A 108,067-nucleotide genomic window follows, 5' to 3' on the forward strand; every position below is an offset into this window, starting at 1 on the left:
GTCATCGGCCATGCGGCAGGCTTCCAGCGGATCGTGCGTCACCAGCAGCACCGTTTTGCCGCGCAGCAGCGTCGCGGTCAGCGTTTGCAGCTGGTGTTTAGTCATCACATCCAGCGTGGCGAACGGCTCATCCATCAGCACCAGCTCGCGCTGCGCATACAGCGTGCGCGCCAGCGCGACCCGCTGCCGCATACCACCCGAGAGCTGTGAGGGCGCGGCTTGCGCCTCGTCTTCCAGTCCCACCTGCGCCAGCAAATGGTGCGCCCGCACGCGGTCCGGCTTCGCACCGCTTAGACGCGCCGTCAACATCACGTTCTCCAGCACCGTCAGCCACGGATAGAGCAGATCCTGCTGCCCCATCCATGCCACGTGCTGCGCAATACCGCTCAGGCTGCCCTGCTGCGGCTGCACTAAGCCGGCCACCAGACGCAGCAGCGTGCTTTTACCAATGCCGCTGCAGCCCAGCAGCACCGTGGTTTTGCCGCCGCGCAGTTGCAAATTGAGCCGATCGCATAGCTGTTTTTCGCCCCAGGCAAAGCTCACCTGGTCAAAGCGGATGTCCTGCGTCATGGCCGGCGCGCCGCCAGAATCGCCAGCTGATTAAAGCCGCGCTGCGCCAGCGCGCTGGCCGCCTGCGCCGCCCGGATGCCGCTGGCGCAGACCAGTACGATGCGGCGATCCGCCGGTGGCTGCCAGGCGTCCAGTTCGTGCGGCAATACGCGCTCAACCCGATCGGCCACGCTGGCAGGCGCCTCTTCGCAGCTGCGCAGCTCCACAATGCAGTCTCCGGGTTGTAACAGGTGAGCATCAATAAACGGCACGCCGGGCTGGGCCGGTTCCTGTGACGCATCAAAGCGGAACGAACGAAAGTGCCAGCTGACGAAGTCACAGTTGACCATGCAGCCGAGCGGTGAGGGTTGCAGCCCGAGCAGTACGCTGAGCGCCATCTGCGCCTGCATCGCCCCCAGCGCCGCCACGGCCGGGCCCATCACGCCAGCGGTGTTACAGTTAGCCGCGGAAGCAGGCAGCTGCGGAAACAGCGCACGATAGCTCGGCGCGCCGCCGCAAAAACCGCCAGCATAGCCCTGACGACCCAGCACCGAGGCGCTGATCAGCGGTATGCCTGCCTGGAAACAGGCATCAGACAGTTGGTAAGTCACCGCGAAGTTATCGGCGGCATCAATCACCAGATCGCACCCCGTCAGCGCCTGCGCGATATTGCTGGCGCTCAGCGCCTCGGGCACCGCTTCGATTTGCACCTCAGGATTGCGCTGCTGCAAAGCCTGCTGCGCCGCCACAGCTTTGCTGCGACCCACATCCTGCAGGGTGAACAGCGTCTGGCGATGCAGGTTATGCAGCGCGACCTGATCATCATCGTACAGGCACAGCTGACCGACGCCCGCGCCCGTCAGCTGAGGCAGCAGCGTGGCGGCCAGCCCACCGGCACCGGCTACCAGCACGCGGGCGCGAGCCAGTTTCTGCTGCCCGACGACGCCAATTTCCGGCAGCATCATCTGGCGTTGGTAGCGTTCCATTGCGCGCTCCTTAGTTCAGGTTAGCGAGGCCGAAGATCGGCGTTGAGGCCACGGCCATATCACGCTTCTCCATCAGCCCGGCATCGCGCGCGCCCTGCCCGGCGGCGATCGCCTGGCTGAACGCGCGCGCCATCGCCACCGGATCGCCCGCTTTCGCCACGGCGGTATTGAGCAGGATGGCATCGAAGCCCATCTCCATCGCCTGCGCTGCCTGTGACGGCGCGCCGATGCCGGCATCAATGATCAGTGGAATATCGCTGAACCAGGCTCGCATCGCCCGCAGCCCGTCAATATTTCGCAATCCCTGGCCGGAGCCGATGGGCGCGCCCCACGGCATCAGCAGTTCACAGCCGGCGGCCAGCAGTTTTTCACCGACTATCAGATCCTCCGTGGTGTAGGGAAACACCTGGAAGCCGTCGGCGCACAGAATGCGTGCCGCTTCGACCAGCGCGAACGGATCGGGCTGCAGCGTGTCGGCATGACCAATCACTTCCAGCTTGATCCACGGCGTGTTAAACAGCTCGCGCGCCATGTGCGCGGTGGTGACGGCCTCTTTGACCGTGTGGCAGCCAGCGGTATTGGGCAGCACGCGCACATTCAGGCCGGTCAGCAACTCGCGAAACGCCGCGCCCGCCGTGCCTTCGCGGCGCAGGCTGACAGTGATAATTTCGCTGCCGGAGGCAGCGATCGCCTGCTGCAAAATCGCCGGTGAAGGGTAGCCTGCGGTGCCGAGCAGCAAGCGTGACTGCGGCGTGAAATCGTAAAACATCGCTCAGCCTCCCTGCATCGGTGACAGGACTTCCAGCTGCCAGCCTTCCTGCAACTGCAGGCTGGCATACTGACTTTTCGGCACAAAATCGCCATTGCAGGCGGTGGCAACACAGGCCGCATCGATTTGCTGTTCGATCAGCAATTCGCTGAGGCTGGTGGCCTCAGTGCTGATGGTGCGGCCGTTAAGCTGAATATTCATGGCTAACCTCCCCGGACAGGCGCTGCATCAGCTGTTCTGCCATCATTGGTGCCAGCAGAAAACCGTGACGATACATGCCGTTAAGATAAAAAATACCGTTGTGATAGTGGATTTCCGGCAGATTAGCCGGCCATGCCGGACGCAGACCGCTGCCGCTTTCGATGACGCGCGCTTCCGCCAGCGCCGGATGCAGGGCGTAGGCCGCGCTGAGCAGTTCCATCATGGCGCGCGCGCTGATAGCGCTGGCATCGTCGCTTTCGATCATGGTGGCGCCGAGCATGAAGTGGCCGTCGCGACGCGGCACCAGATAACAGGGAAAACGCGGATGGAGCAGACGAATCGGACGGGAAAATGACACCTCATGACTCTGCAGGATCAGCATTTCCCCGCGCACCGCGCGCAGGCCGGAGAGTTGCGCTCTGGCGTGGATACCGCGACAGTCAATGATCCGGCCCGATGGCTGGCGCGCATCAAAGCGGACGCCGCGCTGCAGCAGTTTGTCACGCAGTTCAGCCAGCGCGCGGCGCGGATCGAGATGTGCTTCGCGCGGGAAAAACAGTCCGCGCGCAAACCGGTTTTCCAGCGCCGGTTCGAGCGACGCCGGATCAACCCATTGATGCGCCGTCGTCATGCGCGCGAAGCGGTTTAACTCCGGGTTATCACGCGGCGGTGCCAGCACTAACGTGCCCTGATGCACCACGCTGCTGACGCGCGTTTGCCACCATGCCGCAGCATGCTGGCCGAGGGTAATCACCTCCGCTGGCGCGCTTTCTGCTTCACACCACGGCGCCAGCATGCCACCGGCAAACCACGAGGCAGGCTGACGTGCTTCATCGTCAATGACCTCGACGGTTTCGCCGCGCTCAGCCAGCAGCGTGGCGACACAAAGCCCGGACACGCCGCTACCGAGCACGCTCCAGCGGCTCATGAACAACGTTCCGGTAAATAATCTGGGGAATTCACATCGGCCTCTCAGTGATAACTGAGACCCGCAGATACAGGTGAAGGGAATCGACGCCAGCGATCGGGCTCGCCTTTGCGCCAGACGGCTTTGCACATGAGCCGTCAGTCTTCCTACGCCAGTATCAACTGGGTCAGGTTCAAAGGGTCGCTAAGCCGCGCAGTGCGCTATTAGCCTCTCAGTCTCTCAGGCGAGACTCCCCCGACGCGTCTATTTGTATTGCAGGCGCTGGCTGGCGTCAAGCAGCACGTTAACTGCGCTGCCCGCGTTGTGGATCAAAATTGCAACATATGGTATACCAGACGGATAGCGGGCAGATGATAAAAAAGACTTTTTTATTATTCACTTATAAATTTTTCAGCTAATCATGGAAGCATTATGAATAAGTTTCGTGTGGCTTTTATTAAAGCAGGATGGCATCAGGCGATCGTGAACAACGCGCTGGTGGGATTTGAGCAGGAACTGACCGAACAAGGCGTCGAAAATACATTAAAAAGCTATGACGTACCCGGCGCGTTTGAAATGCCGCTGCTGGCTAAACGCCTGGCCGAAACCGGCAAATTTGATGCGATTGTCTGCGCCGCGCTGGTGGTCGACGGTGGCATCTATCGCCATGACTTTGTCGCGCAGGCCGTCGTCGATGGCCTGATGAATGTACAGCTCGCTACCAATGTTCCGGTGTTTTCGGTATCACTCACTCCGCACAATTTTCAGCCGGTCGATGCGATTGAAGCGTTTTATACCGAACATTTTATTAAAAAAGGCAAAGAAGCCGCACGCGCCGCTCTGATGATTCATCAGCTACAGATCGATTAATATTTTTTAAGCGGTAGCGGTAATAATTGATGGCCGGATTAAATAAAGAAATTTCTGGCCGATGAATATTTCAACGCGGGGCTATTGACGGCGGGTTATGAAGTGAAATGATTTCGCCAGCATTCCCGCTGGCGAAATCCTGAGTACCGGTAAAATTAACGGCTGACTTCGTGACCAATCAGGCCGCCGATAGCCGCGCCGCCGAGGGTACCGAAGGTGCTGCCACCGGTCAGAACAGCGCCGCCCACCGCACCCACACCGGCGCCAATGGCGGTGTTGCGGCCACGATGAGACATGCCACAAGCCGTTACAGAAAAGGCTAGAACCAATACCACTGCGATATTAAAGCTGCGTTTTAAAACCATCAAAATCCTCATTACCATTAATTCTAATGGAATGTAATAGTGTTAACTTTGTTTGTTGTTTAGCCGCCAAATACCTGGCGTAGCGTGCTTATCCTGGAGGCAAATTTAAGGGGCTTTGCATTTTTGTGGAAGGTAAAAATTCCTATTTTATGCCGGACCTGTCAGGTGCTGGTTATTATTCGTACCTTAAGCCAAATAAAAAGGCATGGCGTGAAGGTTCACGCCATGCCTCGCTGACTTACCGCGCAATGAATTAACGCTGCGGATGATTAACTTCTACTGGTCGTAAATCAAACACCAGCACTTCAGCATTGTTACCGTTAGCGAACTGCAGCGCCGTCTCATTGCGTACGCGCGCGCCGTCGCCGGCTTTAAAACTCACGCCATTCACTTCAATGCTGCCGCGCGCCACATGAATATAAGCATAGCGATCGTTAGCCAGTTCCAGCGTCTGCTGCTCAGCACCGTCAAACAGTCCCGCGTAAATACGCATATCCTGACGTACGCGCAGCGAGCCGTGGTCGCCTTGTGGCGAAACAATCAGGCGCAGCTGACCGCGTTTGTCGGCTTCTGCCACTGACACCTGCTGGTAACCTGGCTCGGTACCGCGTTCTGCCGGCACAATCCAGATCTGCAGGAAGTGCACATTATCCTGTTTCGAGTGGTTAAACTCGCTGTGCGTCACGCCGCTGCCGGCGCTCATCAGCTGCACGTCACCGGGCACGATAACCGAACCGGTACCCATGGAATCTTTATGCTCCAGCGCGCCTTCCAGCACGTAGGAAATAATCTCCATGTTGTTGTGCGGATGCGCACCGAAACCGCGACCCGGTGCTACCTGATCATCGTTAATCACCAGCAGATCGGAGAAACCGGTCTGTTGTGGGTCCCAGTAGCTGGCAAACGAAAAAGTATGGCGTGAATGCAGCCAGCCGTGATCGCCTAAGCCACGTTGTTCGGACAGTCGTTGTTCAATCATGGTCTGCTCCTTAAATTTTTAGCTGGAGGGCGAAAGCCCTTCCCGTTGCTGACCAGTATACGTAAACTGATTTGCCCAACAATGCGCCTGGATGACAATGACTGTCACAGATAAGTGGACAATATGCAGATTGAAGATCTCCGGATTTACGTCGCCGTAATCAAAGCGGGCAACTTTACCGCTGCGGCTGAACAGCTGATGCTCTCCAAGCAGTACGTCAGCCGGCGCATCGCCGCGCTGGAAGAGTCGCTCGGTACGCGTTTGCTGAATCGCAACACGCGCAAACTGTCCGTTACCGACAACGGCCAGCTGTTTGCCCAGCATGCGCAGCGCATTCTGGATGATGTGCAGGAAGCCGAACTGGCGGTGTCCGGTCGTCGTCAGGTGCTGCGCGGCAGTTTCCGTCTCAGCGTGCCGATGTCGTTCGGCATCAGCCATCTTTCCCCTTATATCGCCGAGTTCCTGAGTCAGCATCCCGGTATCCAGTTCCAGGTGGAACTGGCCGATCGGCATGTGGATATGGTGGGTGAAGGTTTTGATATGGCGATCCGCATTGGCACGCTGCCGGACTCCAGCCTGATCGCCAAACGGCTGGGGGAATTCCGCCGCGTGATCTGCGCCAGCCCGGCCTACCTGCAGGGCGCCGGCGCACCGCGTGAGCCGGAGGATCTGCTGCAGCATCTCTGTCTGCGCTATGGACGTGAAAGCCAGACCGGCTGGGAGCTGTTTCAGGGCGACACGCGTAAAGTGCTGGCGGTCCAGGGACCGATGGTCAGCAATAACGGAGAAATGCTGCGTGATGCGGCCGTCGCCGGGTTGGGGCTGATCCTGCTGCCGGAGTTTATCGTGGCTCCGGCGCTGGCGCGTGGTGAGCTGGTAACGGTGCTGGATGACTGGCATCCGGCCTCGCTGCACCTGAATGCGCTTTATCCGCAGCATCGCCAGCGCAGCGAGATCAATCGGGTATTTATGACGTTCCTGCAGGCCAAGCTGGCAGGCAAATGAATCAGCCCACTTCGCTGCCTATCGCAGCACGCAGCGCCGGTGCGGCTTCGCCGCTCATCGGGCTCACCAGCGCATAGTTATAGTGGCGATCGCTCCAGTATTGCGCCACCAGGTTGTCCGCCTGGCGCGACCCCTTTTCCAGCCGCACGGTCTGCGGGCGGATGTACCAGCCAACGCGCGTGCCGCTGGCGGTCTGATACAGCACCAGCGCCGAGGCGCCATGCTCATTCGCCATCAGGCGCGCGCCGATGAGCTGATAGCCAAAGCGCTCCAGATTGGGCGGCAGCGTACCGTTGATAAAATAGCGGCCCAGCCAGCTGGCCAGCTGTGTCGTCTGATGGGTGCTAATGTCCATCGTCGCCTGCTGCGCGCCATCGCCGAATAACCGGTAAGCCTGTACCGCATCCTCCATCGGTAACGGATGATTCTGTAAGCGTTCAGTCATCTGCCAGCCGGACAGACTGCCGATCCCCAACGCCAGCACCAGCGAGCAGGCCAGCGCCAGCCGCTGATAACGCTGTCGCGCACGCCGCTGGCGCAGCTGTGCTGGCTGCAGTGGCGTAAAGGCGTTTCGCGCCATGTTGCGTTGCAGGCTTTGTTGCAAGCGCAGCTTGTCCTGACGCCAGCCCTCAACCTGGGCGGCGACGTCAGGATGCTGCGCCAGCCAGTCGCTGACGGCCTGATGGCTGGCGCTATCCAGTTCACCATCCAGCCAGGCGTGCAGCTGGTTCTCATCGGGCGGGATATTCATTTTAATCTCCTCAACGTCACCGGGGCCGGCAGGCCTTCGGTCATGTGCTGCAACTGTTTTCGCGCCCGCGACAACCGTGACATCACGGTGCCCAGCGGAATGTCCAGCGTGTCAGCCGCTTCCTGATAACGCATGCCTTCCACGTTAACCAGGAGCAGCAATGCGCGACTGTCAGCCGGCAGACGGGCGAACAGCGCCAGCATCTCATCGGCGATGGCGTGATGCTCAGCCGACTCGGCAAAGGGTTCGGCGCGGCTGAACAGCGTCATAATCGCCTGCCAGCGCTTGCGGCGCCGTTCGCCATCAATGAACTGATGCCAGAGAATGGAAAACAGCCAGGCACGCAGACTGCGCGTGTCATCGCGCGCCGCGTCCAGTGCTTTGACCAGCGTGTTTTGTACCAGATCCTCAGCGGCCATGCGCTCACGCGTCAGCCCCAGCGCAAAACGCTGCAAATGCGGCAGTAATGCGCGGATTTCGTCATCGCTCAATGCAGACATTATTTTTGCTCTCGCACCCGGTGCAGGCCGGTCATGCTACTCAGCACGCCATCACGTAAAATCAGACCATGCAGCAGCGCGGCAGCCAGATGGGCCAGGATCAGCGCGAACAGACTAAACGCCAGCAGCGAGTGTAACGGGCGCAGCACGGCATAACTTTCCACGCTAACCGGCAGCAGCGGCGGCAGCACCAGCCCCTCGCCAATTGTCACCGGAAACCCGCCTGCCGACAGCATTGCCCAGCCTACCAGCGGTTGCGCCAGCATCAGAAAATAGAGCGCCAGATGGGTCAAATGTGCCACCGTTTGCTGCCAGCCCGGCACCGACGCAGGCATGGCGGGCACACCATAGTAACGCCGCAGCCCGATACGCACGACCACCAGCAACGCGATCACCACGCCGAGCGGTTTATGTATCGCCAGCAACAGTGAATGGGCAGCCGAGATATCTGCCACCATCGCCACGCCGATAAATAGCATGGTCAGCACGGCCAGCGCCATCAACCAGTGTACGATGCGCAGCAGCGGATGAAACAGGGTTGTCTGATGACTCATGATTTTTTCTCCTGCTGGCGCGCCTGTTCAGCCGTGCGCAGATTGAAAGATTTTGCGTAAGCGGCGGAGCGCGCGTTGAGCAGCGGATCGTCCGAACCGCTGATGCCCTGCGGCAGAATCAGCGGATCGTAATTGATGTCATTGCAGCTGCCGCCCTGTTGCGGGCTGCTGTCACGCAGCGTCAGCGTACCGGCGACAACCTGCTGCCGATCGGCTGGCCACACCTTGCTGGCATCGTTCACCGCATCGCCGGGCTGGGCCACGCTGATCACCAGATCCCACTTCAGCGGTGCGGTCGCCAGCCGGTCGTGCAGGTCGCTCTGCAGATAATCCGGCTGCTGCTGCTGAACGGCGCTGATCGGCTGCCATGGCGTACGCGGTACCAGACTCCAGCGCACAAAGCGCGTTTCCCCCTGCGCATTGGTAAAGCGGAAGGCATTCAGACTGTTGTACTGCTCCTGTGCCCAGCTGGCGGCCAGTACGTGGGTTTTTACCCAGGCAAAGAACGGTTTAACTTCGGGATGGGCAACGGTAAACGCCATCAGCTTTTGCGCATCAGGTTTGCCGGTCTGCGGCAGCGGTCGACTGGCCTGCTGCTGATCGTAAAAAGCCTGCGGCGTACTGACCGGGAAAAACGGCAGCGCGTTCATGCCGGTACGCCACTGCTCGCCGTGCGCCAGCTGAAATTCCAGCGCCAGGCTGCGCACCGGCACGCCATAATCCGGCGCGTGCGGATTACCACCGGCAATGGCAAAGCGGCCAATCACCGGCACCGTACCCGGCTGGAAAACGCTGGCGCGTGACAGAAACGCCGCGTCGCCGCTGGAGGTAAAATCGCCGGTAACGCACACGCCCTTGGCATGATTGCGCCGGTATCCCGGATGCACACCGCTGTTTTGCTGCAGCGACTGCACCAGACTTTGCGCACTGAGGCGCTGCGGCGTCAGCCAGCCGCCTGCTGCAAGAAACAGCACCAGCAGTAATCCGGGAATAATGACCACCAGCAGTAACAACGGCAGATGTCTGACCGTAGGTTTAAAGTTCATCTTAGCCAACTCAGTAAGGGAAAGTGGGCATAAGACGAACCAGCGCGGCGTTTATTCCCGCGCGGTAAAAATTATTTTATGGCGAGCGCCGGCGTCCGGCGCGCATCGCGCACCGCAATGGCATGAATCATCAGCCCCAGCACGGACAGAATGGCCCCAACCCAGCCGGTGGACTGCCAGCCCAGCCCGGCGGAAATGGTGATGCCGCCGAGCCACGCCCCCAGCGCATTGGCAATGTTAAACGCTGAATGATTAAGTGCGGCCGCCAGGGTTTGTGCATCACCGGCCACGTCCATCAGCCGGATCTGTAGCACGCTTCCCAGCGCCACCATGGTGCCGACCAGCATCACGTTAAGCGCGCCCGCCAGCGCATAATGCGCGGCAAAGACAAACGCGCTCAATACCAGCAGCGACCACACCAGCACAATGCGGATGGTTTTCTCCAGCCCGCGATCGGCCAGACGTCCCCCGACAAGGTTGCCGATAATCATGCCAAGACCAAACAGCGCCAGTATCGCCGGTACCAGATTCTCCGGCAGGTGGGCCAGTTCCATCATGGTGGGTTTAACGTAACTGAATACCGAGAACATGCCGCCGCTGCCAATCGCGCCAATCGCCAGCGTCAGCAAAACCTGCTTGCGCGTCAGCGCCGAGAGCTCGCGCAGTGGACTGGCCTGCTTGTCACCGGCCACATTGGGAACCCAAAGCCACACCAGTAACAGCGTCAGCAGCGCCAGTCCGCCGACGATGGCAAACGCATCACGCCAGCCAAACCACTGGCCGATGGCGGTAACGGCAGGTACGCCAATCAGATTGGCGATGGTTAATCCCAGCAACACCATCGACACCGCCTGCGCGCGCCGCGCACGCTCCACCAGTCCTGCCGCTACCAGCGCCGCAACGCCAAAGAAGGTGCCGTGCGGAAAGCCCGCCAGAAAACGGGCCACCAGCATCGCAGGGTAGCCCGGCACGACAGCGCTCAGCAGATTACCCAGCGCAAACAGGCCCATCAGCGTCATCAGGAAATTACGCCGTGAAGCCCGCGCGCCGAGAATAGCCAGCAGCGGCGCGCCAATCACTACGCCGAGGGCATAAATGCTGATGAGATGGCCGGCCTCAGGAATGGTGACGTTCAGGCCTTTCGCCGCATCGGGCAGCAGGCCCATGATGACAAATTCACCGGTGCCGATGGCAAATCCACCGGTGCCCAGCGCGAACAGCGCTTTTGGCACGCTGTGACGCGGCAGCGAGGCCTCGTCCGGGAGCTGAGAGAGTTGAGGTTGTACTGATGACATGTTTTTTTCCGTACCGCAGGTGAAAAAAACAGCAAAGAGGCTGGCGACAGTGTCTGTTCACCAGCCTCTTTGCTGCGGGTTTTAGCGCGTCAAGCTTAGCGCATTTAAGGTTGAATCGGGTTCAACGAAGTCTTGAGCGCAACACGGTAACCGAAAAGCACCAGCAATGGGCGAAAGGGCAAAAGCTCAGGACGCGCTGAGTGCCTGCCGCGCCAGCAGCGCCGCGCCCACCATGCCGCCCTGGTGGGCAAACTCACCCGGCACCACCAGCGCATGCGCTGTGCTGCGCAACACGCAGCGCTGCACCGCATCATTAAGCGCAGTAATCAGCGGGGTGACCGAAGCCAGTCCGCCGCCTACCGCCACCCGCGACGCGCCGGTAATGTTAATGGTGTAGGCGAGCGGCTCACTCACCAGTTGCAGCCAGGCTTCTATCGTCTGCTGCGCCCGCGCTTCTGCCTGCTGCCAGCGGGCAATGATTTCCACGCTGCTGGCGCTTTCAGCGTGCAGCACCTGATGCAGCGTTTCCAGTCCGCGCGCGCCGCCGTAGGTGTCCAGACACCCTGTCTGGCCGCACGGACACGCCTGGCGCCGCACGCGCACGCGACGATGCGCCAGCGTCACTTCCGTGAGGGTAATCGGCCCGTGGCCCCATTCGCCGGTCAGCCCGTTTTGTCCGGTGATAATACGCCCATCCGCCACCAGACCTCCGCCCACACCGGAACCGAGAATCGCGCCAAACACCACTTTGTGCCCTTTGCCGCTGCCGGCCAGCGCCTCGGCGAGGGCAAAGCAGTCGGCGTCATTATGCGCGATCACCGGCCGCTGCAGCACCTCACCCAGTTCCCGTGCCAGATTACGCCGGTGAAAAGCCGGGATGTTGCTGGCAAACATTTCGCCGGTTTGCGGTGCCACAATGCCCGCCGTGGAGATGGCGACAGCCGCCTGGCTGCTGAAATGGTTATGCTGCCCGGCGATCATCTCGCTGACTCTGGCGCAAAATGCCTGCCAGTCCGTCGCCGGGATTTTTTGCTGATCGAGCAGCGTTAGCCGATCCTGTGCATCCATCACGCCAAGCTTGATAAAGGAGCCGCCCAAATCGAGGCAGATCACGGTTGAGTGCGGGTGAGTCATAAACGTTTATCCATTACATCGCGCAGGCCGTCGCCCAGCACATTAAAACCGAGCACGGTAATCAAAATCGCCAGTCCGGGAAATAGGGAGACGTAAATATTTAGCCCGAGAAAGTTGCGGCCATCGCTCATCATGGTGCCCCACTCCGGCATCGGCGGCTGCACGCCGAGCCCGAGAAACGACAGACTGGCGGCAGAAAGCACCACCGCGCCAGCCGTTAGCGTCGACTGCACAATCAGCGGGCCAATGGCGTTGCGCAGAATATAGTGCGTGATAATGCGCGGGTAACGCACGCCAAGCATATGCGCCGCTTCGATATACTCCATATTTTTCAGTCCCAGCGTCAGGTTGCGACTCAGACGTGCATACACCGGGATCGAGAACAACGAAATGGCGATCAGCATGTTTGTCAGCCCCTCGCCGAGCACGCTGACAATCAGAATCGCCAGTACGATGCCGGGGAAGGCGAAAATAATATCCATCAGCCACATGATCAGCGCATCAATTTTGCGTCCGGCCAGCCCCGAGATGATGCCGAGAGGAATGCCGATCGCCATCGAGATGGCTACGCTGAGGCTGACTTCAAACAGCGTGATGCGCGCGCCATAGATGACGCGGGCAAAAATATCGCGGCCGTAATCATCGGTGCCGAACCAGTGGGCAGCGGAAGGCGCCTGCAACGTGTTCAACAGATCCTGCTCGATGGGGTCCCAGTGAGTAATCAGCGGTGCGAAAAGGGCAGCCAGCACCACCAGCAGTACCAGCCCGCCTCCGGTCGTGATGGAAGGGTTGCCAAGCAAAAACCTCACGATCTGGCGGCGGCGCGCGGGCGGCGGCTGGAGAGACGTGTCGAAACTGTTCATCAGTCGAACCTTATTTTCGGGTTGAGCAGGCCAATCACTATCTCACCGACCAGATTCATCAACACCACGCCGGTTACTGCCACTAACGTTACGCCCTGAATCACCGGATAATCGCGGTATTTCACCGAATCCACCAGCAGGCGGCCAATACCCGGCCAGTTAAACACCGACTCTGTCACCACTGCACCTCCGATCAGGCTGCCAAAATTCAGGGCGACGATGGTGACAATCGGTATCAGCGCATTGCGCAGCGCGTGTTTCCAGTTAACGCTGGCCGACGATAATCCTTTGGCTCTGGCGGTACGGATATAGTCCTGACTGAGCACATCCAGCATGCTGGAGCGCGTCATCCGCGCGATCATCGCCATCGGGAGAATCGCCAGCGTCACGGTCGGCATCACATAGTTGCGCCACGAATCAGCGCCGAGTAGCGGCAGCCAGCCGAGCTGAACCGCAAAGTAGTTCATCGCCAGCAACGCCAGCCAGAAGTTCGCAATCGAGGCACCGGCAATGGTCAGTACCATGACGATCTGATCGGGAATGCGCTGTCGGTAAATGGCCCCGGTCATGCCCGCCGGCACGCCGATGGCAATTGCCAGCAGGTACGCCAGCGCAGCCAGCGACAGCGTGTACGGCAAGCGTTCGCTGATTTCGGTCATCACCGGACGCTGCGACTGCAGCGACAGCCCGAGATTGCCATGCAGCGCTTCACCGGCAAACCTGACGTATTGCAGCGGCAAAGGCTGATCCAGACCGAGCCGCACGCGCATACTGTCCACCGCTTCCTGCGGCGCTTCCGGGCCGGCCATCAGGCGTGCCGGATCGCCCGGCAGCGCGCGGATGGCGATAAACACGATGATCGACACACCGAAAATAATTAACGGCAGCGAGAGCACCTTTTTTGCGACATACGCTTTCATATCAATCAGCCATCAGCACTATTTCTTCACGGCATCACGGACCACAATCTGGCCGCCCGGTTGCATTGTCACGCCACTGATATTTTTGCGCGTCGCATACAGGTCGTCCTGATAGTAGAGCAGCACCTGCGGGGCGAGTCCGCTGATCCGCTGCTGTGCCTGGAAATAGAGCGCTTTGCGCTGGGCATCGTCGAGCGTGGAGGCGGCGCTATCGATTAGCTCATCGGTACGTTTGTCGCTGAAGAAGCCGAGGTTAGCCCCGCCGGGCGCAAAGCTGCTGCTGTGATACAGCGGACGCAACTGCAGATCCGAGCCGTACAGCCCCGAGGACCAGGACGCCAGCACCGCGTCCGTCCCCTGCGCGGCTTTCTCTTTGGCATCGGCAAACGCCGCTTTGGCCCATACGCCGCTCTCCATCTGGCGCACGCTGAGTTTGACGCCAATTTTGCTCCACATACCCTGCAGAACCTGCGCAGTGCGTGCGTCGGGTGCCTGCACGGCAATCGACATGGCGAAGCCGTCGGCATAGCCCGCTGCCTTAAGCAGGTCTTTGGCTTTCTGCACATCGTACGGATAGTCATGCAACGCTTTGTCGTAGTTGGCATCGACCGGCGCCAGCGGGGAATTGGCCGGCTGCGCATAACCAAACATCACCGCTTTTACCAGCGCCTGCTGGTCGGTCGCGAAGTTCAGCGCCTGGCGGACTCTGACATCGCTGAGGGCTTTACTCTGTGTATTGAGATCGATCCAGAATACCGCCGCGCCCGGCGACTGTTTTAACTGCACGCCGGGATTATTTTTTAACATGCCGGCAAATTGCGGCGGCACCGGGTTAATAATATCGACCTGACCGGATTGCAGCGCCATATTCATGACTGACGGCTCACTGCTCCAGGTCCATTTTATTTCGTCCGGCCCGGCAGACTTGCCCCAATAGTCCGGATTCTTCTGCTCCAGGACAAATTCACCGGATTTATACTGCGCCAGTTTATAGGGTCCGGTACCGTCGGCTTTATTATTGATAGTGCCGGCTTTGTCAGCTTGTGGACTCACTATTAATCCCGGACCGGAGGCCAGCACAGTTAAAAACGCCGGATTAATTTTCTTCAGTGTAAAGGTGACGGTTAAGTCATCTTTTTTCTGCACGTCCTGAATAAAGGTGCGAATTTTCCCACTTCCGGCAAGACCGCGCTTCGTATCCAGATGACGCTGAAAGTTTTCAACGACCGCATCGGCATTAAATGGCGTGCCATCGTGGAATTTAACGTTGGGACGCAGCGTAAATTCCCAGTGCAGTCCGCTGTCGTCGGCATGCCAGGAGAGCGCCAGGGCCGGCATGATTTTGCCATCGTCACCGAGCCGCGTCAGGCCTTCATACATCGGGTCCAGCACCGTGCCGGTAAAGGTCGCGGTCTGATTGCCCGGGTCCATGCTGCGCGGCGGTTCGTTTTGCATAATGACCAGCTGAGCAGCCAAAACCGATGCGCTGGAAAACGACGCCAGAATACCCGCGGCAAGTGTCAGTATCCTGAAATGCTTGAGTGTGCTTTGCATGAAGGCCTCAGTGAATCAGTGACAAAGAGTGAAGAGTCATTGCCCGGCAGGCAGCTGACTGTCATTGCACGCCATCGCCTGCCATACGCTTTGATCATGTTAACGGCAGCAGAAGAACGGGCTCGACGCTATATAAGGCACACTCTGCAAACAAAAGCCAAGATGTCAGTTCATATATTTTACTTATAATTCGATCTGCATTCAGAAAATAAACTAAATACGCTTGAATTTGTTTTCATGGCTGATTATTGTCGGCCAAATACAGCCTGTGCCGTGAGAATCCGGATGCTTAATGCTCATCAGCAACAAATTCTGCGTTTATTAATTTCTTCGCATGGCATGAGCCGCACGGCAATTGCGGAAAAAATGAAGCTGAGTAAAGCCGCAATCAGCACATTAATCAAAGAGATGCTTAGCGCAGGACTGCTTGAGGAGAGCATTCCGGAAAGTAACGGTCAGGGTCGGCCTTCGGTGTTATTAAAAATGCGTGCCGACAGCGCCTATTTTCTCGGTGCGTCGTTGCTCGGTGACGATGTGTATCTGGTGCTGACGGATATGCACGGTCGCATCCTGGCCAGTACCCACATGCCGCTGAATCCCGATCCTGCGCTGCTGGCTGGCGCGCTGGCCGCCGCCATTCCCGGCCTGCTTGCACAAAAAGGCATCTCCGCCGATCAGCTCATCGGGCTGGGCGTCACGCTTTCCGGCTTTGTGGATGAAAACCAGGCGGTGTGCGTTCAGTCTGCCCTGCTGGGCTGGAAAAACGTCCCGCTGGCGGCACTGCTTAACGCGCAAACCGGTCTGGAGGTGTCACTGGAAAACGATGCCAAAGCTCTGGCGGTCAGCGAAAAGATTTTCGGCGTGGCGAAAAAGGCACGGAATTTCACCCTGATTTCCCACGGCGACGGCATTGGCTCCGCGCACTTCTTTCAGGGGCAGCTGCACCGCGGCGCGCACGGTGGGGCCGGTGAAATTGCTCACTGTACCGTAGAGCCCGGCGGGCGTCCGTGCCGCTGCGGCAAACGCGGCTGCCTTGATACGCTGGCGTCGCTCACTGCGATGCGTGAAAGCATGCGTGACAAACAGCTGCCCTGCACCAGCGTTGCCGAACTGGAAGCGCTGGCGGTAAAAGGCAATAGCGCCGCGATCGCAATTCTGCACCAGGCAGGTGACGCACTTGGCCTCGCCATTGCCAATATCATTCAGATGAACGATCCGGAGATGATTGTCATCGCTCATCAGCCGGATGCGTTCGACGGCCTGCTCAGAACCGTGGTGATGCAGGCGGTAGATAGTCACGTGTTGCCTTCAATCATGGGCAAGACGCCCATCGCCAGCATGGCGATTGATCAGTTGAGCTGGGCCCGCGCCGCAGCCAGTGTGGCGGCTTACCGTTTTATCGTTCACTTACCCGACTAGCGGAGTCTGTTATGCGCATTGCCTATGGTGGAATTCATACTGAATGCAGTACCTGGAATCCGGTGCTCAATTACGCCGACGATTTCCGCATCGTGCGGGGTGAAGCGATGACGACCAATCCTTATTTCGCCTTTCTGCAGGATTACGCGGCCGAATTTCTGCCGACCTTTCACGCCCGCGCCATTGCCGGTGGGCCGGTGGCACGTGTGACCTATGATGCCTTCAAACAGGAGTTTCTCCGTCGGCTCGAGGCGTATTTGCCCGTGGATGGCGTTTACCTGGCGATGCACGGCGCGGTTTATGTCGAAGGGATGGAAGACGCGGAAGGCGACTGGATTAGCGCGACGCGCGAGCTGGTCGGGCCCGATTGTCCGATTAGCGTCAGCTACGATCTGCACGGCAATGTCTCGCAGCGCATCATCGACGCGATCGATATGTTTTCAACCTACCGCACGGCACCGCATATCGATGTGGAAGAGACCATGCGCCGATCCGTCTCAATGCTGGTCAATAGCCTGCAAAGCGGCATCCGACCGGGTGTGGTGTGGGCGCCGATCCCCGTGGTGCTGCCAGGCGAGCGCACCAGCACGGAAGATGAACCCGCCAAAAGTCTGTATGCCAGCCTGCCCGGCATTAACGCGCTGGAACACATCTGGGATGCGTCGCTGATGGTGGGCTATGTCTGGGCGGATGAGCCACGCGCCACGGCGGCCGCGATCATGACCGGTACCGATGCTGATGTGCTGTCGGAACAGGCAGCGAAACTGGCGCTGGCTTACTGGCAGGCGCGCGATCAATTTGTGTTTGGCTGCGTGACCGGCAGTACGGAAGAGTGCGTGCGCATGGCAATTTCCAGTCATACCGCGCCGGTGATTCTCGCTGACTCCGGCGATAACCCAACCGGCGGCGGCGTGGGCGATCGGGCCGATGTACTGGCCGAACTGCTGCGGCAAAATGCGCAGGATGTCATCGTTGCCGGCATTACCGATAAACCGGCCACGGAGGCGGCCTTCGCCGCGGGCGTCGGTGCCCGGCTCTCCCTGACTATCGGTGCCACGCTGGATCCTGCTGGCGGCAAAGTCAGCGGCGAGTTTGACGTGCTGCTGCTGAGTGATGATGCCCGTTCGGTTGCCCGTCAGGCGCTGCTGAAGATCGCAGGCATTACCGTGGTGGTTGCCGATCGGCGTCGTCCTTATCACAACCTGGCGGATTTCGCCCTGCTCGGACTCGATCCGCGCCAGGCAAAAATTGTGGTGGTAAAATCCGGTTACCTGTCGCCCGAGCTGGCGCCGATTGCCAATCCCAACCTGATGGCGCTGTCGGAAGGTGTGGTCGATCAGTATGTTGAACGGCTGGTGCGCAAGCGCAAGCTGCAGCCGGCTTATCCGTTCGATACTGATTTTACCTTTGTGCCGGTCAGCACCCGCTCGGCGCGCTTTGTGGCGGCACAATGAATCGCGCTGACCCGCCGGTGCTGAGCATCGAAAATCTCACCGTCGCGTTTCGCAGTGATGACCGCTGGCGTGAGGTGGTGAAAAACGTCTCTTTTACCCTCGGTGCCGGCGAAACGCTGGCGATTGTGGGTGAGTCGGGCTCAGGCAAAAGTGTTACCTCGATGGCGATCATGCGCCTGCTGAATAGTCGTCACGCACGTATCAGCGGCAAAGTGCTGCTGAACGGCGTGGACTTGCTCACGCTGAGCGAACGTGCAATGCGCGATATCCGTGGCAATGCCATCGCGATGATATTCCAGGAGCCGATGACCAGCCTTAACCCGTCGTTCACTATCGGTCACCAGATTGCTGAGGCGCTGGTCGCACACCGCAAAATCAGCGCACGCGCCGCCCGCGAAGAGACCATCCGGCTGCTGGAAAAAGTGCGTATTCCCAACGCGGCCAAACGCTTCAGTGATTACCCGCACCACTTTTCCGGCGGCATGCGTCAGCGCGTGATGATCGCCATGGCGCTGGCGCTGCGTCCAAAACTGCTGATTGCTGACGAGCCGACCACCGCGCTCGACGTCACGATTCAGGGTCAAATCCTTGACCTTATCAAGACCCTGCAGGAGGAGGAAGGCACCGCCGTGCTGTTCATCACCCACGATATGGGCGTGGTGGCAGAAGTCGCCGACCGAACGCTGGTGATGTATCAGGGCGCGATGGTGGAAACCGGCAGCACCGCCGCGATTTTTTCAGCCCCGGCGGCAGAGTATACCCGCACGCTGATTGCGACCGTGCCGCAGCTGGGTGCCATGCGCGGCATTGATGGACCGCGTAAGTTTGCGCTCAACGGCGAAGCGCCGGTGGCGCAGGCGCGGCAGACGCCGCAAGGGCAAACGCCGCTGCTGTCAGTGAAGAACCTCAGCACGCGCTTCAGCATTCACGAAGGGCTGTTCAGCCGTAAAACCGGTGCGGTGCACGCCGTGGAGAATATCTCGTTTGATCTGCTGCCGGGTGAAACCTTGTCGCTGGTCGGCGAATCCGGCTGTGGCAAATCCACCACCGGCCGCTCGCTGACGCGGTTGGTGCAGCCGAACTCCGGGCAGATTGCTTTTGACGGCAGCGACGTGCTCACCCTCTCCCGGCAAGAACTACGCAAGCTGCGCTGCGCCATGCAGATGATTTTTCAGGATCCGTTTGCCAGCCTTAACCCGCGTATGTCGGTCCTGGAAGCCCTCACCGAACCTTTTTTACAGCATCGGCTGGGCAGTAAGGCCGCTGCACAGAGCAAAGCGGCCGAACTGATGACGCGCGTTGGCCTGCCCGCAACCATGCTGAAACGCTATCCGCACGAATTTTCCGGCGGCCAGCGTCAGCGCATCTGCATTGCCCGTGCGCTGATGCTCGATCCGAAAATGATCATTGCCGACGAGTCGGTTTCCGCCCTTGATGTCACCGTGAAAGCGCAGATCATCAATCTGCTGCTCGATCTGCAACACAGCCTGAATCTGTCGTATCTGTTTATCTCACACGATATGGCGGTAGTGGAGCGTATCAGCCATCGTGTGGCGGTGATGCTGCTGGGAGAGATTGTTGAGATTGGTCCGCGCGCGGCTATTTTTGAGAATCCGCAGCACCCTTACACACAAAAACTGCTCGCGTCGGTGCCGGTGCCCGATCCGGCGCGCCGCCATTTAAAACGGCACGTGGACGTCAGCGAGCTGAAGAGCCCGGTGCGTGCCAATGGATTTGTGCCGGAAACACGGCATTATCAGGAAGTGAGCGCCGGACACTGGGTGATGCGGTAAAACGCTGATATAAGTGCCGATGATATTCTGGTTTCATTTACCGGACATCATGCGCGACACCACGGCGAAGGAAATCAACGTGACACGTCATAACCATTATTGTCAGCCCATCGGTTTTGCCTTACCGGACTGGCAACCCGCCAGCTATCCGCCAGCAGAAAATCTGTCAGGGCGCTTTTGTCAGCTTGCGCCATTGCAGTTGAGCCACAGCCAGGCGCTGTTTACGGCATTTTCACTCGCCCCAGACGATCGCGACTGGACCTGGCTGGGCGCCAGCCGGCCACAGTCATTGATTGAGATGGAGAGCTGGATTGAGCATAAAATCAGCGATCGCCAGCTGGTGTGTTATGCCGTCATGGACAGACATCAGCGTGCCGTGGGTGTGGTTTGTTTTGCCAGTATTGATATGCAGAACGGCGCGATAGAAATCGGTCACGTCACCTGGTCACCGCTGATGCAGCGTAACGTCATGGGTACGGAAGCCTTGTTCCTGTTGCTGCGCCAGGCATTTGCGCTGGGCTATCGTCGCGTTGCATGGCGCTGTGATTCGTTAAACCTGGCTTCACGCCGGGCTGCCGAGCGCATTGGTTTTACCTTTGAGGGACGCTTTCGCCAGGCCATGACGCGTAAACAGCGCAATCGCGATACCGACTGGCTCTCAATGATTGATGGTGAATGGCCTGTTGTTCAGCAGGCACTTACAGCCTGGCTGGCACCAGACAATATGGATGATAACGGGTGCCAGCGGCGGACGCTGGCCGCGTTTTTCACTTCATCAGCACCTGGAACTGCGGATTAAACTCATCAAAAATTGGCAGAGCCGCTGCGCCGAGGGCGGCGGTGTCGCTGCCGGTCATGCCGGTCTTGAGTCGCGTGCCGGTCAGATAGCGGCCGCGCACCGATTGGTAGAGCGGCGGCAGGCGCTGAATGATTTTATCCAGCAACACCGCTGGCATCATGCCGCCGATAATCACGCTCTCGGCATCAAAGATACACTCCAGCATGTTTATACCCTGTCGCAGCGGCGTAAGCACGGTATCAATCCAGCGATCAAACAGCGCCGGATCAACCTGCAGTAAATCTTCCGGCAGCGCGCTCATCGGGTCCAGCCCGCAGAATTCGTAAGCGGCCTGCAGCGAAACATAACGCTCCAGGCAGCCGTGATTGCCGCAGTAACACTCACGTCCACCGGGTTCCACCACCACATGCCCCACTTCACCGGCGTTGTGCGCATGGCCGCTGTACACATGGCCATCCATGATGATGCCCGCGCCCAGGCCCGTGCCAATATACAGATAAATAAAGGAATTAAGATGACGCGCCACGCCGTGAAAGCGTTCGCCAATCGCCGCGACGGTGGCATCATTCTCCAGCGTCACCGGCAGTCCGCTCATCTCAGCGAGACGCGCAGCGATATCGACGTCCTCCCAGCCGTGCAGCGTGGTCGGCCCCATTGACGAGATACCCTCCACACCAAACGGCCCCGGCATCACCACGCCAATACCCAGCACTTTTTGCCAGCGCGGCCCGGTCTGCTGTTTGATCTCCGCCAGCACCCCGGCAATGCGCGCTAATGTGGCATCCGGCTGCGGTTTTTGCACCATAATAAGGCGGCGAAAATGGATTTCACCGGTCAGGTCCACCAGCACAATCAGTAGCGTCTGATGGTCGAGATGGATGCCGATGGAAAACGCACTGGCCGGATTCAGGGTGACCGGAATCGCCGGCTGACCGCGGCCCTGCTTGCGCGGCTGACGGCTGGTGAGCAACTCCGCCTGCTCCAGTTCAGCGACGATATTCGAGACGGTTTGCGGTGTCAGCGCCGTCAGCCGCGCCAGCTCGGCACGGGTCAGCTCGCCGTGCAGGCGAATCGCTTCGATAATCACCCGGCGATTGTGCGCGCGCGCATGTTCCAGATTGGTTCCCGACGTTTTCATCCTGCTCGCTTCCCTCTTTTTTACATCCGCTGCGGACCGCCGCCTCAATATCTATGATCGGCCACACATTTTACAACCTGTTTACCTGACAGCGGCAAAAATCTGTGCAAAGTAGTGTCGGATGGCAGCGTTGTTTTCTGCCCTGGCACGTCCCTTGCTTTAGCTCACTGCTGTCAGCCACTGCGCGCTGGCAATCTGTGCGCGATATTAAATCAATCAAATTGATTTAATTAAACACCCTCTACTGCATGAAGGCGAGAACGCAATGAAAAATCAGATGAAAGGTTGTTTTGCCGCCGTACTGTTCGCCTGCGCGGGCAGCGCGGCAGCGGCTACCACTACGCTCAACGCCCTGTTTATGACGCAGGCGGCCTACAGTGAAAACGACATCCGCGCCATGACTCAGGCGTTTCAGACAGCGCACCCGGACGTGCAGGTCAATCTGGAGTTTGTTCCTTACGAAGCGCTGCACGATAAGATTGTCGCGGCACGCGGCGCGGGCGGCAACGGTTACGATGTGGTGCTGTTTGATGCCATCTGGCCGGCGGAATTCAGCAAGTTCGACCTGTTGCAGGATGTCAGCAGCCGCATCAGCGCAGATGAAAAAGAGAAAATCTTCCCCGGCGCATTGAACACCGTGGTGTTCAAAGGCAAAACATTGGGCATGCCGTGGATCCTCGACACCAAATATCTCTACTACAACAAAGCGATGCTGGAAAAAGCCGGCATCAAAGATCTGCCGCAAACCTGGCAGCAGGTGATGGATGATGCGCGCATCATTAAGCAGAAAAATATCGTTAAATATCCGCTGGTATGGAGCTGGTCACAGGCGGAAGCGCTGGTGTGTGACTACACCACGCTGGTCTCCGGTTTCGGCGGCAAATTCTATAACAACGGTAAGCTCGATTTCTCAACGCCAGCCTCGCTGCAGGCGGTGAAGCTGATGAAAAGCTCGCTTGATGAGGGCCTGACCAACCCGGCTTCGCGCGAATATCTGGAAGAGGACGTGCGCAAAGCCTTCTCCAACGGCGATGCGGCTTTCGCTCTCAACTGGACCTACATGTACAACATGGCCAACGATGCCAAACAGAGTAAAGTCGCCGGCCAGGTTGGTATCATGCCGGCACCTGGCGATGCGCCCAATCGTTTCGGCGCGGTCAACGGTTCGATGGGTCTGGGCATTGCCAAAGGCAGCAGCCATCCGGATCAGGCGTGGCAGTACATCAGTTACATGACTTCGCAGCCGGTACAGAATAAATACGCCACGCTCAGTCTGCCGATCTGGAAAAGCTCCTACCAGGATCCCGCGGTCAGTAAGAATCAGGAGAGCCTGATCGCTGCTGCCGACAAATCGCTGAATGTCATGCTGTCGCGTCCGGAAACCGCTGATTATTCACGTCTCTCCAACACCCTGCAGCAGCAGCTGCAACAGGTTCTGGTCGGCAGCGCGACACCGGAAGCAGCCATGCAGGCGGTAGACAAAAGTGCGGCGCGTCTGCGTTAAGGGGTCAGTATGCTGAGTTTGCGTCAACGCGAACAACGGCAGGCGTGGGTGCTGCTGGCACCCATGCTACTGGTGATGCTGTTGCTCACCGCCTGGCCGCTGCTGCGCACTATCTGGCTGAGTTTTACCGACGCCGCGCTGATTGGCAGCGGCGGGGAAGCGCCGCAATGGATTGGCCTGGAGAACTATCTCTACGCCATTACCGATGCGGATTTTCAAACCTCGCTGTGGCGCACGCTCTACTTCACCGTGGTGTCGGTAGCGATTGAAGGCGTCATCGGCGTGCTGGTTGCGCTGCTGCTCAACCAGAAATTCGCCGGACGTAACGTGCTGCGCGTGCTGGTGATTCTGCCGTGGGCGCTGCCAACCATTGTGAACGCCATGATGTGGCGCCTCAATTTCAATCCAGACTACGGCAGTATCAACGCCCTGCTGACGCAGCTCGGTATCATTGATGGCTACCGCAGCTGGCTGGGGTCGCCGGCTTCCGCGCTCAACGCAGTAATGTTTGCCGACATCTGGAAAAACTATCCGCTGGTGACGCTGCTGGTGCTGGCGGCGCTGCAGTCGGTGCCGGAGGATCTTTACGAAGCGGCACGGCTGGATGGCGCATCGGCATGGCGGCGTTTTCGTGCCATCACCTTTCCGGCGATTGTCGGATCGCTCAGCGTGGCGCTGGTGTTACGCACCATCGACGCCTTTAAGATCTTCGACATCATCTATGTGATGACGCGCGGCGGTCCGGTCGACAGCACCAAAACACTGAGCTTTTACGTCTATCAGGAATCCTTCAGCTACCTGCGCGCCGGCAGTGGTGCGGCTTATGCCATGTTAATGACGCTGCTGTGCGCGGTGCTGATCACCCTTTACATGCTATTACTGTGGCGGCAGCGCCGTCGGGGAAGTGCCTATGAAGGTTAAACTGCGTACCGGCGCTAAATACGCGGCGGCGCTGCTGGTGGCGCTCTCCGTCGTGGCACCGATGGGCTGGCTGTTTCTGATGAGCGTCAGCGCCACCAGCGATCTGACACGCGTGCCGCTGGAGTGGCTGCCGCGCCAGTGGGATTTCAGCCGCTACGGCAGGCTGATCTCGCTGGAACCCGGCCAGCCCGGCGCGCTGTTTCTGCATGCGCTGGGTAATAGCCTGCTGGTGGCAACCGGCGCAACACTGGTGTGCCTGCTGCTGGCGATCCCGGCGGCGTTCAGCTTCTCGCGCTATCGCGGCCGTGACGGCTGGCTGTTCGCGTCTCTGGCTATCTATATGGTGCCGCCGGTGGCGTTTGTGCTGCCGCTCTACTTTCTGCTGCAGCAGTTCGATCTGCTCAACACCCGACCCGGTTTGATCATCGTGTACTGCTCGCTGATTCTGCCGTTTCTTACCTGGATGCTGAAAAACCAGTTTGATGCCCTGCCGCAGGATATCGAACAGGCCGCGCGTCTTGATGGTCTGCGCGTCTGGCAGGTGCTGCTGCGCATTACGCTGCCGCTGGCGAAACCGGTGCTGGGCGCGGCGGCGCTGTTTGGCTGGCTGCTGGCGTGGGATGAATTTTTCTACGCCCTGCTGTTCACCAGTAACATCGCCGCACAAACCCTGCCGGTCACCATTGCCGGCTTTACCGCAGGCCGCGCCACTGACGATGGGCTGATTGCCGCCGTCGGTATTCTGGCGTCGGTTCCTCCTCTCTTTATCGCTATCTGGCTGCAAAAAACGCTGGTCAGCGGCCTTGCCAGTGGCGGGAGCAAAGGATGATGAGCAATAAAGAAGCCCGCGCCACGCTCTACGTGGTGGGCAATATCAATGTCGATGTCATCATGGGTACGCTGGACAGCTGGCCGCAGCGCGGCACCGAAGTGATGCTGCAGCACAGTGAGCTGCGTCCGGGCGGTTCGGCAGGCAACTGCGCGCTGGCGCTGGAAGCGATGCAGGTGCGCCATCGCGCCGTCGCTAATCAGGGCGATGACGGCCTCAGCGCATGGCTGGCGAGCCATTTTCCGCACAGCGCGGCGCACTGGACGCGCTACCCCTGCGAAACCTCGCTCACCGTTGGCGTCACGCACTCCGATCACGAGCGATCGTTCCTCAGTAATCTCGGTCACATTGTGCGGCTCAGCGCGCAGGACGTGCTGAGCCAGCTCCCGGCGCAAGCCAGCAGCGGCGATATCGTGCTGTTGTGCGGCACGTTTCTCTGCCTGCAACTGTATGACGACTATCCGCAGTTGCTGGCCGAACTGCAGCAGCGCGGGTTTATCACCGCCGTCGATACCGGCTGGCCGCCGCAGGGCTGGAGCGATGAGGTACGCGCGCAGATCGCCCGCTGGCTGCCGCAGTGCGACTGGCTGCTGCTCAATGAAGTCGAAACGCTCGGACTGAGTGGCACAGATGATCTGCACACCGGCGCGCACCTGCTGGCGCAACGGCTCAGCGGGCGCGGCGGCTGCGTGGTGAAATGCGGTGCGCAGGGCGCAGGCTGCTGGCAACGTCAGCACAGCCTGCAACAGCCCGGTCGCGCGGTCGCGGTGGTCGACACCATCGGTGCCGGCGACAGCTTTAACGCCGGCTTTCTCACCGCGCTGCTGCATCAGCAGGATCTTGCCACCGCGCTGCAATGGGGCATTGCGGTGGCCTCACTGGCAATCAGCACGCAGCCACGTCGCTATCCCGACTGGCAACAACTGCAACTATGCGCACAGGAGTTTTAAATTATGGCCGGTGTTGAACTCGTTAAAGTGGCCAAGCGCTACGGTAAACAGTCGGTGCTGCATCCGCTCGACCTGACCATTCCCGACGGCAGCTTTACCGTGCTGGTCGGCCCGTCCGGCTGCGGCAAGTCGACGCTGCTGCGCCTGCTCGCCGGACTGGAGAGCCTGTCCGACGGCGCGATTCTGATGGATAAAGTGCAGATTAACGATCGCGATCCCGCCGATCGCGACATTGCGATGGTGTTTCAGAGTTATGCGCTCTATCCGCATCTGACGGTGGCCGAAAACCTGGCGTTTCACATGCAGGTGAAGAAGGTACGCCGCGATGAGCAGCAGCAGAAAATCGCGCGCATCGCCGCGATTCTTGGCATTGATAAGCTGCTGCAACGCTACCCGCGCGCGCTATCGGGTGGGCAGCGTCAGCGCGTGGCGATGGGCCGCGCCATGGTGCGTAATCCGCAGGTGTTTCTGTTTGACGAACCGCTCTCTAACCTTGATGCCCAGCTGCGCATGGAGCTGCGCGCCGAGATCAAATCGCTGCATCAGCGTTTCAAAACCACCATGGTGTATGTCACGCACGATCAGGTAGAAGCGATGACGCTGGCCGACCAGATTGTGGTGATGAAAGAGGGACGCATCGTGCAACAGGGCGCACCGCTGGCGATCTACGATCGTCCGGCAGATACCTTTGTGGCGCGTTTTATTGGTTCGCCGCCCATGAACCTGTTACCGGCACAATTGCTGACGCACGATGGCGTGACGGGCGTGCAGTGTCAGGACTGGTGGCAACCGCTGCCCGCGCAGTGGCAGGCGGTGGCGCGGGAACGTGAAGGCGCTGCCGTGACGCTGGGGGTGCGCCCGCACGATCTGTGCGAAGTGCAGGACGGCGCGCCTGCGGGGGTGAATGTGGTGGAGATTACCGGGGAATCAACTCTGCTGCACCTTGACTGGCACGGTCATGCGCTGCATATGCAGATGGCCGGACGGCATGCGGCCAGCAGTGGCGCGACGCTGCGCATCGGTTTCAATCCGCAAAAAATTCATCTGTTCGATGCCGAAAGTGGTTTACGCCTGGCGGAAAAGTAAGCGCGGCGCGGTTTTCAGGTGCCGGGGCGCATCAATGCGCACCCGGCCCAAAAACCTGTTATTACCTTGCAGGGTCACGGTCTACGGTGACCAGACGGGCTGACTTTTTCCCTCCGGCGTCAGCCTTCAGCCGTCGCCGGCTGGAACGTCCGGCGGTTGACGCTGGTCAGCACCACCAGCAGTGCCATCATCAGCAACTCCACCGCCAGCGTACCGCTGATGGCTGCCAGATGATTACCATGCTGATTGATCTGGGTGAACACGCCGCCGAGCAGCATCGGTCCCAGTCCCAGCGCCGATTGCTGCACGGTAGACAGCACCGCACTGCCTGCGCCGGCCTGATGATGCGGCACCCCGCTCATGCCAATGCGGTAGAAGGTGCTGACAATAAACGACTGGCCAAAGCCAATCAGCGCGGTAGCCGGAATCAACGTAGCAATGCCCACCTGCGGCCACTTCAGCTGCAGCGTCGCGATCAGCGCCACCAGCCCGACCATCTGAATCGCACAGCCAGACAGTAACGTGGCACGTTTACCATAGCGCTCAACCATGCGGGTAGTACGCATTGAGCCGATAAAATAGGCCGCACCAAGGGCAATAAACGCGTTGCCGGACTGGAAAGCGGTCATGCCGATGCCGGATTGCAGCGTCAGCGCCACCGCGAACATAAAGCCGCTCCAGCAGGAGAAGAACAGCACCGCCAGCGTCAGACCAAAACGCACGCTGGAAAGACGCAGCAGCGAGGGCGGCAGCAGCGGCGATCCGCCAGCGGCTTCCAGTCGCAGCGCGCTATGACGCAGCCGATGCAGAAACAACGGAAACAGCGCCAGTAGTAACAGGCACGGCCACGACCAGTGCAGCAGCGGCCCCAGCGCGAGTGCCAGCATCAGACAGCCGATCGCGCCAGCCAGCAGCAGCGTACCGCTCACATCCACCGGCACGCGCTTGAGGTTATGCGTTTCCGGCACGAAGCGGCGCGCGGTCAGCAGGACGAACAGGCAGATCGGCAGGTTGATGAGAAACACGCTGCGCCAGCCGTAGCCGCCAATATCGGCTTTGATCAAAAAACCGCCCAGCACCTGGCCAATAATAAAAGCCAGCCCGCCGATACCGCCGTACAGGCCAATGGCCCGCGCATGCGCCCTGCCCTGCAGCGTAACGTGCAGCGTGGCAAGAATCTGCGGCACCATAAAAGCGGCACCGACGCCCTGCAGCGCGCGCGCAAACATCAGCATGCCGACGCTGTTAGCGATGCCGCACAATAATGACGCAATGCCAAAGATCCAGACGCCAGCCAGAAACACGCGACGGCGGCCAAAGTTATCACCCAAGCGTCCGCCCATCGCCAGACAAATAGCAAAAGCGATACCGTACACCGCCACGATCAGCGCCAGCGCGATCGGCGAGGCACGCAGCGATTGCGCCATCGCATCCAGCGCGACGTTGACTATGGAAAAGTCGATCATCGGCAATAGCTGCCCGGCCAGCAGGACCACCAGTCCTGCACGTTGAAGTTGCGATGTCTGCATAGCGTTAACCTTGTTTTTAGTTTCACTACGGCATAGCATCACCTAACCATTAAACGGGTACCAGTTCTTGATTATCATGGTATAAATTCTACCCGTCTCGTCTGGAGAGCTGCTGATGAGCACCGCGCAAACCCTTACCCCCGCTGAGCTGAACAACCGTAAATTACTCGGTACCTTTTTACGTACGCGCCGTGAGAGCCTGGATCCTAACCGCCTCGGTTTACCGCGCATGCGTCAGCGCCGCACGCCGGGTTTACGCCGTGAAGAGGTAGCGCAGCTGGCGGATGTCGGCGTCACCTGGTACACCTGGCTGGAACAGGGGCGCGATATCAAAGCCTCCACCAAAACGCTGACGGCCATCGCCAGCGCCCTGCAATGCAATGATGTTGAGACGCAGCATCTTTTCTCGCTGGCCGGACACACCCTGCCATCGACGCGCGTCGCCGCTGCCTGCTGCAAACTCGCCGGACATAATCAGCAAATGCTGGATGCCATTCAGCTACCGGCGATCATCGAAACGCCGCGCTTCGATATCCTCGGCTATAACCAGGCGTGGTGTGCACTGATGGGCGTCGATTTAGCCCAGATCGCGCCGGAAGATCGCAACTGTATCTGGCTGGCGTTCAACCATGCCGGCTGGCGCAACGTGATGACCGACTGGGACGAAGTAATGCCACAGATGGTGGCGATGTTTCGCGGTCAGATGGGCGAGCATCTGGGCGATCCGCACTGGGAGAGCTTCCTGGCGCGATTGCTGAACAGTTCCGATGAGTTCGCGCACACCTGGCAGCGCTACGAACTGGGCAAGGTAGAAAACCGCGTGAAACGCTTTTACCGTGCCGAAGTGGGCGAAATGACGCTACGCCAGAACAACTGGTGGTCGGCGTCACGCAACGGCGACCGCCTGCTGGTGTATGTGCCGGATGATGCCGCCAGCGCAGCGGCGCTGCAGCAGTTAACGGCGCGCTGAATCCTGCCGCTTTCTTAGCATGTCAGGCTGAAGGTGTTTATACGTTGTATCGACATCATCACGGCTATACAATGTATACACATCCTTCGGAGGCCTGTTATGACGACCGTCACCTTAAAGAAATGGGGCAACAGTCCCTCGATTCGCATCCCATCCAGCGTGATGCAATCCGCGTCGCTCAGCGTGGACGATAAACTGGAACTCAGCGTTGAAGATGGCAAGCTGATCCTTGTGCCGCTCAGGGAAAAGGTGTATTCACTGGACGCTCTGCTGGACGAGATCACCGACGATAACGTCCATGATAAAATTGATTTTGGACCTTCAGTGGGCAAGGAAAGAATCTGATGGTGTCACGTTTTGTTCCCGATGCAGGCGATCTCATCTGGCTGGATTTTGATCCCACCCTTGGCCATGAACAGGGCGGCCATCGTCCTGCGGTTGTGCTGAGTCCCTTTGCCTATAACAACAAGGTCGGCATGTTGTTGTGCGTCCCGTGTACCACCCAGGTCAAAGGCTATCCTTTCGAAGTTTCCCTTACCGGTAGCCGTGATAGTGTGGCGCTGGCCGATCAGGTCACCTCCATCGACTGGCGCGCCAGAAAAGTGGTGAAAAAAAGCCATGTGACCGCCGAGGAACTGAGTGAGATTCGCGCTAAAGCTAAAGCGCTGATTGGCTGACGTCCGTTATCTTTGCCATCGCCACCGATAAGAATGTCCTGCGCTATCCCCAACCTTATTTATCCTGACTATGCTTATCAGACGATAATAAATTCAGGAGAGCGCATGAAACTACTTTATTTCGTTTCGCTTATTGCTGCAGCCGGTTATTTACTGGCTTTCTTACCTAAACTGCGCACCCGTCGCGAGCCTGTGGCTTATTGGGGGTGCTGGGCTTATTTAGGTCTGAACGCGGTATATTGGGCAGTATTTGCGTTTCGCTATTATTTTCTGCGCTAACCGTGGTAACGTCATGAAGGAGTTATGTTATGTCAGAAAACAATCGCGATCGGATGCCCTATTTACTCTATTTTTCCCGTCAGCGTTTACTGGTGGAAAATATCGACGGCCATATCGTTGATATTGGCGGTGCGGAAAGAGTGGGCGATCGTTATCGCTGGCAGCTGGATGGTAAAGATGCCGGGGGAGAAACGGAGCAGGAAGTGGACGAATTACTGGCCGAGGTGGAAAAACACCTGAGCTTTTTGTTCGTCGATGGCCAGTTTACCAGCCTGCCCGATGTCAGTGCTGATTATGGCGATCGGCTCGACAACGCGCCCTCACGGCAAATTGCACTACCCGAGCTCAACGACCGCGATGAAGATATCGTGCGTTAAGCCACAGAAGCAGGCTGCCGTCAGGCAGCCTGTCAGCACTCAGGCCGCCGGTGTGGTACTGGCCATACCGGGCACCAGAATCACTTTGCGGCAATCCTCTTTGCGTTTTTCAAAGATTTCATAGCCGCGCGCGGCCTCTTCCAGCGGCATATGGTGCGTCACAATCTCTTCCGGCGTCAGCAGCCCTTGCTCAATCAGCGACAGCAGGCGCGGTAAATAAGCCTGCACATGCGTCTGGCCCATTTTAAACGTCAGTCCTTTATCGAATGCATCGCCAAACAGGAAGCCGTGGATAAAGCCGGCATACACGCCCGGCACGCTGACCACACCTCCACGGCGCACCGCCGCAATGCACTGCCGCAGCGCCTTCCCGCTGCTGCCCTCCAGCTTCAGATTACTCATCACCGTTTCCGTCAGGCTGCCCTTGGCTTCAAAACCTACCGCATCGATTACCGCATCAACGCCCCGGTGGCCCTGGGTATGATCAATGATCCAGCCAGCAGGATCGTCGATTTCGTCAAAATTGATCGGCGTAACCCCATAACGCTGGCGGGCAAACTCCAGTCGATAAGCGTTGTGGTCAATCATAAAGATCTCTTCCGCCCCAACCAGGCGCGCGCAGGCGGCGCTCAGTAACCCGACCGGGCCGGCGCCAAAAATGGCGACGCTGGAGCCTTTATCCAGTCCGGCATTTTGCACTGCCTGCCAGGCGGTGGGCAGGATATCGGAGAGAAACAGTACTTTTTCATCCGGTAGCGCCAGCGGCACTTTAAACGGCCCGACATTGGCTTTTGGTACCCGCACATATTCCGCCTGGCCGCCCGGCACGCCGCCGTACAGTTTGCTGTAGCCAAATAACGCTGCAGGCGGGGTAATATTTTTCTTGTTTAAAATAGCACCGCGCCCGCTATTGGTATTTTCACAGGCCGCATACTGATGCAGATGACAAAAGAAACAGTCGCCACAGGCAATAACAAAGGGCACCACAACGCGATCGCCAATTTTCACATTGGTAACCTCACTCCCCGCTTCCACCACTTCACCCATAAATTCGTGACCAAATATATCACCGTGATCGGTACCGGGAATTTTCCCGCGATAAAGATGTAAGTCGGAGCCGCAAATTGCCGTCGCGGTGACGCGTAAAATAATGTCGTCCGGCTGCTCTAAAATCGGGTCAGGAACAGTTTCAACGCGCACCCGATGTGGGCCATGATAAGTTAACGCTTTCATAATCAGCTCCTCATAAATAAGCGTAACGAAAGGCTGTCTTTATTTAACCTGAATCGCTTAAGCCTGGTAGTAATAGTCGAATAGGCAAGCGTATCGGTATCAGGTGCAGAGCGGGGTCCGGCGCAGTTGCGCTTTGTGCGATATCTCGCAGAGAGGCATTTCTTACAGTAACGGCTAAAAATAATACTGGATATGCAAACAGTATATTGTATACTTATCCAGCAGTCTGATGGACTGTTCCACGTTTGTAAGAGGTGATACTGATGATGATCTCAACGGAAAGTCTTGCTGCTCTCAACGCAACTCTGCTGATGAGCAGCCGTGAAATTGCCAGAATAACCGGCATCACGCATGGCGAAGTGAAGCGCCTGATTAAAAGCCTGGAAACCGCGCAGCGCCTTTCCCAGCCTGTCACGGTGAATCATTACGAGCATGAAGGTGAGACACGTCAGGAGTTCCAGCTGAATAAACGTGACTCGCTGCTGGCGGTTGCTCGTCTTTCCCCCGGCTTTACCGCCGAACTGCTGGACCGCTGGCAGGAGCGGGAAGAATTCACCCATCTGCCCGACTTCACCAATCCGGCGGAAGCGGCCCGTGCCTGGGCAGAACAGTTTGAGCAACGCCGTGCGGCGGAACAGCAACTGGCGCTGACGGCCCCAAAGGCAGAATTCTTTGATCGCTTTGTTGATGTGCATGAGTCGCTGGGCTTTCGCCAGCTGTGCAAAATGCTCAAGGTGAAAGAGCCGGAGTTTCGGCAGTTTCTGCTTGAACGCAACATTATGTACCGTGACAAAGGTGCGCTGACGCCACAGCAGCACCATCTGCAGGCTGGCTATTTTGCACTGCGCAGCGGAATGGGTGAAAACCAGCATGCTTTTTCACAGGCACGATTCACCGCGAAAGGCGTGAAGTGGATTGCCAGTCTGTGGGCCGGTCATGTCGCTGCACGGCCAAATGGTGTCGCTGCCTGATATTCAGCCGGTCATGACGACCGGCTGGATTCGCTTAGCGCTGATGGCAGCGGCGCTGGAGCCGATGGCGAAACTGCCTGACCTCTTCGCGTGACCAGCAGCGAGAGGAGAGCGGCAGGCTGTCATCAACCGCCGCCGGCAGCGGCAATTTTTCCAGCGTGCCACGATTACACATAGCACGCGCCAGCGTGGTACAGGGGATATCAAGGTAATGCGCCATCTGCAGCAGCGTCATCAGGGTGGTACGCATACTCACCTCCATTTGGCTTATGTTTCGCCTTCCATGGTTGAGCATCCCGGCAGATGTTTTTTTGATCGCGATCAGCCTACGCCTTAATTCAGGTTAAAAATTAATCAACCCGCTACCCTGTGGTCTGCGCCATCGCTTCGCTCACTGTGCCGCCGGAAAGTTTCGCTGAATCGGTGCAAACGCGCTGGCGGTTTTGCCGATCAGCCGTTGTGGCCGGAACTCTTTCAGCAGGTCGCTGGGACCGTCGCCGATCAGTTCTTCTGCCACCAGCCGGCCAATCAGCGGTGACAGCGTGACGCCGCTGTGCGTCACCGCGACATACACGCGCTGATGCGGGGTGACAAAGCCCAGCGCCGGCAAGCCATCAGCCGGACGCGCCCGCTGCCCGACGACAATCTGCTCGATCTGCAACGCACCAGCCGTGGCAAACAGCGCCCGGTAGCGCTCACGAAACTGATCGGCGATGGCGCCATGAGTCGACGGCGGCGCGTCCGGATCGGCCAGGTGATCGAGATCCAGCGCCTGTAACAGTAACCGCCCGCCGCCGTCCGGGCGCACGTTCAGCTGCGGAGAAATCAGGTTGGTGCCAAGCGATAACGGCTGTGGTGCGGTGCGCGCCAGAAAGCTGCAGGCCACCGCATCAGGCTTGCTGGTGTCAATCAGCGCCAGTTCCAGACCAAGCGTATGCAGCAGCTGATTGGCCCAGCGTCCGGTCGCCAGCACCAGCCGGTCGCCCTGCCACTGCTCACCCTGCTCCAGCTGCACCGTCACGCCTTCCGCATTTTCACTAATGTGCTGAATCGCCTGATGCTGATGCAGTACCGCGCCGTGCGCCTGCGCCTCTGACCACAGCCGTGCCAGATACAGCGCCGGATAGAGCACTGATTCCGTTGGAAAATGCCAGATGCTGCCGTGTACCGCAGACGCGCGCAGTTCAGGAATTTCCTGCTGCAGCTCGGCCAGCGTCCTTTGCCGTGCCGCATAGCCAGCGGCCTGTAATGAGGTGGCACGCTGCTGCAGTTGCTGTTCGGCTTCACCCGCGCCGGCCCACTCCCAGGTGCCACAAGGTTCCAGCCAGCGCACGCCATTGGTCTGCGTCAGCTGCAGCCGGATATGCTCCTCCATCGCCAGCGCATTGAGGCGGTGATAGCTGGCAGGCTGTTTGCCGTTGGAGTTCACCCAGGCAAATGTGGTGCTGCTGGTGCCCGCGCCCATGTGTTGCCGGTCAAAGAGGGTCACCTGCGCGCCCTGCCTTGCCAGCGCCCACGCCACGGCGAGGCCGATCACACCCGCACCGATTATCGCCACTTTTTGCGTCGTCATAGCTGTCTCCTCTGATTGCCCGTCATCATAGCAGTCACCGCAGCGAAAACTGGCCTGAGGGTCATAGGAATTACTTCTCAGATTATTCAATAAATAAAAAAAGCGTGACGGTGCGTTAAAGTCGCTTCGCTCGCTGGCGCACTCCCCTTACCGGGTCTACGGTTAATTGAAAAAGCACAAGAATTTAACTAACCATGGAAAGCCGCTATGACCGCCCATGTCGATACCACAGCAAGCCAGGAAAGCGATCTCCTTCAGTTGCATCACGCATTGCAGGCTCATCTTGAACATTTATTGCCTGCCGGGCAGCAGGCCGATCGCGTTCGGGCCGCGATGCGTGCCGGCACGCTGGCACCGGGCAAACGTATTCGTCCGCTCTTGCTGCTGCTGGCAGCACGCGATATGGGCTGTGACGTGGCGCAGCAGGGTATCCTTGATCTTGCCTGTGCGGTCGAAATGGTGCACGCCGCATCACTGATCCTTGACGACATTCCATCAATGGATAACGCCCGGATGCGACGTGGGCGCCCGGCAATCCACTGTGAATTTGGGGAAAACGTGGCGATCCTGGCAGCGGTCGCGCTACTCAGCCGCGCCTTTGAGGTGATTGCACTCGCGCCGGGTCTGCCGGCAACGCACAAAGCCGAAGCCATTGCCGAGCTCTCCTCTGCCGTGGGCCTGCAGGGCTTGGTTCAGGGTCAGTTCCAGGATCTGCATGACGGCGCACACAGCCGCAGTCCGGAAGCCATCACCCTGACCAACGAACTGAAAACCAGCGTCCTGTTTCGCGCCACGCTGCAAATGGCGGCGATTGCGGCCGATGCGTCAGTGCAGGTGCGTCAGCGTTTAAGCTATTTTGCGCAGGATTTAGGTCAGGCATTCCAGTTACTGGACGACCTGGCAGATGGCTCTAAACACACCGGCAAGGACTGTCATCAGGATCAGGGCAAATCCACGCTGGTGCAGATGCTGGGCCCGGAAGGGGCTGAACGTCGTCTGCGCGACCATCTAAGCAGCGCCGATGCACACCTTGCCTGCGCCTGCCATCGCGGTGTCGCCACCCGTCAATATATGCACGCCCTGTTTAATCAACAGCTGGCGATGTTTAACTGAAGCCGGTCATACCTATGGGGCATTTTGCCGTTATTGCGCCACCGCTCTACAGCCACTTTCACGCATTGCAGGCGCTGGCGCAAACGCTGCTGGCGCGCGGACACCGCATCACCTTTATCCAGCAAAGCGACGCACGCACCTTGCTGAGCGACGAGCGTATTGCCTTTGTGGCCGTCGGCGAGCGCACGCATCCTGCCGGATCGCTCTCCAGCGAACTCAGGCGGCTGGCCGCACCGGGTGGGCTGTCGCTGTTTCGCGTGATTCACGATCTGGCCAGCACCACCGATATGCTGTGCCGCGAACTGCCCGCGGTGCTGAAACGCCTGCAGGTCGATGGCGTGATTGCCGACCAAATGGAAGCGGCTGGCGGTCTGGTGGCAGAGGCGTTACAGCTGCCGTTCGTGTCGGTGGCCTGCGCGCTGCCGGTCAATCGTGAAGCGGCCATTCCGCTGGCGGTAATGCCCTTTCGCTTTGCTCAGGATGAGAAAGCGCTGCAGCGCTATCAGGCCAGCAGTGATATCTACGACCGCATCATGCGTCGTCATGGCGCTGTCATCGCTCGTCATGCGCGCGCCTTCGGCCTGCCCGAACGCCATGGCTTACATCAGTGTCTGTCGCCGCTGGCGCAAATCAGTCAGCTGGTGCCCGCTTTTGATTTTCCACGCCAGCAACTGCCAGCCTGCTATCACAGCGTGGGTCCGCTGCGGACTCCAGTTGCTAGCGGCGCGCTCGCCGCACCCTGGCCAGCGCTGCGCCAGCCGGTGGTGTATGCCTCGCTAGGCACGCTACAGGGGCATCGTTTTCGCCTGTTTCTGCATCTGGCTCAGGCCTGCCGCAATCAGCAGCTGTCGCTGGTGGTGGCACACTGTGGCGGGTTGACCGCCAGCCAGGCACATCAGCTCAGACTGGCCGGTGCTGCGTGGGTGACCGATTTTGTGGATCAGCGGGCGGCGCTGCAGCATGCGCAACTGTTTATCACTCACGCCGGTCTGAACAGTGCGCTGGAAGCGCTGGAGTGTGGCACGCCGATGCTGGCGCTGCCGATCGCCTTCGATCAGCCCGGCGTGGCGGCACGTATTGAGTGGCACGGCGTCGGCCGGCGCGCCTCACGCTTCAGCCGCGTCGCGCAACTGGAGCAACACCTGCAACAGTTGCTGAGTGACGATCGCTATCGTCTGCGCATGTCAGCCATTCAGGCGCAGCTGCAGCGGGCCGGTGGCTGTACGCGCGCGGCGGATATTGTCGAGCAGGCGCTGTGTCAGCAGCAAATCGTGCTGGCTGAGGCCACCTGATGCGTGCACCTTATGATGTCATTCTGGTCGGTGCCGGCCTGGCCAACGGGCTGATTGCGCTGCGTTTACGCCAGCTGCAGCCCGCACTTAAGGTTTTGCTGCTGGAGAGTCAGGCGCAGCCGGCCGGCAATCATACCTGGTCGTTCCATCGCGAAGATGTCAGCGAAGCGCAGTTTCGCTGGCTCGAACCGCTGCTTTCGGCGCGCTGGCCCGGTTATCAGGTACGCTTCCCCACCCTGCGTCGCCAGCTGGATGGTGAATATTGCTCCATTGCCTCGGAGGATTTTGCCCGGCACTTACAGCAGGTGCTCGGTACCGCGCTACGCACCGCAGCGCCGGTCAGCGAGGTCTCACCCACCGGAGTCAGACTGGCGGATGGCGGGATGTTACAGGCGCAGGTGGTGATTGACGGACGCGGGCTGCAGCCGACACCGCATCTGCAGCTCGGCTATCAGGCATTTGTCGGTCAGGAGTGGCAGCTGGCCGCGCCGCATGGCCTGCAGCAGCCAATATTGATGGACGCCAGTGTCGATCAGCAGCAGGGTTATCGCTTTGTTTACACCCTGCCGCTCAGTGCCAGCCGTTTACTGATTGAAGATACCCACTACATCAACCATGCCACGCTGGATGCTGCACAGGCGCGCCGGCACATTACGGATTATGCCCACCAGCGCGGCTGGAATCTGCGCCAGCTGCTGCGCGAGGAGCACGGCTCGCTGCCGATCACGCTCAGCGGCGATATCGATCAGTTCTGGCAACAACAGCACGGACAACCGTGCAGCGGGCTGCGCGCCGGACTGTTTCACGCCACTACCGGTTACTCGCTACCCGCCGCGGTGGCGCTGGCGGAGAAGATTGCCAGCACGCTGCCCGCCGATGCCCACACGCTGAGCCACTGCATCGAATCCTTTGCCCGTCAGCACTGGCGCGAGCAGCGCTTTTTCCGTCTGTTGAATCGCATGCTGTTTCTTGCCGGACGGCCTGAACAGCGCTGGCGCGTGATGCAGCGTTTTTACCGGCTTGACGCCGGATTGATTAGCCGCTTTTACGCCGGGCAACTGCGCCTCAGCGATAAAGCACGCATTCTGTGCGGCAAACCGCCGGTCCCTCTCGGCGAAGCGCTGCGCGCATTGATGATGACCTCTCCGTTACCAGGGAAGAAATAATGAAACGCACCTATGTGATTGGCGCAGGCTTCGGTGGCCTGGCGCTGGCGATTCGTCTGCAAGCGGCCGGCGTGCCGGTCACGCTGCTGGAACAGCGCGATAAGCCCGGCGGGCGCGCCTATGTTTATCAGGATCAGGGGTTTACCTTTGATGCCGGTCCGACGGTGATTACCGATCCCAGCGCTATCGAGGCGCTGTTTACGCTGGCAGGCAAGCAACTCAGTGATTATGTCGACCTGATGCCGGTGACGCCATTTTATCGCCTATGCTGGGAGGACGGCAGGCAGCTGGACTACGACAACAATCAGGCGCAGCTGGAGCAGCAGATTGCTACTTTTAACCCACAGGATGTCGCCGGTTACCGCCAGTTTCTGGCCTATTCACAGGATGTGTTTCGTGAGGGCTATCTGAAACTTGGCACTGTGCCTTTTCTGCATTTCCGCGACATGCTGCGTGCCGGGCCACAGCTGGGTCGGCTGCAGGCCTGGCGCAGTGTCTACAGCATGGTGGCGAAATTTATTCAGGACGATCATCTGCGCCAGGCTTTTTCCTTTCACTCTTTGCTGGTCGGCGGTAATCCTTTTGCAACGTCTTCGATCTATACCTTAATTCACGCACTGGAGCGCGAATGGGGCGTGTGGTTTCCGCGCGGCGGTACCGGTGCGCTGGTTGATGGCATGGCGCGGCTGTTTCGCGATTTGGGCGGTGAACTGCTGCTCAACGCCGAAGTCAGCCAGCTGGAGACCGAGGGTAACCGCATCAGCGGTGTCCAGCTGAAAGATGGGCGCCGTTTTGCCGCCGCCGCCGTTGCGTCAAATGCTGACGTGGTGCATACCTACGATCGCCTGTTGAGCCAGCACCCTGCGGCGCGTAAACGCGCGGCGACGCTGAAGCGCAAGCGGATGAGCAACTCGCTGTTTGTTCTCTATTTTGGTCTTAATCATGCCCACCCGCAGCTGGCGCACCACACCGTGTGCTTTGGTCCGCGCTATCGTGAATTGATCGATGAGATCTTCAATAGCAGCCAGCTGGCGGAAGATTTCTCGCTGTATCTGCACGCGCCCTGCTCCAGCGATCCGTCGCTGGCACCGGCAGGCTGCGGCAGTTTTTACGTGCTGGCGCCGGTGCCGCATCTCGGTACCGCCGCAATTGACTGGCAACAGGAAGGACCGCGCTTGCGCGATCGCATTTTTGCTTATCTGGAGGAGCACTATATGCCGGGTCTGCGACAGCAGTTAGTGACACACCGTATGTTTACGCCGTTTGATTTTCGCGACACGCTGCACGCGCATCAGGGCTCAGCGTTTTCGCTCGAACCCATTTTGACGCAAAGCGCCTGGTTCCGGCCGCATAACCGAGATGCCGACATCACTAACCTTTATCTGGTGGGGGCTGGCACGCATCCCGGTGCCGGTGTGCCAGGCGTGATCGGCTCCGCGAAAGCGACCGCCCAGCTGATGGTGGAGGATCTGACCGGATGAACCAACCGCCGCTGATTGAGCAGGTCACGCAAACCATGGCGCAGGGCTCCAAAAGTTTCGCCAGCGCCACCCGGCTGTTTGATCCTCCAACGCGCCGCAGTACGCTGATGCTGTACGCATGGTGTCGTCACTGTGACGATGTGATAGATGGTCAGACGCTGGGCGAAGGAGGCACGCAGCACGCGGTAGCGGATGCACAGGCGCGGATGCGCCACCTGCAAATCGAAACCCGCCGCGCCTACAGCGGTGCCCACATGGATGAACCGGCGTTTCGTGCCTTTCAGGAAGTGGCGCTGACGCATCAGCTTCCCCAGCAGCTGGCGTTTGATCATCTGGAAGGGTTTGCGATGGATGCGCGTGAAGAACGTTACGCGTGTTTCGGGGACACGCTGCGTTACTGCTATCACGTGGCCGGCGTGGTGGGGTTAATGATGGCGCGCGTGATGGGCGTACGTGATGAGCGCGTACTCGATCACGCCTGTGATTTGGGTCTGGCGTTTCAGCTGACCAATATCGCACGGGATATCGTTGAGGACGCGGAGAATGGCCGTTGCTATCTGCCACAAAGCTGGCTGGATGAGGCCGGACTAAGCGCCGCCCAGCTCGCCGATCCGCAACATCGCGCAGCGCTGGCCCCGCTGGCAGCGCGTCTGGTGCACGAGGCCGAGCCGTACTATCAGTCAGCGCGCAGCGGGCTGCCCGGATTGCCGCTCCGTTCGGCGTGGGCGATCGCCACCGCGCGCGGCGTTTACCGGGAAATTGGCGTAAAAGTGCAGCATGCCGGTGCCCGGGCATGGGATGCGCGCCAGCGCACCAGTAAAGGCGAAAAGCTGGCGCTGCTGGTGAAAGGTGCCGGCGTCGCGCTTACTTCGCGCCTTGCTCATCCCCAGGCGCGTCCTGCCGGTCTGTGGCAGCGTCCGCGTTGACACGACGCCCATGGCGCTGGCGCAGCGTCGCCTGCAGCTTGTGCAGCGGCGGGGCGTAAAGAAAGCCAAAGGAAACGCAGCCTTCCCGTCCCCGCACCGCATGATGCATGCGGTGCGCCATATACAATCGTTTCAGATAGCCTTTGCGTGGAATATAGCGGAACGGCCAGCGCTGATGGACCAGACCGTCATGCACCATAAAATAGAGCGCGCCATAAGTCGTCATGCCAGCGCCAATCCACTGCAGCGGCCAGACACCGTTGACACCCAGCCAAATCAGGCCAATCGACAACAGCGCAAACACCACGGCATACAGGTCGTTGAGCTCAAATTTGCTCTCATGCGGTTCATGATGCGACAAATGCCAGCCCCATCCCCAGCCATGCATAATGTATTTATGCGACAGCGCCGCGACGATCTCCATCAGTATCACGGTAGCCAGCAGGATAAGCGCATTCCATAACCAGAGCATCATTGGTCCATTTGCGAAGAGTGAGAGTATAAAGGTGGACGTGGATAGCGAAAGGCGCAAGTCTCCGGCAAAAAAACGCACCGGCAGCGTAAATACCAGCCAGGTCACAGACGCGTGCTGTCACCGTCAGACAAGCAAAGCGGCAAGAAGATTATCCTGCATGGCGGCCGGGTGGGTCTGCTTTACATCGATTTAACAGCTGGTTAGTATAGCCAGCGGTTCAGCGGTAAAGGCTGCTGCGTACGCGTTAACGTCAATCAACGCACCATATGCAGAGACTTTCTGCCTCATTTCTATGGTGCGCAAACATGTCCCATACCGCTTTATCTGCTGATTCTGCCCTGCGTCGTTCCGGCTTTTTCCTGCTGCTGCTGTTACTCACCGCCGCCAACTTACGCACGCCCATCACCGCCACCGGGCCGGTACTGGAAAATATTCGCCTGACATTTGGCCTGAGCGCCAGCGCTGCCGGCGTGATTAACTTTTTACCGCTGCTGATGTTCGCCACGCTGGCACCGCCAGCCGCCTGGTTTGGCAATCGCTTTGGCCTGGAGCGCAGTCTGTGGGGGGCGTTACTCCTGATCGTCCTGGGTTCACTGCTGCGAATCAGCGGCAGCGAAACGGCACTGTGGCTGGGGACGCTGATTCTCAGCAGCGGGATCGCGGCGGCCAACGTCCTGCTGCCGCCGCTGATTAAGCGGGATTACACCGCGCACACCGCGCGTTATATCGGGCTGTATGCCATGACCATGGGCATCACCGCCAGCATCGCTTCCGGCGTGGCCGTGCCGCTGGCCGAATTGAGCAGCGCCGGCTGGCGTCTGTCGCTGGCGGTCTGGCTGATTCCGGCGCTGGTCGCGCTGCTGGCGTGGCTGCCGCAGCTGAAAAATCCCGCGACGCGTGAGCAGCGCGCGACAGAGGTCACCGTAACGCGTTCGCCGTGGCGTTCCGCGATCGGCTGGCAGGTGTCGCTGTTCATGGCCAGCCAGTCGCTGCTGTTTTATACCCTGATTGGCTGGTTTACCCCGTTCGCACAGGATAATGGCATCAGTCAGCTGCAGGCGGGCGGCATGTTGTTCGTCTATCAAATTGTGGCGATCGCCTCCAATCTGGCCTGTATGCGGGCGCTGAAGCAGCTGCGCGATCAGCGTCTGATCGGGCTGCTGGCTTCGCTGTCGATCTTCATCGCGCTGACCGGCCTGCTGCTGGCACCCGCATGGTCGCTATTGTGGCTGATTCTGGCAGGCCTCGGTGCGGGCGCCTCGCTGCTGATCAGCCTGTCACTGTTTAATTTACGCACCCGGGACCATCGCCAGGCCTCGAAACTCTCCGGCATGGCGCAGTGCGTGGGGTACGGGCTGGCGGCGCTGGGGCCGCTGTGCTTCGGCATGCTGCATGATGTCAGCGGCAGCTGGCAGCTCCCGCTGCTGATGCTGTTGGCGGTAAGCGCGCTGCAAATGGCGATGGCGCTGCTGGCCGGACGCGACCGCGCTATCTGACCTCAGACCGTGACGGCGTTAAGCGCCTCCTGTCGTTCCAGTTCGCGCACGCGTGGGATAACTTCCCGCCCAAAGAACTCCACCTCTTCATGGAAATGCAGAAACGCCAGCAGCAGTAAATCCACGCCAGCGCGTTTCTGCTCCATGATGCGCTCAGCAATTTGCTGCGGGGTGCCAATCAGATTGGTTTTGAAACCGTCGTTGTATTGCACCAGATCCTCGAAGGAGGATTTGGCCCAGTTGCCCTCGCCTTCCGGCGACGCGCTGCCGGCATTTTTCACCTCATGCTGGAAGCCTTTCACCGCATCCGGATTGGCTTTGGCGATGATCTCCTGCAGCACCGCCTGGGCTTCCTGTTCGCTCTCGCGGGCGATGACAAAACCATTCAGGCCGATTTTAACGGCGTGCTGATTGACGGCGGCTTTGGCACGGATATCGTCCACCTGCTGGCGTACGCCCTGCGGCGTGTTGCCGTTGGTGAAGTACCAGTCAGACACTCGTGACGCCATGTCCCGCGCGGCGCGCGAGCTGCCGCCCTGAAAAATTTCCGGCAGCGGATCGAGTGGTTTAGGCTTGAGCGCGTAGTCGCGGAAGCGATAAAAATCTCCGGCGAAGCTGAAGCTGCTTTCACGCCAGATGCCGCGCAGGCAGCGAATAAACTCTTCCGAACGCAGATAGCGCTCTTCGTGATCGAGCCAGGGTTCACCAATCGCTTTGAACTCGCCGCGAAACCAGCCGCTGACAATGTTCACCGCGATGCGCGGACCGTACAGATGGCTGATGGTAGCGATCTGCTTCGCCGCCAGCGTCGGGTTCCACGGCCCCGGCAGCAGCGCGGCAATCACTTTAAGTTTTGTGGTGTGGCTCAGCAGATCCTGAGAGAAGGTGACTGATTCGTGCTGATTATCCGCGCCATAGCCGGCGGTGAAACGAATCTGCGTCAGGGCATAATCGAAGCCGGCGCGTTCAGCGATTTTCGCCAGTTCACGGTTGTACTCCGCGTCCCAGCGCGTGCGCTGCTCGATCTGACTGATGACTAAACCACCTGAAACATTAGGCACCCAGTAAGCAAACTGCAGCGGTTTTACCTGTGACATAGGTTTCTCCTGAGACTTCTTATAGCTGGATTAACGGAAAATTATCTTCATTAATGTTTTTGGCTATAAGAGGCTATGCAGTGAGCGTGCCAGTTCCTGGCAGAGATTAAACGCCTGATTTACGGGCTAACTGAATGAGAGGATGAGGAATGTCTGTTGCGGATGCAGCAGCCGCTGTCGCCAGGCTGTTGCAATTGCAGCCGCTCCGGCGAAAAGGGCGCTACTCCGCGTGCTGAAAAGCCTGCAGCGCGCTTCGGGTGGCGGCATCGTCAACGGCGGCGCTGAGCAGCGCATCAAGCAGACCGGGAAAGCGCGCGTCCAGATCGTCGCGCCGCAGTGACAGCAGATTCTCGCGGCCAGAGGGTTTTTGCCAGATTACGCCGCTGTCACGCAGTACCCGCCAGTGATGGGTTAAGGTTGATTTGGATACGCCTTGCAGCAGCGAACCGCAGCTGCGCTCCTCCCCCTGTGCCAGCAGCGCGACGACCGCCATGCGCATCGGATTGCCCAGCGCGGCCAGCACATTCTCCAGCCTGATGGCGTCACGCGACGGATGATTTTCCAGCATTGCTTATCTCTGTAAGGGCGTAAGACAGCAAATTATCCTTGAGTCGGCGGGCGATGTATAGCGCAGTACGAGCGGTGCGCCAATCGCGCTGCGCTAATTTACGATGTCACATTGCTGCTCTATGCTTGTCACCATCCTCCACTCTTTCTTCATCACAACATGAATGCAAATCCGATAGCGCATCCCGCTGCTTTGCGGTCTCTCCAGGCGTTGTGTCTGGTCAATTTTTTCATGGCCGATGTGCGGGATGGACTCGGCCCTTTCCTGGGGATCTTTCTTACCGAGCATGGCTGGAGAGCGGATGATATTGGCTGGGCGATGACTGCCGGCGGTTTAGCCGGTCTGCTGGCTACGCTGCCGGCGGGTCTGGCAACCGATGCCACACACCATAAAAAAGGGCTGCTGATTCTGGCCTCACTGCTCATTACGCTGGCCACCCTGATGCTGTGGTGGTTTCCATACGGTGGAGTGGTGGTTGGCTCGCAGGTGGTTACCGGTCTCGCGGCCGCGCTTATTGCCCCGTTACTGACCGGCGTCACCCTCGGCCTGACCGGCTCTCAGGGGTTCAGCCAGCAGATGGGTAGAAACGAGGCGTTCAATCATGGCGGCAATATGACTGCCGCGCTGTTTGCCGGGTTTGCCGTCTGGCTGTGGGGCACCGATGCGGTTTTTATCCTGATGACCGCGATGGCACTGTGCGCATGTTTTGCCGTGGCCGCCATTCAGCATAACGCGATCGATGACCGCGCGGCGCGCGGCGGTGCCGGACAGCAGGCCGCAGAGCTTCCGGGTTTCTCTGCCCTGCTGCGCAATCCGGTGCTGCTGATTACCGGCCTGACGCTGCTGCTGTTTCACCTCGGCAACGCCGCGCTGTTGCCGATGCTGGGCATTCGCGCGGCGGCAACGCACAGCGGACAGCTCAGCCCCGGTGTTTATACCGCTGCAACCGTGGTGATTTCGCAATGCGTGATGATTCCCGTGGCGTTATTCGCCGCCCGAAACGCCAGCCGCCTCGGTTTCCCGTTGCTGATTACCCTCGCGCTGGTGGTGCTGCCGGTGCGTGCCGGCATCGCCTCCCTGTTCGATGGCACCTATGCGATGGTACCGGTACAGATTCTTGATGGTCTGGCCGCCGGGCTGCTGGGCGTGGCAGTACCAGGCTATATCGTCAGCGTGCTTGACGGCAGCGGACACACCAATGCCGGCCAGAGTTTCGTCATGCTGATGCAGGGCGTGGGCGCGGCATGCAGCCCGGCACTGACCGGCAGCATCGCCGCCGCCTGGTCTTATCAGGTCGCTTTCGCCGTGCTCGGCAGCATCGCCCTCGCCGCACTGATGCTCTGGAGCCTCAGCCAGCGCATCAGATGGGTTAAAAGCCGGGCGTGAGGTGATATCTTTCCACCCGGCTTGAGTCGCGCTTCGATAAGCCGGGATAATCCCTAATCCGTCCGGGCGCTGGCGCGGTTAGTGAGCTGTGCTTTGGCCAGGGTGCGCGCCAGGATTGAGGAATAGAGCGGTTTGCCACCAAAGAACTGCGCCACCAGCGTTGCGCCCAGGCAGGTGATGATCATCGGCAGAATCAGTTGATAGTTATTGGTCATCTCCAGCACCAGCACGATGCCAGTAAGCGGCGCGCGCACCGAGGCGGCGAACAGCGCGCCCATCCCGGCGACAGCAAAGGTGGCGGCTTCCAGCTGATAATGCGGGAACCAGTCGGCGCTCAACTGACCAAAGCAGGTGCCCAGCAGCGTGCCCAGCGTCAGCATGGGCGCAAAAATGCCGCCCGGCGCGCCTGAAGAGAAGCAGCAAATGGTGACCAGCGTGCGCAGCGCGAAGAGAGCAAACAGCGCCAGCGCGCCATAGTGCCCGGTAGCGAACTCCGGAATCAGCGTCGTTCCGCCGCTCACCGCCTGCGGCAGCAGTAAACCCAGCACGCCGCACAGTCCGGCCAGCAGGCTACCGAACAGCACCCAGCGCCCGGTACGTCCGAGATGCAGGCGCTGAAACTGGTCCTGTGCGAGAAATATCAGCCGGTTGAACGCCACGCCGCAGCCGCCAAACAGCACACCCAGCACCAGATAGAGCCACAGTGTCTCAGTGGGCGCGTCACGCAGCTGACCGATATTAATGATGGCTTCGTTACCGTTGAGCACGCGAAAGACAATGCTCGACATGATCACGCCAACAAACACCGCTTTTATCGATATCAGGCTATAGCGAAACTGCGGGCGCATCTCTTCGATAATGAACAAAATGCCGGCCAGCGGCGCGTTGAACGCCGCCGAAAGCCCCGCCGCCGCACCGGTCGCCAGCAGCGTATGACGCGATTCGGAATCGCGCACGCGAAACAGATCGAGGCACATACCGCCGATGTTGCCGCCAATCTGTACCGTGGGTCCTTCGCGTCCCAGCACCATGCCAGAGCCCAGCGCGCCCATGCCGCCGATAAATTTAACCGGCAGCACGCGCCACCAGCGCACCGGGCGCAGCTCTTCCAGCGCGCCCTCGATTTCCGGAATGCCCGAGCCTCCCGCCTCCGGCGCGAAGCGGCGCACCAGAAAATAGCCGATGCCGCCCAGCAGCGCCGAAATAAAAAACGCGCTCAGCAACGCCATAGCCAGGTTATCCGCACGCTCTGTCAGCCAGCCGATCCGCAGGTGGAGAATAAAATTGACCGCGCGATCGAAAGCCACACCCACCAGCCCGGTAAGGATACCGACCAGCGCGGCCAGCAGCAGCAGTGCCAGCGGGGTTTTATCGCGTCGCAGCAGTTTTTGCAGCAGCATAAAGCGCCCGGCGCGCATCGCGTTGGCAGGCTCGGTGGCATCAGGTAAGGCAGACATCGTCATCCTCAATTACAACAGTTGAGCGCATTGGCAGCGCCGGAAAGAGTTGGGGCTTAGCATAACCAAAATTGCCTGATCGGTAACTCAATCATTCGCAACATAATTTTACCTCAGGCCGCGCAATGTGGCGTAGGCGCCAGGCTGGGTTGCGATCGGGCGCAACAAACCGGGCAGAAAATCCGCAATGCGGTGGCAGGCTTGCTGCAGCATGCTCACAGAATTTTGCGCGGTGGATTGACGCGCCGACGGCAAATCACCATGATCGCGCCAGGATTAGTCACCCCGGAGCCACAAGGTGTCGGAACTCAGTAATGCATTGCTTGAAGAGATTATCACGGACGTACGCCCCCTCACCCGTCAGGGCAAAGTGGCAGATTACATCCCGGCGCTGGCCGGCGTGGATGCCGATCAACTGGGCATCGCCATTGCCACCGCCGATGGACGCAGCTATCAGGCCGGCGATGCAGGCACGCGCTTCTCGATCCAGTCCATCTCCAAAGTCCTGTCGCTTACCGTCGCGCTGACGCTGTACGAGGACGCCGAGATCTGGCAGCGCGTGGGCAAAGAGCCATCCGGCCAGGCATTCAATTCTCTGGTGCAGCTTGAACTGGAACAGGGAAAGCCGCGCAATCCATTCATTAACGCCGGCGCGCTGGTAATGTGCGATTTGCTGGAAAGCCGACTCACCGCGCCACGCCAGCGCATGCTGGAGTTTGTGCGTCGTCTGACACAGCAGCCGGACATTCAGTATGACCGTGCGGTCGCGCGCTCTGAATATGAGCACTCGGCACGTAACGCCGCCATTGCCTGGCTGATGAAGTCGTTTGGCAACTTTCATAATGACGTCAGTAAAGTCATGGAAACCTACTTTCACTACTGCTCGCTGGCGATGAGCTGCAGCGAACTGGCGCGCACGTTTCTCTATCTCGCTAATCACGGCCGCACGCTGGATGATGAGTGGGCGGTGATCTCTGCACGCCAGGCGCGGCAGGTGAACGCACTGATGATGACCAGCGGCATGTACGACGGCGCCGGTGAGTTTGCCTGGCGCGTGGGCATGCCAGCTAAATCCGGCGTCGGCGGCGGGATTGTCGCAGTGATTCCCGGTGAGATGAGTATTGCCGTCTGGTCGCCGGCGCTGGATCATTCCGGTAACTCGCTGGCCGGCACCGCCATGCTGGAGAAACTCACGGAGCGGCTGGGGCGATCGATATTTTAAGGCCCGGCTCATACTGAGAGGCTTCCCTGTAAATGAAAAGAGTTAAACAACGAGCCGCCCGTTTATATCGGTGCGCATAAATGCGCACCCTACGAAAATCGCGTAATTCCTTGCTGATTGCGATCGATGCCGTTATGCCTTGCAATTAAGTTGAAAGTGACCTGATTACAACGGTCCGTATCAATGCGCCGTCATGTGTAAATCGTGCAACTGCCTACAGGCCGCAATAAATGACGTGACGCCTTGTAATAAAGCTGCAAGTGGCCTGTTTATATCGGTGCGGATCAATGCGCACCCTGTGCAAATAGTGCCAATACCTTGTAGGGTCGCCATTAATGGCGACCACAAATTCTGAGCAATGACAGGTTATGCCATCAGACACCGCTCATCCTTCAGCAATGAGAAATAGTGTTTCTCTAATGTACTCATCAGGTTGCAATTAAGTTAACAAACGCACCACGTTAAGTGACCCTTTTCAAAAGGTGCGAATTTTGTCGCTCCCAGCCTCACTTTTATTAACCCTTGTGCGGCAATCGCGTTACACTTCGGCCTCATTTGTTGAAGCACTCAGTATTTGCCATGACGTTTTCCTATCACTTTCGCCAGCGCCTGACCGCCTGCGTCGCCATTGTGGCGGTGCTGCTGCTGTTCGTCGCGCCGATTGTGTCGAAAACGCTGCTGGAGCGGCAAACGCGCATTGACCCCGTGGCGTCGCACAGCCCTTCATCTGCCATGCCAATGCACCATCACGATATGCCGATGGAGATGGCGATGCCGGGCATGATGCATCACAACATGGACGACGGCGAATTTGCCTGTGGCTATTGTGATTTGCTGGTGCATGTTCCGATGATGATGTGGGTGTTTATCCCGTTCATCTGGCTGATGCTGGTGATCTCGCGCGCCCCACCGCTGCCGCCGCTGGTGGCACCCCGGCCGCGCCGCTTCAGCGGTACCCATCGTCCGCGCGCGCCACCGGTTTTTCTTTCCTGCTGAATCTCATTAATCGGTACAACGCCTGCGCTGTGCCCTGACATTCTCTTATAGGAAGGAAGACGGCTTTGTCTGCTGTTCACTCTGCAGCACCGCGCGGCGCGGTGCTTAATCTGCTACGCCGCTTACATTTTTACATTGGCCTGTTTGTCGCGCCGTTCATCTTCGTGGCGGCGCTCAGCGGCACGCTCTATGTGCTGACGCCGCAGCTGGAAAATCTGATCTACGCTGATGCGCTCACCGCGCAGCCGCAGGGCAATGCACAACCGCTCTCGGCGCAGATCGCCGCGGCACGCGCCTATGCGGGCGAAAATCAGCACATTTATGCGGTTCGACCTGCGCCCGCCGCGCGCGATACCACGCGCGTACAGTTCAGCGATGCCACACTTGGTCCGTCGCAGTCGCGCGCGGTGTTTATCGATCCCTACAGCCTCAAAGTAACCGGCGACATGACGGTGTATGGCACCAGCGGCGTGTTGCCGCTGCGCACCACGCTCGATCTGCTGCACAGCAGCCTGTTACTCGGTGACTTTGGTCGCAACTACAGCGAACTGGCGGCGAGCTGGCTGTGGGTGGCCGCGCTCGGCGGCGTGCTGCTGTGGCTGGGCACGCGACCAAAACGCCGGCTGAAAACCGTGCGAAAGGGGTTTGCCTTCACCCGGCACTGGCACATCACGCTGGGGCTGACGCTGATGCTCGGGCTGCTGTTCTTCTCCGTTACCGGCCTCACCTGGTCACAATGGGCAGGTGGCAATATCGATAAGATGCGCACCGAGCTTAACTGGCTGACGCCACAGGTGAATACGGCGCTCAGCGGTGATGCGCCCGCCGCGCCGGCCGATCCTCACGCCGATCACCGCAGTATGCCGGACATGGACATGACCAGCATGCCGATGTCGTCGATGGCGAAACCGGCGGCGCAGCCGGCGAAGTCACTGCCGGCAAATGCCGCCGACGCTGACTGGGATCGCGTGCTGGCGGCGGCACGTCAGGATGGCATCCGCGCGGCTAAAGTGGAGCTGCGCCAGCCGAAAAGCGAGGGCAAAGCCTGGACTGTCAGCGAGATTGATCGCAGCTGGCCCACCCAGGTGGATGCGGTGTCCGTGAATCCGCACAGCTTCGCGATTGTCGATCACGTCTGGTTTGATCGCTTCCCGCTGGTGGCAAAACTGACGCGCTGGGGTGTCGATGCGCACATGGGCGTGCTGTTTGGCTGGCCTAATCAGCTGTTGCTGGCACTGTTTGGCCTGGGTTTGTGCAGCATGATTGTGCTGGGTTATCGCATGTGGTGGCTGCGCCGCCCGGCGCTGGATCAGGCCAGCCCGGCGCAAACCCTGAGCGCAAGCTGGCTGGCGCTGCCGCACTATGCCAAAGGGGTCTGCCTGATGCTGGCGCTGGCGCTCGGTTATGCCCTGCCGGTGATGGGCGTCAGCCTGCTGGCCTTCGTGCTGGTGGATGTACTGCGCTGGCGCAGACAACAGCGGGCGCCGATGAGCGAAGCGGAAATTCTCGCCGCGCAGCAGTCGCCGCTCGGTATCGTGCGGGCGCGCTTCACGGTGAAACGCAAGGAGATGCGTTACTACCTGCGTGGGCTGTTTATTCTGGCGCTGATTGTCGGTACGGTGATGAGCAATGCGATTATCGGCGGCGTGATCGATCAATACGGCATCCCGTTCAGCCACTGGACGCTGACCATGTATCTGACGCAGGGCTTTATGATCGCGCTTTACACCACGGTGTTCACCGCGCTGATGTCAATTCCGCTGTGGTATTTCTTCCTCGGCGAAAAGGATGATTCGCAGGGATAAGGCGTTAATAACGGCGGATGATCCCCCATCCGCCGTTTTGCCTGACAAATGTCAGCGTGTTATCCGACTCAGAAATCGGCCTTCAGCACCACGCGGTAATTAGCTTTACCGGCGCGTACGTGATCCAGCGCTTCATTGATTTTTGACATCGGGAACTCTTCCACCTGCGGTGCCACATCGGCGCGTGACGCCAGACGCATCAGCTTACGCAGCTGGCCCGGTGAACCGGTAGAAGAACCTGTTACCGCGCGATCGCCCAGAATCAGACTGAACGCTGGCACCTCAAATGGCTTCATCACCGCGCCCACGGTGTGGAACTTACCGTGCGGAGCCAGCGCCTGGAAGTACGGCTGCCAGTCCAGATCGACGGCTACGGTGCTGATAATCAAATCAAATTGCCCGGCCAGCGCGTTCAGTGCCTGCGGATCGCGGCTGTTGACCACACGATCGGCGCCCATGGCTTTGATGGATTCGGTTTTGCTGGCATTCGAACTGAACGCCGTAACTTCAGCACCCATGGCGCGCAGCAGTTTGATCGCCATATGGCCGAGGCCGCCAATACCGATTACGCCGACGCGGCTGGTAGCCGTTACATGGTGCATCAGCAGCGGTTTAAACACGGTAATCCCGCCGCACAGCAGCGGACCGGCAGAGGTAATGTCCATGGATTCCGGCAGCGGAATCACCCACTGCCAGTCGGAGCGCAGATGGCTGGCGAAACCGCCTTTGTTCATGATGGTGGGCACTGAACCGTTCTCACAGTTGACCTGCTCGCCGTTGATGCAGGCATCACAGTGCTGGCAGCTTTTCGCGGTCCAGCCGATACCCACGCGCTGACCGACCTTCAATCCTTTGTCCTGCGCCGCATCGCCGAGTGCGCTGATGCGACCAATCACTTCGTGACCGGCAATGACCGGATAAGAGGAAATGCCCCACTCGTTATCAATCATCGACAAATCAGAATGGCACACACCGCAGTAATCGACCTCAACCAGCACCTCTTCCGCCGCCAGCGGACCGGTTTCGTACTCGTACGGTACCAGCGCATCACCGGCGTTGTGTGCGGCATAACTTTTGATTTTCATTACTGTCCTCTGTTTTCAGCGTTGTTAACCCAGGAAGTCTAGCAGAGCGTATTGCATGATTATGATTAAATTTCAGCCAATTAGCGTCTATTAAGCGCAACGGGGAAAGAAAAGCATTTCGCGTTAAAGCGAATCGTGACTGGGCGGACTGCGGAACGCATGGCGCGCCTCTTCTATCAGCTGGCTGGCGGTGACGGTGGGCGGCAAACGCGTCAGCACTTTGCTGGCCTGCCAGTAACACAGCACCATCTCCTCGTTAGTTTCGTTCTCCGCCATTTCCCTTAAGCGCCTGCGCAGGCTCAGCACGTCCAGCGTTTGCTGTTCATCCACCATCTCAGCGATGGTTTGGTTGATGACCTGATGAATAATTTTCCAGGAAAGATCGGCAAACACGTTAAACCTCGTGACGTAGTAACGGGCTCCAGGCAAATGAGGAAAAGGTGCACGCCCAGCGGCATGCAAAATAATCCAACTGGGATAACTATAGCCGCTTATTTAACCAGCAGACGGCTGGCCGCCTGTGTTTGCGGTAGCTCACGGATCGGTAAATGAATTTTTTCTCTCAGCGCGATAAACTGGCACTAAAACCCGGCACTGGCGCGCGACCACAGGATTTCGCAACAGATTTTACCTTGCGCTAAAACGGAGAATTCCGATAATCGCTATTTACTCATTTATATAGCGATAAGGAATCTCCGCGTGAAGACGCTTACCCTACTGTTAATGACTGCCGCCGGCGGATTGAGTTTACCGGCGCAGGCCGCTATGGATATCCGCGTGACGTATGCCGGCTCGATGGGAAAAGTGATGGATCAGGCACTGGGCCCGGCATTTGCACAACAGCATGACGTTAAGTATGAAGGTCAGGGCCAGGGGGCTTACGGCATGGCGCGCCTGCTGGCGAGCAAAAAAATCACTGCTGACGTGTTCGTGTCTATTACTCCCGGTCCGATGCAGATTCTGAAAGACGCCGGACTGATCGACAACGCAGTACCGGTAGCCAGCACCAGCATGGTGATCGCCTATAACCCGAAGGGGCCGTTTGCGCCGCAGTTTGCCGCAGCCAAAGGCAATGATGGCCGCTGGCTTCAGCTGCTGGCAGCGCCGGGACTGAAATTTGGTCGGACCGATCCGGTAAACGATCCTAAAGGCCAGAACATCATTTTCACCCTGCTACTGGCGCAGAAGTATTACCGGCAGCCCGGCATCGCTGACCACATTCTCGGCGGTTACCAGAATCCCGCACAAACCCATCTGGAAGGTGGCTTGCTGACGCGGCTCGAGAGCGGTCAGGTGGATGCAGCTGCGGGCTATGAAAGCGAAGTGATCTCTGCCCATCTGCCTTACATCGCGCTGCCCGATGAAATCAACCTCAGCAATCCGGCGATGGCGACTAAGTGGTACAACACGGTCAGCTTTAGCGTCAAAGACAGCCAGGGTAAAGATAAAGTGCTGCACACCCAGCCACTGGTCTACTACGCGGCGGTGCTCAGGAATGCGCCGCACGGTACGGCCGCTGGCAAAGCCTTTGTAGATTTCATGCTGAGTCCGTCAGGACAGGCGCTGTTTAAACAGCAAGGCTATGCCGCACCGAAGGGTGATGGGCTTTATACCCCATGAAAATCCGCCATGCTGGCGCGCTGTGGCTGTCGCTGCCCGCCCTGGTGCTGCTGGCCGTACCGTTTATCACCCTGACGGGCGTTACACACTGGCAACACCTGCGGCTGGCGTGGGGTGACGGCGCGGCGATTACCACTTCGCTCAGTCTGGGAGCGATCGCGCTGGTGCTGATTTTTCTGACCGGCTTACCGCTGGCCTGGTGGCTGTCGCAGGCGCGGGGAAAAATACGCTGGCTGGTGGAAACGCTGGTGATGATCCCGCTGCTGACGCCGCCGCTGGCGATGGGAATCCTGCTGGTCAGCGCGTACGGTCCGTACAGTTTGCCCGGCCAGCTGCTGAGCAAGCTGGGCTGGACGCTGGTGAACAATCCCGCCGCCTTTATTCTGGCGCAGTGGTATGGCGCGCTGCCCTACTTTGTCACCAGCGCACGCTCGGCGTTTATCGCGGTGCCGCAGGAGATCCGTGAAGCGGGCCGGACGCTGGGCGCCGCGCCATGGCCGCGCTTCTGGCGGCTGGCGCTGCCCCTGGCCGCACCGGGCCTGGCGTCGGCTACGGCACTGGCGTGGGTGCGGGCGATGGGCGAATTCGGCATTGTGATGATTTTCGCCTGGTTTCCCCACGGAATGCCGGCGCAGCTGTACAACAATCTGCAAAACGACGGAGTGGATGCGGTGTATGTGCTGTTGTGGCTGTTACTGCTGTTTACCCTGCCGGTGCCGCTGCTGTGCGCGCTGGCTTCCCGGCGCGCGCTCTGCGGCAACACGGCGCGGTATCATTAGAGGCTGGCGCGCTGCTCACTCTCACGCATCGCCAGCCGGACCGTCTCCAGCAGCGGTTCAATCTCCAGCGGCCGGGTGAAAAAGGCAAAGGCGCCCTGAGCAAACAAGCGCCGGCAGGCCTCCAGCGTGTCGTGCCCGGTCATGATGATCACCGGCAGCAGCGGATGGCGTGCACCCTGCCGGGCCAGCCAGCTCAGGCCGCTACTCTCTGGCTGTCGCACGTCAAGCAGCAGACAGCCGCATACGGCTTGCTGACCGGCGGCGGCGGTTTCGAACGATGCCAGGTCAGCAAAGTCGGCGACCTCGTAGTCCACGGTTCGCAGCAGAAATCCCAGCGACTCACGCACGGATACATCATCATCCACTAACCACACCTTCGCGCCCATTACGTACTCCGCCTGTAGAAAAATGAGGAAAATTTCGGCCCTCTCTGTCGCGCGGTAACGCAACAGCAGCCAGACCTGACGGTAGCTGGTTATCGATGGACGTGAAGTGCGCGACGACGTGCACCTTCCCTGCGCCGATAAAAAAGCCCTCCGTTGAGGGAGGGCGATTTTTCCATAATTTGGCTTAGAACACCATTGGCACAAATCTGGTTAGCTGTTGCGCTGCAGGTGGCTGCTGACAAAAGCGCGACAGCGCGCCGAGATCGGTTCGCTGAACACCTGCTGCGGCGATCCGGACTCTTCGATTTTGCCCTGATGCAGAAACACCGCTTTGTTTGATACATCGCGCGCAAACCCCATTTCGTGGGTGACGATAATCATGGTGCGCCCCTCTTCCGCCAGGCTGCGGATGACGCGCAGCACTTCGCCCACCAGCTCCGGGTCGAGTGCGGAAGTGGGTTCATCAAACAGTATCGCTTTCGGCTGCTGCGCCAGCGCCCGGGCAATCGCCACGCGCTGCTGCTGACCACCGGAGAGCTGCGACGGCCACGCGTTGCGCTTTTCGTATAACCCGACTTTTTGCAGCAGCGCTTCGGCCTCGGCAACGGCCTCCTGATGGCTGCGCTTCTGCACATGGATCGGCGCCTCAATGATGTTCTGCAGCACGGTTTTGTGCGGCCACAGATTGAAGCCCTGAAACACAAAGCCGAGTTGCATGCGCATCAGCTTGATGCGGCGGCGCTGTTCACGGCTCAGCTTTTCGTCCGCGTTATCGAGGGTGACCACTTCATCGCCTACAGCAATCTCACCGGCCTGTGGCACTTCAAGAAACGGGATGCAGCGCAGCAGCGTACTTTTACCGGAGCCGCTGGCGCCGATCAGCGAAATGACGTCGCCATCCTGCGCCGTCAGGCTGATGTCATGCAGCACTTCATGCCCGCTATAACTTTTTCTGAGATGGCTCAGGGCAATAGTGGGTTTGTTCATTAACGTGCTCCAGCGTGATAAGGGGACAAACGGCGCTCCAGCAGCGCCACCGCTTTGCTCACCAGCACGGTCAGCAGCAGATAGATAATCGCCGCGCTGATAAACACCTCCAGCGCGCGGAAGGTTTCTGACACGATGGAGTCGGCGATGCCGGTCATCTCCATCAGGCTGATGGTGCTAACCAGCGACGTGGATTTGATCATCGAGATGATCTCATTGCTGTAGGCCGGCAGCGCCTGACGCACCGCCAGCGGCAGCGTGATGCGCCGCAGCGTGGTGAAGCGCGACATGCCGCACACTTTCGCCGCTTCCAGTGACTGCACGCTAACCGCATTCAGTCCGCCGCGCAGGATCTCGGCGGTGTAAGCGGCATCGTTGAGAATCAGCGCAATTAACCCGCACCAGTAGGACTCACGCAGCAGCGGCCACAGCACGCTTTCGCGCACCGCCGGCAGGCTGCCGAGGCCATAGTAGATCATGAAGATTTGAATCAGCAGCGGCGTACCGCGGAACAGCCAGACATAAAAACGCGTAACGTAGCTGCCGAGGCGATGCTGACGCAGCAAATTCAGCAGCAGCGCCAGTATTCCGCCGCCCAGCAGGGACAATACCGCCAGGTTGAGCGTCAGCGGCAGTCCGCGCAGCAGCGCCGCCAGCGTGTGCTGTAAAAAGGTGAAATCCATCGTGGCTCCTTACAACCGCGCGCGTTGTTGCCCGCGCATGGCCACTTTTTCCACATAGCGGAAGAAGAAATCTGAACAGGTGGTGATAATCAGGTAAATCACCGCGCCTACGCTGTAGAAGAAAAACGGCATCTGGGTGGAATTCGACGCGGTGGAAATCTGGTTCATGGTTTCCACCAGCCCGGTTACCGATACCAGCGCCGACTCCTTAATCACCGATTGCCACTGATTACCCATGCCCGGCAGCGCGGTGCGCAGCGCCTGCGGCACAATCATGCGGCGGAACAGCATAAAACGGCCCATACCGGTGACCGTAGCGGCTTCCAGCGTGCCGGCGGGGATCGCGTAAAACGCGCCGCGAAATACGCTGCTCTGATAAGCGCCGGAAATCAGCCCGATAGCGATCGCGCCGGCAACGAAGCCGTTAACGTCGAACGGTCCCTGCAGGCCGATAGCTTCACCGATAAACCCGACCACCTGTCGGCCACCAAAGTAGAACAGGTAGATCACCAGCAGCTCCGGCACGCCGCGAAACAGCGTGATGTAGCCGCTGGCAACACGCTGCTGCCAGCGGCCGCCACCAATCTGCATCCAGCACAGCAGGCTGCCGAGCATCGCGCCCAGCAGCCACGCACACAGCGAGACCGTTACCGTGACGGTGGCGGCGTCCAGCAGCACGCCGCCCCAGCCTTCGTCACCAAAACCTAACAGTTGCCAGTCAATAGTCATAAGCGCTCAGCATTATTCCGCAGGCGCGACGTTCTCGCCGAACCATTTCACAGACAGTTGCTTCAGCGTGCCGTCTTTGATCATCGACACCAGCGCCTGATCCAGCGCGGCTTTCAGCTCTGGATTGTTTTTACGAATGGCAATCGCCGAGCCCTGGCCCAGTACACCACCCACAAAGCCGTAACCGGTGCTGTTTACCGTATCCGCGTGTTTTTTCACATAAGCATTGAGGTTGGTGCGCGATGCCATGACCGCATCAACCCGGCCGTTAAGCAGATCGGCGAAGGTTTCCGGGCCGGCCTGATAGGTACGGATAGTCGCGACATCACCGAGGTATTTGTTGAGAAAATCGGCCTGAATGGTAGCGACCTGCACCGCAATGGTTTTGCCTTTGAACTTAGCCTTCAGCGCGTCGATGGCTTTGTTCATACCGGCTTCATCGGTCGCCTGTACCACTTCACCGTTGCCCGGCAGGGTATCCACTGCGCTGCCCTTCAGCGTGACGAAGCCCGAAACGCTCACGGTATACTGATGGGTAAAATCCACCACTTCTTGACGTTTTGGCGTCACGGTGACGGCATCGACCACTGCATCATATTTGCCATCAGCGAGGCCGGGGATCAGTCCGGACCACTTCTGCGCGACGATTTCATATTTGAATCCCGCGCGTTTCGCCAGTTCGGCCACCATATCGGGCTCGTAGCCGACAATTTTGCCGCTCGGCGTGGACTGGTTAAACGGCGGATAGGCCGCTTCGGTAGCGAATTTTAACGTGCCGAAATCTTTGGCCTGAACCACAGCGACAGCAGCCAGCAGCAACATGCCCGCGGAGGCGGAGAACAGCCCTTTACGCATCATCATAAAACCTCATTATTATCAGGAGAGTAAGTCGATCGCTATACGGGCCAGAGCCTGTGTGCCAGCGTGAATGCTGCGTTCGTCCGGCTGATAGTCGGAGTTGTGCAGATGGTCGTCGCGCCCCGGCGCGCCAGAGCCGATATGGATCTGACAGCCCGGCACACGCTCAGTAAACAGCGAGAAATCTTCCGCGCCAAAACTGCTGCTGGGTTTTGCCACCACCGGCTTGCCGAACTGGTGCGAGAGGATCGGCTCCAGTGCATCAATCAGCGCATCATCATTCATCAGCGGCGGTACGCCTCGCTGATAATTGACCTCAATCCGCGTATTGAGCGACAGCGCCACTCCGGCACAGATGCGGCGGAAAGCGTCTTCCATGTGAGCGCGCGCCTGCGGTGATTTAGCGCGGATGGTGCCCTGAATCAGGCAGCTGTCGGAGATGATGTTATGAGTGGTGCCGCCGTGGATATGGCCAATCGTCAGCACAGCAGAGTTCGCCGGATCGAGCTCGCGCGACACAATGGTCTGCAACTGCGTTACCAGGCTGGCGGCGGCAATGATCGGATCGGTACCCATGTGCGGCCGGGCGGCGTGGGTGGATTTGCCGTGAATCACTACGTCGAATTCATCGCTGGAAGCGGTGCTGGCACCGCGCGTCAGGGCAATTTCTCCTGCGGCCAGCTCTGGCTTATTGTGCAGCGTGATCGCCACATCAATGCCGTCCGCTGCGCCGGCAGCGATCATGGCTTGCGCGCCGCTCTCTGGCGTCTCTTCCGCCGGCTGAAAAATCAGCCGCACCGTGCCGTGCAGCTGGCTGCGCAGGTCCGCAAGGATCGCCGCGACGCCGAGCAGCGTAGCCGTGTGGATATCGTGGCCGCAGGCGTGCATTTTACCCGGCCAGATGCTGCTAAACGGCAGGCCGGTTTGCTCATGAATCGGCAGCGCATCCATATCAGCACGCAGCAGCACGGTCTTGCCCGGCTGCGCGCCGGTAATGTCTACCATCACGCCAGTGCGGCCCACGCCGGTTTGCGGCGTCAGCCCGAGGCGCAGCAACTCCTGTTCCACGATGGCTGCGGTGCGGACGGTGTCGAAACCAAGTTCCGGATGTGCGTGAATATCGCGCCGGATGGCGATGAGGTGCGCCTGCATGCTTTCACTTCTGGCGCTGATATCCCTGGCTAAAAGAATTTTATGATCGGTCATGGTGGTAATACGGTTATGCAGGCTGTTGCCTGGCCGTTATGGCATTTTTATGAAATTCAGCGTTTTATTTATTCACAGCCCTCAGCAGATTGCAACGCACAATTCCTCCCCTTAATTGCTGAATTTGCGTGATATTTTTCTAAAACCCTGCCTGTGCAGGATAAACCTTATAAAATGCATGCTCAGTCAGTTATAACATTCATAATTCGCAGACGATCATCAGTTTTACTGATTTTGTTATTGAACATAAAAGCATCGCGTTGCTCAGCCATCAATCTTGCTCTGCTCCGCCTGACTGAGTAGCCACGCACGAACCGCACTCACCGTTGCCTGCTCACGCGGACGACGCGGAGCCACCAGATACCAGCCGGCATCAACGGGCATCTCACGCTGCCAGGCGGGAACCAGCCGACCGCTGGCCAGATCGTTCTGCACAAAATGCGGGCTGGTCAGTGCGATACCCTGACCACTCAGCGCCGCTTCCAGTGCCAGCGCGGTCTGGTTGAAGCGCAGATGATGCTGATGCTGCAGCGACTGCCCGGGGAACATAAACGCCAGGAACGCCGGCCACAGGTGATGGCCATCGTGCAGCAGCGGATAGCGCAGGCAATTTTCTGGCTGCGCTGCATCACCGTGTTGTGCCAGCAGCGCCGGGCTGACCACCGCCAGCACCGTCTGGCTAAACAGCAGCGTGGCCTCCAGCCCGCTACCAAACGGCGGCCGGCCATAGCGCACCGCCAGATCGACGCCTTCATGGTGAAACTGCACCAGCCGTTCAGAGGCCAGCACGCGCAGGTCGATATCCGGCCAGGCCGCGGTAAATGCCGGTAAACGCGGCAGCATCCAGCGGCTGGCAAAGGTCGGTGTTACGCTCAGCGTCAGGCGATCCGGCTCCGGGCGCAGCGTGCGCGTCGCCTCATCAATCAGCTCAAATGCCTGGCGAATGTGCACCGCATAGCCTGCACCGGCAGCGGTCAGCGCCAGCGAACGCGGCAACCGATCGAACAGTTTCAGGCCCAGGCTGGCCTCGAGACCGCGAATATGCTGCGCAACCGCACCCTGCGTCACACCAAGCTCTTCAGCGGTGAGGCGAAAATTAAGGTGCCGCGTCACGGCTTCAAATACCCGTAGCGCATTCAGCGACGGTAATGCCTGAAAGCCCTGATTCATCCTGTAGTTTTCCTATCGTCAATTGCCAGCTGAGCTGACTCTCTGCGGCATCTCCAGGCCATTATACTGGCATGACAGGATTTTTAATTTATGAGGTGACTCACATGACAGTAGAAAAAGTTTCGGTAATTGTCGCAGGTGGCAGCGGTATGGGCGCAGCGGCAGCGGAGAAGCTGGCCAGCGAGGGTTTCAGGGTTGCGATTCTTTCCTCCTCCGGCAAAGGCGAGGCACTGGCAAATCGTCTGGGCGGGCTCGGCATTACCGGTTCGAATCAGTCAGTAGACGATTTGCAGCAATTGATTGATGCCACACTGGCGCGCTGGGGACGTATCGACGTGCTGGTTAACAGTGCCGGTCACGGTCCGCGCGCGCCGATCCTTGAATTAAGCGATGATGCGTGGCAGCAGGGAATGGAAACCTACTTCCTCAACGTGGTGCGCGCTGTACGCCTGGTCACGCCTATCATGCAGCAGCAGGGTGGCGGCAGTATCATTAATATCTCATCGGCATGGACGTTTGAACCCACCGACATGTTCCCGACCTCGGCCGTGTTCCGTGCCGGTCTGGCTTCTTTCAGTAAAATCTTTGCCGACACCTACGCAGCTGAGAATATTCGTATCAATAACGTCCTGCCAGGCTGGATTGATAGCCTGCCGAAAACGGATGAACGGCGCGACAGCGTGCCCATGCAGCGCTATGGCACGGCTGCAGAAGTGGCGGCTACCATTGCGTTTCTTGCTTCGCCCGGCGCGGCTTATATCACCGGGCAAAATATTCGCGTGGACGGCGGCGTCACGCGCAGCGTGTAACCGGCTTTGCTGTGCCTGATGGTCACAGCGGCATCTGATATCCGCTGTGGCTATTGCCTGCCTGCTAAGGAATTTCTCAGCCTGTTTTCAAGACTGGTCTTGTCGTTTCGCGGCCTTATAACACGTCAGAATGTTCTTATTCGCTGACAGAATTTTCTGTTCTCAGCTGCCGGATATTCCCTATAAAACTTTCTGATTTGAGGTCGCTATGCCACTGCTTCTTCGTATGCGTCTGCACACGCTGCTGACTCCCGAACGCCATCTTGTCTGGCGTTTTCTGCTGACAGGTTGTGCATTTTTCTGGATTCTGCTGGTGGTTGCCGTGATGGGGCTGCGCTGATCAGTTGCTGGCTGTTGTGAGGGATGATTATGGTATTAATGTTATCGCCGCGCCTCAGTGCGCTGCTGAGTTTTTCCCGCCGGTTACTGTGCCAGCTGGCACTGGCTGCCAGCCTGCTGTTCTGGATTGGCGTGGTGGCGGCAATCGTCATCGCGTACTGATCTAATGAGCCTGTAGCCGCGCAGATAATTGTTCCGGCGGCAGCAGCGCAAAGGCGCGTTTCATCACCCGCGCCTCGTCAGCCGGGGTGCGACCAAACATCCGCTTAAACTCCCGGTTAAACTGTGAATCACTTTCGTAACCGACGCGTGCGGCAGCACCGGCGGCGGTGAGATTATCGCGAATCATCATCAAACGCGCCTGATGCAGCCGCAGCGACTTGAGATACTGAATCGGCGAGGTCTGCGTGACGCTTTTGAAATGCAGATGGAAGCGCGGAACGCTCATGCCCGCTTCGCTGGCCAGATGCGGCACATCCAGCGGCTGCTGCCAGTCAGCATGAATGCGCTGCAACGCCCGCGCGATGCGGCCAAAATGCCCCTGATAGGTCAGCGCTGCGCGCACCGCACCGCCCTGCTCACCCAGCAGCACACGAAAGCAAATCTCTTCTACCCGGGCCGGGCCTAAAACCTGCGCTTCCAGCGGATCGCTCAGCGCCTGCAACAGGCGCAGCGTGCTGTCCGCCAGCGTCTCATTTACCGGCGTCGAAATAATGCTGGCTGGTGTCTCCGCCAGCGGAATGTCTGCCGCTGCGACCTGCGTCACCAGGCGCGCCAGCGTGGCCGCATCCAGACGGATAGCCAGTCCCAGTAACGGTTCAGCCGAGGTCGCTTCAGTCTCAGCGGAGAACGGCAGCGGCACCGACAACACCAGATAGTGCTGCGCGTCGTAGCGATACATTTTGTCGGCAAGAAACGCCCGCTTCGAGCCCTGACAGATAATGATGATGCTCGGCTCATAAAGAACCGGCGTGCGCGCCCACTGCCGGTCGGCACGCATAAAGCGCACGCTGTCGAGCAGTGAGGCCGTGTAACCTTCCTGCGGTGCCAGCTGGCGCAGCAGCGCGCAGGTCTGCTGTTGTACGGTTTGCGACATAACGGGTTTCCGGTGAGAGGTTCAGGCAAAGCATAGCCAGGTTTCTTCCCTGCTCACAACCGTGACGAGATAATCAGGCAATGATACGCCACAATCCGGTCTGTTCGCTTTAGCCGGCGTTTTCCACAATAGCCTCGTCAACCAACACGAGGAAACCATCATGGCTCATTCCAATGCGAAAGTGATTATTCTGACCGGCGCCAGCAGCGGCATCGGCGAAGCGATAGCGCGTCTGCTGGCCAGTCAGGGGCATAAACTGGTGCTCGGCGCGCGCCGTACCGATCGGCTGGCAATACTGTGTGATGAACTGCGTGCCAGCGGCGCGCAACTGGATTATCTGGCCACCGACGTGACGCAGCGTGCCGATACGCAGCAGCTGGCCGATTTTGCCCGCGATAAATATGGTCGGGTTGATGTGATGATCAACAATGCCGGCGTTATGCCGCTGTCGCCGCTCAGTTCGCTGAAGGTGGATGAATGGGATCGTATGCTCGACGTCAACGTGCGTGGCGTACTGTACGGCATCGCTGCCGTGCTGCCAGTCATGGAATCGCAGCAAAGCGGCCATATCATCAATATCGCCTCGATTGGTGCGCTGGCGGTATCGCCGACGGCAGCGGTGTACTGCGCCACAAAATTCGCGGTTCGCGCCATCTCGGATGGCCTGCGTCAGGAATCGCGCCAGCTGCGTGTGACGGTCATTAATCCCGGCGTGGTGGAATCGGAACTGGCGGACACCATCACTGACGAGACCGCACGCGTGGCCATGCAGAGCTATCGTCAGATTGCGTTAAAACCCGAAGCCATTGCGCAGGCGGTAAGCTGGGCCATTACTCAGCCTGGCGAAGTTGATGTTAATGAGATCACGGTGCGCCCTACTGCCAGCGCGCATTGAGGCTAATGGAGCGTGGCGATTTCAGGCTGAAATCGCCCTGGCCTTCGCGTCTGGTGACAGCGCGCGCAGGCCATCACGCTTACAGCCAGCCCGCTTTTTTCAGCCGCCACCACATAACGAAACAGATCACCAGCGTGACCGCCAGCGCCGCCGGATAGCCAAAGTGGCTGTGCAGCTCTGGCATGTCTGAGAAGTTCATACCGTACATACTGAAGATGATGGTCGGCACAATCAGTATTGCCCCCCAACCGGCCAGCTTTTTATTCACCTCACTCTGCTGTACCGAGACCAGCGCCAGATTCACCTGCATGGCGCTGGCCAGCGTTTCGCGCATGTCTTCGGCATCAATCATGACGTGGTGCGCGTGATCCTGCACGTCGCGCAGATAGGCGCGCAGATTTTTCGGGATGATATCTTCATGGAAGCGCACCAGCTGCGGGCAGATCTCTGTCACCGGCATCGCCGCATTGCGCAACGACAGCAGCTGACGCCGCAAGTGGTAGACATTCTCCAGCGTGACGCTGTCAAAGCGGGTGGTGAACATGCCGTCTTCCAGGTCAGCAATACGTTCACTCAGCGATTCGGTGATTTTGCTGTAGTTGTCGACGATAAAATCGAGGATGCAGTAGAGCGCATAGCCGGGTCCCTGGCACAGCATGGCATGATTTTTCTCGGCTTTAGCGCGGATCGCTTTATAGCCCTCAACCGAACCGTGGCGCACGGTAATCAGAAAATTTTTTCCGAGGAAAAAGTGGGTTTCGCCAAAGCTGATGCGCTGGCGATCTTCCATGTGTGCGGTTTTCACCACGATAAATACCGATTCGCCGTACTGCTCAATCTTGGGCCGCTGATGCGCCACCAGCGCATCCTCAATCGCCAGCTCATGCAGGCTAAACTCCTCCTGCAGCGTTTGCATGAACGCCGGATCGGGTTGATACAGGCCAAGCCAGACGAACGATTTTTCCTCTTTCAGCACTTCGCTGATTTGATCGACTTCGACATGCTCTTCGCGTTTGCCGTGGCGATACACCACGCAATTAATCACCATTTTCGCGTTGTCCTTGTTGTACTCACTATCCCTAATCATAGCTGCAAAGCAGGTGCCAGTACGCCGTCATCTTTGCACCGGTCGTCTCGCCGCCGCTTACGGCACGCCAAAATAGCGCAGCAGCGCCGTCATCACAGCCGCACCGATGATTACCAGTATCAATGGCGCGCGACGCCAGGCGAGAAATACCGCGAACAACACGCCGGTCAGTCGCGCGACGCCGGCGAAATCGGTGCCCTCAAACAGCGCGGTGGTGACAGCGACAGCCAGCAGCAGCACCGTTGCCGCGTCGGACAGCATGTTGCGCATACGTTCCGACATGTGCATCCGGCTGCCCAGCCGGTAACCGGCAAAGCGAATCGCATACGTCCCTGCAGCCAGTAGCGCGATGCCGGCAATCACTAAACTATTTTGCATCTTTGCGCTCCCGCCAGCTCAGCAAACCGAGTAAAGAAAACAGCACCGGCATACCGGCAGGCACAAAAGGCGTCGCCAGCACGGACAGCAGTGCCCCGAGGGTGGCCGGAATGCGCGTGCGACGCTGGCGCAGCGCCGGGAAAATCAGCGCGATCAGGATGGCCGGAAACACCGCATCCAGGCCAATCGCCGACACATCGGGAATAAAGCGTCCAATCACCGCACCGGCAATCACCGTGAGCGGCCAGATGGCAAAAATACCCAGTCCGCAAACCCAGTAAGCCGCCCGACGCTGCGCCAGCTTCGGCTGTGAAATGCCGAACACCACGCTTTCGTCATTCATGATATGGCAGCCCAGCAGACTGCGTCCGCCCTGCCCGACAAGATCTTTTACCGCAATACCAAACGGCAAATGACGCGCGTTGACCAGTAAACCTGCAGCGGCAGCGGTTAACGGACTGCCGCCGCCTGCCACGATGCCGATAAATAAAAACTCGGACGCCCCCGCCAGCACCAGCGTCGAGAGCGCAATCGGCACCCAGAGCGGAAAACCGTCGGCAGCGGCAAGAGAACCATAAGAGAGGCCAACGATGCCGTCGGCCAGACAAACAAGGAAGATCGCTTTCAATACGCCGCGATCAAGCGGTACGGCACCCAGACGCATCACAATTTGATCTCATAACGAACAAGAAAGCCGTTATAATGAACGCGCCGTACGTGTTTTACAAGATGAACAAATCGTTCGATATAAAGAACAGGAGTAATTGTGACCCCGCCCATTGCTATCATTGCCGCCGGACTGGTGCGCGAACGCCAGCGCGCCGGACTTTCGCTGACAGAAGTGGCTCGCCGCGCTGGCATCGCCAAGTCAACGCTGTCGCAGCTGGAGGCAGGCAACGGTAACCCCAGCATTGAGACGTTATGGTCACTGTGTGTGGCGCTGAATATTCCGTTTGCACGGCTGATGGAGCCGGAAGTGAAAAAGATGCAGGTGATTCGGCGTGGCGAAGGCATGGTGGTGTCAGCAGAGTTAGCGGACTTTCAGGCCGCGCTACTGGCCAGCTGTCCGCCGGGCGGCCGCCGCGATCTGTATCTGATCACCAGCCAGCCCGGCGCACCGCGCGCCTCAAAACCGCATCCACCGGGTTCAGTCGAACACATCATCCTGGCACGCGGCCGCGCGCGGGTTGGCCTGATGGAAGCGCCGGTCGAACTGTTCCCGGGCGATTATATTTGTTATCCCGCCGATGAACCGCACATCTTTGAGGCGCTCGAAGCCGACACCATGGCAGTACAGTTGTCAGAGCAGAATTAAAGAAATTTCGCTGCGCCTGAATATCACAATTTCCTATGACTAATGCGGATGATTGCGCTGCGGCGCGGTGGCATGCTGTCAGCATCATTGGCAGAACAGCAGGAACATATGGACATTATTCCCGCGCAGCCGCATCACGCGGCGGCGATACAGAAGATTTACGCCTGGCACGTGCTGCACGGCACCGCAACCTTCGAAACGGAACCGCCGGCGGAGAGTGAAATGCTGCGGCGCATTAATGACGTGCATGAGCGCGGCGGTTACTGGCTGGTGGCTGAGGAGCAGGATCAGGTGCTGGGTTACTGCTATCTGGCGCCGTATCGTCCGCGTTACGCCTACCGCTTCACGCTGGAAGACTCTATCTATCTCGACCCGCAGCAAACCGGACGCGGTATCGGTAAAGCGCTGCTGCAAAAAGCGGTGGCGCTGGCCGAAGCCGCTGGCTTTCGCCAGATTATCGCGATTATCGGTGACAGCGCCAACCAGGGCTCGCTGGGAGTACACCGGGCGCTCGGTTTTGAGCACACCGGCGTGATGAAATCGGTGGGTTACAAACATGGCCGCTGGCTGGACACCGTGGTAATGCAACGGAGTCTCGGGCCCGGTGACAGCCAGCCGCCCGATCGCTAAGCCGCTTCCATGGCGATCACCCGATGCGTGCCTTTCTCCAGCAGATCGCGATCATGACTCACCAGCAGCACCGCGCACTGCTGCTCACGCGCCAGTTCCGCGATCAACTGCCATGTTTGCTGCTGCACCAGCGGATCGAGGCGTGACGTCGGCTCATCGGCAAACAGAAATACCGGCCGCAGCAGCATCACCCGCAGCAGCGCGAAGCGCTGCAGTTCGCCGCCGGAGAGCGCCTCTGGTCGCCGCGTCAGCAACGCGGGATGCAAGGCCAGCCGCGCCATGAGCGCATCGCGCTGTGCCGGCGGGAGAGCGTGACGCCGCAGCAAATCGTTGATGCTTTGCCCCAGCGTGCGCTGCGGCGGAAACAGCGCGGAAGGATCCTGATAGATTTTCTGATATTTCAGCGCATCCGCATCAGCGTGGTGCGTTACGCGGCCCTGCTGCGGCGCGAGCAACCCTAACAGCACGTCGCCTAAGCTGCTTTTGCCGCTGCCGCTGGCACCGTGCAGGCCAACGATTTCACCGGCGTGCAGCGTGAAATCGCGTGGCACACCCAGCCTTTTGCCCCCGCGCGCCAGCACAATGTCCTGGGCGCTGATCACCGGCCTGGCACCGATCACCGTTTGTTGTCGGGCGGGCCAGACGGCCGGATCGGCAGCCAGCAGCGCGCGCGTGTAAGGCTGCTGCGGTGACTGCAACACCTGCTGCGCCGGGCCCTGTTCAATCACGCTGCCTTTATGTATTACCAGCACGTCGCCGCCCAGCTGGCGTGCCAGGGTGATGTCATGGGTGATGGTCAACAGCATGCCGCCATCGGCCACTTCGCGCTGTAACAGCTGGCTGACTCCGTCGCGGCGCGCCACATCCAGCCCTTTGGTCGGCTCATCGGCAATCAGAACCTGCGCGCCACCGGCACGGGCTGCCGCAAACGCGGCGCGCTGTGCCATGCCGCCGGAAAGCTGCCACGGATAACGCCGTGCCGCCGCGGCCAGGCCAAGCTGCTGCAGATCCTGCTGCGCCGCTGCAGCGCTGGCGGCGGGCGGCAAACCGCGCACGAAGCGATGCCCTTCCGCCACCTGTTGCTGAATCGCCATGGTCGGATCGAGCGACAACCACGGCTCCTGCGGCAGTGAAGCCAGCGTATTGCCCCACAACCGACGCAGCTGCGCCGTATCCTGCGGCAGCTGAAAGCGTCTGCCGTTGATCATCAACTCACCGCTGGCCTGCAGCGATGGCGGCAATATCCCCATGATCGCCTGCGCCAGCAGACTTTTCCCCGATCCGGTTTCGCCGAGCAGCGTCAGCGGCCGACCAGGTTGTAGCCGCACATCCACCGGCTCAACCAGTGTTTCAGTCGCTGTGGCAACGCTCAGCCCGGTGATCTGTAATCCCTTCATCATCGCTCCTTTTTCATCAGCAGATTGAGGCTGATCAACAGTAAAAACAGTGCGGCTACCGGCTGCATCAGCAGCCACGGCGCTTCCCACGCAAACGGCAGCAGTTCGGTCATCATCAGGCCCAGCTCCGGCGTGGGCGGACGCACGCCAACGCTGATAAACCCGAGCGCCGACACCGCCATGATGGCGCTGCTGAAAGAGAACAAGGTTAGCGTCAGCAGCACCGGTGCCAGCGCAGGCCACAGATGATGACGAAAACGATACCAGGCAGTGAACCCGAGCAGTTTGCTGGCCTGCATACCGGGCGCCTGCACAATTGGCCGCAGCGTGGCACGCGTGACGCGGAAAAATTCCACCCACAGCACCAGCGAAATGCCCAGCCACAGCATCTGGGGCGCGTCTGGCGCAATGGCGGCCAGTAGCAGTACCAGCAGCAATCCCGGCAGCGCGAGGCACATATCGCCAACGATGCTCAGCAATCGCTCAGGCCAGCCACCGTACAGTGCACTGAGCACACCGGTGAACACGCCCGCTATCAGCGCACTGATCACGCACAGGGCTGCCAGCCCGAGTGACAGGCGCAGCGCGGCGCTGAGGCGCGTTAACATATCGCGACCGAGATGGTCGAAACCGAGCAAATGGCTGCGGTTGGGCGTCTGCAGCATCTGCAGCAAATCCTGCTGTAGCGGATCGCCGTGCTGAATCAGCGGCAGCACAAACGCGTAAGCCAGCAGCACCGCCAGCAGTACCAGACCCACCCAGCGTGAAAGCGTCATCTTCATGCGCGCGCCCCCCGGGGATCGAGCAGATGACAACCGGCATCCACCAGCATGTTCAGCAGGACAAACAGCAGGCCGAGCGTCATGGCGCTGGCCTGAATCACCGGTACGTCACGCGCAAAAATGGCGTGCACCAGAGCGTGACCGATTCCCGGCCATGCAAACAGGGTTTCCACCACCACCACGCCTTCCACCAGCCAGACAAACTGCATGCCAAACCACGTCAGCACCGGCGCGCTCAGATTACGCAGGCCGTGACGCAGCAGCAGGCGCGCGGGTGCCAGTCCTTTTTGCGCTCCCCAGCGATAGTAACCGGACGACACCACCTGCCAGGTGGCTTCGCGCACCACGCGCACGCCGACGGCCGTCAGCGACAGTGCCAGCGTCAGTGCCGGCAACAGGAAATGGCGCAGCTCGCCGTGACCGGCGCTCGGCAGCCAGTCGAGTTGCAGCGCGAACAGCAGGATCAGCAACATGCCGAGTGCAAAATGCGGCACCGATTTCAGCAAGGCGGTCAGCCAGAACAGCGCACGGTCAAGCCGGCCGTTGGCGTGGCAACCGGCCCAGATGCCGAGCGGCAGCGTCAGCAGCAACGCCAGCAGCAGCGAAACGCCCGCCAGCGCCAGCGTCTGGCCCAGCTGCCAGCGCAGCTCATCCATCACCGGCTCACCGGAAACCAGCGAGCGGCCAAAGTTAAACTGCAGCAGATCGAAGAGCCAGTGCAGCAGCGCACTGCCGCCGCTAAGCGCTCCATCCAGCTCCTGCTGTACCCGCGCCACCGCTTCGGCATCGACGCGATCGTAACCATAGCGCCCCGAGGCGATGCGCCACGCCATGTCGCCCGGCAGCGCCTGCACCAGCAGCCAGGTCAGTAATCCTACCGCCAGCACCACGAACAGCGCCTGCGCCATGCGCCAGCTGAGTTGTTTAATCATGGCTCCCCCAGTGCATCTGGCGCAGGCCGAAGTGGCGTTCAAACGGATCGAGTTTGACGCCCTGCAGCTGGCTATTAACCGCCGCAGACTGCTGATACCAGGCCAGCGGAATCACCGGCAGATCCTGTTGCAGCGCACGGGTGATGACGCTGCGCGCCCCGGCGCGGGCTGCGCCATCGGTGGATTGCGTCAGCGTGTGGAGCGCCGCGTCGAAGCCTGCCGCATGCCAGTTCATCGCCCCCCAGTCACCGCCGTGGGTGCCATAATCCTGCAGCAGCGTTCCGGTCGGATCGGGCGTCAGGGCAAAGTTGCGCGCAAACAGCGCCAGCTGCAGACGGTTATTGTGGTGCTGCGCCGGGATCTCGCTGGCATTGGTCGCATTGATTCGCACGTCTATGCCAACCTGACGCAGCTGCTGCTGAATCACCATCGCCATCAGCGGCAGCTCAGGGCGATCGGGATAGGTCAGCAGCGTCAGGCTAAAGCGCTGGCCGTTGCGCGTCAGTACGCCATCCGCGCCGCGTTGCCAGCCGGCCGACTGTAATAACTGAGCAGCCTGCTGCGGCTGATAGTGCAGCGGCGTCAGTGCCGGGTTGTGCCACTCTGCCATGTTAGGGGGAAACAGCTGGCTGGCTGCGCCCGGATAACGCAGCACCGCCTGCGCCAGCGCGTTGCGATCGATCGCCATGCTGATCGCCTCACGCACCGGCTGTTCCGCCAGCAGCGGATCGGCCAGATTAAGCTTCAGCATCAACGTGCGCGGCACCGGAATCGCCGGGATGTGCAGCGACGCTTTGCGTGCCAGCCGCTGCCGGCTGGCGGCATCAAGGTTAAACACGTAATCTGCATCACCGCTTTCTGCCAGCAGCGCACGGGTTTCCGCGCGGCCGGTCGCCAGATAGCTGGCGGCGGCAATCGCCGGTTTCTCGCCCCAGTAATCCGCGAAGCGCGCCACCGTCAGCGACTGCGGCGGCTGGAAGGAGGTAAGCTTAAACGGTCCGCTGCCAATAATGCGCGTGATGTTGCCCTGCGCATCCCAGCTGGCCAGTGCGAGGATTTGCGAGCGGCTTTCCGCCAGGACTGACAGCAGCGGCGTGAAGGGTTCACGCAGCGTGATGGTGACAAGCTGCCCTGCCCCGCTGATGTCGGCGATTGGCGTTTTGTCCAGTAAGCCCGCTTTGCCGCGTGCGGTGTTGAGTGATTTCACCACGGCAACCGCATCCAGCAGCGAGCCATCATGAAAATGCACGCCGTCGCGCAGCTGAAACTGCCAGCGCAGCCCATCGTCAGAGACCTGCCAGCGCTGCGCCAGCGCCGCCACCGGCTCGCCACGTTCGTCCACTTCTACCAGCGTTTCAACCACATCCATACGTAACAGAATGTCGCCGGAGAGCGCCGGATCGCTGCCTTTAATTTCAAACGGTGCGGCAATCCGCACCGGTTTTTCGGGGGTGCTCGCCGCCATAACGGCGCAGGAAGCCAGGCCGAGCGCCGCAGCGATCAGCAAATTTTGCATTGATTTCATTAAATTTTCCGAATAAACCGTTACACTATCATCGAACCAATTACGTTATAACATAACAATTCACACTTTAACACACGGCGTTTGCAGGGAATTCGTTAGCCGCTTGTTGCCTTTTAACCGTCGCGACAGGTTAACGCTGCGCGCAGCAGCGTGGCTGAGGTATGCTTGAGAAGAACTCTAACCCGTGAGGAAACGCCGTTATGCCAGAGATTGTCGTTTATGCTGCGGAAGGCCGTAGCGTTGAGCAGAAGAAAAAATTACTCAAAGCCATCACCCAGGCGGTGGTGGATTCGTTTGAGATCGATGCTGATGTGGTCACCGTGTCGATTATCGAAACGCCGAAGCATCATAAATCTAAGGGCGGCGTGCCGTTCGACGAACGTTAAGATCAGCCCGGTTCAGGCGTACTGAATATTCATGGTGCCGCGCTCGCTGCGGTTGACGATGGCCTCGACCTGCCACGTCCGCTGAATCAGGGCAGGCGTCAGCACGGCGGCGGGCTCACCGCTCGCCACCACTTGCCCGTGCTGCAGCACCACCAGATGCTGGCAAAATTTGGCCGCCAGATTCAGGTCGTGCAGGGCCACAATCACCGTGACCGGCAGTGCGGCAATCAGCCGCATCAGCTCGAGCTGAAACTGAATATCCAGATGGTTAATCGGCTCATCCAGCAACAGGATATCCGGCTGCTGCGCAAGCGCACGTGCGATCTGGCAGCGCTGGCGTTCGCCACCGGACAGCCGCTGCCATGACCGCCCGGCCAGCGCATCCAGTTTCATCAGCGACAGCGCGTGCTGCACCGCCGTTTCATCTGCCGTCCGCCACGAGCTGAACGCATTGCGATGCGGCGCCCGTCCCAGACGCACGATGTCGCTGACGCACATCTCAGCTTCCATTTCGGCATGCTGCGGTACGAAGGCCAGCGTACGGGCACGCTGCCGCCGGCTGAGTTGGTTCAGCCGCGTGCCGCCCATCTCCAGCCCGTTATAAGCACAGGGCTGAACGCCCGCCAGCGCACGGATGAGCGTCGATTTGCCCGAGCCATTGGGGCCGAGCAACCCGACCGTTTGTCCCCGCTGCGCCGCAAAACTGATGTCAGATAACACGCTGCGCGCCTGTAGCGTCACGCTCAGTTTATCCACCGCGACATACTTCATGATTTCTCCCGGTTGCGATACAGAATCAGGGCGAACACCGGGGCGCCGACTAACGCCGTCACCACGCCTATTGGCAGCACCTGATGGGTGATTAACGTGCGCGATACCAGGTCGGCAATCACCATGAAATGGCAGCCGCCCAGGAATGCGAGCGGAATCGTCACCAGATGACGCGGCCCGGCAATCATGCGGGTGATATGCGGGATCACCAGCCCGACAAAACCGACCGCACCGATCGCGCTGACGATCACCGCCGTCACTAACGCAGTGGTCAGCAGTAATACGATGCGCACCGCTGCTACCTGCGTGCCCAGCGTCGCGGAGACTTCCGCGCCAAACGAGAAGGTATCCAGCGCGCGCGCATGGTAGAGCACAGTCAGCAGACCGGCGAGGGTTACGGCAAAACACAATAAAGCATCCGCCCAGCGCACACCGCTCAGGCTGCCGAGCAGCCAGAACATCACGCCGCGCGACTGCTCAGCATTGGCCGCCGTGCTGACAATGTAGGCGGTCAGCGCATTAAATAATTGCGTCCCGGCAATACCGGCCAGAATGATGCGCGCGGTGTTTTCCCGCATGCCGCCGGAGAGCAGAACAATCAGCATAAATGCAAGACAGGCACCGCCAAACGCGCCGGCACCGGTGGTGATGGCGCCGCCGCCGATGCCAAGCAGCATCACGCACACCGCGCCGGTTGATGCACCGGCGGAAATCCCCAGCAGATAAGGGTCGGCCAGCGAATTGCGCAGCAACGACTGCAACACCAGCCCACACAGTGCCAGCCCGCCGCCGCTGCTCGCCGCCATCAGCGCGCGGCTCATGCGGTATTGCCAGACGATGCCGGCTTCCAGCGCCGGCAGGTCGTAATGGGTGATGCCAAGACCATTAGTGATGGCCTGCGCGGTCAGGGTAAAGCCGATCGCGACATCGCCGGTCGCCGCGGCCAGCGTCATCATCACCGGCAGGCTGAGCGCGCCCGCAGCAATCAGCAGGCCGGTGCGCCAGTAACAGACAGCGTGAGCGCTCATCGGGCAGGTGCGAAAGCAGCGATCTGCTGACCGATCAGCTCCACGGCCTCTACGTTGCGCAACGAGGGATTCAGTGACATCGCCGGTACCACCACAATGTGGCCGTTTTTCACCGCTGGCATTTCACGCGTCACCGGATCGCTTTGCAGAAAGTGTTTTTTAACCGCGACGTCATCGGCGGGATAGAGCCGCCGCGCCATGCTGGCAATAACGATGATGTCCGGCTGCGCGGAGACGATGTGTTCCCAGGTAACCGCCGGCCACTCTTCGTCTGAATCGATAATGTTAGTCAGACCGAGCGTCTGGCTGATCCAGCCCGGCGCCCCTTTATTGCCAGCGACCCAGGGATCGCCTTTCAGGCGCGGGCTGGAAAACCAGTAAACCACCTTCAGCGGCGCTGACGGCGATTTGTGCAGCTGCTGCTGAACCTGTGCTATACGAGCGGCCAGCTGCTGTTTGAGCGCTTCGCCACGCGCCGGCACATCAAAAATGCGCGCCAGCGCGCTGATTTCCGCAAAGATCACCTCGATCCCATACGGTGTGGTGCGTGCACCGTCGCTATTGGACGTGGTGGTGACGGCTTTGCCGATGCAGTCGGCAGGAGAAATCCAGGTTCGGATGCCGAGCTGTTCAAACTGTTCACGCGTGGCGACTTCACCCTGCGGCCCGACGTGCCAGCTGTACTGCGCCAGCACCAGCTCCGGGCGCTGCGCCACCACCGCTTCAAAGCCTGGGGCGTTATCGGCCAGCCGTTTAAGCTGGCTGCCCTGCCCTTGCAAATCGGCGGGCAGCGCGCCAAACCACACCGAGGTTGCGGCAATTTTATCTGCCAGACCGAGCGCCAGCAGCAGTTCCGTTTCATGCTGGCCAACGGTGACGACACGCGCAGGCGGATGAGCGAAGGTCTCTTTGACACCGCAGTTATCAACGGTGAGCGGATAATCACTGGCACTGGCATTGAACACAGGAAGCGACATCAGCGCCGCAATAATCAGGGAGAGCGAGTTTTTCATCATGGTATTTTCATTGTTACGTTATAACATAACAATATGCATGGCCAGGCGTAGACTGTCAATAAACAGGATTGAGCATACCGACCGGGACTGCGCGCATCATGAAGAGGATGACGTTAGGGTATGAGCAGGGCTGCAACAGCAGCCCGCCCAGTTCTGATAATAAAATCGACTGTGATGATGTCATCGAATGAAGTAGCAGCTGAAACAGAGATTTTATTCAGGATGTTGTGCGGCTGGCTTTAAAGTCCGGGCCACATACCGCCATCAAGCCTTAAATTTGAACCCGTTATGTAACCCGACAACGGGCTGGCCAGAAAGGTGATGGCGTCCGCTATTTCTTTGAGCGTCCCAACACGCGCCATGGGCACATTGGCATACAGGGGCAATACGGCCTGTTCAATATCTTCCCAGGGCGCGTCAGCTGAAAGCCCTGCATCTTTGGCCGTTTGACGAAACGCTTTTTCCAGACTTGCACTATGAATAGTACCCGGTGAGAGAGTATTTGCGGTTACGCCATCGTGTGCGACCGCTTTTGCCAGCGATGAGGTCATGGCAATAATCCCTGCTTTAGCAGCAGCATAATCCGGACGCCTGGCGGGAGGCATCAACGCTGCCAGGCTCGAAATATTAATGATTCTGCCCCATTTTTGTTCACGCATCCCAGGAAGAAAAAGATTAATGACACGTAAGGCTGAAAGGACGTTTTTATCATACCCAGCCGCCCAGGTTTCTGGCAATGAAGACGTCCAGTCCTCTGTGGGGCCGGAGCCACCCGCATTATTAACAACAATATCAACGGATTGTACAAGCGAACAGACTTGCTGATAAAGCAGTTGAATATCTGCCTCACGGGTTAAATCTCCCGTTACTGCGTACGCTTGTCCACCTTGCTTTATGATATCACTGGCGATATTTTCAGCTTTAGCCGGATCCCGGCCATGTATAATAACGCGGGTGCCTTCAGCGGCAAGCCCTCTGGCTACCGCTTCTCCAATACCTTTGGTACTACCCGTTATCAAAGCAATTTTGCCGTCGAGTTTCAGATCCATTACTGTTCTCCAGAATACGTGAAAAATCTATTGGAAAATAAACTGATGAATGAATCAATTACGCACCTGAAAGTGCCTGTAGGCGATGATGAGAAAACACGTTGTCTCGGACCAGAAGGTTCGGTCGCTTATGTCACGCAATGTTTAACTATTATTTCCGGCAGATGGACACTACAGATTTTATTCAGATTATTTGCGGAGCCTGTGATGCGTCACTCGCAATTCATGAAGAGTATGCCGGAGATATCGCATAAAGTACTGACTCAACATTTGCGCAAGCTTGAACGTGATGGGCTGATAACCCGCACTGATTTTGGTGAACAGCCCCCACGTGTTGAATACGCACTCACGCATGCAGGCCATAATCTGATGCCCGTGCTGCTCTCAATGCGTGAATTCTCACGAGACAACCTGTCAAAACCGGGACAGGATTAATAGTGCAAAAAATTTTGCACTATTGGCAGCAGGGAAATAATCACGCATCCTCAGCAAGGTCGTCATCACGCAATTTAATGCCATTACTGATCAGGAGTATCAAACGTAATTCTGCTTTGCTTAAAATAGTCGGCCGACGAAATAATCCACGCCCAGAGCGGCATCATTTTCATCATCATTTCTTCGCCCGCGTCCGTGGCCGTATAAACGACACGCGGTACTTTTTCCTGATAATCACAACGGGATATAAGGCCGTCACGCTCAAGCGTTCGCAGTGTGCGCGTCAGCATTCGTTGCGTGACGTCATGCAGTAAACGACCCATTTCTGCATGGCGCAACGGTCCATGGGTGACCAGAATATGCAATATACCCAGCGACCAGCGATTGCCGGCGTGTGAAAGAATTTCACGCTTCAATGTTTCATCATCGTGACTCAGCCTCACAAAATTGTCTGGAAAACTGCAGCAGGGCTTCGCGATTGGGTTCCATCTCTCCTCCGGTATCACGGGTGTACCTGATTGAATCAGGGTTTGTCCGCTGTCAGGATGACGGATATAACCTAAGGAGACAAGCATGCTACCCGTTGATCAACATGTCGAAAATATTCTTATCCTCGGCGCAGGAGAATTAGGCATGGCGGTGTTAAACGCCATGGCTAAAAAAGTGCAGCAGCATCCGCTGATCAAAATAAGTGTATTACTCAGAAGCGAGGCTGCACATGCCACGTCCGGCCCACTTAAAACCCGGCTGGATGCGCTGCAAAAGCTAAATATCACTGTGGTGGAAGGCGACCTGCAGAAAAATAGCCTGAGCGAACTCTCAGCATTATTTCGCACTTATGATGCCATCATTAATTGCAGTGGTTTTGTCGGCGGGCCGGGAACGCAGCTCAGAATTACTCAGGCCGTGCTGAAGGCGGGTGTCGCCCGCTATTTTCCCTGGCAGTTTGGCGTGGATTATGACGTTATCGGCAAAGAGAGTGGGCAACCGGTGTGGGATGAGCAGCTTGAAGTGCGCCACCTGCTGCGCGCCCAAAGCAACACTGACTGGGTAATTGTTTCGACCGGTATTTTTACCAGCTATCTGTTTGAACCCGATTTTGGCGTGATCGATGCCGGGAATAAAACGGTTTATGCCCTCGGTGACTGGAACTATGCCCTGACACTCACCACGCCAGACGACATCGGGCAGCTGACAGCCGATATCTTCTTTCATCAGCCCGCTTTTCAGAACGACATTGTTTATATTGCTGGCGATACGCTGACTTACGCAGAGCTGGCTGACCTGATGCAATCTCACTGGAAAAGCGCGGTCAGGCGAGTATTACTTAGCCGGGAAAGGCTAAGGGAAAATGCAGAACGTCATCCCCATGACACTGGCGCGGCCTACCGGCTGGCCTTTGCCCGTCCGGACGGTGTGGCATGGCCTAAACAGGAAACGTTTAACTACCGCGAGCACATTGCCACCACCAGCGCCGCTCAGTGGCTGACGAATCAGCCAGCGGAGTCCTGAGGATTTCAGGCGTAGCGGAATGTCCTCAGGCGCAACGCCTGGCCTGAGGGCTATCGGGCCATTCGCCTGAAATCCCGGCGCTTTGACAAACCGGCAGGTTGCGTCAATACTTTCCCCCGCACCGCTATCCGCCAAAATCAGTACCAGCATAAAACAGAAAATTCGAGCTCCCCGCCTGCCCTACCGTTGCAACCCTTCCCCAGCATAGCCCATCTAATAAATTTAGGTGATTATATGTTTTTTAATTATTTTAATTGAAATTAATCATCTCCCTGCCGATAACGCCATTGCCATCAGGCAAAAGCGTGGACAACAACAACCAGGGAGATTCACCTTAATGAAAAAAATACGTGTTTTTTTGGAAGATATCAGAGTCAGCAGAAAACTCATGCTCGGGTTTGGTGTGCTGCTTACTCTCAGCATTGCTGTAGCTTCCTGTGGCATCAAAAATCTGCACGACATCGCGGAACGTGCGGAAAAACTCAGCCAGTTGAAAGGCATCAACGATCAGTTCGCGCAGGCTAAAGATGCCCGCCTGCAATACGTAAAAACCCACGATGAAAAATTCATTGCCGACAACGAATCGCGACTGCAGGCGATTGAGGGCAGTATCAACCAGCTGAAAACCTGGCAATGGGATAGCGCGCAGACCGCGCTGATTGCCTCTCTGCCTGCTGCGATGAACCTTTATCGTCAGCATCGTGCAGAAACGGTGAATGAAGTGCATAAGCGCCAGAGCATTCTGCAGGCGCTGCGCTTCAGTGACGAAACCACGGCGGTTGCCGCGCTGGCCAGAAACTACGTCAGCACACAGCAGGATACGGCAACCGCGCTCACTGAAATCGCTAAATATCTGAACGGTATTAGTATTCGCGTAAAGCTGATGGCGCTGGACAACACTGAGGAAAACCGTCTGGCTTTGTCAGGCTTTATAGCTGAAACGATTCAACTCATTGACCAGGCTCGACCACGCCTGAGCGCTGATGACAGCAACGCGCTGGATAAAATTGCCGTAACGCTGGCGGCCAGACGCGACAGCGTGCAGGACTACAACGCCTCCGCGGAAGAAGAAGTGGAAGCGACCCGCCAGCTTGCCATCGCGGGCCTGCATCTGACCAATACCAGTAATCAATTATTTACCCAGCAGCTGGCCGCCACGCACCAGGATATCGCCCGGGCAATCCTGTGGATGTCGCTGATCCTGGCGGCGGCTGTGGTAATCAGCATTCTGATTGCGGTGTTTATCACCCGGCAGATTACCCGTCCTTTAGCGGTAACACTGAACGTCGCGCGGCAGATTGCGCAGGGAGATTTGAGCGTACAGCTGCAAACTTCGCGTAAGGACGAACTGGGCGAGCTGATGCAGGCGGTCGGTGAGATGAGCAACGATCTGCGCGGCATCATTGGTAACATTCGCAGCGGCGTGATGCAGGTCAGCCACGCTTCCGCAGAAATTGCCGCAGGCAATAACGATCTGTCAGCCCGCACCGAGGAGCAGGCGGCCGCGCTGGAGCAGACGGCAGCCAGCATGGAGCAGTTAACCGCTACCGTGAAGCAGAACGTGGAAAACATTCATCACTCCAGCGAACTGGCGCGTGCCACTTCGGAGAAGGCCAATCAGGGCGGCTCGCTGGTCAAAGGCGTGGTTGAAACCATGGACCAGATCAGCGCCAGCTCCGGCAAAATCGCCGAAATCACCACCGTCATTAACAGCATTGCTTTCCAGACCAATATCCTGGCGTTAAACGCAGCAGTAGAAGCAGCGCGCGCCGGTGAGCAGGGACGCGGCTTTGCCGTGGTCGCCAGCGAGGTGCGCAGTCTGGCGCAGCGCAGCGCTCAGGCGGCCAAAGAGATCGAAACCCTGATTGGCGAATCGGTCGCGCGTATCAGCAGTGGTTCACAGCTGGTGGGTCAGGCCGGTAAAACCATGGATGAAATTGTGCATTCCGTTGGCAACGTAACCAGCATCCTCGCCGAAATCGCGCAGGCATCCGATGAACAGAATCGCGGCATTTCGCAGGTTGGCGTCGCTATCGTTCAGATGGACAGCGTGACGCAGCAGAACGCCGCGCTGGTGCAGGAATCATCGGCCGCCGCCAGCGCACTGCGCGATCAGGCGTCGACACTGGAAGGCTCAGTCGCGCGTTTCGTGGTGCAGTAAGCGGATTTTCACTGACAGAGAGAGCGGGCAGGATGCCCGCTCTTGTCGGATCACGGCTCGTCAGCGGGCTGCTGATCACAGCGAATCCGACTGCGGAATGAAATAACGTTTGATGCGTTGTCCATACAATCCAACCGCCAGCCCGGTAATAATCAGAACCAGCGCCACGATTTTCATCGGAGAAATAACTTCACCAAATATCATCATCGAACCGAGAATGCCGAATACCGGCACCAGCAGCGATAATGGCGCGACGGTGGAGACAGGATACTGCTTAAGCAATGAATTCCAGATCCAGTAGCCTAATAACGTATTGGGGTAGACCTGAAACAGAATGGACAATATCGCACGGGTATCCATATGGCTGATTAATGCGCTATAGCCCGCGCTGCCATTAATTAATCCGTCCAGCAGAAAAAGCGGAAGCGGCGAAAAGGCGCTCGACCAGACCAGAAACGCGAATACCTGCTTCGTGCCGGCTTTTTTCATGATGATATTGGCAATGCTCCAGGCTATGGCGCCTGCCAGCACCAGCAGCAACCCGGCAAACGTCACCGAGCCGTCGGTAATAAACACAATGCTCATCAATCCGCTGCACGCCAGCACAAAGCCAGCGATCTGATAGCGGCTGAGCTGTTCTTTGAACACATAACTGCCGAGCAGCAGAGTGAAAAAGGCACTGAACTGCAGCACCAGCGAGGCGATCCCCGCCGACAGCCCGGTTTTTATCCCCAGATTCACCAGGCCCCACAAGCCAATGCCGAATACCAAGCCGTAACCAATAAGGTAGCGCCACGGGACGTCAGGTTTTTTAATAAAGAAGAGCGCCGGCATGGCACACAGCGTAAAACGCAGCCCTGCCAGAATAAACGGATCGATGGCGTGCAGCCCTAATTTAATCACCGAAAAATTAATGCCCCAGATGGCGGTGATACCGATGGCCAGTAGCAGGTGTGATAATTTCATGATTGACGTGTTCCATACCAGAGAATAAGTGCGCAGGCACTGACCAGTGCCCCGCCGCCGCACACGGCATACCATCCCCAGTGCGCATAGAGTTGAGTGGCAGTAATAGCGCCCAGCGCGCTGCCTGCCGCATAAAAACACATATAGGCACCGATAAGCCGGCTGGTGATAGCGGGTTTGCCGGCAATCAGCATGCTCTGGTTGATGACATGCACCGTCTGCACGGCGAAATCCAGCATGATCACACCAATAACCAGCAACAATAATGAGGCCTGCGCGAAGGCGATGGGGAGCCACGAGAGCGTTAATAAAACCAGTGCGCATCCGCTGGCGCGCTGCCCGGTTCCCCGGTCAGCCCAGGCGCCACTTCTGGAAGCCGCCAGCGCTCCGGCTATCCCAGCCAGACCAAACAGCCCTGTTTGCGTATGGGAAAGCGACATGGCCGTGAGCGGCAAAACCATGGAACTCCACAACATGCTGAACGCGGCAAAAATCAGCAGAGCCAGCGCGCCGCGCTGACGCAACAAAGGCTCGGTGACGAAAAGACGCGGGACAGACCCCAGCAGCCCGGCCACGGAAGTGGCTGTGTTCTGCGGACCGGCAGCAGGTATCACTTTTACCAGCAGCACGGTAATCAGCAGCATCAGCGCCGATGAGGTCATATACACCGCCCGCCAGCCGGCGATATCGGCGATGATGCCAGAGACCAGGCGCGCCAGCAGTATGCCCATGACGATGCCACTGGTGACGCTGCCTACCACCTTGCCACGCTGAGCCGGTGCTGACAGGATAGCGGCCCACGCCACCACGGTTTGCGTCACCACCGCCATCAGCCCCACCAGCAGCATCGCCACCAGCAGCGCCAGCAAACTCTCTGCTAACGCCGCAGCGATCAGGGCCAGCACCGACAGCAGCAGGTGCGTGACCACCAGCTTTTTGCGATCAAAGCGATCGCCAAGCGGCACCAGCAAGAACAATCCTATGGCATAACCCGCCTGCGTTGCCGTGATGACCAGGCCGATGGTGCCGGGCGAAACCTGCAGCGTTGCGGAGATGGATTCCAGCAATGGCTGGGCAGAATAGACATTGCCGACAGCCAGCGCGCAGGTCAGTGAGAACAGAAAAATGATGTGAGGCGACAGCACTGAGGAGGACGTCACCGGCGAAAGAGGCGCCTCAGAGGTTGCAGGGGTATCACTGGTGCAAGTCATATTGCATCCCTATGTGGTTTTTTTTTGAAACCGATTTATTCTATAAGTAGCAGCGGTGGTTTTTTTTTGCAACTTGTTTTGCTGAAGGCTAAGCTGCCGTCAGTAAATCAGCAGAGTGAGAGAGAAGATGGCCAAACAGGAAGCGCTCAGAACCAGCGAATGCCCGGTCGCCCGGACCGTGGAGGTGATTGGCGAACGCTGGTGTCTGATGATCATCCGTGAAGCGTTTGATGATGTGCGCCGCTTCAGTGATTTCCAGAAAAACCTTGGGCTGGCAAAAAATATCCTGGCGTCACGGCTGAAACTGCTGGTTGAGGTCGGTGTGCTTGAAAGTTGTCCGGCGTCAGATGGCAGCGCCTACAAGGAATATTTGCTGACCGAACGGGGACGAGCCGTCTTCCCAATCGTCGTGGCGATGCGCCAGTGGGGAGAGCGTTATCTGTTTGAAAAAGGCGAGACACACTCGGTTTTGCTGGATAACGCCAACGGTGAACCGTTACCTGAACTGGCCGTGTATTCTGCCCGGGGAGAACGGCTCGATCCCGCCGACTGTCATCGCCGGCGCGTCATAGCCGGTAATCGCGCCGATCAGGCTTCGTCGATCGTGAAATAACCGGGGTTGAGAAGTCGCATCAAACCGATCCCGCTTGTTCAATCACCAGCACCCGGGCTACGCCCTGCGGATGTGCAACGTGTTCAGTGCCTTCGCTGGCATAGAAAATATCGCCGGTGGTTAATCGTTGGGTTCTCACTTCACCCGCTTGTTTGTAGAACATGTCAACGCAACCATCCATAACGGCAAACACCTCTTGTCCATCATTGATATGCCATTTATAGGGTTGATCGGTCCAGTGCAGTTTAACGCTGATGTTATCGAAGCTGGCAATATGCTGAGACTCCCAGGCTTTGGAACCCGTAAATTCTCTGCTGCTGTAAAAATTCATGTTTGCGTCCTGTGTGCTGCTGCGGTGATAGCTCACACATGAAATAGCAAAAGGCAGCGCCACGTACCAGATTCAGGGATTGGTTTGTCCTGATTTGGCACCAGCGCGTCCCGTTTTTGCTGCCGGGATGCCTGCTTAATGGACAATGTGTTCATTAAGCAGGCTATTAAACCGGTGAATGGAGGGCATAAGCGCGCGGCGGCGTCGCTGCCGTTCAGAAGGGAATAAAATGGCTGCGGATCACCGTGGAGGCATCGGTAAAATGCACCACATCTGCCATGACTCTTTTGGTTTGTTCGGACTCCAGCGCCCGGTTGACATCCTGCTGACAGGCAAACGTGTAAACACCGATGGAGAGCCAGCCGCTGCGGTCTGAAGCGGGATAGAACGCTTCCGCCGAAATGAGCCCATAATCCTGCCAGCACGCCAGCGCCAGCGGCAGGTGCGTGTGGGTATAATAGTCGCGGTCAAAGCGATGGGTTTCATCGCCGACACATACCACCATCATCTGATGCATCCTTTTCTCCCGTTAACGCATGCCGCCTGACGCCACCATCACCTCGCCCGTCACCCATCCGGCATCGTCGGAAGCGAGATAAGCCACAATCGGCGCAATATCCTGCACCTGGCCAATACGGCCAAGCGGTGTCTGGCTTTCGTTCCAGCGCTGAAACTCCGATCCCATCGCGCCAGTGCTGTGCGTGCCTTCGGTTTCGATTAACCCCGGATTGACCGCGTTGACGCGGATGCCGCGCGGGCCGAGTTCGCGCGCCAGCACGCCGGTAATGGCATCAATCGCGCCTTTGCTGCCGCTATAGATAGCGCTCTCCGCCAGAAATACCCGCGTTACAAATGAGCTGATATTAATAATGCTGCTGCCCTTGCCCAGATGTGGCACGGCGGCGCCCGTCACCAGCAGCGGCCCGAGCACATTGATGTCAAATTGCTTGCGATACAGCGCTTCGCTGCTCTCTTCAATCTTCGCAAACTGATACACACCGGCATTGTTCACCACAATATCCAGCCGGCCAAACTGCGCGAGGGTAGATTGAATGAGTGCCTCAACCTGCGGCTGATCGGTGACATCCGCTGCCAGCGCCACCGCCGTGCCACCGGCAGCCTCAATAGCGGCAACCACCTTATCCGCCCCGTTTTTATCGGCGGCATAGTTGACGACGATCTTTGCGCCGTCGGCGGCCAGCTGGCGGGCAATCGCCGCACCAATGCCTTTAGATGCGCCGGTTACGAGGGCGACTTTGTCCTGAAGCTTCTTCATGCTCTGCAATCCTCAATCAGTTCAGTCTGGATGATGCCGTTATGGTGATAGCTACAAAGTTGTTTGAGAACTGCCATTTTTGTATATTCGACGTTCATTTTTGAACGGGGGCGAGCGCAATGGAATGGAGCGATGTACGGATCTTTCTGGCAGTGATGCGCAGCGGATCCTATGGCGAGGCCGCGCGCCGGCTCGGCGTCAGCCATCCGACCGTGGGTCGTCGCATTAAGGTGCTGGAAGCGCAGGCCCATCAGGCGCTGTTTCGCCGCACGCCGGATGGCCTGGTGTTAACCGATGCCGGTGACGCCGTGCTGGGCCTGGCAGAAAGTATGGAAAATGCTGCGCTGGCGATGGAGAGACGACTGGCGGGCAATCACCCGCGGCTGGAAGGCATTTTACGCATCTCCTGTGCCGAGTGGTTTGCCACCGCCGTGCTGGCACCGGTACTGAGCGAGCTGACTCAGCGCCATCCCGCTATCGTGCCGGAAATCATCGCCAGCTACCGTTTGCTCAATCTGTCGCGGCGCGACGCCGACGTGGCTTTTCGCATTGTGCCTTTTACCGAGCCGGATATTGTCCAGCGGCGCCTGATGAGCATGCCCTATGCGTTATACGGCACGCCTGAAAATGCCCGCGCATTGCAACACGACCCCGCCTCAGTGGGGCTGATCCTGATGAATACCGCACAAGCCCATTTTCCGGACGTCGTCTGGCTGCTCGATCAATTTCCACAGTCACAGCGGGCTTTTACCAGCACCAGCCGGGCGGTGCAGGCGCAGATGTGCCGGCGCGGCATGGGCGTGGCGGTGTTACCCCAGCCGCTGGGCGATGCCACCGCCGGACTGCAGCGGATTCCTACCCCACAGCCGCCGCCTTCACGCGATATCTGGGTAGGCTATCATCAGGATCTGCGGCACATGGATCGCCTGCGCGCCATGCTGGATATCGCCGATGCGCTGCTGATTGCGAAGTAACTGTAGCAGCAATTCAGGCGGGCCGCAGACCCGGTAACGGCTCTAGGCTGCGCAGCGCATTTTCCATCAGTCTGGCCAGCAGGTTTTGCGCATTCGGTTCAGTCTGGCTGCCACTTTTTTGTTCCAGCGTAACGCCCAGCGCGCCCAGTGGCGGCAAAACATTGCCGGCGCTCACCAGGTTAGCGGGCATGCCGACCCGCGTGCGCACGGTGATCCCCAGACCGGCCCGCACCGCCGCCCAGATGCCGCTCAGGCTATGGCTGACAAACACGATTCGCCATGCAATGCCCGCCCGGTCCAGACTGTCGATGGCGCGCGAGCGCATCAGGCAGGGATTATCAAACATCACCAGCGGCAGCGGTTCGCCCTGGCTTATCATCGCGCTGACGTCGCAGTCGGGGTGGGCGATCCACTCCAGCGGGAACTGGCCGATCAACACGCCTTTACGCTGCAGCGGTTGTGCCTGCCACAACAGCGCCATATCAAGAGCATCGCTGTCCAGCGCTGCAAGCAGCTCCTGATTACGCGCCACGCGGGCGATAATCTGCAGCCCGGGATGGTGACGTGTAAATTCGCCCAGAATACCGGGCATCAGAGTGTCACCAAAATCTTCCTGCATGCCCAGGCGCACTTCCCCCTGCAGCCCTACACCGCTGAAGGTGCACAGTGCTTCGTCGTTCAATGCCAGCAGACGGCGGGCATAACCCATCATCACTTCCCCCTCACGGGTTAACGCCAGATGACGCCCGCTTTTCTCCACCAGCTTGCTGCCACATTGCTGCTCCAGCTTTTTCAGCTGGGCGCTGACCGCCGAAGTGGATCGACAGAGCCGCACGGCGGCCTGCGCAAAACTGCCACACTCCATGCCGGTGACAAAACTGCGCAGCGCATCGAGATCCAGCGTCTGAGCTAACTTTTGCATGATCGTCCTGATTTATGGGATGAATGACGGTGTTTTATTTGATTTCCAGGATGGTTATGTTTCGCCACAATCGCGGCTGAGTCAATACGGAGAAACATCATGGTAAAAACACTCGATAGTAAAACGCTGGCGCGCATCGCGCCAAAGCTGGCCGAACTCAGTCAGCAGGTTCTTTTCGATGACATCTGGCAACGTGACGCGCTTACGCCGCGCGAACGCAGCCTGATTACGCTGGCCGCACTGACGGCGCTGGGGCGGGTGCAACAGCTGCCGTGGCATATCGAATTCGCGCTACAGAATGGCCTGGCACGAGAAGAGATCGTCGAAGTGTTCACCCATCTGGCCTTTTATGCCGGCTGGCCGGCGGCGGTGTCAGCGCTAAGCTGTCTGGAAGAGGCGTAACCCTCATGCCTTTTACCCGCATCATACTGCGTCAGGGTTATAGCGACGCGCAATTAACGCAGATTTCCGACATCCTGCAACAGAGTCTGGAGGACGAATTTGCCGTTCCACCCGGCGACCGCTTTCAGGTATTTGAAGAACTGCCGGCGCGGCTAAGGGTGTTTGATCGCCACTATAAAAGTCGCGGGCGTTCAGAGAATTTTGTTCAGTTCATGATTACTGCGGGCAAGCCGCGCAGCCGCGAACAGAAGCACAAGCTGTGTCGCAGATTGTGTCAGCAACTCTCGCAATCGCTGGATATCGATCCGCAGGATGTGATGGTGATTATTCAGTTTAACACCGTCGATGACTGGAGTTTCAGCGACGGATGTCTGATGTCCGAAGAAGCGCGTTTCCACGAGTAACATAGTCAGTATTGCTGGCAGCGCAGGTTAGCGCGCTGCCAGCAATCACTGTACGGCTTCAGTGATGGGCTGTGGAGATTAAAAATAACAACTCATTGACGACCAGCAGATTGCAAAGCGGCGCGCTGGCGGTCGCGCGTGAAGATCTGCCACGTCACCGCGTCATCACTCAGGGTAAAAATAGCCGTGGCGAGGGTATTTTCCTCATCCGGATCATGCGGCGACAGCCGGTAAATCGGCAACGCTGCATCCTGCTGATCCGATAAAATCGCCCTGGCCGCCGCGCCATCTACCGCCGTTTGCGTCGTCAGCCATGTCTCCAGACGCTGCTGGCGCGAGCCGGAACTGGCGGTGACCACCTGTTCGACGGCGGCAAGCTGCGGGTGAATAAGATGGTTAGCGTGCCCGAAAGGCGCAGTCAGTGCGATCACTGAACAGCCTGAGCCTGTCGCTTCAATACTGATCAGGCGGCTATCGCCCTGCTGCCCCAGCGTATGGTGAAACGCGCCGGCGCGCGGTATGGCGCTAAGTATGGCGATCGCTTCATCCAGCGTGGTCGCGTTCAGCGACGCGCGGGCAATGATCTGGCGCGGCACGCCATCCGGACGATGCTGTGCGCGAATGTTATTGACGGTATTAACGATGCCCTTCTCATTAACGGCAAAAGTATGACCGCAAAGTGATGCCGGATAGGCGAAGCTGGTGAACGCGAGCCCGTCATCGGGGGTCACGGTGACCAGCGCACAGTCGTCACGCAGCTGGGGAAAACCATCTTCGTTGTGCGCAATGATCAACTCCCCGCTGGCACTTTTCCCCGCCACCGTGGTGCAACCATCCGAAGTTGAACGCACCAGATCGCCCCGGCAGTTCCACGCAAACACCTCGTCAATCGGTGCCTGTAATCCTTCAGCCAGTCCTTCCAGCTCCTGCCAGATCAGCGGGAACTGGCGCTGAACCCGCGCGCGCATACTGCGGATTTGCTGCGTATCTTTCATGGCGGTGACCGTTTGCCAGAGACGGGTATGTCTGAGTTTGTTATGCCAGGCATCACGGCCAAAGTCACCGAGTTGCTGACCAATAACAAAAGCCGAACCACGGAAGTCGAGTTTTTTCATAGCGTTATTTCACTTCATTTCAGGATACATGTTGCAAAAATTCTTTCAGACGCGGATTACGGCTGGCAGTCAGCAGCATATCAGGTGGCCCATCTTCGACAATGGTACCGCCATCAATAAAGATCAGCCGCGAAGCCACATCGCGGGCAAAGCCAATCTCATGCGTCACAATCACCATGGTCATGCCCTCTTCAGCCAGCGAGCGCATCACTTTCAGCACTTCATGACGTAACTCCGGATCCAGCGCGGAGGTCGGCTCATCGAACAGCATCATTTTCGGCCTGACGGCCAGTGCCCGGGCAATCGCCACGCGCTGCTGCTGGCCCCCTGAAAGTTCAGACGGATAATGGCTGGCGCGATCGCGCAAGCCAACGCGCTCCAGCAGCGCCAGCGCCTGCTCGCGCGCCGCGGCTTTCGTTTGATGACGCACGCGAATCGGGCCGAACATCACGTTCTCCAGTGCAGTCAGATGCGGGAACAGGTGAAACTGCTGAAACACCATGCCGGCTTCACGGCGGATATCACATTCATTCGCATGCGGATCGGTGATGTGCATTCCGGCGACCAGCAGCGTCCCGGATGAGATCTCTTCCAGTTTGTTGATGCAGCGTAGCAGCGTTGATTTGCCTGAACCTGAAGGGCCGATAATCACCACCACCTCGCCGGACTCAATTTTTAAATTGATATTGTGCAGGACCTGCGTGGCACCGAAATTTTTCGACACTGCGTTAAATTCAACCATGCTCATAAAATATGGATCCTTTTTTCCAGCTGCTTCAGTAAAAAGCTCAGGCATAACGTCACCAGCAGATAAATCATGGCCACCGCCGTCCACACTTCCAGCGCACGGAAATTACCCGCAATGATCTCCTGCCCCTGACGCGTCAGTTCTGCCACGCCAATCACAATAAACAGTGAGGTATCTTTAATACTGATAATCCACTGGTTACCTAAAGCCGGAATCATGCGGCGTAACGCTAAAGGCATAATGACATACCACAGCGTACTGCGCTGCGATAAGCCCATCGCCAGACTCGCTTCTTTAAAGCCTTTATTAATTGAGAGGATCGCGCCCCGGGTAATTTCAGCAATGTAGGCACCGGAGTTAATCACAATGGTCACGATCGCGGCGGTGACGGGATCAATTCTTATCGGCAACACCATCGGCAGTGCAAAATAGATAAACATTACCTGCACCATGATGGGCGTACCGCGAATAAGCTCGACAAAAATAAGTGACAGCGTTTTGGCGATTTTCCCGCCCAGAGCACGGCAGGTTCCCGCCAGTAAGCCAATAATAAAACCGCCCAGCAGACCTGACAGCGAAATAATCAAGGTCAGCTGCAGACCCTGCAGCAGTAGCGGCAGAGATTCCCAAATATATTTACTGTCAAAATTCATAATTTAACCTGTAAACGCTAAACAAGGCCGGAGGGCTCCGGCCTGGCAGGATTATTTCGGCTGCTTGGCAAACCATTTCACGTAGATTTTGCTGTAAGTCCCATCCGCGCGCAGGGCCTGCAGCGCGGCGTTGATCTTAGGCGTCAGGCTGCTGTTTTTCTGCATGGCAAAGCCATACTGCTGCGGCAGAATCGTGTCGTTTTCACCGCTGGCTTTGACTTTGCCATCGCCCGCCGTTTTCACGTAGTACAGCACATTGGGCGAGTCGTGGACCACCGCATCAAGGTTGCCGGCCTGCAAATCCAGATAGGCGTTGTCGATATTAGGAAACTCAACATAATTTGCCTTGTATTTACTTTTCATAAAGCTGGCTGCAGCCGTGCCCTGTTTCAGACCCACTTTCTTGCCGGTTAAATCGCTGAATTTCTTAATGCTGTTATCATCGCTTTTGACAGCCATTAATAAGTCGGCGTCATAATAACCGTTGCTGAAATCCACCACCTGCTTACGCGCATCGGTAATGGTAATACCTGCCATCGCGACATCCAGATTCCGTGATTGCAGCCCCGGAATCAGGCCACCAAAGTCCATTGGGTGTAATTCATAGCTGATATGCATTTTCTTCGCGATGGCATCCCATAAATCAATGTCAAAGCCGACGTATTTATCACCTTGCTTAAATTCAAAAGGAACAAAAGCCGTATCAACCCCGACAGTTAATTTATCCTGCGCCGCAGCGGTAAAACTGGCGGAACAGGCAACCAATGCCAGTGTAACTTTTAATTTATTTAAAAATGCAGACATAATAACCCTCAGCGTCAGTAATGTAGCGTGCAATGATTGTCATCCAGCGAAATAACCCGGCGGACATGGTCAAAGAAGGTGGTTAATATAATGGGCGTATCAGGTACGCCCGGAGTAATGCGACAACTTATGCAGGAAGCAAGTGATCCTGCGTAAAGGGTACCGGCGTCTGTGCGCCGTTCATGATCATCGAGAGAAAACTGTAATAGCCGTTAATGCCTATCAAATCCACCACGCCCTTCTCGCCCCATAATTCGATGGCTTGCTGCCAGGTGGCATCACTGATTTTCTGTTGCTGATGTAACTGCTGGCAAAACTGATAAATCACCCACTCATCAGGCTGCAAATCCGCGGGCTGACGTTTTTCATTGATGGCCTGCACTGCTGCAGCAGAAATCCCCTTTTCGCGCGCTATCGGCGCATGGATTGCCCACTCTACCGGCTGTGACCAGTGCCTTGCCGTCATTAAAATCGCCAGTTCCGATAACCGCTGGCCCAGCGCACTGCGATAGCGCAGATATTCCCCCATACGCTGTGCATGTGCCATTAACTCGGGGCTGCGCAGCAGCGGCTCAAACGGAGGTAGCAGCGCACCGCGCGGCCCGTTGATAATCTCTTCCGCGAGCGGACGTTGCTGCTCATCCCAGTCCTGCTCCGCCAGCGGCGGTAATCGGTTAATCATAATTTGCCGGTCTCTTCACGTACCACGGTGTTCAGCGTATCCACGACAAAATCCAGTTGTTGCGGGGTGACGATAAACGGTGGGGCAATTAAAATATGGTCGCCATATTGCCCGTCCAGCGTGCCGCCCATCGGATAGACCAGCAAACCGCGCGCCATACAGTTGGCCTTGATGGCTGCGTGAAGTTTCATCGCCGGATCGAACGGGGTTTTTGTGGCTTTATCACGCACCAGCTCCACACCGGCAAACAGGCCGCGGCCGCGTGTATCACCGACGTGCGGTAACTCCCCCAGCACGTCGCGAAGCGCCTTGTGCAGATAAGCGCCCTGCTGCTGAACCGCCTCCAGCAGATGGTCGCGCTCAATCACCTGCTGTACTGCTAACGCCGCCGCAGCGGCTGTCGCATGACAAATATAAGTGTGTCCATGCTGGAACAGACCGCTGCCAGCCTGCAGCGCAGACACGATCTTCTCACTGGCCAGCACCGCGCCGATGGGTTGATAACCGCCACCCAGTCCTTTGGCGATGGTAACCAAATCAGGTACCACGCCATCCTGTTCGAACGCGTGCAGTGTTCCGGTACGCCCCATTCCGCACATCACCTCATCGGCGATAAACAAAATGCCGTACTTGTCGCACAGGCGACGTACACCCAGCAGATAGCCCGGCGTCGGCGGCGTGGCACCGCTGGTAGCACCGACCACCGTCTCCGCGCAGAAGCCAATAATCGTTTCCGGGCCCGCATCGATAATCGCCTGCTCCAGCTCGCTCAATAGCCGCTGGGTATACTGCTGCTGGGTTTCATCGGTACAGCGATCGCGATACTCATTGCAGGCGGAAACGCGAATCACGTCGATTAACAGGGGCGCGAACTGACGCCGGCGCCATTCATTGCCACCCACCGCCAGCGCGCCCAGCGTATTGCCGTGGTAGCTCTGTTTGCGGGCGATGAAACGGGTGCGCGCAGGCTGTCCGATCTCAACAAAGTATTGCCGGGCCAGTTTCAGCGCGGTTTCCACCGCCTCCGAACCGCCCGACACAAAATAGGCATAGTTAAGATCGCCCGGTGCGGTGCGCGTTAACTGTTCGGCGAGCTGTTCAACGGTATCGCTGGTAAAGAAACTGGTATGCGCATAAGCCATTTGATCGATTTGACGATGCATGGCTGCGAGGACGTCAGGATGGGCGTGGCCCAGGCAGGAAACGGCGGCACCACCGCAGGCATCAAGATACTGTTTTCCCTGTGCATCAAAAATGTAGGCCCCGTGTGCGCGCGTAGCCACGGCGGGCACGCTGCGCAGACTGCGGTGAATGATACGGCTCATGCTGGTCCTGCTCCTGAATACGCTTCGTTGTTGAAACGTATCTTGCAGGATCCATTTGAATCACGTCAACGCAATAATGATTCAATCGCATTCAATATTCTTATGACAGATACAAATGAATCATCTGTCAGGATTTGCCGGCATGCACGTAAGCTCCGGAATCGATTAAATAGCGTTCGGCGTTTTCAATTTTACTGACCGCATCACGTCCATGACGGGCCACCAGCATCGCCAGCAGGCACTCGGCCAGGCCCATGCCAGAGACGACTGACGGGAAGAACGATGGGCTGTCCAGTGAAAACCGGAGCGAGCAATCAGCGGCCTGCGCCAGCGGCGAGACCGGTGAGTCGGTAATGGCGATGATCTTTGCGCCCGCCTGCTGCGCTGCGCGCAGTACATCAAGTGATTCGCGTGAATAAGGGGCAAAGCTGGTAAGTAACAGGCAATCCGCGGCGGTCAGTTCACGCGTGAAAACTTCGATATTGCTCGCCAGACCATCCACCAGTGATACCTGACGATTGAACAGCCGATACACATAAAATAATGACCAGGCGATCGGAAAGCTGGCGCGGAAGCCGCAGATGTAAACATTGTCAGCCGCATCGAGTAAGGTCACCGCCTGTTCCATTGCCTGGCGGTTTTCGTTCTGCGTAAAGGCCAGGTTGGTCTGATGGGCCTGAAACATCGCATCATACAGCTGCGGTTGCGTGCCGGCGGCCACCAGCTTTTCCGCTTTCGAGACATAGGTATCATTGCGCAGGCCGATGTCATCGATGAATGCGTCTTTGAGTTCACTCCAGCCGTTATAGCCCAGCCGTTTCGCCAGGCGCAGCAGCGTTGCCGGTTTCACTCCGGCCTGCTGCGCAAAGGTGCGCATGGATTGCACCACCAGTTGATTGGCATTCTGCAGTGAGAATTCGGCAGCCCGCTGTAGTTCTGGCGATAATTCACTGAACTCGCGGACGATAGTTTCCTTTAGATTCATAGCAACGATTCACTGGCTTTAACGTTCAGGTATCTAAACACATTTGAGATCAAGACTCTAGGCGCGGATATCACACCGGAGTGACGGCCTGAAGCAGGGCGCGATGCGTCGCGCCGCAACAATCAGGCTGCTCATGGTGGTTCACTTAACTGAGCGGCCTGTTGCTATGGAGGGCGAACCTGAGGTTAAAAATTTGCTTTATTGACGACTCAACACCAGTTTCAGTCCGGCAATGGCAAAACAGCAGGCTAATAGCGCATCTAATCCCCGGCGGATACGGCGGTAAAACGCGTTCATTGCTGCGGTGGAAAATATCAGCGCATAGCCGCAAAATACCGCGACGCAAATTGCCGCACAGCCGAGAATAATCAGCGGTAAGGTCGAGGCTGCGGCGTCCGGTTTGAGCGCGACGGACATGATTGCGACCCAGGTTAAAATGGCTTTAGGATTACCGACGTGCATCAAAATTCCCTGCCGAAATAACGCGCCATATGCAACGCGGTGATCGCTGATAACGGTTTTATCGGCAGCGGTGCGGGTTAACGCAGATTTACCGGCTTTGTACGACAGCCACAACAGATATAACCCGCCGCCGATTTTCAACACCAGCAGCAATTGGGCAAACGTCGCCAAAACGGTTAATACCCCGCAGGCCGCCAGCAGCGCCCACAGCATTGAGCCGCCAATTACCCCGCCCGCAAGCGCTAAGGCGGCACCGCGCCCTTTATTCATCGCCGTTCCCATAATCGCCATATTACTCGGACCAGGGCTGGCCGTTGCCACAAAATAAGTGGTGTAAATCAGCATTAATTCGTGTGAAAGCGCCATGATATCCTCTGCAGGTGAAATGTCCTGAACCTGTTATATCGGCTTGCTCAGAAATTTACACTGTCTTGTTGATATGAAGAAATGCCGGACGCTGTTCTATTCTGTGGACTGCTGCATGAGCCAGGCTCTTACCTTTACCACAGCAGAACGCAGCAGCGCTTCGTGGGGCGTAATAAGCCAGTACGCGTGTCCGGTATTCAGCGTATTTGGAAACGGTGCCACCACCTCACCGGATGCCAGGTTTGCCTGAACAAATCGCCTGCGCATCAGCGCTACGCCCATGCCGGCAAGCATCGCCAGCCACGCCCCGCTGCCATCGCTATACAAGGGCCCTTTACCGGAATCAATATGCCCGACACCGGCTTCAGCGAGCCAGCGCTGCCAGTCTTCCCGGTGCATATCATGCAGTAACGTGACGCGACCGAGTGCGGCAAGTGCCGGCGGTTCCCCCAGCTGCTGCGCCACAGCAGGAATGCAGACTGCAAGGTAGTCGTCGTCGATCAACTTCTCACTCACGCAACCCTCACAGAAACCGTTGCCATGCCGTACGGCCAGGTCGATACCATCCGTGGCGAAAGACTGAATGCGGGAAGTGGCACTGATGCGCAGGTCGATATCCGGACAGGCACGTTCAAAATCAGCCAGTCGCGGCAGTAACCAGTGGGTCGCAAATCCGGTGGTGCAGGCCAGCGTGATGGTATTTTTTTGTGTCTCCTGCACCAGCGTTTCAGTGGCTTCACGTATCAGGCTGAAAGCTGAAGCAATCGAGTAGTAATAGCCCTGACCGGATGCCGTCAGCGCCAGCTTGCGTCCATTTCGCTGAAACAGTGGCAGGCCCAGTTGCCGTTCCAGTTCCCTGATGTGCAGGCTGATCGCGCCGGGCGTGACGTGCAACTCCTGGCCTGCAAGGGTCATGCTGAGGTGCCGGGCAACGGATTCGAACGCCTTCAGGGCGTTAAGAGAAGGCAGGCTGTTTCGCATTGTTTAGTTTTCCTAAAAAACAGGCGGAAATTAAATCGTTTTTATTTCCTCTCCGTCAACGTTATTAATAGGCATATAGCACGCGTTGCCGTGTCGTTTTTATCTTAAAACTATTGAGTTATATTGAAATTTTAAGAGAGAGTACCGTTTCACGCACCACGCCTCCACATGGAAAAATGAGCAGCGACCAGGCCCTTTATGGCGATTAACCTTTACCAGGCTTGAGTTTTTGTCGTGTCAGGGAGGCAATAAATGGAGACAGGATGCAGATGAAGGATATCGATGTTGGATTTACCCACGTTGCGTTTATGGTGAGGGATCTTGAGAAGAGCATGGATTTCTACCGCCGCTATGCAGGAATGAAGGTGATACACACCCGTGAACCTGACGTCCCGGCTGCCCGCAAGGTAGCATGGCTGAGCGATCATACCCGCCCTTTCGCACTGGTTCTGGTGCAGGCGGATGACGTGTCAGATACGCCACTGGGTAAATTTGGACACCTAGGCATTGCCTGTGCGTCACGCGAAGAGATCGATCGTAAAACAGCGATGGCCGTCGCCGAAGGCGTGTTACGCAAAGCCCCTGAAGAGGCTGGCGAACCGGTGGGATATTACGTATTTTTTGCCGATCCTGATGGCAATACGCTGGAGCTGTCTTTCGGGCAGCGCGTCGGGCTTGAAGCGATACGCACCGCTCCCGGTTTACTTTAACCGCCTGCACGCAGGCAGCGGAGAACATATGGCACTGACGTTGCCGATTTATACTCAACGCCTGGTGTTGCGCAAGCTGACAGTGGCTGATTTGCCGCATCTGTCGCGCTATCGCAATCTGCCAGACGTTGCTCGTTATCAGAGCTGGGAAGAATTTACCCGGCAGGACGCTGAGAAATTATATGCGCAGCAGGATGCGCTGCCGTTCAACAGCGATAACACCTGGTTTCAGCTTGCCGTAGCACACCAGGAAGACGACCGGCTGATAGGGGACATCGGAATTCATTTTTTTGATGAAGGAAGACAAGCTGAACTCGGCATGACATTTGATGCCGGATATCAGAAACAGGGTTTTGCGCTTGAAGCAACGAGTGCCATCGTTACCCTGCTTTTTACGCAGTTTGCAAAACACCGGCTCACTGCCGTGGTAGACACACGTAATATTCGCGCCATAAACCTGCTGGAAAAGCTGAATTTTCGCCGTGAAGCGCACTACCGGCAGAATATTTTTTTCAAAGGGATGTGGGGCGATGAATATCTTTATGCGCGGCTGGCCAGCGATTAGCGCAGGCATTGCGTTAAGCCATCGCGTTGGCATGTTAAGGAGGCATAGTGACAATTAGCGAAGTAAGCAAGGAAGAGTATCACTTACTGATTCAGGTCTGGGAGGCTGCCGTCAGAGCAACGCATCATTTCCTGAATGAACAGGATATCCTGCGGCTCAGACAGCTTATTCTGGAAAATTATTTTGACGCCGTTGTTCTGAGAAAGTTGACCGATGAAAACCATGACATTGTCGGATTCATCGGCGTGCAGGATGAGAATATCGAGATGCTTTTCGTCTCGCCCGCTCATCACAAAAAAGGGATCGGTGCACGGTTAGTCCGTTACGCTATCCGTCATCTTTCAGCGAAGAATGTGGACGTTAACGAACAAAATACCGCTGCGCTCGGGTTCTATCAGCATCTGGGCTTTCAGGTGACGGGACGGTCTTCCGTTGATGGTGAGGGGAAACCGTTTCCCCTCCTCCATCTGAAGCTGATGCAATAATCCGGCACAGGAATCAGGAGAAAAAATGAACGGAAGTTGTCTCTGTAAACGTGTGCGCTACGAATGCGATCGACTGGCGGGCAGCATTACGCATTGCTGCTGTCATACCTGCAGGAAAGCGCACGCCGCCGCTTATACCTCCACAACGCGCGTGCGGCGAGAGGATTTCAGGTGGACCCAGGGAGAAGAATTTCTGACGGCATTTAACTCTTCCCCGGATAAGTTGCGTTATTTCTGTTCAGTCTGCGGATCTCATCTGATGGCTGAAAGACCTCATCAGAGCCACGTGATTCTGCGTGTGGCCACGCTGGACGACGATCCCGCTCAGACGCCGGTTTCCTATATCTGGTGCTCGCACACCGTGCCGTGGCTAACAGAACGCGACGATGTGCCTCATTATGAGCAGGATAAAGAAACATGATGACTGGTCAAAACGCCGCTGGCTGCGCGCCGCATTAAAATTCAGTATTATAGCGGTTCCTGCCGCTGACCCGAGTGAGTGCCCTGCCCGCTATGACTGACCACAATGCGCTGTTGGCGCGGTTGACCACCACACTGGCGACAGAGAGTCGCACGCCGCTGTATAAACGCTTTGCCAGTGCGATTAAAGATGCGGTGCGCGATGGCACGCTGGTGCACGAAGAGATCCTGCCGGGCGAGCGCGAGTTCAGCCAGTCGCTGAACATTTCGCGTATCACCGTGCGTAAAGCCATGGACGAGCTGGAAAAAGAGGGCGTCGTGTTCCGTTCCCGCGGCTACGGCACGCAGATTTGCAGCCAGTTTGAATATTCACTCAAAGAACCAAAAGGATTGTCGCAGCAGGCGGTGCTGCGCGGTAAAACGCCGGACACCGTGTGGATCAACAAAAGCAAAATTGCCTGTAGCGCAGAGATCGCCGAAAAGCTGGGGCTGAGCACGGGCAGCGATGTCTATCTGCTGAAACGTATTCGCTATGTTGACCGCCAGGCGGTCTCGGTTGAAGAGTCATGGGTACCGGCGCGTTACATCGCCGATGCCGATGAGATTGGTATTTCGCTGTATGACTATTTTCATCGCCAGCAGATCCTGCCGGTGAAATCCCAGAGCCGGGTCAGTGCGCGTATGCCGGACGAAGCCCTGCAGCAGCAAATTGCCCTGCCCGCCAATGTGCCGGTGCTGGTGATTAAGCAGCTGGCACTCGACGCACAGGGCAATCCGCTGGAGTACAGCATCAGCTACTGCCGCAGCGATATGTACGTGTTTATTGCTGAGTAAGGCGTTGCTGCCAGTAAGCGCGCAGTGTGGCACGATCGGGCGCACAGTCGCCGCCGCGCCGGGAAACCACATACGACGCCACTGCGTTGCCCAGCGCAACGCTCTCCGCCAGTGACCAGCCGGACGCTAATCCCGCCAGTAATCCGCCAGCATGGCTGTCGCCCGCGCCGATAGTATCGACCACCGTAGTCGCCAGTGCGGGCACCCAGCCCTGCGCCTCAGCGTCGATGTATCCGGCACCTTCGCTGTCCAGCCTTAACACCATTGCGCCGTCAAACTGCTGCTGCCAGCGCGCCATCAGCTGATGGGCGTCGAAAGGTTCGGATGCGCGCAGACGCTCATGCCACAGCAGCTCCGCTTCCTGCCTGTTCACTGTAATCAGTGGCTGCAACGCCATGATACGCGCAAACTGCGCCTCACCGATGTCCGCCAGCCGCGGGCCAAAATCCACCAGCAGCTGAAACGGCGGTGCCTGCTGCTCCAGCCAGTCGATCAGCACCTCGCCGCTTTTGCTGGTGAGCTGATAACCCGAGAGATAGATCCAGCGCTGCGCCGGCTGCGGCAATGTGCGCAACAGCGCGGCGTCCCACTGGTTTTCCACGCCACTGACGGAAAGAAAGGTGCGTTCGCCATCCGGCTCGACCAGCGCCAGACACCAGCCATTATCATCGTGCGCATTTTCCAGTACGCTCTGCACACCGTATTCCGCCAGCTTCTGTCGCACGATACTGGCCCAGATACCGTTCCCTAGCGGCAGCGCGTTGATGGATGGAATGCCGAGACGATGCAGCGCAATGGCGACGTTAAGCGCACAGCCGCCAACGTTCACGCCCTGCTGATGCAGTTCGATGTCGCTGCCGCGATACGGCAACGTCCAGGCATCGGCAATCACATCCACTACCGCCGCCCCCACCACGCACACCGGCAACCGGCCCGCCAGTCGGGACAGATCGTCAGGCGTCAGCATAGGCGGCCTCACGCTGCTGGCGGAAACGGACAAACGCGCGGCTGTAATGGGTGAAATCCAGCGCGTTAGCGGCATCCAGTTCCGCTTTTAGCTGCGCATCGATCGCGTCGATACCGTGCAGCGCGCCGCAAATGGCAACCGCCATCGCGCCGATAGTGTCCGTATCGCCGCCCAGATTGGCGCACAGAATGGCGCAGCGGTTGGGATCGGTGGCTGCCAGTTCGACCATGGCGATCGCTGCCGGTACCGATTCAATGGTGCTGGTGCCGGTACCGACCAGATCGTAGATCTGCTGCATGGTCGACTCGGTGCCCCTGCCCTGCGCCACCACCTGCAACGCCAGTTCGATGCGGGCCGCCATTGCCGCACTGAAAGTGGTGACGCGCCGCTCCTGCGCCGCGCGGGCAATCGCCGGCAGTTCGTCACGAATCGTTGCCCAGTCACTACCGTCAATCGCGCGGGAGATTGCCCAGGCGATCGCGGTGGCACCGGCAATCGCCACGTCGGATTTGTGTGTCGGGCTGGAGGCCAGCGCGACAGCATCAATAAAAGCCGGCAGGTCACGCGCCGGCAGCAGACAGCCAAGCGGCGAGACGCGCATCGCCGCGCCGTTGGTCAGGCCGTTATTTTCCAGCTGCGCCACCGGCGTGCCGTTTTTCAGCGCGTTAAGCGCGATTTTGGAGGTCGGCCCGAGCACATTTTTGTTAAAGGCATCAAACGCTTCCGCCCAGCGCAGAATATTGACGCCGATGGTTTCCGCATCAATTTCGCCGTCGTGGCTGATAATGGCATCGGCCAGCGCCAGCGCCATTGAGGTGTCGTCAGTGAAAGCCGCCCGGCCAAAGTAGCAGGCGGCATTGTTTTCTGCCGGGCCGGGCAGGAAGCGATCGATCCAGCCGAAGTGCTGTTTCACGCGGCTACGCGGCCACAGTTCCGATGGCATGCCCATCGCATCGCCCAATGCCTGGCCGTAAAATGCGCCCAAAATCCGTTTTTCCTGGTGTGTCATCGTCATGGTTACATCTCTTATTTATGGCTGTCAGCGGTTGCTGAGTGTTCAAAAGCGGTTAATTCATCACTGCGTTTTTTGCCGTCGCGGAACAGAACGATAAAGGCGATGGTGATGATGACTATCATCACGCTGCCAAACATCCACATTCCCGCCCAGTTGAAGGTCTGACCGTTGCGCGGCTGGTCATACGCGAACATCTCCTGCATCAGATAGCCGCCCAGGCGGTAACCCAGCAGGCTGCCGATGCCCTGACAGGCCAGGGTGATCAGGCCCTGCGCAGCGTTACGCATCGCCACCGGCGCTTTCTTATCCACATAAATGTAGGCGGTGATGAAGTAGAAGTCGTAGCTGACGCCGTGCAGCAGAATGCCCATAAACAGCAGGCCGAAGGTCAGCAGGTTTTGATCGCCGCCGAACACAAAGAACACGTAGCGCAGCGCGGCGGTGACCAGACCGAGCAGCAGCACTTTGCCGATGCCGAAGCGTTTAATGAAGAACGGCAGCGCCAGCAGGAAGAAGATTTCTGATACCTGGCCGAGCGTCATCCAGCCGGTGGCGTGGGGCAGACCGACTTCGGTCAGATATCCCTCAGCGAAGATGTAGTAGAACGCCAGCGGCATACTGAACAGGAATGAACAGACGAAAAATACGAGGAAGCTGCGATCTTTCAGCAGGTGCAGTGCGTCGAGGCCGAGCGCCACGCGCAGGCTGAACTTGCCGGTGCTTTTGGGTTCGGTGGCTGGCAGGGTCAGGGCGAACAGGCCAAGCAGCAGCGAACTGGCCGCGGTGATCAGCAACGGTACATTGCTGGCGGAGATATCGCCAAAGCCGAGCAGCGGCGGCAGAAAACCGCAGGCGATGCCGGAGGCGATCCAGCCGATAGTGCCCATCACGCGGATGCGCGGATAGTCGCGCTCCACGTCACCGACGTGGGAAAACGCAATACTGTTGGTCAGCGCAATGGTCGGCATGTACGTGAGCGCATACAGCAGCAGCAGCGGAAAGAAGCTGCTGAAGTGCGTCTGCTGTGCGGCAAAGAACATCAGGATCGCGCCGGCGATGGTCAGCAGCGATAACACTTTCTGTGCCTGGAAGAAACGGTCAGCCAGCGAGCCGACCAGAATCGGTGACAGGATGGCAGCGATGGAGGTACAGGCGTAGCACCAGGCGATCTCAACCGGCGAAAAGCCGTTTTTGCTGAGAAACGCCCACAGCGGCACGAACCATGCCCCCCAGATAAACCACTCTAAGAACATCATGAACGACAGCTTTGGAATTGTAGTTTTCATCGAAATAGACTCCCCGGTGTTGGTAGAACCAATCTAGCACCAGAATAGATACCTTTATAATACCTCTAGCTGATAGTTTGAGCTATCCCACAAGATTTTTACCTTATGGATAACCGATAAGCGAGGAGGATTGGGTGCGGAGGGCGTGACGGTCTGGCGGGGTGTGGAGCTGCATCCTGCGGCTGTGAGGCGGTCGCCATGTCCTTGTCAGTTATATTTTGAATTTGTACATAAATGATTGCACTTATCGTAGCGGCGCAATTTATTGCGCGATGAATCGCGCCGCTACGAATTTGTGCGTATTGCAGTTTCTGAACTATTCGGCATTATGCCATCGATGGCAATCCATCAGCGATCGTTCAAATAGGTAAGGTATTCGCTACCGGTTCACCAGCTTCGCTGGCAGCGCGACCACTAACAGCGAGCTGAGCAGCAGACACACGGCGAAGAACCACAGCGCGCCGTTGCTGCTGCCGGTGAGATCCAGCGCCACGCCCATGACGGAATTACTCACCAGTCCGGCGATATTGGCGATCGAACAGGCCAGCGCAAAACCCGCCGCAGCCGCCGTGCCTTTCAGGAACGTAGCGGGCAGACTGAAAAACACCGGCACCGCCCCGATAATCATCGCCTGTGCAATTGAGAACAGCAGCACGGTCATCGCCACGTTGTGAGCAAAGAAGGTGCTGGTGCCCATCGCTGCCGCGCCAATAATAAACGGAACAATGATGTGCCAGCGGCGTTCACGCAGGCGGTCTGAGCTGGCACCGATCGCCAGCATACCAATCAACGCCGCCAGGCTGGGGATCGCCGTCAGATAGCCAATGGTGTTGATATCGGTGGTACCGGCATTCTTAATAAAGGTCGGCATCCAGAAACCCATGGCGTAAGCGCTGAGCAGAATCGAGAAGTCGATGCCGCCGAGCATCACTACGCGAATATTCAGCAAACCATCGCGCAGGCTGTGTTTCAGCCCTTTGGCGTCACCTTCGTCGCGCGCCAGTTCGCGTAGCACCGCCTGCTTCTCACTGCTGCTGAGCCAGCTGGCGCTCTCGACGCTGTTCGGCAGCAGCCAGAACGTCAGCACACCCAGTAACACGCTGGGCAGGCCTTCCAGCAGAAACAGCCACTGCCAGCCGCGCATGCCGTAAACCTCATGAAAATGCCCCATGATCCAGCCGGAAAGCGGTCCGCCAATCAGGCTGGAGAGCGGCAGGCCAATCATAAACAGCGCAATGATGCGGCTGCGGCGCCACGAGGGAAACCATTTGGTGAGATAGAACAGCACGCCAGGCAGAAAACCGGCTTCGGCCGCGCCGAGAAAAAAGCGGATGATGTAAAACTGGGTCGGCGTTTGCACCAGCAGCGTGGCGGTCGAGAGCAGGCCCCAGGTAATCATAATGCGCGCGATCCAAATCTTCGCGCCGACCCGCTGCAGGATCAGGTTGCTCGGCACTTCAAACAGGATATAGCCGACAAAAAACAGCCCGGCACCCAGACCAAACGCGGTCTCGCTTAGCGCCAGATCGCTCGCCATCTGTAGCTTAGCCAGGCCGATATTGATGCGATCTAGGTAGGCCGCGAGATAACACAGGCAGAGAAACGGAATCAGCTTCCAGGTGATTTTGCGATAAATCGAAGCGGTGTCTTCGGCTGCCAGCGCAGCAGGACGGGTTGAAACGTCAGTCATGGTGTTCTCCGGGCGCAATAACCCCGTCGTCGGGGAGATGTTGTTATGCGTCTCAGCCGCAGCCGAAACGGACTGTTTGTGCGCACTCCGTGCAGGTGAAACGCGCCCTTAACGGGCGCTGAACTTCCCGAGATACTCCAGCGCCGCGGCTTTACTTACCACGTCGCCATATTTACTGTCGATATCAAACAAATTGGCCTGATGCGGCGCATCATGGCGATCGCCCACGCATTCACGCACCACCATGGCGCGAAAACCGTATTGCAACGCATCCACTGCGCTGGCGCGGATGCAGCCGCTGGTGGAGCAGCCGGCGATCAGCAGCGTATCAATGCCCTGCGCCACCAGCATCGATGCCAGAGACGTGCCAAAAAACGCGCTGGCATACTGTTTGGTGATCACCACTTCTGCGGCAAGCGGCTGCACCGCCGGACAAAACGCGGCCAGCGGATTGCCCTCCACCATGTCACGCATCACCGGGGCTTTCTGCACCCAGATACCGCCGTCCTGCTGATGCTGCGGATGGTAGCGAATCTGCGTATGGATCACCGGAATCGCGCACTGGCGCGCCGCCGCCAGCAGGCCCTGTGTGGCGGCCACCGCCTCTACCACGCCCGGGGCAAATAGCGCGGCGCCCGGCGTGGTGTAGCCCTGCAGAAAGTCGATCATCAGCAGCGCCGGACGCTGACCAAAACCGATGCGGTTGCCCCAGACACCGGCGTAGTTATCACTGACACTCTGGCTCATGGTTTCTCCCTACCACGCACCGGACAGCAGTGCGCCCGCGCCCGGCACCACCGGCTCCAGCTCCAGCGCCTTCAGCAGAGCGTACGTAGTGGCAATGGCGGCCGTAATTACCGGCTTGCCGGTCTGCGCCTCCACTTTTGCCACCGCCGGCAGCGATGGCATCTGCACGCAGGCCGACAGCACCACCACATCAACATCCGTCAGCGTCATGTCCGCCACGATGCCAGGTAAATTGGCCGGGTCGTGGCGGGCGACGGCGAGGTTATCGGCAATTTCCAGCGCGCGCCACTGCTTTACCTCAATCCCTTCGCGCTGGATGTAATCCACCACCAGCTCGGTCAGCGGCTTCATGTAGGGCGCTACCAGCGCGATCTTCTTCGCGCCCATAATATGCAGCGCATCGACCAGCGCGCCGGCACTGGTGATCACCGGTGCCAGCGCCTCGTTGTCGCGCGTGACCTGTGTCAGGCGCTGCTGCGACTGGCGATGATAGCCCGGGCCCATCGCCATGATCGCCACCAGACAGGCATAGCCGAGCACGTCAACGCGCGCGTCGGACAGCTCCAGCGCACAGCGGTCGGACTCTTTATCCATCGCCGCCAGTTCATCTTTATTGACATGCTTCATGCGCATACGGCTGGAGTGGAAGGTAAACCGCTCCGGGCGAATCAGCTGGCGCGCCTGCAGCATGGCGGGAATTTCGGTTTCCATGGTGATGTTGGAACTCGGCACAATCTGGCCGATACGATACGAACGCGTCATGGCTGCGTCTCCGGAGTCAGTGAGGGGCCAAGGAAGGTGCCAAAGGCATTAAAGAAGCCGTGAAAATCATCCCACGGGATCATGTGACCGGCGCTGGCTACCCGGCTGATCTCAATGGTCGGCAGCAGCTCGCGGATTTCGGCTTCATCTTCCGCCTGAATGACGCCGCCCTTGCCTGCCACCATCAGCAGAGTTTTTGCCGGCAGCTGAGGGAAATATTGATGGATATCGAGCTGGTGAAAATCGTCATAGGCGCGACGGATGGCCGGCGTATAGCAGGTGTGCAGCCACTCGGCGCGCAGCTGGCGCTGGTCATCGCTCCAGGCCGGGCAGTATTGCTTCATGGCTTCAGCATCCATGCCGCGCTGCGCGTCGCGAATGGAATCTTCATACCACGGCCACTGACCCGGATAGAGACGCCGGCCCGGACCGGAAACCGGCGGATCGATCAGCGACAGCGACAGCACGCCGGCCGGCTGTTTCACCGCCGCACGCATGATGAAGCGCGCGCCCATCGAATGGCCAACCAGGTGATAGCGCGTCAGCCCCAGCGCATCCGCGAAGGCGTTGATGTCATCGGCGCAGCTCTCCATGCCGTAATCCAGCCCTTCACCGCTGCTGGAGAGCCCGCGACCGCGCACGTCCAGTACCCAGGTATCAAAATGCTGCGCAAAAACTTCCGCCACAAAACCCCAGGTGATCGCCGGGCTGGTGATACCCGGTACGAGGATCAGCGCGGGCCCGCTGCCGCCGTAGCGCAGATAGTGCTGGCGAATGCCGTTGGCCTGTACCTGACCGCCGTGCATAAAACGGCTCATGAGGTCACCTCGCTTTTCAGCGGCGCGGCAAACACGTCGTAGCCGTACACCCAGGCCGGATCTTCCTGGGTGCGCAGGAAAGTATTGGCGTTAGAGACGGCCTGCACGCGCGACGCACGTTCTTTGCGGTTGGCTTCATACAGGCGGAATGCGGTGCGATAATCATCAAGACCGGTTTCCGTCAGGCAGCGCGACAGCATGGCGGCATCTTCGATGGCCATCGCAGCGCCCTGCGCCATGTGCGGTTTCATCGGATGGCAGGCATCACCCAGCAGCACAATGCGCCCTTCGCTCCATACCGGCAATGGCTGACGGTTGAGCAGCGGCCATTTGGTGACCGATTCGCTGCACTCGATCAGCGCCTGTACCACCGGATGGTAGTGACCAAACGTTTCCAGCATCTCCTGCTGACTACTTTCAACGAAGCTGCCTTTGATATCCCACGCCGGGTGCGGCACACCGGAGACGTAATAATATTCGTCGCGCGCTTTGGTGGTGTAATAGACCATCAGATGACGATCTTCAGACCACCACTTGACGCAATCTTCAAAGCTGAGGTTGTATTTGCGCAGTTGTTCGCCGCGGATCAGCGCACGGTGCGCCACCCAGCCGCTGTAAGTGGGCGCTTCCACCCCCAGCAGATGTTCACGCAGCTTTGAGTTGATGCCATCCGCGCCAATCACGATATCCGCGCGCGCTTCGCTGCCATCCTGAAAACGCAACACCACATCGCTGCCGCTGTCTTCGACGCTGCTCAGGCACTTGCCGAACTGGACGCTGCCCGGCTGCAGACTGGTCATCTGCATGGCCTGCAAATCGCCCCGGTGCACCGTGACATAAGCCGCACCGTACTCTTTGCGCGCATAAGCGCCCAGCGGAATGCGTGACAAATACTCCCCGGTCTCGCCGTCGCGGCTGAACCAGAAATCGGGATGCGAAGCCAGATCCTCCAGCTGCTGTTCGATGCCCATGCGGCGAAACACCTTGAGCACGTTCGGCCCCATGTGGATGCCGGCACCCAGACGGGAGAAAGCCGGGCTTTGTTCATAAACCGTGACATGAAATCCCGCTTTCTGTAACAGCGAGCCGGCGGCAAGCCCGCCCAGCCCGGCGCCGATCACCGCGATGCGTTTCATATTGCTCATATTTTCCTCTCACACTGACGCTGATTTGAAGGTATGCACACGGATAAACGATCAAACCCGACGCTGAATTTATAGTGCATACGCTTTAATTATTGAGGTTATGACACTGTTAAAAGCAACCGTATTTACAGTGAAAACTCGATAACATGATGTTAATCACAGCCTGATGATAAGGTTAAATAGGCTTTTCTTATGTCAAAAAGAAATGCTTGCACTGTTCTTCGCAACACGTCTATAACAAACACATAAAGCGTGTTCGCTATAAATAGCTGAAGTTTTGCGCAGCAAATTGTCTGACATCTAACCCTGAGAGGAAACCGCTATGGCAGTAAATCAGAGCCAGTTAGGCCAGATGTTCGAGCAGGTTTTACGGCTGTCGAAAGTCGACGCCAGTCAGAGTGTCGCCATCCTGAAAAGTCACTATTCCGATGCACGCACCGTGCAGGCCGCCACTGATGCTGCACTACGATTGGGCGCGAAGGTGTATTGCGTTGAGCTGCCGGCCTTCAATCACCCGACGGCAATGGGTAACGACATGACCGCCTACTGCGGTGATACCGCGCTTACCGGCAACATTGCCGCACAGCGCGCGCTGGAAGCGGCGGACCTGATCGTCGATACCATGATGCTGCTGCATTCGCCGGAGCAGGAGCAAATCCTGAAAACCGGGACGCGAATTTTGCTGGCGGTTGAGCCGCCGGAAGTATTGGCACGAATGTTGCCCACTGAAGAGGACAAGTCGCGCGTGCTGGCCGCGGCGGCAGTGCTGGAAAAAGCGCGCATGATGACGGTGAAGTCGCCGGCCGGCAGTGATTTTCGCGCCCCGCTCGGCCAGTACCCCACGGTGACGGAATATGGCTACGCGGATGAGCCGGGCCGCTGGGATCACTGGCCGAGTGGCTTCCTGTTTACCTGGCCGAATGAAGATCAGGCTGAAGGCGTGCTGGTGCTGGACGTCGGCGACATCCTGCTGCCGTTTAAATCTTACGCGCGTGAACGCATCACGCTGGAGATCGAGAAAGGTTTTGTCACCCGCATTCACGGTGGCTTTGAAGCCGAGTATCTGCGCGATTACATGCGCTACTTCAACGATCCGGAAGTGTACGGTATTTCCCACATCGGCTGGG

At 58.3% G+C, this 108,067-nt stretch carries 118 protein-coding genes, 1 pseudogene and 1 riboswitch (2 of these 120 cut by a window edge); of the genes and pseudogenes, 49 read left to right on the top strand and 70 right to left on the bottom strand.

What is annotated here, in order from left to right; all coding sequences use genetic code 11:
- The 5 genes in view from C1Y42_RS10740 to C1Y42_RS10760 are tightly spaced (at most 10 nt apart) and all read right to left on the bottom strand, a layout consistent with a single transcriptional unit that may run on beyond the window.
- Positions 1-570 carry the 5' portion of an ABC transporter ATP-binding protein gene (locus C1Y42_RS10740; RefSeq protein WP_104093407.1) on the bottom strand. The gene continues 147 nt to the left of window position 1, outside the view, so 570 of the gene's 717 nt are visible here — the first part of the coding sequence; the start codon lies at positions 568-570; the stop codon falls past the left edge of the window.
- Positions 567-1,535, bottom strand: coding sequence for a HesA/MoeB/ThiF family protein (locus tag C1Y42_RS10745; protein ID WP_104093408.1), 969 nt, complete (start codon positions 1,533-1,535; stop codon positions 567-569). The genes C1Y42_RS10740 and C1Y42_RS10745 overlap by 4 nt, the downstream gene beginning before the upstream one ends.
- A 10-nt stretch (positions 1,536-1,545) precedes the next feature.
- A complete protein-coding gene (locus tag C1Y42_RS10750) occupies positions 1,546-2,304 on the bottom strand; it encodes a thiazole synthase (protein WP_010615680.1) in 759 nt (252 codons plus the stop codon).
- A 3-nt stretch (positions 2,305-2,307) separates the two neighbouring features.
- The gene (gene thiS, locus C1Y42_RS10755; protein ID WP_010615679.1) at positions 2,308-2,505 is read right to left on the bottom strand and encodes a sulfur carrier protein ThiS; all 198 of its coding nucleotides are present in this window, start codon (positions 2,503-2,505) and stop codon (positions 2,308-2,310) included.
- A complete protein-coding gene (locus C1Y42_RS10760) occupies positions 2,489-3,433 on the bottom strand; it encodes an FAD-dependent oxidoreductase (RefSeq protein ID WP_104093409.1) in 945 nt (314 codons plus the stop codon). Before C1Y42_RS10760 ends, thiS begins: the two co-directional genes overlap by 17 nt.
- Before the next feature lie 126 nt (positions 3,434-3,559).
- Positions 3,560-3,679, bottom strand: a riboswitch (TPP riboswitch).
- A gap of 165 nt (positions 3,680-3,844) precedes the next feature.
- Here C1Y42_RS10760 and C1Y42_RS10765 point away from each other — a divergent pair.
- Positions 3,845-4,282 carry a 6,7-dimethyl-8-ribityllumazine synthase gene (locus tag C1Y42_RS10765; RefSeq protein WP_104093410.1) on the top strand — a complete coding sequence of 146 codons (438 nt, stop codon included), beginning with the start codon at positions 3,845-3,847 and terminating at the stop codon, positions 4,280-4,282.
- A 155-nt stretch (positions 4,283-4,437) separates the two neighbouring features.
- Here C1Y42_RS10765 and C1Y42_RS10770 read toward each other — a convergent pair whose 3' ends face one another.
- The gene (locus C1Y42_RS10770; protein ID WP_031279978.1) at positions 4,438-4,647 is read right to left on the bottom strand and encodes a glycine zipper 2TM domain-containing protein; all 210 of its coding nucleotides are present in this window, start codon (positions 4,645-4,647) and stop codon (positions 4,438-4,440) included.
- 253 nt (positions 4,648-4,900) lie between these two features.
- Positions 4,901-5,626: a pirin family protein gene (locus C1Y42_RS10775; protein WP_104093411.1), complete on the bottom strand. Its 726-nt coding sequence runs from the start codon at positions 5,624-5,626 to the stop codon at positions 4,901-4,903.
- A 123-nt stretch (positions 5,627-5,749) separates the two neighbouring features.
- On the opposite strand from C1Y42_RS10775, the gene C1Y42_RS10780 reads away from it, so the two are divergent.
- The gene (locus C1Y42_RS10780) at positions 5,750-6,631 is read left to right on the top strand and encodes a LysR family transcriptional regulator (protein WP_104093412.1); all 882 of its coding nucleotides are present in this window, start codon (positions 5,750-5,752) and stop codon (positions 6,629-6,631) included.
- 1 nt (position 6,632) lies between these two features.
- Here C1Y42_RS10780 and C1Y42_RS10785 read toward each other — a convergent pair whose 3' ends face one another.
- From C1Y42_RS10785 to C1Y42_RS10825, 9 genes are all read right to left on the bottom strand, one after another.
- Positions 6,633-7,382 (bottom strand): anti-sigma factor, encoded by a 750-nt coding sequence (locus C1Y42_RS10785; RefSeq protein ID WP_104093413.1) that lies wholly within the window; start codon positions 7,380-7,382, stop codon positions 6,633-6,635.
- Complete coding sequence (locus C1Y42_RS10790) at positions 7,379-7,882, bottom strand: sigma-70 family RNA polymerase sigma factor (protein WP_058781060.1); 504 nt, start codon at positions 7,880-7,882, stop codon at positions 7,379-7,381. The genes C1Y42_RS10785 and C1Y42_RS10790 overlap by 4 nt, the downstream gene beginning before the upstream one ends.
- Positions 7,882-8,436 carry a cytochrome b gene (locus C1Y42_RS10795; protein ID WP_104093414.1) on the bottom strand — a complete coding sequence of 185 codons (555 nt, stop codon included), beginning with the start codon at positions 8,434-8,436 and terminating at the stop codon, positions 7,882-7,884. The genes C1Y42_RS10790 and C1Y42_RS10795 overlap by 1 nt, the downstream gene beginning before the upstream one ends.
- Entirely contained in the window at positions 8,433-9,482 is a 1,050-nt protein-coding gene (locus C1Y42_RS10800; RefSeq protein WP_104093415.1) for a catalase family peroxidase, read from the bottom strand. The genes C1Y42_RS10795 and C1Y42_RS10800 overlap by 4 nt, the downstream gene beginning before the upstream one ends.
- Positions 9,483-9,553: 71 nt before the next feature.
- A complete protein-coding gene (locus C1Y42_RS10805) occupies positions 9,554-10,777 on the bottom strand; it encodes an MFS transporter (RefSeq protein WP_104093416.1) in 1,224 nt (407 codons plus the stop codon).
- A gap of 186 nt (positions 10,778-10,963) precedes the next feature.
- On the bottom strand, positions 10,964-11,911 hold the full coding sequence (locus C1Y42_RS10810) for an ROK family protein (protein ID WP_104093417.1): 948 nt from the start codon (positions 11,909-11,911) through the stop codon (positions 10,964-10,966).
- On the bottom strand, positions 11,908-12,774 hold the full coding sequence (locus C1Y42_RS10815; RefSeq protein WP_058776091.1) for an ABC transporter permease: 867 nt from the start codon (positions 12,772-12,774) through the stop codon (positions 11,908-11,910). Before C1Y42_RS10815 ends, C1Y42_RS10810 begins: the two co-directional genes overlap by 4 nt.
- Positions 12,774-13,694, bottom strand: coding sequence for an ABC transporter permease (locus C1Y42_RS10820; RefSeq protein WP_021508908.1), 921 nt, complete (start codon positions 13,692-13,694; stop codon positions 12,774-12,776). Before C1Y42_RS10820 ends, C1Y42_RS10815 begins: the two co-directional genes overlap by 1 nt.
- A gap of 18 nt (positions 13,695-13,712) precedes the next feature.
- Entirely contained in the window at positions 13,713-15,248 is a 1,536-nt protein-coding gene (locus C1Y42_RS10825) for an ABC transporter substrate-binding protein (RefSeq protein ID WP_058770335.1), read from the bottom strand.
- Between the two features lie 285 nt (positions 15,249-15,533).
- On the opposite strand from C1Y42_RS10825, the gene C1Y42_RS10830 reads away from it, so the two are divergent.
- The 4 genes from C1Y42_RS10830 to C1Y42_RS10845 all read left to right on the top strand — a co-directional run bounded on the left by C1Y42_RS10830 (position 15,534) and on the right by C1Y42_RS10845 (position 20,713).
- Entirely contained in the window at positions 15,534-16,667 is a 1,134-nt protein-coding gene (locus C1Y42_RS10830; protein WP_058781055.1) for an ROK family transcriptional regulator, read from the top strand.
- 11 nt (positions 16,668-16,678) lie between these two features.
- On the top strand, positions 16,679-18,121 hold the full coding sequence (locus C1Y42_RS10835; protein ID WP_104093418.1) for a M81 family metallopeptidase: 1,443 nt from the start codon (positions 16,679-16,681) through the stop codon (positions 18,119-18,121).
- A complete protein-coding gene (locus C1Y42_RS10840) occupies positions 18,118-19,914 on the top strand; it encodes an ABC transporter ATP-binding protein (RefSeq protein ID WP_104093419.1) in 1,797 nt (598 codons plus the stop codon). Before C1Y42_RS10835 ends, C1Y42_RS10840 begins: the two co-directional genes overlap by 4 nt.
- 79 nt (positions 19,915-19,993) lie before the next feature.
- On the top strand, positions 19,994-20,713 hold the full coding sequence (locus tag C1Y42_RS10845; protein ID WP_199188977.1) for a GNAT family N-acetyltransferase: 720 nt from the start codon (positions 19,994-19,996) through the stop codon (positions 20,711-20,713).
- Here C1Y42_RS10845 and C1Y42_RS10850 read toward each other — a convergent pair.
- A complete protein-coding gene (locus C1Y42_RS10850) occupies positions 20,682-21,851 on the bottom strand; it encodes an ROK family transcriptional regulator (protein ID WP_058759002.1) in 1,170 nt (389 codons plus the stop codon). The genes C1Y42_RS10845 and C1Y42_RS10850 overlap by 32 nt on opposite strands.
- A 265-nt stretch (positions 21,852-22,116) precedes the next feature.
- Between C1Y42_RS10850 and C1Y42_RS10855 the strand changes: the two genes are divergently transcribed.
- The 5 genes from C1Y42_RS10855 to C1Y42_RS10875 are packed head-to-tail and all read left to right on the top strand — an operon-like array spanning position 22,117 to position 27,141.
- A complete protein-coding gene (locus C1Y42_RS10855) occupies positions 22,117-23,355 on the top strand; it encodes an extracellular solute-binding protein (RefSeq protein ID WP_104093420.1) in 1,239 nt (412 codons plus the stop codon).
- 9 nt (positions 23,356-23,364) lie between these two features.
- Positions 23,365-24,276, top strand: a complete 912-nt coding sequence (locus C1Y42_RS10860) for a carbohydrate ABC transporter permease (RefSeq protein ID WP_021508901.1) — start codon at positions 23,365-23,367, stop codon at positions 24,274-24,276.
- Positions 24,266-25,105: a carbohydrate ABC transporter permease gene (locus C1Y42_RS10865; RefSeq protein WP_058758999.1), complete on the top strand. Its 840-nt coding sequence runs from the start codon at positions 24,266-24,268 to the stop codon at positions 25,103-25,105. Before C1Y42_RS10860 ends, C1Y42_RS10865 begins: the two co-directional genes overlap by 11 nt.
- Positions 25,105-26,055, top strand: coding sequence for a carbohydrate kinase family protein (locus C1Y42_RS10870; RefSeq protein WP_370445696.1), 951 nt, complete (start codon positions 25,105-25,107; stop codon positions 26,053-26,055). Before C1Y42_RS10865 ends, C1Y42_RS10870 begins: the two co-directional genes overlap by 1 nt.
- 3 nt (positions 26,056-26,058) lie before the next feature.
- Entirely contained in the window at positions 26,059-27,141 is a 1,083-nt protein-coding gene (locus C1Y42_RS10875) for an ABC transporter ATP-binding protein (RefSeq protein ID WP_058770341.1), read from the top strand.
- A gap of 119 nt (positions 27,142-27,260) precedes the next feature.
- Here C1Y42_RS10875 and C1Y42_RS10880 read toward each other — a convergent pair whose 3' ends face one another.
- On the bottom strand, positions 27,261-28,670 hold the full coding sequence (locus C1Y42_RS10880; protein ID WP_058770342.1) for an MFS transporter: 1,410 nt from the start codon (positions 28,668-28,670) through the stop codon (positions 27,261-27,263).
- 115 nt (positions 28,671-28,785) lie between these two features.
- Here C1Y42_RS10880 and C1Y42_RS10885 point away from each other — a divergent pair, with 115 nt between their 5' ends.
- The 5 genes from C1Y42_RS10885 (at position 28,786) to C1Y42_RS10900 (ending at position 30,973) form a co-directional block, all read left to right on the top strand.
- Positions 28,786-29,640, top strand: a complete 855-nt coding sequence (locus tag C1Y42_RS10885) for a helix-turn-helix transcriptional regulator (protein WP_058770343.1) — start codon at positions 28,786-28,788, stop codon at positions 29,638-29,640.
- A gap of 99 nt (positions 29,641-29,739) precedes the next feature.
- Complete coding sequence (locus C1Y42_RS10890) at positions 29,740-29,985, top strand: AbrB/MazE/SpoVT family DNA-binding domain-containing protein (protein WP_058770344.1); 246 nt, start codon at positions 29,740-29,742, stop codon at positions 29,983-29,985.
- Positions 29,985-30,317 carry an endoribonuclease MazF gene (gene mazF / locus C1Y42_RS10895; protein ID WP_058770345.1) on the top strand — a complete coding sequence of 111 codons (333 nt, stop codon included), beginning with the start codon at positions 29,985-29,987 and terminating at the stop codon, positions 30,315-30,317. Before C1Y42_RS10890 ends, mazF begins: the two co-directional genes overlap by 1 nt.
- Before the next feature lie 105 nt (positions 30,318-30,422).
- A complete protein-coding gene (locus C1Y42_RS23745) occupies positions 30,423-30,596 on the top strand; it encodes a hypothetical protein (protein WP_021508895.1) in 174 nt (57 codons plus the stop codon).
- A 29-nt stretch (positions 30,597-30,625) separates the two neighbouring features.
- The gene (locus C1Y42_RS10900) at positions 30,626-30,973 is read left to right on the top strand and encodes a hypothetical protein (protein WP_021508894.1); all 348 of its coding nucleotides are present in this window, start codon (positions 30,626-30,628) and stop codon (positions 30,971-30,973) included.
- A 39-nt stretch (positions 30,974-31,012) separates the two neighbouring features.
- Here C1Y42_RS10900 and C1Y42_RS10905 read toward each other — a convergent pair whose 3' ends face one another.
- Positions 31,013-32,206 carry a zinc-dependent alcohol dehydrogenase gene (locus tag C1Y42_RS10905; protein ID WP_058781047.1) on the bottom strand — a complete coding sequence of 398 codons (1,194 nt, stop codon included), beginning with the start codon at positions 32,204-32,206 and terminating at the stop codon, positions 31,013-31,015.
- 263 nt (positions 32,207-32,469) lie between these two features.
- On the opposite strand from C1Y42_RS10905, the gene C1Y42_RS10910 reads away from it, so the two are divergent.
- Entirely contained in the window at positions 32,470-33,177 is a 708-nt protein-coding gene (locus C1Y42_RS10910) for a phage antirepressor KilAC domain-containing protein (protein WP_199188978.1), read from the top strand.
- Between the two features lie 34 nt (positions 33,178-33,211).
- Here C1Y42_RS10910 and C1Y42_RS10915 read toward each other — a convergent pair whose 3' ends face one another.
- Together C1Y42_RS10915 and C1Y42_RS10920 are read right to left on the bottom strand one after the other, a co-directional pair.
- The gene (locus tag C1Y42_RS10915) at positions 33,212-33,427 is read right to left on the bottom strand and encodes a hypothetical protein (protein ID WP_199188979.1); all 216 of its coding nucleotides are present in this window, start codon (positions 33,425-33,427) and stop codon (positions 33,212-33,214) included.
- Between the two features lie 141 nt (positions 33,428-33,568).
- Positions 33,569-34,840, bottom strand: coding sequence for an NAD(P)/FAD-dependent oxidoreductase (locus C1Y42_RS10920; RefSeq protein WP_370445690.1), 1,272 nt, complete (start codon positions 34,838-34,840; stop codon positions 33,569-33,571).
- Positions 34,841-34,957: 117 nt separating this feature from the next.
- Between C1Y42_RS10920 and C1Y42_RS10925 the strand changes: the two genes are divergently transcribed.
- Genes C1Y42_RS10925 through crtB form a run of 5 tightly spaced genes read left to right on the top strand, consistent with a single transcriptional unit; the run spans position 34,958 to position 40,728 of the window.
- Positions 34,958-35,863: a polyprenyl synthetase family protein gene (locus C1Y42_RS10925; protein ID WP_104093424.1), complete on the top strand. Its 906-nt coding sequence runs from the start codon at positions 34,958-34,960 to the stop codon at positions 35,861-35,863.
- 14 nt (positions 35,864-35,877) lie between these two features.
- Positions 35,878-37,155, top strand: a complete 1,278-nt coding sequence (locus C1Y42_RS10930) for a glycosyltransferase (RefSeq protein ID WP_104093425.1) — start codon at positions 35,878-35,880, stop codon at positions 37,153-37,155.
- Positions 37,155-38,321 (top strand): lycopene beta-cyclase CrtY, encoded by a 1,167-nt coding sequence (gene crtY / locus C1Y42_RS10935; RefSeq protein ID WP_058781043.1) that lies wholly within the window; start codon positions 37,155-37,157, stop codon positions 38,319-38,321. Before C1Y42_RS10930 ends, crtY begins: the two co-directional genes overlap by 1 nt.
- Positions 38,321-39,802, top strand: a complete 1,482-nt coding sequence (locus tag C1Y42_RS10940; RefSeq protein WP_058770350.1) for a phytoene desaturase — start codon at positions 38,321-38,323, stop codon at positions 39,800-39,802. The genes crtY and C1Y42_RS10940 overlap by 1 nt, the downstream gene beginning before the upstream one ends.
- Positions 39,799-40,728 (top strand): 15-cis-phytoene synthase CrtB, encoded by a 930-nt coding sequence (crtB, locus tag C1Y42_RS10945; protein ID WP_104093426.1) that lies wholly within the window; start codon positions 39,799-39,801, stop codon positions 40,726-40,728. The genes C1Y42_RS10940 and crtB overlap by 4 nt, the downstream gene beginning before the upstream one ends.
- Here crtB and C1Y42_RS10950 read toward each other — a convergent pair.
- On the bottom strand, positions 40,667-41,200 hold the full coding sequence (locus C1Y42_RS10950; protein WP_022547228.1) for a sterol desaturase family protein: 534 nt from the start codon (positions 41,198-41,200) through the stop codon (positions 40,667-40,669). The two genes, crtB and C1Y42_RS10950, sit on opposite strands and share 62 nt — an antisense overlap.
- A gap of 308 nt (positions 41,201-41,508) precedes the next feature.
- Between C1Y42_RS10950 and C1Y42_RS10955 the strand changes: the two genes are divergently transcribed.
- Positions 41,509-42,699 carry an MFS transporter gene (locus C1Y42_RS10955; RefSeq protein WP_104093427.1) on the top strand — a complete coding sequence of 397 codons (1,191 nt, stop codon included), beginning with the start codon at positions 41,509-41,511 and terminating at the stop codon, positions 42,697-42,699.
- 2 nt (positions 42,700-42,701) lie between these two features.
- Here C1Y42_RS10955 and sfnG read toward each other — a convergent pair whose 3' ends face one another.
- The gene (gene sfnG / locus C1Y42_RS10960) at positions 42,702-43,796 is read right to left on the bottom strand and encodes a dimethylsulfone monooxygenase SfnG (RefSeq protein WP_021508881.1); all 1,095 of its coding nucleotides are present in this window, start codon (positions 43,794-43,796) and stop codon (positions 42,702-42,704) included.
- 220 nt (positions 43,797-44,016) lie between these two features.
- Positions 44,017-44,364 carry a helix-turn-helix transcriptional regulator gene (locus tag C1Y42_RS10965; RefSeq protein ID WP_104093428.1) on the bottom strand — a complete coding sequence of 116 codons (348 nt, stop codon included), beginning with the start codon at positions 44,362-44,364 and terminating at the stop codon, positions 44,017-44,019.
- Between the two features lie 159 nt (positions 44,365-44,523).
- Here C1Y42_RS10965 and C1Y42_RS10970 point away from each other — a divergent pair, with 159 nt between their 5' ends.
- Positions 44,524-45,750, top strand: a complete 1,227-nt coding sequence (locus C1Y42_RS10970) for an MFS transporter (protein ID WP_104093429.1) — start codon at positions 44,524-44,526, stop codon at positions 45,748-45,750.
- Positions 45,751-45,803: 53 nt separating this feature from the next.
- Here the strand turns inward: C1Y42_RS10970 and clcA are convergent, their stop codons facing one another.
- On the bottom strand, positions 45,804-47,207 hold the full coding sequence (clcA, locus tag C1Y42_RS10975; RefSeq protein ID WP_104093430.1) for a H(+)/Cl(-) exchange transporter ClcA: 1,404 nt from the start codon (positions 47,205-47,207) through the stop codon (positions 45,804-45,806).
- Positions 47,208-47,505: 298 nt separating this feature from the next.
- Here clcA and glsB point away from each other — a divergent pair, with 298 nt between their 5' ends.
- The 3 genes from glsB to C1Y42_RS10990 all read left to right on the top strand — a co-directional run bounded on the left by glsB (position 47,506) and on the right by C1Y42_RS10990 (position 51,230).
- Complete coding sequence (gene glsB / locus C1Y42_RS10980; protein ID WP_104093431.1) at positions 47,506-48,429, top strand: glutaminase B; 924 nt, start codon at positions 47,506-47,508, stop codon at positions 48,427-48,429.
- 579 nt (positions 48,430-49,008) lie between these two features.
- A complete protein-coding gene (locus C1Y42_RS10985) occupies positions 49,009-49,425 on the top strand; it encodes a DUF2946 domain-containing protein (protein WP_104093432.1) in 417 nt (138 codons plus the stop codon).
- A 65-nt stretch (positions 49,426-49,490) separates the two neighbouring features.
- A complete protein-coding gene (locus C1Y42_RS10990) occupies positions 49,491-51,230 on the top strand; it encodes a DUF2534 family protein (protein ID WP_104093433.1) in 1,740 nt (579 codons plus the stop codon).
- A gap of 68 nt (positions 51,231-51,298) precedes the next feature.
- On the opposite strand, the gene C1Y42_RS10995 is transcribed toward C1Y42_RS10990, so the two are convergent.
- Positions 51,299-52,315: an NAD(P)-dependent alcohol dehydrogenase gene (locus C1Y42_RS10995; protein ID WP_104093434.1), complete on the bottom strand. Its 1,017-nt coding sequence runs from the start codon at positions 52,313-52,315 to the stop codon at positions 51,299-51,301.
- 123 nt (positions 52,316-52,438) lie between these two features.
- Positions 52,439-52,708 (bottom strand): hypothetical protein, encoded by a 270-nt coding sequence (locus tag C1Y42_RS11000; RefSeq protein ID WP_010616678.1) that lies wholly within the window; start codon positions 52,706-52,708, stop codon positions 52,439-52,441.
- Between the two features lie 330 nt (positions 52,709-53,038).
- Here C1Y42_RS11000 and C1Y42_RS11005 point away from each other — a divergent pair, with 330 nt between their 5' ends.
- Positions 53,039-53,935 carry an extracellular solute-binding protein gene (locus tag C1Y42_RS11005; RefSeq protein ID WP_104093435.1) on the top strand — a complete coding sequence of 299 codons (897 nt, stop codon included), beginning with the start codon at positions 53,039-53,041 and terminating at the stop codon, positions 53,933-53,935.
- Complete coding sequence (locus tag C1Y42_RS11010) at positions 53,932-54,714, top strand: molybdenum ABC transporter permease (protein WP_104093436.1); 783 nt, start codon at positions 53,932-53,934, stop codon at positions 54,712-54,714. Before C1Y42_RS11005 ends, C1Y42_RS11010 begins: the two co-directional genes overlap by 4 nt.
- On the opposite strand, the gene C1Y42_RS11015 is transcribed toward C1Y42_RS11010, so the two are convergent.
- The 7 genes from C1Y42_RS11015 to C1Y42_RS11045 all read right to left on the bottom strand — a co-directional run bounded on the left by C1Y42_RS11015 (position 54,711) and on the right by C1Y42_RS11045 (position 60,733).
- A complete protein-coding gene (locus C1Y42_RS11015; RefSeq protein ID WP_021508870.1) occupies positions 54,711-55,100 on the bottom strand; it encodes a response regulator transcription factor in 390 nt (129 codons plus the stop codon). The two genes, C1Y42_RS11010 and C1Y42_RS11015, sit on opposite strands and share 4 nt — an antisense overlap.
- Positions 55,101-55,310: 210 nt before the next feature.
- Positions 55,311-56,087, bottom strand: a complete 777-nt coding sequence (locus C1Y42_RS11020) for an ABC transporter ATP-binding protein (protein WP_058758981.1) — start codon at positions 56,085-56,087, stop codon at positions 55,311-55,313.
- Positions 56,087-56,770 carry an ABC transporter permease gene (locus C1Y42_RS11025; protein WP_104093437.1) on the bottom strand — a complete coding sequence of 228 codons (684 nt, stop codon included), beginning with the start codon at positions 56,768-56,770 and terminating at the stop codon, positions 56,087-56,089. Before C1Y42_RS11025 ends, C1Y42_RS11020 begins: the two co-directional genes overlap by 1 nt.
- Before the next feature lie 9 nt (positions 56,771-56,779).
- Positions 56,780-57,499 (bottom strand): ABC transporter permease, encoded by a 720-nt coding sequence (locus C1Y42_RS11030; RefSeq protein ID WP_058758979.1) that lies wholly within the window; start codon positions 57,497-57,499, stop codon positions 56,780-56,782.
- A gap of 12 nt (positions 57,500-57,511) precedes the next feature.
- Entirely contained in the window at positions 57,512-58,360 is an 849-nt protein-coding gene (locus C1Y42_RS11035) for a transporter substrate-binding domain-containing protein (RefSeq protein WP_199188980.1), read from the bottom strand.
- 15 nt (positions 58,361-58,375) lie between these two features.
- Positions 58,376-59,563, bottom strand: a complete 1,188-nt coding sequence (locus C1Y42_RS11040; RefSeq protein ID WP_104093438.1) for a M20 family metallopeptidase — start codon at positions 59,561-59,563, stop codon at positions 58,376-58,378.
- A 264-nt stretch (positions 59,564-59,827) separates the two neighbouring features.
- Entirely contained in the window at positions 59,828-60,733 is a 906-nt protein-coding gene (locus C1Y42_RS11045) for a LysR substrate-binding domain-containing protein (protein WP_104093439.1), read from the bottom strand.
- A 104-nt stretch (positions 60,734-60,837) separates the two neighbouring features.
- Here C1Y42_RS11045 and C1Y42_RS11050 point away from each other — a divergent pair, with 104 nt between their 5' ends.
- The 3 genes from C1Y42_RS11050 to C1Y42_RS23995 all read left to right on the top strand — a co-directional run bounded on the left by C1Y42_RS11050 (position 60,838) and on the right by C1Y42_RS23995 (position 62,043).
- A complete protein-coding gene (locus C1Y42_RS11050) occupies positions 60,838-61,542 on the top strand; it encodes an SDR family oxidoreductase (protein ID WP_104093440.1) in 705 nt (234 codons plus the stop codon).
- 208 nt (positions 61,543-61,750) lie between these two features.
- Entirely contained in the window at positions 61,751-61,882 is a 132-nt protein-coding gene (locus C1Y42_RS23990; protein ID WP_254919537.1) for a hypothetical protein, read from the top strand.
- A gap of 29 nt (positions 61,883-61,911) precedes the next feature.
- Positions 61,912-62,043, top strand: coding sequence for a hypothetical protein (locus C1Y42_RS23995; protein WP_254919538.1), 132 nt, complete (start codon positions 61,912-61,914; stop codon positions 62,041-62,043).
- A 1-nt stretch (position 62,044) separates the two neighbouring features.
- Here the strand turns inward: C1Y42_RS23995 and C1Y42_RS11055 are convergent, their stop codons facing one another.
- Complete coding sequence (locus C1Y42_RS11055) at positions 62,045-62,977, bottom strand: AraC family transcriptional regulator (protein WP_021508860.1); 933 nt, start codon at positions 62,975-62,977, stop codon at positions 62,045-62,047.
- A 160-nt stretch (positions 62,978-63,137) separates the two neighbouring features.
- On the opposite strand from C1Y42_RS11055, the gene C1Y42_RS11060 reads away from it, so the two are divergent.
- Positions 63,138-63,872 carry an SDR family oxidoreductase gene (locus tag C1Y42_RS11060; protein WP_104093441.1) on the top strand — a complete coding sequence of 245 codons (735 nt, stop codon included), beginning with the start codon at positions 63,138-63,140 and terminating at the stop codon, positions 63,870-63,872.
- 79 nt (positions 63,873-63,951) lie between these two features.
- Here the strand turns inward: C1Y42_RS11060 and corA are convergent, their stop codons facing one another.
- The 3 genes from corA to C1Y42_RS11075 form a co-directional block, all read right to left on the bottom strand.
- Entirely contained in the window at positions 63,952-64,920 is a 969-nt protein-coding gene (corA, locus tag C1Y42_RS11065) for a magnesium/cobalt transporter CorA (protein WP_021508858.1), read from the bottom strand.
- A 96-nt stretch (positions 64,921-65,016) separates the two neighbouring features.
- A complete protein-coding gene (locus tag C1Y42_RS11070; protein WP_058781029.1) occupies positions 65,017-65,337 on the bottom strand; it encodes an AzlD domain-containing protein in 321 nt (106 codons plus the stop codon).
- On the bottom strand, positions 65,327-66,001 hold the full coding sequence (locus C1Y42_RS11075) for an AzlC family ABC transporter permease (protein ID WP_058758973.1): 675 nt from the start codon (positions 65,999-66,001) through the stop codon (positions 65,327-65,329). The genes C1Y42_RS11070 and C1Y42_RS11075 overlap by 11 nt, the downstream gene beginning before the upstream one ends.
- A 102-nt stretch (positions 66,002-66,103) precedes the next feature.
- Here C1Y42_RS11075 and C1Y42_RS11080 point away from each other — a divergent pair, with 102 nt between their 5' ends.
- A complete protein-coding gene (locus C1Y42_RS11080) occupies positions 66,104-66,652 on the top strand; it encodes a helix-turn-helix domain-containing protein (protein WP_058758972.1) in 549 nt (182 codons plus the stop codon).
- A gap of 108 nt (positions 66,653-66,760) precedes the next feature.
- Positions 66,761-67,282: a GNAT family N-acetyltransferase gene (locus C1Y42_RS11085; RefSeq protein WP_058776198.1), complete on the top strand. Its 522-nt coding sequence runs from the start codon at positions 66,761-66,763 to the stop codon at positions 67,280-67,282.
- Here the strand turns inward: C1Y42_RS11085 and C1Y42_RS11090 are convergent.
- From C1Y42_RS11090 to C1Y42_RS11105, 4 genes are read right to left on the bottom strand one after another with little or no spacing between them, the layout of a single operon-like run.
- Positions 67,279-68,679 carry an ABC transporter ATP-binding protein gene (locus C1Y42_RS11090; RefSeq protein ID WP_104093442.1) on the bottom strand — a complete coding sequence of 467 codons (1,401 nt, stop codon included), beginning with the start codon at positions 68,677-68,679 and terminating at the stop codon, positions 67,279-67,281. The genes C1Y42_RS11085 and C1Y42_RS11090 overlap by 4 nt on opposite strands.
- On the bottom strand, positions 68,679-69,455 hold the full coding sequence (locus C1Y42_RS11095; protein WP_104093443.1) for an ABC transporter permease: 777 nt from the start codon (positions 69,453-69,455) through the stop codon (positions 68,679-68,681). Before C1Y42_RS11095 ends, C1Y42_RS11090 begins: the two co-directional genes overlap by 1 nt.
- A 2-nt stretch (positions 69,456-69,457) precedes the next feature.
- Positions 69,458-70,393, bottom strand: a complete 936-nt coding sequence (locus C1Y42_RS11100; protein ID WP_021508850.1) for an ABC transporter permease — start codon at positions 70,391-70,393, stop codon at positions 69,458-69,460.
- Positions 70,386-71,918 carry an ABC transporter substrate-binding protein gene (locus C1Y42_RS11105; protein WP_104093444.1) on the bottom strand — a complete coding sequence of 511 codons (1,533 nt, stop codon included), beginning with the start codon at positions 71,916-71,918 and terminating at the stop codon, positions 70,386-70,388. Before C1Y42_RS11105 ends, C1Y42_RS11100 begins: the two co-directional genes overlap by 8 nt.
- A gap of 200 nt (positions 71,919-72,118) precedes the next feature.
- On the opposite strand from C1Y42_RS11105, the gene C1Y42_RS11110 reads away from it, so the two are divergent.
- Entirely contained in the window at positions 72,119-72,304 is a 186-nt protein-coding gene (locus C1Y42_RS11110) for a tautomerase family protein (RefSeq protein WP_021508848.1), read from the top strand.
- 12 nt (positions 72,305-72,316) lie between these two features.
- Here the strand turns inward: C1Y42_RS11110 and C1Y42_RS11115 are convergent, their stop codons facing one another.
- The 4 genes from C1Y42_RS11115 to C1Y42_RS11130 all read right to left on the bottom strand — a co-directional run bounded on the left by C1Y42_RS11115 (position 72,317) and on the right by C1Y42_RS11130 (position 76,168).
- Complete coding sequence (locus C1Y42_RS11115) at positions 72,317-73,075, bottom strand: ABC transporter ATP-binding protein (protein ID WP_104093445.1); 759 nt, start codon at positions 73,073-73,075, stop codon at positions 72,317-72,319.
- The gene (locus tag C1Y42_RS11120; RefSeq protein ID WP_104093446.1) at positions 73,072-74,103 is read right to left on the bottom strand and encodes an iron ABC transporter permease; all 1,032 of its coding nucleotides are present in this window, start codon (positions 74,101-74,103) and stop codon (positions 73,072-73,074) included. The genes C1Y42_RS11115 and C1Y42_RS11120 overlap by 4 nt, the downstream gene beginning before the upstream one ends.
- Positions 74,100-75,116 (bottom strand): ABC transporter substrate-binding protein, encoded by a 1,017-nt coding sequence (locus tag C1Y42_RS11125; RefSeq protein WP_199188988.1) that lies wholly within the window; start codon positions 75,114-75,116, stop codon positions 74,100-74,102. Before C1Y42_RS11125 ends, C1Y42_RS11120 begins: the two co-directional genes overlap by 4 nt.
- A gap of 242 nt (positions 75,117-75,358) precedes the next feature.
- Complete coding sequence (locus C1Y42_RS11130; protein WP_058781024.1) at positions 75,359-76,168, bottom strand: SDR family NAD(P)-dependent oxidoreductase; 810 nt, start codon at positions 76,166-76,168, stop codon at positions 75,359-75,361.
- Between the two features lie 30 nt (positions 76,169-76,198).
- Here C1Y42_RS11130 and C1Y42_RS11135 point away from each other — a divergent pair, with 30 nt between their 5' ends.
- Positions 76,199-76,603, top strand: coding sequence for a helix-turn-helix domain-containing protein (locus tag C1Y42_RS11135; protein WP_199188981.1), 405 nt, complete (start codon positions 76,199-76,201; stop codon positions 76,601-76,603).
- Between the two features lie 83 nt (positions 76,604-76,686).
- Here C1Y42_RS11135 and C1Y42_RS11140 read toward each other — a convergent pair.
- Positions 76,687-77,092: pseudogene (locus tag C1Y42_RS11140) on the bottom strand (winged helix-turn-helix transcriptional regulator).
- A gap of 84 nt (positions 77,093-77,176) precedes the next feature.
- Between C1Y42_RS11140 and C1Y42_RS11145 the strand changes: the two are divergent.
- Entirely contained in the window at positions 77,177-78,115 is a 939-nt protein-coding gene (locus C1Y42_RS11145; RefSeq protein WP_104093449.1) for an aromatic alcohol reductase, read from the top strand.
- Positions 78,116-78,452: 337 nt separating this feature from the next.
- Complete coding sequence (locus C1Y42_RS11150; protein ID WP_104093450.1) at positions 78,453-80,276, top strand: methyl-accepting chemotaxis protein; 1,824 nt, start codon at positions 78,453-78,455, stop codon at positions 80,274-80,276.
- A 75-nt stretch (positions 80,277-80,351) separates the two neighbouring features.
- On the opposite strand, the gene C1Y42_RS11155 is transcribed toward C1Y42_RS11150, so the two are convergent.
- Entirely contained in the window at positions 80,352-81,242 is an 891-nt protein-coding gene (locus tag C1Y42_RS11155) for an EamA family transporter (RefSeq protein WP_104093451.1), read from the bottom strand.
- Complete coding sequence (locus C1Y42_RS11160) at positions 81,239-82,453, bottom strand: MFS transporter (RefSeq protein ID WP_104093452.1); 1,215 nt, start codon at positions 82,451-82,453, stop codon at positions 81,239-81,241. Before C1Y42_RS11160 ends, C1Y42_RS11155 begins: the two co-directional genes overlap by 4 nt.
- A 127-nt stretch (positions 82,454-82,580) precedes the next feature.
- Here C1Y42_RS11160 and C1Y42_RS11165 point away from each other — a divergent pair, with 127 nt between their 5' ends.
- Positions 82,581-83,066 (top strand): helix-turn-helix domain-containing protein, encoded by a 486-nt coding sequence (locus tag C1Y42_RS11165; RefSeq protein ID WP_104093453.1) that lies wholly within the window; start codon positions 82,581-82,583, stop codon positions 83,064-83,066.
- Between the two features lie 19 nt (positions 83,067-83,085).
- Here the strand turns inward: C1Y42_RS11165 and C1Y42_RS11170 are convergent, their stop codons facing one another.
- From C1Y42_RS11170 to C1Y42_RS11180, 3 genes are all read right to left on the bottom strand, one after another.
- On the bottom strand, positions 83,086-83,397 hold the full coding sequence (locus C1Y42_RS11170) for a cupin (protein ID WP_104093454.1): 312 nt from the start codon (positions 83,395-83,397) through the stop codon (positions 83,086-83,088).
- A 214-nt stretch (positions 83,398-83,611) separates the two neighbouring features.
- The gene (locus C1Y42_RS11175; RefSeq protein WP_164861085.1) at positions 83,612-83,905 is read right to left on the bottom strand and encodes an EthD family reductase; all 294 of its coding nucleotides are present in this window, start codon (positions 83,903-83,905) and stop codon (positions 83,612-83,614) included.
- A gap of 21 nt (positions 83,906-83,926) precedes the next feature.
- On the bottom strand, positions 83,927-84,673 hold the full coding sequence (locus tag C1Y42_RS11180) for an SDR family NAD(P)-dependent oxidoreductase (RefSeq protein ID WP_058781016.1): 747 nt from the start codon (positions 84,671-84,673) through the stop codon (positions 83,927-83,929).
- A 119-nt stretch (positions 84,674-84,792) separates the two neighbouring features.
- On the opposite strand from C1Y42_RS11180, the gene C1Y42_RS11185 reads away from it, so the two are divergent.
- A complete protein-coding gene (locus C1Y42_RS11185; RefSeq protein ID WP_104093456.1) occupies positions 84,793-85,647 on the top strand; it encodes a LysR family transcriptional regulator in 855 nt (284 codons plus the stop codon).
- A 13-nt stretch (positions 85,648-85,660) separates the two neighbouring features.
- Here the strand turns inward: C1Y42_RS11185 and C1Y42_RS11190 are convergent, their stop codons facing one another.
- Complete coding sequence (locus C1Y42_RS11190) at positions 85,661-86,569, bottom strand: LysR substrate-binding domain-containing protein (protein ID WP_104093457.1); 909 nt, start codon at positions 86,567-86,569, stop codon at positions 85,661-85,663.
- Between the two features lie 99 nt (positions 86,570-86,668).
- On the opposite strand from C1Y42_RS11190, the gene C1Y42_RS11195 reads away from it, so the two are divergent.
- Both C1Y42_RS11195 and C1Y42_RS11200 read left to right on the top strand, forming a co-directional pair.
- Entirely contained in the window at positions 86,669-86,971 is a 303-nt protein-coding gene (locus C1Y42_RS11195) for a carboxymuconolactone decarboxylase family protein (RefSeq protein ID WP_104093458.1), read from the top strand.
- A gap of 5 nt (positions 86,972-86,976) precedes the next feature.
- A complete protein-coding gene (locus tag C1Y42_RS11200) occupies positions 86,977-87,375 on the top strand; it encodes a tautomerase family protein (protein ID WP_021508831.1) in 399 nt (132 codons plus the stop codon).
- Between the two features lie 92 nt (positions 87,376-87,467).
- On the opposite strand, the gene C1Y42_RS11205 is transcribed toward C1Y42_RS11200, so the two are convergent.
- The 9 genes from C1Y42_RS11205 to gcvA all read right to left on the bottom strand — a co-directional run bounded on the left by C1Y42_RS11205 (position 87,468) and on the right by gcvA (position 95,496).
- Positions 87,468-88,490: a C45 family peptidase gene (locus C1Y42_RS11205; protein ID WP_104093459.1), complete on the bottom strand. Its 1,023-nt coding sequence runs from the start codon at positions 88,488-88,490 to the stop codon at positions 87,468-87,470.
- A 19-nt stretch (positions 88,491-88,509) separates the two neighbouring features.
- Positions 88,510-89,232, bottom strand: coding sequence for a glutamine ABC transporter ATP-binding protein GlnQ (gene glnQ, locus C1Y42_RS11210; protein WP_104093632.1), 723 nt, complete (start codon positions 89,230-89,232; stop codon positions 88,510-88,512).
- Between the two features lie 2 nt (positions 89,233-89,234).
- Positions 89,235-89,891, bottom strand: coding sequence for a glutamine ABC transporter permease GlnP (gene glnP, locus C1Y42_RS11215; RefSeq protein WP_021508828.1), 657 nt, complete (start codon positions 89,889-89,891; stop codon positions 89,235-89,237).
- Between the two features lie 51 nt (positions 89,892-89,942).
- Complete coding sequence (glnH, locus tag C1Y42_RS11220) at positions 89,943-90,695, bottom strand: glutamine ABC transporter substrate-binding protein GlnH (protein ID WP_104093460.1); 753 nt, start codon at positions 90,693-90,695, stop codon at positions 89,943-89,945.
- A 127-nt stretch (positions 90,696-90,822) separates the two neighbouring features.
- Positions 90,823-91,377: a carboxymuconolactone decarboxylase family protein gene (locus C1Y42_RS11225; RefSeq protein WP_176428143.1), complete on the bottom strand. Its 555-nt coding sequence runs from the start codon at positions 91,375-91,377 to the stop codon at positions 90,823-90,825.
- Positions 91,374-92,702, bottom strand: a complete 1,329-nt coding sequence (locus C1Y42_RS11230) for an aspartate aminotransferase family protein (protein ID WP_104093461.1) — start codon at positions 92,700-92,702, stop codon at positions 91,374-91,376. The genes C1Y42_RS11225 and C1Y42_RS11230 overlap by 4 nt, the downstream gene beginning before the upstream one ends.
- Before the next feature lie 127 nt (positions 92,703-92,829).
- Positions 92,830-93,687 (bottom strand): MurR/RpiR family transcriptional regulator, encoded by an 858-nt coding sequence (locus C1Y42_RS11235; protein WP_104093462.1) that lies wholly within the window; start codon positions 93,685-93,687, stop codon positions 92,830-92,832.
- Between the two features lie 198 nt (positions 93,688-93,885).
- Positions 93,886-94,515: a LysE family translocator gene (locus C1Y42_RS11240; RefSeq protein ID WP_058776142.1), complete on the bottom strand. Its 630-nt coding sequence runs from the start codon at positions 94,513-94,515 to the stop codon at positions 93,886-93,888.
- Positions 94,516-94,611: 96 nt separating this feature from the next.
- The gene (gene gcvA / locus C1Y42_RS11245) at positions 94,612-95,496 is read right to left on the bottom strand and encodes a transcriptional regulator GcvA (RefSeq protein WP_058770406.1); all 885 of its coding nucleotides are present in this window, start codon (positions 95,494-95,496) and stop codon (positions 94,612-94,614) included.
- A 269-nt stretch (positions 95,497-95,765) separates the two neighbouring features.
- Here gcvA and C1Y42_RS11250 point away from each other — a divergent pair, with 269 nt between their 5' ends.
- The 5 genes from C1Y42_RS11250 (at position 95,766) to C1Y42_RS11270 (ending at position 98,510) form a co-directional block, all read left to right on the top strand.
- Positions 95,766-96,206, top strand: coding sequence for a VOC family protein (locus C1Y42_RS11250; RefSeq protein ID WP_031279954.1), 441 nt, complete (start codon positions 95,766-95,768; stop codon positions 96,204-96,206).
- A gap of 34 nt (positions 96,207-96,240) precedes the next feature.
- Complete coding sequence (locus C1Y42_RS11255) at positions 96,241-96,771, top strand: GNAT family N-acetyltransferase (RefSeq protein WP_104093633.1); 531 nt, start codon at positions 96,241-96,243, stop codon at positions 96,769-96,771.
- Between the two features lie 47 nt (positions 96,772-96,818).
- Positions 96,819-97,256 carry an acetyltransferase gene (locus C1Y42_RS11260; protein ID WP_104093463.1) on the top strand — a complete coding sequence of 146 codons (438 nt, stop codon included), beginning with the start codon at positions 96,819-96,821 and terminating at the stop codon, positions 97,254-97,256.
- Positions 97,257-97,281: 25 nt separating this feature from the next.
- Positions 97,282-97,677: a GFA family protein gene (locus C1Y42_RS11265; RefSeq protein WP_104093464.1), complete on the top strand. Its 396-nt coding sequence runs from the start codon at positions 97,282-97,284 to the stop codon at positions 97,675-97,677.
- 92 nt (positions 97,678-97,769) lie between these two features.
- Positions 97,770-98,510 carry a GntR family transcriptional regulator gene (locus C1Y42_RS11270; protein ID WP_058758945.1) on the top strand — a complete coding sequence of 247 codons (741 nt, stop codon included), beginning with the start codon at positions 97,770-97,772 and terminating at the stop codon, positions 98,508-98,510.
- Here the strand turns inward: C1Y42_RS11270 and C1Y42_RS11275 are convergent.
- From C1Y42_RS11275 to C1Y42_RS11310, 8 genes are all read right to left on the bottom strand, one after another.
- Positions 98,497-99,477: a PfkB family carbohydrate kinase gene (locus tag C1Y42_RS11275; protein WP_059011471.1), complete on the bottom strand. Its 981-nt coding sequence runs from the start codon at positions 99,475-99,477 to the stop codon at positions 98,497-98,499. The genes C1Y42_RS11270 and C1Y42_RS11275 overlap by 14 nt on opposite strands.
- A complete protein-coding gene (locus C1Y42_RS11280; protein WP_199188989.1) occupies positions 99,464-100,486 on the bottom strand; it encodes an ADP-ribosylglycohydrolase family protein in 1,023 nt (340 codons plus the stop codon). The genes C1Y42_RS11275 and C1Y42_RS11280 overlap by 14 nt, the downstream gene beginning before the upstream one ends.
- Before the next feature lie 17 nt (positions 100,487-100,503).
- On the bottom strand, positions 100,504-101,778 hold the full coding sequence (locus tag C1Y42_RS11285) for a nucleoside permease (RefSeq protein WP_104093466.1): 1,275 nt from the start codon (positions 101,776-101,778) through the stop codon (positions 100,504-100,506).
- A 379-nt stretch (positions 101,779-102,157) separates the two neighbouring features.
- Positions 102,158-103,468, bottom strand: a complete 1,311-nt coding sequence (locus C1Y42_RS11290; RefSeq protein ID WP_104093467.1) for an MFS transporter — start codon at positions 103,466-103,468, stop codon at positions 102,158-102,160.
- A gap of 108 nt (positions 103,469-103,576) precedes the next feature.
- A complete protein-coding gene (locus C1Y42_RS11295; RefSeq protein WP_058770411.1) occupies positions 103,577-104,215 on the bottom strand; it encodes an N-carbamoylsarcosine amidohydrolase in 639 nt (212 codons plus the stop codon).
- Between the two features lie 9 nt (positions 104,216-104,224).
- Positions 104,225-104,926, bottom strand: a complete 702-nt coding sequence (locus C1Y42_RS11300; RefSeq protein ID WP_199188990.1) for an Asp/Glu racemase — start codon at positions 104,924-104,926, stop codon at positions 104,225-104,227.
- Between the two features lie 47 nt (positions 104,927-104,973).
- Positions 104,974-105,795, bottom strand: a complete 822-nt coding sequence (locus tag C1Y42_RS11305; RefSeq protein ID WP_058780992.1) for an alpha/beta fold hydrolase — start codon at positions 105,793-105,795, stop codon at positions 104,974-104,976.
- The gene (locus C1Y42_RS11310; RefSeq protein ID WP_058780991.1) at positions 105,792-106,940 is read right to left on the bottom strand and encodes an FAD-dependent monooxygenase; all 1,149 of its coding nucleotides are present in this window, start codon (positions 106,938-106,940) and stop codon (positions 105,792-105,794) included. Before C1Y42_RS11310 ends, C1Y42_RS11305 begins: the two co-directional genes overlap by 4 nt.
- 322 nt (positions 106,941-107,262) lie before the next feature.
- Between C1Y42_RS11310 and C1Y42_RS11315 the strand changes: the two genes are divergently transcribed.
- A protein-coding gene (locus C1Y42_RS11315) for a 2,5-dihydroxypyridine 5,6-dioxygenase (protein WP_021508808.1) crosses the window boundary here: on the top strand, positions 107,263-108,067 show its 5' portion. The gene runs 248 nt beyond the window's last position; the window shows 805 of its 1,053 coding nt (coding positions 1-805); it begins with the start codon at positions 107,263-107,265; its stop codon lies off the right edge, out of view.

The organism is Pantoea sp. ICBG 985, assembly GCF_002928365.1.
Taxonomy (GTDB): Bacteria; Pseudomonadota; Gammaproteobacteria; order Enterobacterales; family Enterobacteriaceae; genus Pantoea; species Pantoea dispersa.

What these genes read in the sequence shown, in the direction of transcription:
- C1Y42_RS10745 (WP_104093408.1), bottom strand. Translation starts at nt 1,535, where the DNA reads ATGGAACGCTACCAACGCCAGATGATGCTGCCGGAAATTGGCGTCGTC.
- C1Y42_RS10750 (WP_010615680.1), bottom strand. Translation starts at nt 2,304, where the DNA reads ATGTTTTACGATTTCACGCCGCAGTCACGCTTGCTGCTCGGCACCGCA.
- thiS (WP_010615679.1), bottom strand. Translation starts at nt 2,505, where the DNA reads ATGAATATTCAGCTTAACGGCCGCACCATCAGCACTGAGGCCACCAGC.
- C1Y42_RS10760 (WP_104093409.1), bottom strand. Translation starts at nt 3,433, where the DNA reads ATGAGCCGCTGGAGCGTGCTCGGTAGCGGCGTGTCCGGGCTTTGTGTC.
- C1Y42_RS10765 (WP_104093410.1), top strand. Translation starts at nt 3,845, where the DNA reads ATGAATAAGTTTCGTGTGGCTTTTATTAAAGCAGGATGGCATCAGGCG.
- C1Y42_RS10770 (WP_031279978.1), bottom strand. Translation starts at nt 4,647, where the DNA reads ATGGTTTTAAAACGCAGCTTTAATATCGCAGTGGTATTGGTTCTAGCC.
- C1Y42_RS10775 (WP_104093411.1), bottom strand. Translation starts at nt 5,626, where the DNA reads ATGATTGAACAACGACTGTCCGAACAACGTGGCTTAGGCGATCACGGC.
- C1Y42_RS10780 (WP_104093412.1), top strand. Translation starts at nt 5,750, where the DNA reads ATGCAGATTGAAGATCTCCGGATTTACGTCGCCGTAATCAAAGCGGGC.
- C1Y42_RS10785 (WP_104093413.1), bottom strand. Translation starts at nt 7,382, where the DNA reads ATGAATATCCCGCCCGATGAGAACCAGCTGCACGCCTGGCTGGATGGT.
- C1Y42_RS10790 (WP_058781060.1), bottom strand. Translation starts at nt 7,882, where the DNA reads ATGTCTGCATTGAGCGATGACGAAATCCGCGCATTACTGCCGCATTTG.
- C1Y42_RS10795 (WP_104093414.1), bottom strand. Translation starts at nt 8,436, where the DNA reads ATGAGTCATCAGACAACCCTGTTTCATCCGCTGCTGCGCATCGTACAC.
- C1Y42_RS10800 (WP_104093415.1), bottom strand. Translation starts at nt 9,482, where the DNA reads ATGAACTTTAAACCTACGGTCAGACATCTGCCGTTGTTACTGCTGGTG.
- C1Y42_RS10805 (WP_104093416.1), bottom strand. Translation starts at nt 10,777, where the DNA reads ATGTCATCAGTACAACCTCAACTCTCTCAGCTCCCGGACGAGGCCTCG.
- C1Y42_RS10810 (WP_104093417.1), bottom strand. Translation starts at nt 11,911, where the DNA reads ATGACTCACCCGCACTCAACCGTGATCTGCCTCGATTTGGGCGGCTCC.
- C1Y42_RS10815 (WP_058776091.1), bottom strand. Translation starts at nt 12,774, where the DNA reads ATGAACAGTTTCGACACGTCTCTCCAGCCGCCGCCCGCGCGCCGCCGC.
- C1Y42_RS10820 (WP_021508908.1), bottom strand. Translation starts at nt 13,694, where the DNA reads ATGAAAGCGTATGTCGCAAAAAAGGTGCTCTCGCTGCCGTTAATTATT.
- C1Y42_RS10825 (WP_058770335.1), bottom strand. Translation starts at nt 15,248, where the DNA reads ATGCAAAGCACACTCAAGCATTTCAGGATACTGACACTTGCCGCGGGT.
- C1Y42_RS10830 (WP_058781055.1), top strand. Translation starts at nt 15,534, where the DNA reads ATGCTTAATGCTCATCAGCAACAAATTCTGCGTTTATTAATTTCTTCG.
- C1Y42_RS10835 (WP_104093418.1), top strand. Translation starts at nt 16,679, where the DNA reads ATGCGCATTGCCTATGGTGGAATTCATACTGAATGCAGTACCTGGAAT.
- C1Y42_RS10840 (WP_104093419.1), top strand. Translation starts at nt 18,118, where the DNA reads ATGAATCGCGCTGACCCGCCGGTGCTGAGCATCGAAAATCTCACCGTC.
- C1Y42_RS10850 (WP_058759002.1), bottom strand. Translation starts at nt 21,851, where the DNA reads ATGAAAACGTCGGGAACCAATCTGGAACATGCGCGCGCGCACAATCGC.
- C1Y42_RS10855 (WP_104093420.1), top strand. Translation starts at nt 22,117, where the DNA reads ATGAAAAATCAGATGAAAGGTTGTTTTGCCGCCGTACTGTTCGCCTGC.
- C1Y42_RS10860 (WP_021508901.1), top strand. Translation starts at nt 23,365, where the DNA reads ATGCTGAGTTTGCGTCAACGCGAACAACGGCAGGCGTGGGTGCTGCTG.
- C1Y42_RS10865 (WP_058758999.1), top strand. Translation starts at nt 24,266, where the DNA reads ATGAAGGTTAAACTGCGTACCGGCGCTAAATACGCGGCGGCGCTGCTG.
- C1Y42_RS10870 (WP_370445696.1), top strand. Translation starts at nt 25,105, where the DNA reads ATGAGCAATAAAGAAGCCCGCGCCACGCTCTACGTGGTGGGCAATATC.
- C1Y42_RS10875 (WP_058770341.1), top strand. Translation starts at nt 26,059, where the DNA reads ATGGCCGGTGTTGAACTCGTTAAAGTGGCCAAGCGCTACGGTAAACAG.
- C1Y42_RS10880 (WP_058770342.1), bottom strand. Translation starts at nt 28,670, where the DNA reads ATGCAGACATCGCAACTTCAACGTGCAGGACTGGTGGTCCTGCTGGCC.
- C1Y42_RS10885 (WP_058770343.1), top strand. Translation starts at nt 28,786, where the DNA reads ATGAGCACCGCGCAAACCCTTACCCCCGCTGAGCTGAACAACCGTAAA.
- C1Y42_RS10890 (WP_058770344.1), top strand. Translation starts at nt 29,740, where the DNA reads ATGACGACCGTCACCTTAAAGAAATGGGGCAACAGTCCCTCGATTCGC.
- mazF (WP_058770345.1), top strand. Translation starts at nt 29,985, where the DNA reads ATGGTGTCACGTTTTGTTCCCGATGCAGGCGATCTCATCTGGCTGGAT.
- C1Y42_RS23745 (WP_021508895.1), top strand. Translation starts at nt 30,423, where the DNA reads ATGAAACTACTTTATTTCGTTTCGCTTATTGCTGCAGCCGGTTATTTA.
- C1Y42_RS10900 (WP_021508894.1), top strand. Translation starts at nt 30,626, where the DNA reads ATGTCAGAAAACAATCGCGATCGGATGCCCTATTTACTCTATTTTTCC.
- C1Y42_RS10905 (WP_058781047.1), bottom strand. Translation starts at nt 32,206, where the DNA reads ATGAAAGCGTTAACTTATCATGGCCCACATCGGGTGCGCGTTGAAACT.
- C1Y42_RS10910 (WP_199188978.1), top strand. Translation starts at nt 32,470, where the DNA reads ATGATGATCTCAACGGAAAGTCTTGCTGCTCTCAACGCAACTCTGCTG.
- C1Y42_RS10915 (WP_199188979.1), bottom strand. Translation starts at nt 33,427, where the DNA reads ATGCGTACCACCCTGATGACGCTGCTGCAGATGGCGCATTACCTTGAT.
- C1Y42_RS10925 (WP_104093424.1), top strand. Translation starts at nt 34,958, where the DNA reads ATGACCGCCCATGTCGATACCACAGCAAGCCAGGAAAGCGATCTCCTT.
- C1Y42_RS10930 (WP_104093425.1), top strand. Translation starts at nt 35,878, where the DNA reads ATGGGGCATTTTGCCGTTATTGCGCCACCGCTCTACAGCCACTTTCAC.
- crtY (WP_058781043.1), top strand. Translation starts at nt 37,155, where the DNA reads ATGCGTGCACCTTATGATGTCATTCTGGTCGGTGCCGGCCTGGCCAAC.
- C1Y42_RS10940 (WP_058770350.1), top strand. Translation starts at nt 38,321, where the DNA reads ATGAAACGCACCTATGTGATTGGCGCAGGCTTCGGTGGCCTGGCGCTG.
- crtB (WP_104093426.1), top strand. Translation starts at nt 39,799, where the DNA reads ATGAACCAACCGCCGCTGATTGAGCAGGTCACGCAAACCATGGCGCAG.
- C1Y42_RS10950 (WP_022547228.1), bottom strand. Translation starts at nt 41,200, where the DNA reads ATGCTCTGGTTATGGAATGCGCTTATCCTGCTGGCTACCGTGATACTG.
- C1Y42_RS10955 (WP_104093427.1), top strand. Translation starts at nt 41,509, where the DNA reads ATGTCCCATACCGCTTTATCTGCTGATTCTGCCCTGCGTCGTTCCGGC.
- sfnG (WP_021508881.1), bottom strand. Translation starts at nt 43,796, where the DNA reads ATGTCACAGGTAAAACCGCTGCAGTTTGCTTACTGGGTGCCTAATGTT.
- C1Y42_RS10965 (WP_104093428.1), bottom strand. Translation starts at nt 44,364, where the DNA reads ATGCTGGAAAATCATCCGTCGCGTGACGCCATCAGGCTGGAGAATGTG.
- C1Y42_RS10970 (WP_104093429.1), top strand. Translation starts at nt 44,524, where the DNA reads ATGAATGCAAATCCGATAGCGCATCCCGCTGCTTTGCGGTCTCTCCAG.
- clcA (WP_104093430.1), bottom strand. Translation starts at nt 47,207, where the DNA reads ATGTCTGCCTTACCTGATGCCACCGAGCCTGCCAACGCGATGCGCGCC.
- C1Y42_RS10985 (WP_104093432.1), top strand. Translation starts at nt 49,009, where the DNA reads ATGACGTTTTCCTATCACTTTCGCCAGCGCCTGACCGCCTGCGTCGCC.
- C1Y42_RS10995 (WP_104093434.1), bottom strand. Translation starts at nt 52,315, where the DNA reads ATGAAAATCAAAAGTTATGCCGCACACAACGCCGGTGATGCGCTGGTA.
- C1Y42_RS11005 (WP_104093435.1), top strand. Translation starts at nt 53,039, where the DNA reads ATGACTGCCGCCGGCGGATTGAGTTTACCGGCGCAGGCCGCTATGGAT.
- C1Y42_RS11010 (WP_104093436.1), top strand. Translation starts at nt 53,932, where the DNA reads ATGAAAATCCGCCATGCTGGCGCGCTGTGGCTGTCGCTGCCCGCCCTG.
- C1Y42_RS11015 (WP_021508870.1), bottom strand. Translation starts at nt 55,100, where the DNA reads ATGGGCGCGAAGGTGTGGTTAGTGGATGATGATGTATCCGTGCGTGAG.
- C1Y42_RS11020 (WP_058758981.1), bottom strand. Translation starts at nt 56,087, where the DNA reads ATGAACAAACCCACTATTGCCCTGAGCCATCTCAGAAAAAGTTATAGC.
- C1Y42_RS11025 (WP_104093437.1), bottom strand. Translation starts at nt 56,770, where the DNA reads ATGGATTTCACCTTTTTACAGCACACGCTGGCGGCGCTGCTGCGCGGA.
- C1Y42_RS11030 (WP_058758979.1), bottom strand. Translation starts at nt 57,499, where the DNA reads ATGACTATTGACTGGCAACTGTTAGGTTTTGGTGACGAAGGCTGGGGC.
- C1Y42_RS11035 (WP_199188980.1), bottom strand. Translation starts at nt 58,360, where the DNA reads ATGATGATGCGTAAAGGGCTGTTCTCCGCCTCCGCGGGCATGTTGCTG.
- C1Y42_RS11040 (WP_104093438.1), bottom strand. Translation starts at nt 59,563, where the DNA reads ATGACCGATCATAAAATTCTTTTAGCCAGGGATATCAGCGCCAGAAGT.
- C1Y42_RS11045 (WP_104093439.1), bottom strand. Translation starts at nt 60,733, where the DNA reads ATGAATCAGGGCTTTCAGGCATTACCGTCGCTGAATGCGCTACGGGTA.
- C1Y42_RS11050 (WP_104093440.1), top strand. Translation starts at nt 60,838, where the DNA reads ATGACAGTAGAAAAAGTTTCGGTAATTGTCGCAGGTGGCAGCGGTATG.
- C1Y42_RS23990 (WP_254919537.1), top strand. Translation starts at nt 61,751, where the DNA reads ATGCCACTGCTTCTTCGTATGCGTCTGCACACGCTGCTGACTCCCGAA.
- C1Y42_RS23995 (WP_254919538.1), top strand. Translation starts at nt 61,912, where the DNA reads ATGGTATTAATGTTATCGCCGCGCCTCAGTGCGCTGCTGAGTTTTTCC.
- C1Y42_RS11055 (WP_021508860.1), bottom strand. Translation starts at nt 62,977, where the DNA reads ATGTCGCAAACCGTACAACAGCAGACCTGCGCGCTGCTGCGCCAGCTG.
- C1Y42_RS11060 (WP_104093441.1), top strand. Translation starts at nt 63,138, where the DNA reads ATGGCTCATTCCAATGCGAAAGTGATTATTCTGACCGGCGCCAGCAGC.
- corA (WP_021508858.1), bottom strand. Translation starts at nt 64,920, where the DNA reads ATGGTGATTAATTGCGTGGTGTATCGCCACGGCAAACGCGAAGAGCAT.
- C1Y42_RS11070 (WP_058781029.1), bottom strand. Translation starts at nt 65,337, where the DNA reads ATGCAAAATAGTTTAGTGATTGCCGGCATCGCGCTACTGGCTGCAGGG.
- C1Y42_RS11075 (WP_058758973.1), bottom strand. Translation starts at nt 66,001, where the DNA reads ATGCGTCTGGGTGCCGTACCGCTTGATCGCGGCGTATTGAAAGCGATC.
- C1Y42_RS11085 (WP_058776198.1), top strand. Translation starts at nt 66,761, where the DNA reads ATGGACATTATTCCCGCGCAGCCGCATCACGCGGCGGCGATACAGAAG.
- C1Y42_RS11090 (WP_104093442.1), bottom strand. Translation starts at nt 68,679, where the DNA reads ATGAAGGGATTACAGATCACCGGGCTGAGCGTTGCCACAGCGACTGAA.
- C1Y42_RS11095 (WP_104093443.1), bottom strand. Translation starts at nt 69,455, where the DNA reads ATGACGCTTTCACGCTGGGTGGGTCTGGTACTGCTGGCGGTGCTGCTG.
- C1Y42_RS11100 (WP_021508850.1), bottom strand. Translation starts at nt 70,393, where the DNA reads ATGATTAAACAACTCAGCTGGCGCATGGCGCAGGCGCTGTTCGTGGTG.
- C1Y42_RS11105 (WP_104093444.1), bottom strand. Translation starts at nt 71,918, where the DNA reads ATGAAATCAATGCAAAATTTGCTGATCGCTGCGGCGCTCGGCCTGGCT.
- C1Y42_RS11110 (WP_021508848.1), top strand. Translation starts at nt 72,119, where the DNA reads ATGCCAGAGATTGTCGTTTATGCTGCGGAAGGCCGTAGCGTTGAGCAG.
- C1Y42_RS11115 (WP_104093445.1), bottom strand. Translation starts at nt 73,075, where the DNA reads ATGAAGTATGTCGCGGTGGATAAACTGAGCGTGACGCTACAGGCGCGC.
- C1Y42_RS11120 (WP_104093446.1), bottom strand. Translation starts at nt 74,103, where the DNA reads ATGAGCGCTCACGCTGTCTGTTACTGGCGCACCGGCCTGCTGATTGCT.
- C1Y42_RS11125 (WP_199188988.1), bottom strand. Translation starts at nt 75,116, where the DNA reads ATGAAAAACTCGCTCTCCCTGATTATTGCGGCGCTGATGTCGCTTCCT.
- C1Y42_RS11130 (WP_058781024.1), bottom strand. Translation starts at nt 76,168, where the DNA reads ATGGATCTGAAACTCGACGGCAAAATTGCTTTGATAACGGGTAGTACC.
- C1Y42_RS11145 (WP_104093449.1), top strand. Translation starts at nt 77,177, where the DNA reads ATGCTACCCGTTGATCAACATGTCGAAAATATTCTTATCCTCGGCGCA.
- C1Y42_RS11150 (WP_104093450.1), top strand. Translation starts at nt 78,453, where the DNA reads ATGAAAAAAATACGTGTTTTTTTGGAAGATATCAGAGTCAGCAGAAAA.
- C1Y42_RS11155 (WP_104093451.1), bottom strand. Translation starts at nt 81,242, where the DNA reads ATGAAATTATCACACCTGCTACTGGCCATCGGTATCACCGCCATCTGG.
- C1Y42_RS11160 (WP_104093452.1), bottom strand. Translation starts at nt 82,453, where the DNA reads ATGACTTGCACCAGTGATACCCCTGCAACCTCTGAGGCGCCTCTTTCG.
- C1Y42_RS11165 (WP_104093453.1), top strand. Translation starts at nt 82,581, where the DNA reads ATGGCCAAACAGGAAGCGCTCAGAACCAGCGAATGCCCGGTCGCCCGG.
- C1Y42_RS11170 (WP_104093454.1), bottom strand. Translation starts at nt 83,397, where the DNA reads ATGAATTTTTACAGCAGCAGAGAATTTACGGGTTCCAAAGCCTGGGAG.
- C1Y42_RS11175 (WP_164861085.1), bottom strand. Translation starts at nt 83,905, where the DNA reads ATGATGGTGGTATGTGTCGGCGATGAAACCCATCGCTTTGACCGCGAC.
- C1Y42_RS11180 (WP_058781016.1), bottom strand. Translation starts at nt 84,673, where the DNA reads ATGAAGAAGCTTCAGGACAAAGTCGCCCTCGTAACCGGCGCATCTAAA.
- C1Y42_RS11185 (WP_104093456.1), top strand. Translation starts at nt 84,793, where the DNA reads ATGGAATGGAGCGATGTACGGATCTTTCTGGCAGTGATGCGCAGCGGA.
- C1Y42_RS11190 (WP_104093457.1), bottom strand. Translation starts at nt 86,569, where the DNA reads ATGCAAAAGTTAGCTCAGACGCTGGATCTCGATGCGCTGCGCAGTTTT.
- C1Y42_RS11195 (WP_104093458.1), top strand. Translation starts at nt 86,669, where the DNA reads ATGGTAAAAACACTCGATAGTAAAACGCTGGCGCGCATCGCGCCAAAG.
- C1Y42_RS11200 (WP_021508831.1), top strand. Translation starts at nt 86,977, where the DNA reads ATGCCTTTTACCCGCATCATACTGCGTCAGGGTTATAGCGACGCGCAA.
- C1Y42_RS11205 (WP_104093459.1), bottom strand. Translation starts at nt 88,490, where the DNA reads ATGAAAAAACTCGACTTCCGTGGTTCGGCTTTTGTTATTGGTCAGCAA.
- glnQ (WP_104093632.1), bottom strand. Translation starts at nt 89,232, where the DNA reads ATGGTTGAATTTAACGCAGTGTCGAAAAATTTCGGTGCCACGCAGGTC.
- glnP (WP_021508828.1), bottom strand. Translation starts at nt 89,891, where the DNA reads ATGAATTTTGACAGTAAATATATTTGGGAATCTCTGCCGCTACTGCTG.
- glnH (WP_104093460.1), bottom strand. Translation starts at nt 90,695, where the DNA reads ATGTCTGCATTTTTAAATAAATTAAAAGTTACACTGGCATTGGTTGCC.
- C1Y42_RS11225 (WP_176428143.1), bottom strand. Translation starts at nt 91,377, where the DNA reads ATGATTAACCGATTACCGCCGCTGGCGGAGCAGGACTGGGATGAGCAG.
- C1Y42_RS11230 (WP_104093461.1), bottom strand. Translation starts at nt 92,702, where the DNA reads ATGAGCCGTATCATTCACCGCAGTCTGCGCAGCGTGCCCGCCGTGGCT.
- C1Y42_RS11235 (WP_104093462.1), bottom strand. Translation starts at nt 93,687, where the DNA reads ATGAATCTAAAGGAAACTATCGTCCGCGAGTTCAGTGAATTATCGCCA.
- C1Y42_RS11240 (WP_058776142.1), bottom strand. Translation starts at nt 94,515, where the DNA reads ATGGCGCTTTCACACGAATTAATGCTGATTTACACCACTTATTTTGTG.
- gcvA (WP_058770406.1), bottom strand. Translation starts at nt 95,496, where the DNA reads ATGCGAAACAGCCTGCCTTCTCTTAACGCCCTGAAGGCGTTCGAATCC.
- C1Y42_RS11250 (WP_031279954.1), top strand. Translation starts at nt 95,766, where the DNA reads ATGAAGGATATCGATGTTGGATTTACCCACGTTGCGTTTATGGTGAGG.
- C1Y42_RS11265 (WP_104093464.1), top strand. Translation starts at nt 97,282, where the DNA reads ATGAACGGAAGTTGTCTCTGTAAACGTGTGCGCTACGAATGCGATCGA.
- C1Y42_RS11270 (WP_058758945.1), top strand. Translation starts at nt 97,770, where the DNA reads ATGACTGACCACAATGCGCTGTTGGCGCGGTTGACCACCACACTGGCG.
- C1Y42_RS11275 (WP_059011471.1), bottom strand. Translation starts at nt 99,477, where the DNA reads ATGCTGACGCCTGACGATCTGTCCCGACTGGCGGGCCGGTTGCCGGTG.
- C1Y42_RS11280 (WP_199188989.1), bottom strand. Translation starts at nt 100,486, where the DNA reads ATGACACACCAGGAAAAACGGATTTTGGGCGCATTTTACGGCCAGGCA.
- C1Y42_RS11285 (WP_104093466.1), bottom strand. Translation starts at nt 101,778, where the DNA reads ATGAAAACTACAATTCCAAAGCTGTCGTTCATGATGTTCTTAGAGTGG.
- C1Y42_RS11290 (WP_104093467.1), bottom strand. Translation starts at nt 103,468, where the DNA reads ATGACTGACGTTTCAACCCGTCCTGCTGCGCTGGCAGCCGAAGACACC.
- C1Y42_RS11295 (WP_058770411.1), bottom strand. Translation starts at nt 104,215, where the DNA reads ATGAGCCAGAGTGTCAGTGATAACTACGCCGGTGTCTGGGGCAACCGC.
- C1Y42_RS11300 (WP_199188990.1), bottom strand. Translation starts at nt 104,926, where the DNA reads ATGGAAACCGAAATTCCCGCCATGCTGCAGGCGCGCCAGCTGATTCGC.
- C1Y42_RS11305 (WP_058780992.1), bottom strand. Translation starts at nt 105,795, where the DNA reads ATGAGCCGTTTTATGCACGGCGGTCAGGTACAGGCCAACGGCATTCGC.
- C1Y42_RS11310 (WP_058780991.1), bottom strand. Translation starts at nt 106,940, where the DNA reads ATGAGCAATATGAAACGCATCGCGGTGATCGGCGCCGGGCTGGGCGGG.